Raw genomic sequence first — 115,343 nt, 5'->3', positions numbered from 1 at the left:
CGGCCTTCTCCATCATCTGCAGAACCGCGGCACCCGTCGCGAAATGGTTCGCCTTTTCCCGGCTGACGATCTCAAAGTGGCGCGAAGCCGAACCGGCCACCGGGGAACCGTCGTAGACGACGATCGCCGCACCGGCACCAAGGCCGTTGACCAGGATGTTCCACATGATCCACGTGGGCGAGACAGCCGTGTAGGTCACGTACCCCGGCTCAAGTTCGCTGTGCAGAACACTCTTCGCCGCTTCTAGAACAATGCCGCCGTGACCGTGCACAATGCCCTTCGGCTTGCCCGTCGTGCCGGACGAAAAAACAACCCACAGGGGGTGTGAGAACTCCACGCGAGTGAATTCCGGTTTCTGCAGCTGAGCAACAATGTCAGAGAAGACAGCGCTCGGCACACCCACCTCGGCAGCGTCAGCTTCGGGCAGGCGGTCGCCCAGATTGTCGACCAGTACGTGCGCCTTGATGCTGGGCATCTGTTCGACTAGCGACGCCGCAGAAGCACGCAGATCAATCTGCTTGCCATTGAACTTGTAGCCGTCAACGGTCAGCAGCACCTTCGGTTCAAGCTGCTGGAAGCGGTCCAGCACGCCCGCAGAACCGAACTCCGCCCCGACAACCGACCAAATAGCCCCCACGGATGCACTGGCCAGCAGGCCGACAACCGTCTGGGGAATGTTCGGCAGCACGGCACCGACTACATCGCCTTCGCCCACCCCTGATGACCGCAGCCATTCGGCGAGCGCACCGACCTGCCCCGCGAGCTCAGCCCAGGTCAGAGCTCGCCGGTTCAGATCTTCGTCCAAGCCGATGAGCGCCTCGTCATCCGGTGCGCTGTCAGCCCGGCGCAGCATGTTTTCGGCGTAGTTGATCTGGGATCCCGCGTACCAACGGGCATCTGGCATGGTGCCGGTGACCGCCGGACCGTCTGCACGGTCGCCGATGATGTCGAAGAACTCCCACACCGCGTCCCAGAAGTCGCCCAGGTTCTCGACTGACCAGGCGTGCAGCGACGCGAAGTCGCCCACCGGCACACTCCGTGTTTCAGCCAGCCACTCCTGGAACTCCCGTATTTTCGATGCCGCAATCCGCTCCGGTGAGGGCGTCCACAGAACGTCACCGGGTTCCGCCTGTTCAAAGTTCTCCGCAAGTGCCATAGATGTCCTTTCTGCCGCGCTTCATTGCGCTGTGTGCTGCGGTGTGCGAAATGTTTCTGTGCGCCTCGTTTTGGGCCGGTCGGGCTGACCAGCCCAGAACGAAGCGCCCAGATCTGGTGAGTCTCAGTCCTCGGTGTCCCCGATGTCGTAGGCGGCGGCCTTTCCGTCGGTGCGCTGAACCGTGACGCCGTTGTCGGCGAGTTCTGCGAGCGCTTTGCGGCTGGTATCTGCAGCGACACCCGCGCACAGGTCTTCGAGCACTCGAACTTCGAAGCCTTCGTCCAATGCGCTCAGTGCTGTTGCGCGCACGCAGTAGTCGGTGGCGATGCCGCAGACGCTCACGTGTGTCACACCGCGTTCCCGCAGCCATTCGGCAAGTTCTAATTCGCCGTCTGCCTCTACACCGTCAAAACCGGAGTAGCCATCTGAGTACTGCCCCTTGAGGAACTGGGCATCAACTGCTTCAAGCACCGGTTTGAGGGCCGGTGTGAACTGCGCACCCTCGGTGTCTGCCGCACAGTGCACGGGCCAGGTGGTTGTGAAGTTCGGTTCGGAAGAAAAGTGCGTGCCGGGATCGATGTGCCAATCCTGCGTGGTCACAACGAAGTCGTCAGGCCCCTCTTCCACGTAGTCGGCAATCGCTTCGGCTGCTGCCAGTCCCCCGTCAACACCGAGAGAACCGCCTTCACAGAAGTCATTCTGAACATCAACGATGATGAGTGCAGTTGTCATGACCACAGTCTACGGAATGTGGTTCAGGTCTCTTCTGCGTTCCTTGGCAGAGTTCACTTTCTCGTTGCCTAAGAGAATGCTGAGTCTTTTAGCCTTGTTGGGTCAGTCTGCACTTTCGTGTGCTCACACCTCTCATTAGGACTCATATGAAGCGCCATGCTCTGCTCGCCGGCACTGCCGCCGTCGGTCTCGCATTCGGCTCCGCAGTTCCCGTTTGGGCCGCTCCCGCCGATGCTCATATCTCTGAAATCTCCTACCCGTCGAACGATGCCGACTTCGTTGAGATCGTCGCCCCCGCTGGTACGGATCTGTCCGGCTGGATCGTCGGTTCTGTCACTCGAGGTGGCGCTCTCAACAGCGACGAATCGGTCGTCGCCCTGCCCCAGGGCACGGTTGTCGGTGAATCCGGTGTTCACGTTGTCGAACTTCCGCTGACGAACTCTGTCAAAAGCGGCGCCGCCGCTGATGGTTCCTACGGAGCTTCCGTTTTCGTGGTCAGCGCCGATGGAAACCTCGTCGACTTCAAGCAGATCGGCGGTGTTGTCGGCGGAAAGGGCGTCACGGCGTCCAACAGCGACAAGCTGCCTGCCTCGGTGCGCGGTCAGCAGGCAGAGCCCACTGGAGCAAAGGCTTCCGGCAAGGACCAGTCGATCCAGCTCAACTGCTCAGAGTGGGAGTCCGGTAAGCCCACCCCCGGAACGGCGCCCGACCCCAGCACGTGCGACGCACCTGACAACCCCAACCCAGATGAGCCCGGCACACCTGGCCCAACAGACCCCTCGGACCCGGAGAACCCGGCCAACCTCCTGCCGATCAACACCATCCAGGGCACCGGTGACGAAAGCCCGTATAAGGGCAAGACCGTCACCACCACCGGTGTTGTGACGGCCGCTTACCCGACCGGCGGACTGAACGGCTACTACATTCAGACCGAAGGCACCGGCGGAGACAACCACGACTTCGCAGAGGGCTCGCACGGGATCTTCGTCTACTCGAAGGACACCGTGAAGCAGGTCAAGACCGGTGACAACGTCGAAGTGACCGGCAGTGTCAGCGAGTACTACGGACAGACCCAGATCAGCGTTGGCGGTGAGGGACTGAAGAAGCTCGACGAAGCAGCGGTGGCCCCGAAGCCGTACGAAGGCGCATTCCCGGAAGACCCTGCCAAGCGTGAGGCCCTCGAAGGCATGCTTGTTCAGCCCACCGGCGACATCACGGTCACCGACAACTACTCGACCAACACCTACGGTGAAGTCGGCCTGGCCAACGGAACTGAAACCCTGCGCCAGCCCACGGATGTGGCGCGCCCTGGATCAGAAGAAGCCAAGAAGGTCGACGCCGAAAACAAGAAAAAGGCCTATGTCCTCGATGACGGCGGCACCGCGGACTTCTTCAAGACTGCGAAGGACACCCCGCTGCCGTACCTGAGCAACGACAAGCCGGTGCGCGTAGGCGCCAAGATCACGTTCACCAAGCCCACCGTTGTCGGCTATGGCCACGACAAGTACCGCCTGCAGCCCACGGGGTTCCTGCCGGACAACAATGAGCTGACCCCCGCTGAGTTTGAAAACACCCGCGCAGACGTACCGGGTGTCGGCGGTGACATGACGCTGGCCAGCTTCAACGTGCTCAACTACTTCCCCACCACCGGCGACACAGAAAAAGGATGCAAGGCCTACACCGACCGTGAAGGCAACCCAGTCGGATCGAACTACTGCACGCCGCGTGGCGCGTACAACGAAGAGAACTTCAAGCGTCAGCAGGCAAAGATCGTCACGGCCATCAACAAGCTCGACGCTTCAGTTGTCGCATTGGAAGAGATTGAAAGCTCCGACAAGTTCGGCAAGGACCGCGACTGGGCTCTGGAAAACCTGGTTGAGGCACTGAATGCCGCGGCAGGCGAAGACCGCTGGGCTTTTGTCCCCTCCCCGAAGTCGATCCCGGAGACCGGTGACGACGTCATCCGCACCGCTTACATCTACCAGAAGGCTGAAGCGAAGCCCGCAGGCGATTCAGTCATCCTCGATGACCCGGCGTTCCACAACGCTCGCGCGCCCCTGGCGCAGAAGTTCCAGGCCGTCGACGTGGACAACCCCGAGGCTTCCGAGTTCATTGCCGTTATGAACCACTTCAAGTCCAAGGGCTCCGGCAAGGGCCCGGGCAATGAAGACTCAGGCGACGGCCAGGGCAACTCGAATGCTGACCGCGTAAAGCAGGCGAAGGCTGTCGTTGACTTTGCTGACGCGCAGAAGAAGGCCATGGGCACCAACCGCGTGTTCATTCTGGGTGACCTGAACTCGTACACCAAGGAAGACCCGATGCAGGTCTTCTACGATGACGGATACACCAACGTCGGCGATCACTTCAGCGCCGCACCCACCTACCTGTTTGGCGGGCTGACCGGAAGCCTCGACCACGTGCTCGCTTCGAAGGAAGCCATGGGCCCGGCGGCACAGGCTCGCTCGGCTGCTCCGGCTGCGGCCGCAGGCGCTGTGACCGGTGCTGCCACATGGGAGATCAACTCGGTCGAATCAGTCGCGCTGGAGTACAGCCGCCACAACTACAACGTGACCAACTTCTACCAGCCCGACGAGTTCCGTTCGTCTGACCACAATCCGAGCATCGTGGGCATCAGCACAGGTGCGCCGGCAGAAGAACCCGGTGACAACGACGGCCAGGAACCTGGCGATGACGAAGGTCAGCAGCCGGGCGACGACGGCCAGCAGCCTGGTGATGGCGAGGGTCAGGAACCCGGTGACAACGACGGCCAGGAGCCTGGCGATGACGAAGGTCAGCAACCGGGCGAACAGCCCGGTGACAATGCAGGCCAGGAACCCGGTGACAACGACGACCAGGCACCGGGTCAGGAATCTGACGAGGATACATCGGACGACGTGGCCGCTGGCAACGAGGGCTCTGATGAAGGCGAAAGCCAGCCAGGCGCAGGCGGTTCGGATTCCCACGGATCCACAGCGAGTGGCTCCGGCAGCACTTCGGCTTCGGGCAGCGGAAAGGGCCTGCCGCGCACAGGTGCAGAGCTTACTGCCCTCAGCGCAGGCCTAGCACTGCTGGCGGCTGGAGCTGCTGCAGTGTTTGCAAGCCGTAAGCGCGCACACGCTCGCCGCTGAACTGAAGAGCTGAGCTGACAACCACCGGCTCAGCAAACAACGCAGGGGTGGTTCTCCGCACAACGGAGAACCACCCCTTGGCCGTTTAGGACCTCTGAACCTGGAAGCCAACATCAGCAGGCAAACAAAAAATCTCGGGACATCGAGTGAACGATATCCCGAGATTTTCATTTGCGCGCCACGAGGGATTCGAACCCCCAACCTTCTGATCCGTAGTCAGATGCTCTATCCGTTGAGCTAGTGGCGCACATCCGTGCGGACCTGAACAACTATACACAGGGTTTGCGGGAAACCCAAAAGCACGTCGCGTGAGGCTGCCCACAACCATAAAAACAGCCCCTGCAAAAACACGTCATGTTTATGCAAGCAACAGCCACAAGAATTTCAGAATCACGCCACACGGAACCATCTTGTGAGCCAACACACATGTTCAGTGGCCCGTTTTCCTCTCCAGCGTACATTCTGCGTTCCTACGGTGGGCTTGTCTCAAGAACACCGAAAGCTTGGAGTTAAGCATGACCGTCATCGACCGTGGCTCAGTCGAAGACCTGCTCGCAGGCGCACCCACGAAGAACGAGAAGATCCTCGAATTCGTCAAGCGCGCTGCCGAGCTCACCACCCCGGACCGCATCGAGTGGATCACCGGAGACGAAGAACAGCGTCAGGCAATCACCGACCAGCTGGTCGAAGCCGGCACTCTCGTCAAACTTTCCGAACCGGCTAACTCGTACTACGCGAAGTCCGACCCCGCCGACGTCGCACGCGTTGAATCGCGCACCTTCATCAACTCTGAAAAAGAAGAAGACGCCGGCCCGCTGAACAACTGGATGGACCCGCAGGAAATGCGCGCCACGCTCAACGAGCTGTTCACCGGCGCTATGCGCGGTCGCACCATGTACGTCATCCCCTTCGCAATGGGACACATTGACGCCAAGCACCCGCAGTTCGGCATCGAGATCACCGACTCGCCCTACGTTGTTCTGTCCATGCAGATCATGGCCCGCGTCTCAAACGAAGTCCTTGAGGCTATCGACAAGAACGACGGCAAGTTCGTCGAATGCATGCACTCGGTGGGTGCCCCGCTCGAACCGGGCGAAGAAGACGTCGCTTGGCCGTGCAGCGAGACCAAGTACATCACCCACTTCCCAGAAGACCGCTCCATCTGGTCCTACGGATCCGGCTACGGCGGCAACGCTCTGCTGGGCAAGAAGTGCTACTCGCTGCGCATTGCTTCGGCCATTGCCCGCGACGAAGGCTGGCTGGCCGAGCACATGCTCATCATCAAGCTGACCAACCCCGAAGGCGAATCCAAGTACATCGCGGCCGCATTCCCGTCGGCCTGCGGTAAGACGAACCTCGCAATGATCACGCCGACCGTCCCCGGCTGGAAGGCTGAGACCCTCGGCGATGACATCGCCTGGATGCGCTTCGGCGACGACGGTCAGCTCTACGCGGTCAACCCCGAATACGGCCTGTTCGGCGTTGCTCCCGGCACCGGCTACTCGACCAACCCGACCGCAATGGCAGCAATCGACGCTGGCGGCAACATCTTCACCAACGTTGCCCTCACCGATGACAACACCGTGTGGTGGGAAGGCAAGACCGACGAAGCCCCGGCCCACCTGACCGACTGGAAGGGCAACGACTGGACTCCGGAGTCCTCGACCCCGGCAGCCCACCCGAACTCGCGCTTCTGCACCCCGATTGCCAACGTGCCCACCGCAGCTCCGGAATGGCAGGACCCCAACGGCGTCCCGATTTCGGCAATCCTGTTCGGCGGTCGTCGCAAGACCACGATGCCGCTGGTGACCGAAACGCACGACTGGCAGCACGGTGTGTTCATGGGCTCGGTCCTGTCCTCCGAACAGACCGCCGCCGCTGAAGGCAAGGTCGGCGTTGTGCGCCGCGACCCCATGGCTATGCGCCCGTTCATCGGCTACAACGTCGGCGACTACTTCCAGCACTGGCTGAACATCGGCAAGACCGAAGGCGCCAAGCTGCCGAAGATCTTCTACGTCAACTGGTTCCGCCGTGACGACGACAATTCGTTCCTGTGGCCCGGATTCTCTGAGAACTCGCGTGTTCTCAAGTGGGTGTTCGAACGTGTTGCCGGCACCGCCGAAGCTGTTGACACCCCGCTGGGCAAGGCTCCCGCCGAGGGTGCCCTGGACGTTGACGGACTCGACGTCACTCCGGAACAGCTGCAGAAGGCCCTGGCCATTAAGCCCGAAGAGTGGGCTGAAGAGGTCAAGTCGATCGAAGAGTGGTATGAGGAACTCGGCGACCACGTCCCGGCTGAGCTGCGCGGCGAAGTCGACAAGCTGCGCCAGCGCCTGGGTCTCGCCTGACCCCAGCTCGAGCGGAAGCATCGGCTGACTTAACAGACCGGCGAGCGTCCGGCCTCAGGTTCACGAGCCAGAACCGAGGTCGGCCGCTCGTTCTGTTTCTCCTGGTGGAACTGCCCTTTTCTCCTGGTGAAATTCCCCTTTTCACACCGCGCACCGGCCGCTACCGTGGTGGGAAGAGATGACACTTCGGTGTCACCCAACTGCGGAGAGGAATCTTCAATGACTGACAACCCTCAAGGCACCATCGACCAGCTCGAATTCGATTCTCTGATCAGCGCAGATCAGGCTTCGGGCAGCAAGGTTTCGATCTACATTCCCACGAAGGTCTCCGGCGGCCAGGACAAGCTTGCGGCCGGGCTTATGCGCGATCAGCTTGGCGGCGCGAAAGCGGACCTTGAAAGTGCGGGTCTCAGCGCGAGCGAAGCTGCGGCGATTGTCCAACCCGTCCAGAAGGCCCTCGATGACCCTGGTTTCTGGCTGCACATGAGCCGTGGCCTGGCGGTTTTCGCTGCCGACGGCTTCTACCGGATCATCCGCATTCCGCTTGAGGTTCCGGCCCTGCGCACGGTTGACGACCACTTCAATGTGGTTCCCCTCGCACCGATGTTCGAACAGGCCGGCCGTGTATACGTTCTGGCGTTGGCCAAGAACTCCGTGCGCCTGTTCGATGCCAGCCGCAACCACATCGAGCAGCTGCCGCTGGGCTCGATTCCTGAGAACTTTGACGCCACGGTCACGGAGCTTCCGGAGCACAACCTGCAGTACCGTTCCGCAGGTGGCGAGCGCACGGGCTTCTACGGCACTGGCGGCGGCGGTGACACTGAGGATCACCTGCGGGAGAACTTCCTTCGCCGCGTGGGTGAAGGTGTTGCGGCTGAGCTTGGCACTGCGCGTTCGCAGCCGCTGGTTCTGGCTTCCGTGCAGGAGTACCTGAGCCCGTTCAAGAGCCTGTGCCCCTACCCGAACATCCAGGATGTCGCCATCCCGGGCAACCCTGAGCAGACGAAGCCCGAGCAGCTTCGCTCGAAGGCGTGGGAGGTTCTCAACGACAAGATGCAGGCTGACGAGGCCTCTGTTGTCGAGCATGCTCGTTCGCTCATTGCGTCGGGCAAGGGCTCCTATGACCTGGGTGAGATTGTGCAGGCTGCTGCCGAAGGCCGGGTCGACACGCTGTTCACTCCGCGTGACATTCAGCGTTTGGCCGCGACGAACGCCTACGGGCCTGCCAGCCGGGCGATTCTCGCAACTGTCGCGAACAAGGGCACGGTCCGCACGGTTGCCGAGTTCCCGGAATCGTCGGAGGCTGTTGCCACTTTCCGCTACTGACCTGCTCACCTGGCCCTAACGCACGAGGTGGAGCTGCGGATCTCTGCAGCTCCACCTCGTGTTGTGGGGTGGGGACGATCAGACGTCGTCGTCGGCGGGCATACCGCCTTCGCCCTCCCAGGTCTCAATCAGTGGGATCTTGGTGCGGTTGAACTTCAGGCGCACACCGTAGCCGCCCTGGCTGTCGTCGGGGATGAAGATCGCCCCGTAGTGTTCGAGGGCGCGACGCAGATCGGTCTGCTGTGCGACAGTGAGGTCCCACTGTCCCTTTTCAAATGCTTTGAGCTGTTTGCGGGTGCAGCCGGCGCGTTCGGCAACAGCGGTCGCTGAGAGCTGTACGAGTGCGCGGGCAGCACGGGCAAGGTATCCGTCGATGATCATGGTCTGGCTCATGTGTCTGTCCCTCCTTGGACATTGTGTGCTCCGTGCGCGGAACTCACATCTGTGAGCTGTCGTCGAAGCGGGCGGCCGCATATTCGGCTCCCCACGCCAGCACATCGCGCGAAGCTTCCATCATCCTGCCGAAATGGAGGAAGGAATGCAGTGCACCTTCCTCTAAGTGGAACTCCCTTTCGCGGCCGAATGTTCCCAGAACCTTGTTCAGGGCTCGCGAATCATCGGCCAGGGGGTCGAGCTCGGCCCCGACGATGAACATGGGCGGTACGGGTTTGGAGTAGTCGGCCGTCAGCGGGTCAACGTAGGGATTGGCAACGTACTGAGCGCCGCGGTAGTGGGCTTCGAGCATCACTTCGAGGTCGGCACAGCTCAGGCCGTCCCACCAGCCGCCGTACAGACGCATGGTGGCGGAGTCCCGCAGCCCGTAGGTGCCGTAGTACAGCAGGAGTGAGCGAGTCGATTCGAAAGCGCTGTCCCCTCCTGGCTGCCCGGCACTCGGGTCAGCGTCGAGGCCGGCCGCTTCGGCAGCAACGTGGGGTTCATCGCGCAGAAGAAGGGTTGCTGTCAGTGCCAGGTTCGCCCCGGCGGAGTCTCCGGCGAAGGCAAGGCGTTTGGGGTCGATGCCGTGTTCGGAGCCGCGGGCCGCGAAGTAGGCGGCGGCACCGGCAACTTCGTGCATCGCCTGTGGGAAGACCGCTTCTGGGGTCAGTGAGTAGTCCACCGCAATGACCGCCGCCCCGGATTCGGCCGCCAGCACGCGCTGAATCCGGTCGTGGGTATCAAGGTTGCCCACGGTGAAGCCGCCGCCGTGAACGAAGATGATCGCCGGCAGGGTTTCAGCATCCACGGGGCGGTGGATGCGCACGGGGACCGAGGCTCCGGCCAGGGGCAGCGTCATGTTGTCGGTGCGGACCATCTGCGGGCCGCCTTCGTTCCAGAATGCGCGTTCGTCGTTGTAGTCGGCGCGCATTGCTTCGATCTGGCCACCGCTTGCACCCACGAATGCGAAAGGGGTGCGCGCAAGCTGGTGTCGGACCACGGCGGCCTGTTCGGGCGTCATCGCACGGCGAATATGCGCGGGGATGGACTCAAAGGTCTGTTCGTCGGCCATGGGGCAATCGCCTCACTCATCTAACTACGTCCTATAGAACCACGGGCTTCGCACACAGCGAAGTCCGAAGACCCCGCCCACAATGGGAAAGACCCCCGAAAACTCAAGGTTCTCAGGGGTCATCACCGTTTGGCGGAGTTGGAGGGATTTGAACCCTCGGTCCCCAAACGCGAGGACTTCACCTTAGCAGGGTGACGCTTTCGACCGCTCAGCCACAACTCCAGGCAGATACAGGTTACAGTCCAAGCGCCGCGGGAGCAAAAGCACCCCCGTTCCCTCGCCGCAGCTTACGCCGCTAGGTGTGCTCTGCCGGTTCCGCCGCCGAGGTGGAGCTCACCTGAACGTCACATGTGACCTGTGTTGGCGGTCGGCTCGGTACACTTGCTGTTCAGCCGAGGAACATATGCTCACCGCGCCGCTCTTGTCAGCGGCACGGCTGATGAATAGAGGAGACGACACGGTGACCGATTCCCACGACACCACAGGCGACTCTGGCTCCGCTGGCAGCGCAGACAAGCCGGACGGTGCAGGCACCACCCAGCACGGACGCTGGGAAAATCTTCCTCCTCGCAGGGTCCTTCGTGCCTCCTCTCGCCCTAATTTCCGCGGTGACAAGCCCACTGGAACACATAGCGCAGAACCGGCGTCGCCGGAGACTGTCCGCCCCACCCCGGCTTCTGAACATCACAGCGCGCGCAATCTGAGCGAACCCTTCCCGTCACGCCGCGAGCTGCGCGAACAGCGTGAACGCGAAGAGCAGCAGCGCGCAGCACAAGCAGAAGAAACCGCACCGGCTGACGCGCCCACCGCCTCGCCCGCGGAATCTCAGGAAGCATCGCCCACCCGATCAGCAGCGGCCACCGCGGCAACCGCTCCCGCCGCAGCTGGAGTGCCAGCAGCCGCCACTCCAGCACCCGCCGCTCCGACAGCCGGCACCACCCCCGCCGCAGCCGCCTCGGGAACCCCCGCCACCTCGACCGCTGCCCCACCGCACACCGCGCACCGAGACTTTGACGAAAACGACAACGCTCAGCCGCGTCACGGTCAGCGCGGTGGTGACGGCTTTCCGTCGATTGTCATGTGGACGACGCTGGGAACGATGCTGCCGGGTCTGGCGATCGTCCGCCGCAACCGCAAGTCGATTGCCGGATGGATTCTGCTGTGCGGCTTCTTCCTGGGCATCGCGGCCATCGTCATCACGGCACTCATCTACGGTCCGACGGCTTTTGCCAGCCGCGTGGTGTCCAGCCCGAAGATCCTGCGGTTCGCATCGATTGTGCTCCTCATAGGACTCGTCATCTGGGTCCTTGTGATTCTGCGGTCCTTCGCGGTGTCCAAACGCGGCTTCCGCCTGCCCAAGCCGCAGAAGGTGCTCAGCTGGGTGCTTGTGGTCAGCCTCATTGTGATCGTCGGCATTCCGCTGAGTGTCGGCGCCGCATACGCCAATGTCACCGCCACCACTCTGTCAAAGGTGTTCGGCAAAGAAGGCGCCAAGGTGCTCAAACGCGAAGACCTGTGGGCTGACAAGGAGCGCATCAACGTGTTCCTCATCGGCCAGGACAGCGCCGACAACCGCCAAGGCGTGCGCCCCGATACCATGCTCGTGGCCAGCATCGACACGCGCAGCGGACAGACAACCCTGATTTCGGTCCCGCGCAACCTGGCCTTCCCCGAATTCCCGGAAGGCTCGAAGCTCGCTGAAACGTTCCCCAACGGCTTCCGTCCCACCGGTAATCCCACGGAGGACCTCATCAACGCGGTGTGGGACTGGGCTGAGAACTCGCCCGAAGCCGTCGGCGACACCCACGGTCTCGAACCGGGCATGTTCGCCACCATCCAGGCGGTTGAAGCCTCCCTGGGGCTCAATACCGACTACTGGACTGCCGTCAACATGCAGGGCTTCACCGACCTCATCACCACCATGGGCGGTGTCGAACTCGACGTTGAACGCCCCATCCCGATGGGCGGTGGCACCAACCAGCACACCGGTGCGAAGAACCAGATCTTCGACTGGATCGACCCGGGCCCGCAGCGCCTCGAAGGCAAGAAAGCACTCTGGTACACCCGCAGCCGTGACGGGGCAGACAACTACGACCGCATGTGCCGTCAGCAGCGTTTCCTCAAGGCCGCTCTTGAACAGCTCAGCCCGCAGGAAATGGCGCTGAAGTACCCCCAGCTGGCTGCGAGTGCATCTGACAACATCCGCACCGACATCCCGCTGTCGGACCTCAGCGCATTCGCCGACCTCGCCATGGTCATGCGCGATACCGAAGTGAAGTCCGCCCAGATCACCAACGATGTCGTCAACACCCTCCACCCTGACTATGACGACCTGCGCGAATGGGTGAAGAAGCAGACCTCCTCGGAAGACGGCAAGAAGAAGGCCGGCAAGGCCCCGACCGACGGCAGCACGGGCGGCTCAGAGAACACAGACAGCACGCCCGAAGACTCCACCTCGCCATCAGAGGAACCGCAGCAGGAAACCGAGACCACAGAGCCCGGCATCGGCATGGAAACCGATGACGGCAAGTGCTACCCGCACGGCTACAAGCCGGGCGACCCCTGGCCGGGCTACCCGCACAACGACAAGCTGCGCGGAGGTGCGAACGCTGGGACCGGTGCCGATGGCTGATATTGCGATCATCGGCATGGGCCCGCGGGGCCTGACTGTTCTGGAGCGCCTGGTTGCGCTGTCGTCTGCTGGGACGGACGAGGTGCCGCCCCGGCTGCGCATTCATGTGATCGATCCGTTCCCGCCGGGCGCGGGTCGGGTGTGGCGGACGGATCAGAGTCCGTCGCTGCTGATGAACACAACGGCTGCCGAACAGACGGTGTTCGCAGACGAATCCTGTGGTGTGCCGAATCCGGATCAGGGGCCGTCGATGGCCGAATGGTCGACGGATCCGCGCAGTCCGGACTCGTATTTCCCCAGCCGTGTTGAGTACGGCCGGTATCTGCGCGATTCCTACCGGCGAATCGTCGCCCGGGCGGAAGAAACACAGACCGCGGACGTCATAGAGCATCAGGCGCGCGTCACGGACATCGCCGAACCGGACGGCACGGACGGCCAGCAGGTTCTGCGCCTGTCCGACGGCACCCGTCTGGCGGTTGACTTCACCGTGCTGTGCTTGGGCCACATTGAGGCGCGTCTGACGGATGAGCGCCGCTCCTATGCTGAGCTCAGCCGGGAACCGGGTGTTGAGTACCTGCCGCCGTGCCTTCCGGCCGAAACGCCCCTCAACCACCTCAAGCCTGGCGAGCCGGTGATCTTCCGGGGGTTCGGTCTGAACTATTTCGACCTGCAGGATCTGCTTACCACCGGCCGCGGCGGCACGTTCACACAGAACGAGGACGGCACCCTCAAGTACCATCCCAGCGGGCTCGAGCCGATCCTCGTGCCTTCTTCGCGCCGCGGTGTCCCCTACCGGTGCAAGCCGATCACGGAAGCGCACCCGCTGTCAGCGTGGGAGCTGCGCTATTTCACTCCGGAGAACATTCGCACTCTTGCAGACGCCCAGGCGGCTGAAGGCCAGAAGCTGAGCTTCAACGACCACCTGTGGCCGCTGATCCTGGCTGATATCCGCTCGGCCTGGTATCGCACGCTCTACCGCGTGCACCCCGAGGCTTTCAGCGCCGATCCGCTTCACATGCACGATGCACTGACCCACGCCGTCACCGAACACATCGGGGTTCGCGCAGGCCGCACTGAAAAGGGCGGAAAAGCGGCATCTGCTGCGACAGCCGCTGCCGCAGCAGAACGGTCGGCCACAGCAACTGTTGGCCCACACCGCAGTCAACACGCACCTGACGGCCGTGAGCGGCCCTCGGGCGGCTCTCCCGCGGGGCACTTGACGCAGGCCTCCCCCAATTGGGTTTCTGTCGAACGAAGGGTGCTTGCTGATCCCGGCTTTGCACTTGACCTGCACCGGCTGCTGCGCCCCATGGACGATGTTGAATTCGCTGACCCTGATACTGATCTGCGCGAATGGATGCTGCAGTTCCTGCGCCGTGACCTCGCTGCGGCACAGGCCGGCCCTGAGGGGTCTCCCGGCAAGGCTGTTTTCGCCGCCCTGTGGGCTGCGCGCAACCTGTTGAAGACTGTCGTCATCGACGATCTGCTGGATCCGGTGAGCTTCACATCGGAGGTTCGCGGCTGGTTTGAGGGCTTTGTGTCCGGCATCTGCGACGGCCCGCCCCCGCAGCGCTTTGCTGAGCTCATTGCGCTGACTGAGGCTGGTCTTGTTGATTTTATCGGCCCTGACGTGCAAATCAAAACCGTCAGTGGTCCCGGGCGCGGCCATTTCGTTGCCACCAGTCCCATCGCGGACAGGGCGATCCGAGCAACCGCCCTGGTGGATGCTTCGACACCCGGCAACAACGTCCGCTTTGCCGATGACGAGCTCATGAACTCAATGCTGGACCGCGGCCAAGTGCGGCCGGCCGTCATCACAACCGCGGCGGGTGTCGACATGCCCCTGACGGGGCTGGACGTTGACGGTCCCGCGTACCGCACCGTCACCGCAGACGGCACAGTTCATCCGCGCCGCTTCGCGTTCTCCATCCAGCTGTCAGCCGTACAGCTGGGCCTGGCGATCGCCGCCAACCCCAATGCAAAGGCCCAGAGCCTCATCGATGCCAACACGATCGCCCAGGCGATCATCGACGACCTCACCTGACCTGCCGACAACAAAAAGGGCGAGGCGGAAGCTCACCTGTGCTTCCGCCTCGTCCTTTGTCTTCAGCTGATCACACGTACCGGTACGCGGGCCTGCGCGGCACCGTGACGGTGCGCTTGCTGGCGATTGCCGCCAAGGCCGCAGCTGCGCCCACAACGAGCCACACAATCAGCTGGCCGACCGCCGCACCGGCACCCGGCGTGCCGGAAGCCAAAGCGGTGAAGCCGTTCACCGCTGGGGCCAGCGGCAGCATGCTCATGAGCGACACGAGCCCTGTTGGTGCTGTGCTGATGAGGTTGACCGACAGAACGCCGACCATCATCGCCGCGGACACAATCCGGCCGAAGCCGCCCATCAACGCCACGAGGGCGAAGTTGATCACTGTGAACGTGATGCCCGCCAGCAGCGCCAAGAGGAACATTCCTGCGAAGGCTCCGGCGCCCAGGCCCCAGATGAACTGGAACAGGACCGTCATGACGAAGGCGTGGATGACGGCAATCGCCAAGCCCGGTGCCAGCGACCTCAGACCCACCTGCCACGAGGGGTGGCCCGAAGTCACGGCTGAGGCCGGTACTGCGCGCAGCACCGTGTAGGTCAGCAGCGAGCCGATCCACAGCAGCAGCGCGAACAGCACGCCGATGACGCTGTTCTGGGCCAGGGAACTCAACTTCGCCGATTCACCTGGCACAGATGCTGCCACGACGTCCGACAGCTGTGAACGGTGCGACTCGTCGTAGGTCGGGACTTCGTCCTTGCCCTCCTCGAGCTTGTCGTAGAACTCGCCCGTGCCGTCCTTGAGCTTCTTCGTGCCGTCGACCAGCTGCGGGGTGTTGTCCGACAGCTTCTTGGTGCCGGCGGCCAGCTGATCAACCCCGTCGGTGTACTTGCCGACGCCTGCGCGGTACTTCGAAGCGCCGGCGGCCAGTTCGTTCGAACCGTCAGCCGCCTGGCCGATTCCAGCGGTCAGCTTGCCGGTGCCATCGTGCAGCTTCTTGGTGCCGTCGGCCAGCTGACCGGATCCGTCACGCAGCTGCTTGCCGGCCTGGACGACCTTCTTCTTGCCGTCCTTGAGGCCGTTGACGTTCTTCTCGATGTCACCGAGGTTGTCATGGATGCCGGAGTTGAGTTCACTCGTTCCATCTGCCAGCTTCCGCAGCCCCTGCGGCAGGGTGAGACCGGAATCGCCCTTCGTGTGCAGGCCGTCGCTGACCTTCTGGAGCACACCCACCGAGGCGGTGGAGATTCCCGCTGCGAAGGCGCGTTCGGCTGTGCTGCAGGCTGTCTTCGACACGGCGCTGCCGAGTGCCTTCTGAAGTTCGGGATCGGCGAGGGCCTTCTGGATTTCTGGGTCGATTCCCGCATCGGCCATTGCCTTCTGCAGGTCCTTCTGGAACTGCTGGGCGCCCTGCTGGCTGATCTTAGAACCCGGTTCGGGGCACAGCACTGCGCGAGCGCGTGCGACTTCCTGGGCCGACATCAGGCCAGCAGCCTGGAGGTCATCGAGGCTCGTAGCCTTCGAGGTGCCGTCGGAGTTCATAAGTTTCTTGGCTGCAGCGAGCTGTTTGTCGACATCCTTCTGCATGTCTTCCACACCGGTGGCGATGGTGTTCATGGAGGTGTCGAGCTTGTCGGCAGCGTCAACTGCCTTTTTGAGTTTGTCAGCGTCGAAGTCGTCGAGTGCAGTAACGACCTTGTCGATCTCACCGGTGTACTCGACGATGCCGCCGTGCAGCTGGTCAGCGCCCTCGTACAGTTTTTTCGTCTGCGAGGGAAGTGACTTCGTCTGGTCCTTCATGGTGTTGAGGCCGGAGGAAAGTTCGCTTGCACCGCTGGCCAGCTGATCAGCTCCGCTGCGCAGCTCTTTGCCCTTGGTCGACAGGGTGCGTGCACCCTTGTTGAGCTCCTGCACACCGCTGTCGAGCTGCGTGGTTCCGTCTACCAGTTCGCCGGCGCCGTCGTCGAGTTTCCCGGCGCCCTCGGCGGCTTCCTTCATCTGCCCGGAGATTTCGTTGAAGCCCAGGTAGATGTTGTCAAGGTACTTCTTGGCGAAGTCCTTGTTAAAGCTCTGAGTGGCTGCCTGCGTGATCGCCTTGGCGATGATGACGTCCGGTACGGGCTTCACTTTGGACTGCTGAATGTCGATCGTGGCGTGTTCGGCGTTCTTGCCGTCGTCTTCGGAGATCGACATGACGCGCTCGGAGAAGTTCTTCGGGATCGTCACAACCGTGGCGTACTTGCCGTTGCGCAGCCCCTCGGCTGCGTCCTCATCGTCAGACAGCTGCCAGTCGAGGTTGTCCTGGTCTTCGTCATCCGGCGAGATGAGCGCTGCCGCCAGCTGACGGCCCAACGGCACGGTTTTGCCGTCAATCTCGGTGCCGTCGTCGTTGTTGACGATGGCACCGGGGATGCTGTGGACTTTCTCTTCTGCCCCGTGGGCAGTCACCACATAGCCGCCGGCTACGAGCAGTGGGATGAGAAGCAGACCGATGATGGTCGACCACGTCACGCGCTGACCGGCAGCGGCCCGTTCAAACTTAAACATGGTGTGTTTCCCCTGTCAGGTGGACAGACTCTTGGTGCGCATCAGCATGTGCTTCCGCCAAAGGCGAATGGTCGGAGCTGCGATGGAGGTCAAGAAGTGTGTATTCGGAGTTCTTCGGCAGCATCCAGTCGGAGTCCGCAGTGACAAGGCCGAGGACAACCGCAGAGCCGCGCTGGAGTGCCGAATCGATGAGCCGCTTGAGCAAAGCCGCGCTCTGCGCGTCCTGCGGCTGGTCCGCGTGGTCGACGACGACCAGCTTGGGCGGGTTCTGGATCATGCGGTAGAGCGAGCGGTGCGACGGTGCTGTCGAATCGTCGCGCGGGCTCATGACAATCAGCGGAAGCGCCCGCCGAGCGTGCACGCCCTGTTCTGGCATGACCCAGTCGAGGATCTTGAGTTCACCCTCGGAGATCGCCATGCGGCCCGACAGAGCTGTGACAAGTGCCGATGATCCCGGCCCGGTGACGGCAAACACCTCGCCCGGTTTCAGCGCAACGTCGACTCCGGAGACTAGCTTGCCTTCCGCATCGCCGACATCACCGCGAGCTGAGCGGCCCGTATCGCGTGGACCGTTGATGCCGATGTTCTCCCCGTAGAGCAGGTACGGAGAATTCTTCTGCGGCCAGTCGCGCTGCTCAACGAGGTGGGCGAGTCCTTCGCCCTCAACGTCGAAGTGGGGCAGAATCGCATCGAGCTTCTTCGGCAGCCACCACGATTTTTCACCCAGCATGGCCATGACGGCCGGGCCGAGGGTCATGCGGATGAGGAAGGCGTCGACGGTGATGCCCACCGCCAGGCCCAAAGCGATCGATTTGATGATCGGTTCGCCGGCGGGCACGAAGGCTGCGAACACGGCGAACATGATGAGGGCCGCGGCCGTGACGACCCCGGCTGAGGACAGGAATCCCTTCTCGATCGCGTGGCGTGCAGAAGCCCCGTGGGCATAGGCCTCGCGCATACCGGACACGAGGAACACCTCGTAGTCCATGGCCAAACCGAACAAGATGCCCATGAGGATGATAGGCAGGAACGAAATGACCGGGCCGACCTGCTCGATGCCGATCGTTTCAGCACCGTAGCCCTGCACGAAGACGAGCGACACCACGCCGAAGGCTGTGATGACCGACAGAAGGAAGCCCAGGGCAGCCTTGATCGGCACCGCCACGGAGCGGAACACCATCATGAGCAGGACGATCGACAAGCCCACAACGAAGCTGCCGAACGGCAGCAGGGCCTTGCCCAGCTGGCTCGACACGTCGATGGCGACTGCAGTCGAACCAGTCACCGCGGTTTCAAAGCCGTACGTGTCTTTGAAGTAGTCGTGCATGTCGCGGATCTCTTCGACGACTTCTTCTGTGCGCGGGTCGTCCGGACCGTATTCCGGGATGACCTGAATCATCGCGGTGTCGGCGTTTTCATTCGGGGTAGCCATGGCGATCTGCTTGACGCCGTCGACCTTTTCGAGGTCTTCCTTCATGTCGTCGACGTCCTGCAGCGGGTCATCGCTGGTGATGATGTCCGCAGTGACGATCAGCGGGCCGTTCGCGCCGGGTCCGAAGTGCTCCTCGGTGAGGTCGTAGGCGATCCGCTGCGGGGTGCCTTCCGGTTCGCCGCCGTTGTTCGGCAGCGCCAGCTGCAGCTTGGATGCGGGGATTGCGAACAGGCCCAAGCCCACGACCACGATGATGACGGTAAGGGCGGGCACTTTCGTGACAATGTGCTCCCACGTGCGGAAGATCCGCGTTGCGGGGCGTTCTTTCTTGGGCTTTTCGGGTTTGGCTGCTTCTGCCGATGCGGCCTTCTTTTTCTTCTTCGGCATCATCTTTTCGCCGAAGAATCCCATGATCGCCGGAACGAGCGTCAGTGCCACAAGCACGGCGACCGCGACGGTTGCGGCGGCACCAAAGCCCATGACCGACAGGAAGGGGATGCCTGCAATCGACAGGCCGACAAGCGCGATGATGACCGTCATACCGGCGAACACAACAGCGGAACCAGCGGTCGCGGTGGCCCGCGCCGCGGATTCGTGAGCGTCGAGGCCGTCGTCGCGGCTGATCTGGCGGGCACGCGAAATGATGAACAGCGCGTAGTCAATGCCGACGGCCAAGCCCAGCATGAGCGCAAGCATTGGTGCGGTGGAGTTCACCGTGGCGAAAGCGGTTGTCAGCACCACAAGCAGCAGACCGATGGCCACACCGACGATTGCGGTGACCAGCGGGATTCCGGCTGCGATGAAAGACCCGAAGGTCACAAACAGCACGACGAAGGCGATGACAACGCCGATGCCCTCAACCCACGAGATCTCAATGCCGGTGACCTTGAAGATCTCACCGCCGGCAACCACTTCGGTGTCTTCGGGCAGTTCGGCTTGCAGCTCTTCAGCTGCTTTTTCAAGGTCTGTTTTAACCGAGTCGGGCAGATTGGCCTCTGCGTCGTCGTACTGCACGTTGAGAAGCGCGGCATTGCCCTTATCGCTGATGGAACCGTCGATCATGTCGTCGTAGGGACTCATCGCCCCGTCAACGTGGTCGTAGTCTTCGAGCTTGTCAGCCGCTTCCTCGATAGGCTTCTTGTATTCCTCGTCCCTGAGGTCAGCACCATCGGGAGCGACGATCGTCAACTGGCCCCGGCCGCCGCTGACCTGCGGGAATGTGAGCTCCAAATTGTCAAGAGCTTCCTGGGACTGCGCGCCGGGAAGCTCAAATTCGTCGGAGAAGTCGTCTGCGAACAGCGCGACGAACCCGCCCAGCAGGGCGAGTATTGCGAACCACACGGCAACGGTTGTCTTCCGCCGACGGTAGGCTGCCGCACCGAGTTCATATAGGAATGACGACATTCAGGAGCTCCGAACAATCGTGAAGTTACTGGCCAGTAATAAACGTATTCAGCGATGTTAACAACTGAGCGTTCCACCGACGCCCAGAAAACGTTAAGTCAAGTATGGCGCGTGGGCCCGAACGCTTCGTCTGCACCCGTCAAATGAGCAGCTGCCGAAACGGGTCAGTGAAGTCGGCTGACGCCCGAGAACACGCTGACAAGGTCTTAAGAGAACACCGCACCGGCGGAAAGAATTCCAGCCAACAGCTGCTGTGAAGCGCAGCCGAGTCAGGAGGCGCGCATGACAACTGTGCGCATTTTCACGTACTGCGGGATGCCTGGGCTGACCGCGATCCGCCGCTGTGCGGGGTCAATGCGAATGCTGGCCAGTGTGGCCGAATCGAGAACACCGCCGGACTTGGGCAGTTTGGCAACACCGCCGACCGCCGGGTCGGAGCACAGCATCGGCACAAGGTCATCCGCACACTGCGGTACCCCGGCCGAAGCCACGGCGTCTTGCAGGAACTCCAGCCGCTCAAAGGTGTTGGAATTCGGCGGGCTGAGAAGACCTGTCTGTGCAAAGTCGCCGTCCAGGAAGTGGTTGGTGTGCACCGCGTAGCCCTGTCCGTCCAGCACACGTGTCTTGCCCGCGCTGATTTCGACCATGGCCGTTCTCTCAGGGTCGACCAGCGTGATGCCTGAGCTCGACGTCAGCGGCGCCTCTTCAATCAGCTGCACCGCCTCGTCGACATTTCCTGCAGTCCCCAAGACCCGCGCGAGAACAGAATGAACAGGAACCCCACCAGGCGCATCGTCAGAAGCGAACAGGATGTTGAGGAAACATCCCAGACCGGCCGAATTGACCCCAATCTTGCCGGTCATGCCGTACTCGGCCACGCCCGCGTATCCGTAGCCGCCCGGCAGTGCGGACACGGAGTGCAGGTGCCACAGGTCCGCGAATTCCGGGTACCAGTCCCACGTCTGCACGCCGACGCACGGCGCACCGGCATCCGCTGGGTCCGCGGCAAAGGTGATGGTCGAACATTCCGAAGCCGGCGAGGTGGAGCCCACCTCCCGCGGTCCCTCCGGCTGGGTGGGGAGGACCGAACGGTCGGCAAGCGCCAGGATCTCCGTGCGGGCGATGATGACCATGAGATCAGCGGGAGTCAGCCCCGCGCCCATGGCAACACCGGTGATTTCCTGGTGCTGTTCGGGATCCCAGTCGCGCAGAGCCGCAAGGGAGTCTTTTGCTGCGGCCTTAACTGCGCGGTCCTCAATGCCGAGGGCTTCGAACAGGTGTGTGTAGCTTCTGTGCGCTGAGCGAATCCGCTGCGCGGTCTGCGTGGCGCGGGCCATTCCGCGCATCTGCGGTGTTGGGCCGCTGACCACGATCGATTCGGAGCGGACTTCGTGCGGAACCGGCATGTGGACTCCTCGCTGCTGGAGAATCTGCTGTATGCGAAGCCTATCGGCTGTGCCAGCTCGGCAGTCCGCTCGCCGGGATTCCCGCCGCATACATGTGGGCCGCCGTGTCCATGAGTGCGGCGAAGTGGGCGAAGGATCCGGGTGGTTGGTTTTGTTGAGCGCCTTCTACTTCAAGTGCGACCGCTGCCGTGCGTTCGGCGCGAGCCCGATTGATCTGCTGGATCCGCTGGTGCAGACCACGGAATGGTTGACCTTCGCCCGGCAGAACGAGGGTGTCGGCCGGCAGATTTTCCAGTTTCGTGAGGGATTCGGTGTAGGCATTGACAGCGCGGGACAGATAGCTGACGTCCAAGCCCAGGCGGCCTGCGGGCGAGATTTCTTCCGGCGGCACGTGGTCACCGGAGTACAGGAGGGTGCCGGCGGGGTGGTCTTCGACGAACACCGTGTGTCCGAAGGTGTGGCCTGGAGTCCACACGGCCCGCACGGTGCGGCCGGACAGCGGGAGGCGAGCGCCATCAGCCAGGAGCACCGTGCCGGCGGGAACACGGGGTACGGCGACTTCGAAGCCGGCGGTGGGGGCTTTGCCGTCGCGGATGTCTTTGAGTGTTTTGAGTTCGTGGCCGTGGATGCCGCACCAGATGTTCGGCTGGTTGAGCGCCTGCAGAAGGCCCGCGTGGCCGTAGTGGTGGTGCGTGACAGCCGCCCCGTTGAGGTCGTCGGGGGTGAAGCCGGCCTGCTCGATGCCCGCCATGAGAGCGTCGAGGCCTTCGCGACTCCCCCACCCTGTGTCGATGAGGCTGAAGCCGGTGTCTTCTGCCAGCAGATAGGCATTGGTGTGCCCGCCGAAGGGGGTGGGCACCGGAATCGCCCACGTGCCTTCGATGATTTCAGCTGCCTCGCCCATGGCTCTCATTGTGCCAAGAACGAGATCGGGCCGGTGGGCCAGCGCACTTGCGGCGCGTGTGCCCACCGGCCCGAATCAGTCGGCTGTGCCGGGTTTATCAGTAGTACTGGTTGAGGAGGTCTTCTGCCATGCCGTCCCATTTCGCGTAGGCGTCGGGGAACGCGGAAACCTGAACTGCCTGTGCGGCGTCACCGGGCGCCATGTTCTCCCAGCCCTGAATCTGAAGCAGGCCGTTGGGCGACACTTCCGGGTTCACTCCGTAGAACGACTTGGCGGCGAAGACGGGGTCCTGGATCTGTTCAGGGCTTCCCCATCCGGCAGAGGGACGCTGCTGAAACAGGCCCAGCGAGTCACGGTCACCGTGGTCGAGGTTGAGCAGGGTCGATTCCTGCTGAGCGGTCATGAGTGCGATCTTGATTCCCTGGCGGGGAATGTTGTTGTCCTTGCCGACCTGGATGATCGTCTTGACGTTTTCGATCTGCTGCGGGTTCAGCTGCTGCTGTGCAGCTTCCTGCGCCTGGGCGGAGACTGCCGGCTTGGTGCCTTCAGTTGCCATGGCAGGGCCTGAAGCCAGGACTCCGACGGCGGCGATTCCGGCGGCGATTGCGGTGGTCGTAGAAATACGGGTAAGCGTCTTCACGGACTTTCGCTCCTGTTGTGGATTGCTTCATTTTCAGCCCCTGCTCGCGTCGTCTGCAGCGGTCTGCAGGCCGGTGCCGGGGAAGTCGAAGAAGCGAATCTTCGGGGCTGTCATTCACGTTTCCACAGCAGCCGCCGCCGTTCAACAGACTGCGAGTCAAAGGAATCTCACTGTTCCTTGGCCGTTTCCCGACCGTCCGAAACAGGAAAAACCGGGCCGGCACCTCGTGCTTGTCGTCCCTGTCCTATAGAGGTCCTAAAAACAGCCCGACTCGAGCCCATCGCGGCGCCTCGGTCGGCCACCCAGCCACGCTTCAGCAACAAAAACTCCCCTTAGCAGTGGTGGCTAAAGCGCAGATCCCGGCTACCAGGAGTTTCCTTGCGGCTAAGCCGCAGAATCCGGCTAACGGGTGTTTCCCTACGCCGAAATCGCCCGCACCGCCTACCCCAAACAGAAAACCCCGGCAGTTCTAGGAACTGCCGGGGTGTCCGGCGGTGAGTGTGGGATTTGAACCCACGGAGCCCGTGAGGACTCAACGGTTTTCAAGACCGTCACATTCGGCCGCTCTGTCAACTCACCTGATGCGCACAGCGCCACACCATTGTGCCACACGAAGGTGAAACGCTCGCGAGGTGCCGCCCCTCGCCAACTGTTAACCGCCAGCCGCCGCTTGCCAAGCTTCAGCTCCAACAACCAACAGTCACGCGCCGCTGACAACCCTACTGGCTGACGCGAGTCCAGTAGGCCTTCTGCAGGTCCTCGTCCAGCGGCTTGCCGTCGGTCAGCGCCCACTTGCTGGGCCGCTCAGCGCTGCCGGTCTTCGAATCGACGAACACAACATCGCCGTGTTCCTCAACGTGGCGCACCAGGAGCAGGGGCAGTTCGGTCATGTCGACGGGATCTGCGGTCTGCTGCTCTGTCGGCTCCTCACTGGGGTCTGCGGATTCCGAGGCGCCGGGAGTCTGTTCGGCTCCCGCACCTTCCGATTCGTCACCATCCGGCTGCCCGGCTGCCTCGCTGGCCCCCTCGTCAGCCGCTTCCTCTGCCGCTTCCGAGGCACTACTCGCTTCCTCGGTCCCCTCGGCTTCGCTGCTCGGTTCAGCTTCCGGTGCTGGTGTTCGCTTGTCGGCATTGAACAGCGCAGCTCCCGCACCCTTCGGAGCCCCAGCGGAGGCGGTTGGAATTTCGAGGTCTTCCACGGCTTCCATCAGCCGACTGCTGGGCTCGATATCTGCCAACTTCTTCCAGTCGTCGAGCGGTTTGAGCCCCGAGTGGGTGTAGCTGCTTGCCGTGGGTGCGCCCGTGGTGAAGTCCAGTTGGACCATCTGGTCGTCCTGGGTGAGCACGACCGCGCGGGTTTCGTTCCCGGCGAACTCAACGCTGAAGACTTCTTTCACTTCGTAGTATTCGAGCGCTGTGACCAGCTGAGCCCCGGAGTGTTCAGATATTGCTTCGACTGCCGGCATGGTGTTCAGCAGCTTTTCGGCTTCGTCTGTCTGGGCGATTTTCGGCTCGGCCCCATCAGCACTGGGCACACCGAGGATGCGCTCAGCATCAAGGCTCCACACGACGGTTCCCGAGCCTTCACCGAACCCTTCGCCGGAGGTCGCCACTCGCAGCGTGGCCGACGGGCCGGCATCGCGGCCGTTGAAATGTCCGTAGTCCTGTTCAATCGACAGCGCGCGGATTCGGTCTGCCTGGTCGATGACGTTCAGGGTTTTATCTGCCGCGGCTGCAAAAGCGTCAGCGCTGAGGTCGGCGGCAGGGACACGCGCGGCATCGGCCGGGGCACTGCCTCCCGGCTTCTTTTCAGGTTCGCCGGTTTCGCTGAACATCAGGGTGGTGAGTTTGCCGTCTTCTTCAAAGACCTGCGCGGTGGCATGTTTTTTGGTGATGATCAGCTGGTAGACGTCCGCGCCTTCATCCTGCAGGGCTTTGACGACCCGTGCTGTCTGTTCGGGTTTGAGGAAATCAGCTTCGGTCTGCTGTTCCTGGGATGGTGCGGCGTCGTCTTCACACGCGCGAATGCCGACGGCGGCTATGAGCAGTGCCGCGGCGACTGCGATGATCGTAAGGATCGGCTTGCGCGATCCCCTGTGGGTCGGTTCAGCACTTTCCATGCGGGGACTATCGCTTGTGTCGTGGGTTTCCGGCACCGGTGTCTGCTTCCTTGGCTGCGTGCGCTGAGTCATGCGGGAGCAAACCCGCTGGCCCCGAGTCTATCGAAGCGCCTCTGAGCCTTTCCGCCCAAGCACGGCCTTTAGGTCACACCCGCGTGAGGACCGCGCGGCACTGTCAGTTGTTGCGCGCTGATTTCGGCTGTGCGGGCGGCTGTTCCTCTTCTTTGGTTTCGTCGCCGTAGTCGCCGTCTTCTTCGTGGAGCGTGTAGTCGCCGATGACCAGCCCACCCAGGCCTCCGCCCGCGAGTGCGGGCTGGGGTTCGGCTTCTGCAGAATCTGACGAGGTGCCGCTCGGCTTATCCGTCTTCTGTTCCGAGGGGCTGTCGGCCAGTACATCGGCCTGCGCGTCCGATTTGCTGTCAGGCTCGCTGGGCTCGGGCTGAGCCTGCGGCTCAGCCTTGTCGGCAGCTTTTTCCTCAGCCTTCTCCTGGGCTTTTGTGGCCTTCTTGGACTTCTTGGGCTTCTTCTTCGGTTCGTCCGGCTGTGGGATCTGCAGTTCGGCCCGCTGTGCAAAGTCTTCAGCGCTGACCTTGTCACCGGGAACTGCCCAGGCCGATGCCTGTGCAGCGTCGCCCTCAGATCCGGGGTCCGCAACATCCGCGCGGCCAGCGACATCTGCGGCAGGCTGCGTCTTCTTCACGGGAGCGGCAGTGCCGTCTAGACCGAAAGCCCTTCCGCCTTCGTGCTTCTTGGCAGCCTTCTTGCCGACCTTCTTGCCAACCGGGGCCTGTGCTTCTTCCGAAGCCTGTTTTTCTTCCGGAGCCTCAGCGCGCGGGGTCTTTGTGACCTTCGTCGGTTCAATCGGACCGCTGCGGTGTGCTGCCGTACCGCGCGGAGTGGCCTTCGGCGGACGTCCGCGCAGCGCCAGAGTCAGTGCGGCAAGCGGCACGGTGAGCCATGCCGGTCGGTTGCGCAGCTCCGTGACCACTTCGACCAGCAGACGGTCGATGAGCACTGCCCGCAGAATCGGGTCGTCCAGGGTGACAGCACCTTCCACAGCGCGGGAGTACCCGGTCAGAAGCGAGTTCTGCGCCCGGTTCGACCATTCGAACTCAGGCGAGTCCGTGACTTCGCGCAGCTGGTCGGGAGACAGACCAGAGGTGAGCGGCGCCTCGTCAGCTTCGAGAGCTCCCGTGCGCTTGAGCCGCGCATACCCGGCCGCGTAGTCCAGGGAGCGCAGCAGCGCAACCAGATCAAAAGCGGGAGGTTTGGGTTCGGCGGTCTGTCCGTCGCCGCCCTCTGCGAAGTTGCGCACCCGGGGGCCAGCGGTGGGAGCCATGATGACATTGCCCAGGGTGAGGTCACCGTGAATACGCTGCAGACCGCCCACGGAATCGAGGCCGGCAAGCCATTCGCGGTGCCGTTTGAGGTCGCCGCGCAGCGGTTCGAGCGTCAGCGGTGAACGTTCAAACGCCCAGTCAATGCGCTCCTGCCACTTCTTGATCCACGCGCTTGTGGCATCAGCGGATTCCACAATGCCGAAGATGCCGGCGAGGTCGCCGTGCAGTTCGCCGATGCGCGAACCGATCGCCCCTGCGGTGTCGACAAAGCTGGCGGTCGAACCGGAATCGACTTCGAGTGCGGACCGGACCGCTTGCGCCCACGCGGTGTCAGCTTCAGCTTCGCCGCTGGTCAGCATGAGGGTGGGAAGTTCACAGGTCTCCAGGCCGTAGCCGTCAAACCAGCGACCGGACATCCAGCCGGCAACGTGCGGAACAGCGGCAGAATCGGCCTTTGTGAGCGCCACCGGCATGTGCAGCGCGGCGGCAGTGGCCGCGTTGAGCACGCGGAAGACCGTGAGCACTGAACGGCTCAGGCCGCGGTCAATGACGACGTTCGTGACGTTAGCGCGGTCCGAAACCGTGACCTGGGCTGAGCTGAGAGCCTCCGCGACAGCGACCGATGAGCTCAGATCGTCGACATCAACAGCCTGGGGGCTCACGCGGTGTGCGTTGACCTGGTTGCCGGGGAAGCTGCGGCCGGCGGCAATCGCCCCGACCATCGTGAGGACATAGGCGGGGTCCGCCGCGGCGTCGTACGCCCAGACCCGGCCCAGCGTCAGATCGTCAATGCGGCCGATGAGGTGCGAGCGCAGGCTGAGCTCTTCTTCGGTTCTGTACGTCAGAGGGATGTTGAGGCGGAACACCTGCTCCGCACCACCCGGTGTGGTGCTGCCGACGGCGATGACCGATTCATAGCCGTACACCTGACCGCCGCTGGGCAGGTCCAGGTGGAACACCTCGACCGAAGACATCGGGGTGACATCCGGGGAGGATGCGAGCACGCGGCCGAGAACCCCCTGCTGCCTCGGAAACCACGACTGCCGGGGCAGCCATTCCGAAAGCAGGTGCTCAAGCTCGCTGCTGATCGCCACTGTATGTTCTCCTCACCAGGATGGACTGACCCTCCCACTGTATCGGCCAACCCCCATATTTCAGTGATATGACGCGGGAAGTTGCCGTCCCGTCAGCTAAAGGTCGAGAATGAAAACGTGTTAATAGACGGCAAGAAACCCCAGGTGCCCCCAACAGCTGCTGAAATCCGTGAGGCCGCCTCGCGAATTCAGCCGAAAGTGGTTTCGACGCCCCTGCACATTTCCGAGCGGCTGTCGGCCGCGACGGGAGCCACCGTCTACCTCAAGCGCGAAGACCTGCAGGCTGTCCGCTCCTACAAGGTGCGCGGCGCATTCAACTTCATGCTTCAGCTGACCCCAGAAGAACGGGCCCGCGGTGTTGTCGCCGCATCGGCTGGCAACCACGCGCAGGGCTTCGCCCAGGCGTGCAACGATCTGGGCATTGACGGGCGGATCATCGTTCCGCGCACCACCCCGCAGCAGAAGATCCAGCGCATCCGCCATTTCGGCGGCGAGCGCGTGACCGTCCAGATTGAAGGCTCCACCTACGACGACTCTTCGGCACTGGCCAAGCGCTACGCCGAACGGACCGGCGCTCTCATGGTGTCGGCGTTCGACCACCCGCGCACAATTGCCGGGCAGGGCACGATCGGCGTCGAGATCCGCGATCAGCTGGGCTACGACCCCGATTACATCGTCGTGCCGATCGGCGGCGGCGGAGTTCTGGCAGGCATTGCCGAATACGCACGCGAAGCCATGCCCAACACCAAGGTCATCGGCATGGAGCCGGCGGGCGCTGCTTCCATGATCGCCGCATGTTCCGCCGGAAAGCCGGTCGAACTTCCCGAAATCGACTCCTTTGCTGACGGTGCCGCGGTGCGCCGCGCCGGTGATGTCACGTACCAGATGATCTCCGGCATGGACCTTGAGCTGCACCCGGTTCCGGAGGGCCGGATCGCGAAGGAAATGCTCGATTTGTACCAGGTGGACGGCATCATCGCCGAGCCCGCCGGTGCCATCGCCTCGGCCTCTGTCGGTCCGGAAGGGTCTTTCGCCCCGCTCGAAGTTCCCGCGGGTTCGTCTGTCGTGTGTGTTCTCACCGGCGGCAACAACGATATTTCCCGCTACTCGGAAATCCTTGAGCGCTCGCTCGTGTGGGAGGGGCTCAAGCACTACTTCATTGTGAACTTCCCGCAGGAGCCGGGGGCTCTTCGCCGGTTCCTCGACGAGGTGCTGGGCCCGGATGACGATGTCGCCCTGTTTGAGTACATGAAGCGCTCCGGGCGCGAAACCGGTCCCGCTTTTGTCGGCATCACGCTGGGCAATGCGGCTGATCTGCCCGGTCTGCTGCAGCGGATGGACGAATCGCCTCTCGAAATCGAAAAGGTCGGCGAGGACTCGCCTCTGTTCCACATGTTCGTCTGAGTTCGGCGAAGCCCCGGTCTGGTCTGCGGCCGGGCCGGGGCTTGCTGTGTTTCCGGTTTGCTGGCCGCCCCACGCGGACGAGGTGCCGGGCACTGTTCCGCCGAGGTGCCGGACTCGGCACCTCCGGGGTGCCGGACTCAAGCTTGTGTCAGTGCCGACAGATAGGCTTGCCACATGGCTGAAGTGACGACGATGCGCGCGGTGACAATCCCAGAGCCCGGTGGGCGCGATGCCCTGCGGGTAGAGGCCGTCGACGTTCCGGAATGTCCGCCCGGGCACGCTCTTGTGCGAGTGGCCGCGGCCGGGGTCAATCGGGCCGACATCGTGCAGCGCGAAGGAAACTACCGTCCTCCCGCGGGTGCCACGCAGATCCCCGGCCTGGAAGTCGCCGGCACCGTTGTCTCCGTCAACCAGGCAGAAAGTGCTGAGCCCGCGGCTGCCGGTGCCGCGGCAGATGGCGCGGCACACAGCGCGGCGGGAGTGCAGGCAGGCGATCGCGTGGCGGCTCTGCTCACCGGCGGAGGCTACGCCGAATACGTACCCGTTCCCGTCGGCCAGCTGATGCCCATCCCCACTGTCACTGACCCGCACAGCGGTGCCGAGCGTCCCATGACGTTCGCTGAAGCAGCAGCGCTGCCGGAAGTCATGGCCACCGTGTACTCCAACCTGTTCACCACAGCGCGCCTGCAGCCTGGCGAATGGGTGCTTATCCACGGCGGTGGTTCCGGTATTGGCACCGCGGCCATCCAAATGGCCAAAGCCCACGGAGCAAAAACAGCCGTCACGGTCGGCAGCCAGCGCAAAGCCGAGTTCTGCCGCGAACTGGGCGCAGATGCCGTCATCAACTACCGCGAAGAAGACTTCGTTGACCGCATCAAGCAGATTACGGGGGATGCCCAGCAGCCCGACTCCCCCAATTTCTTCGGACTCCCGCGGGATGCGGACCGCAGGCCTGGCGCTGACGTCATCCTCGACATCATGGGTGCGGCCTACCTCGAAAAGAACACGGAAGCACTCACGCGCGACGGCCGGCTGGTGGTCATCAGCCTGCAGGGCGGTGCGAAGGCCGAACTCAACTTAGGCCGGCTCATGGTGCGCAGGCAGACGGTCATCGCCACGACCCTGCGCGCCCGTTCGGAAGAACAGAAAGCGGCCGTCGTTGCGGGCCTTCTGCAGGACTTCTGGCCGCACGTGGCAAGCGGCCGCATCGCCCCGGTGGTGTACCGGGAACTTCCCATTGACGACGTCGCCGAAGCCCACCGTCTGTTGGAAGACGGCGAAGCCATCGGCAAGGTAATCCTCAAGGTAGGTGCACATGACTGACGCGAACAGCACAGCTGAAACCCCCATCGAATCCGAAGAAGAACAGCAGCCGACTGCTGATGCAGATACGGATTCCATCACTGAAAGCGGCGGAGAAAACAGCGCGGAAGGTGATGAGGAAAGCCCGGATGTCACCGACCCGTCCCGGGTTCTGCGCATCGGCAACACGCTGAACCGGCTGTTGGAAGACCTGCGCGGCACTGACGATCTCGATGCCGCCGGCCGCAAGAGGCTCAGCCGCATCCACAAGGGCGTACGCGAAGACCTCGCAGAGGTTCTCAGCGACGAACTGCTCGAAGAATACGATCGCGGGGCTGCCGCTCTACCGGTTACACCGTCGCGCGGCGAACTGCTCATCACCATTTCGCACGCTTCGGGGTGGATTGACGGTCTGGTGCAGAGCATCCAAACCGCCATCATGGCCCGCCAGGCCATGAGCGGCGAGGGGCAGCAGCCCGCACCCGCGGCTCAGGCTGTCAGGAAGCCCGGACACACACCGGCGGGGCCGGGCAACTACCTGTAATAGGACAGCAGTGGGACTGTTTTCTTGGCTGCGGTCACGCCCGTCAGACGGTGGCGACCAGCGAGACGATTCACTGGATGCCCGCCTGGGAACAGGCCTGTGGCGTCAGCACCGCGACCGTTTCGGCCGCGCGGTCGACAGGCTGTACGCAACCGCCGTGCAGGCCCAGAAGGAATCCCCCGGCGTCCCGGCGGTCACGGCGGTGGTCGAACTGACCCACCGACTGTCTGAACTCGACCAGCGTGCCGCCCACATTGCCGAATACGCCCACAGCAGGTGGCCGCTGGAAGGGCTTGTTTTTCCAGCCGACGTCCGCCAGCAGGGGGGTGACCTTCCCGAACTGCTCAGCCGCGCAGCAGGGAAAGTATCCGAAGCAGCGCAGGCGGCGGCTCATGTACGCGTCGCTGTACGGCAAGCAGATAACGCTGGCCAGAGTGGGCCACAAGCACCAGATCCCGCAGCCGGACCAGCGGATGCCGCTGCCGCATCGGCTGCTCGGTTCGTCGATGACGCCGAAGCTCTGATCGCCGAAGCCCAGACACGCACAGGGGTACGGGGCACCGCGGGAAGGGAAACACCATGAGCATGCACCTGCCAGACGAACGCGCTTTGGCCGGTATCCGTCTGATCGCCACGGATGTCGACGGCACTCTGCTGGAAACCGGTACGCCCATCACCACCCGCGTCCTTGAGGCCATCGATGCGGTTCGCGAAACAGGCGCACACGTTGTTCCCGTCACCGGCAGACCCCTGCGCTGGATGGACCCGGTAGCGGCGCAGCTGCCGCAGCTTCAGTGGGCCATCTGCGCCAACGGATCTGCTGTACTCGACATGCAGAGTGGACAGCTGGCGGCTGCCTACGGCATTGATCCCGGCCAGTTGGTTGATTTCCGCGAACGCCTGCACTCTGTTCTTCCGCAGGCAGTGCTGGCCTATGAAACTCCGGACGGGTCCTTCACGTCGCCGGGCTTCGTCCATGATTCAGCAACCGAACTGTCCGAATCAGCTGCTGTGCGGGCTCGCCTAGAGGCTCCCGAAATCGCCTATGGCGAAGAAAGCACGCTCGGCAAGGTGCTCAAAGTTCTTGTGCGGATTCCCGGTTCCTATGATTCCGAGGCTCTTCTGAACGCTGTCAGCCCGCTGACCAGCGGGGCTTTCCACCCCACGCATTCGAATCCGTCATCGGGTCTGATTGAACTGGCGGCCCCCGGCATCACAAAAGCGCACACTCTCGAAGTCTTTGCCGCTGATCGTGGAATCGGCTCCCCTGAAGTCGCGGCGTTCGGTGACATGCCCAATGACATTGAAATGCTCACGTGGGCCGGTGCGGGCTTTGCAATAGCCGACGGCCACCAGCAGGCACTGCAGGCCGCAGCATTCCGCGCCCCGTCGCTGGCTGACGGCGGCATCGCCCCTGTTCTCGAGGCGATTGCCCGCGCCCGCTCAGCGGAACTCGGCTGAGATTTCGTCCTTCGTCAGGTCGAAGAAGTTCACCAGCTGTTCGGCCAGACCGTCTTCTTCAACCGCGGCGGCGATGATGTCGGCGTAGGCGCCCAGCTTCTCTTTCGACTGGCCCATGACAATCGCGGTGTCGACCCACTGAAGCATTTCGACGTCGTTTGAACCGTCGCCGGCACCGATCGTGTGCTTCTGTTCAACACCGAGGTTCACTCCCACGCGCTGAATGGCGCTGGCTTTGGAAACCCCGTCGGGCTGAATGTCCAACCAGTTCGACCAGCCGACCGAATAGGTGACCCCGTGCAGGCCGATGTTCTGGACCGACTTTTCGAATTCGGCGTTGTCGATCGTCATTTCGCGCATGACGATTCGCGTAGCCGTTTTTGTTTTGAGGTCCTCGAAGCTTGTCACCCGCAGGTCGTTGCCTACTGCAAGGTCGCCGTCGGGGAACTGCCCGGAGGACCAGCGCACCAAGTCAGTGTCTTCGACCATGTAGAGGGCCTCGGGCAGGACCGAGGACATCCGCTCAAGCGCCGGGCCGGGGTCGAAGCATTCGACGTGGTAGACGTCCCATCCCCGGTCGGATTCAGCATCGAGTTCCACAATGACCGCCCCGTTTGAGGCGACCACGTAGCCGTGGGTGAGGCCCAGCCGGTTGGCGACATCGAGCGCCCCGTCGACGGTGCGGCCGGTGGCGATGACCACGTGGTGACCGCGCCTGGCCACCGCACGGATGACTGCTCGGGTGTAATCCGACAGTCGGTTCTCGTAGTCGACTACTGTTCCATCGAGGTCAAGGGCGACGATGTACTCGGTCACGATCTCTCCTGTGAGTCATCCGGCTGTGGTCGTTGTGTCAGTGCCGTGGTCCTTCCGGCCCCCACGCCTTGATGCCGCCCAGGTAGGGCTGCAGTGCGACGGGAACGTTGACCGACCCGTCTGCCTGCTGGTGGTTTTCCAGAATCGCCACGATCCAGCGGGTGTTCGCCACGGTTCCGTTGAGGGTGGCGACCGCTTCGGTCTTGCCGTCTTCACCGCGCGTGCGGATATTGAGGCGGCGGGACTGGAATGTGGTGCAGTTCGAGGTGGAGGTCAGTTCGCGGTAGGTGTTCTGGGTGGGCACCCAGGCTTCCGTGTCGTATTTGCGCGCGGCGGAGTCGCCGAGGTCACCTGCGGCAATGTCGATCACGCGGTAGGGCAGTTCGCAGTACCCGAGCATCTTCTCCTGCAGGTCGAGCATGCGCTGGTGTTCTGCTTCGGCATCTTCCACGTGGGTGAAGGCGAACATTTCGACCTTCTGGAACTGGTGAACTCGGATGATTCCGCGGGTGTCCTTGCCGTAGGAGCCGGCTTCACGTCGGTAGCAGCTGGAAATGCCGCCCATGCGGATGGGACCGTCGGACAGGTCGATGATTTCGTCTTTGTAATAGCCGGCCAGGGCTACTTCCGAGGTGCCGACCAGGTAGAGGTCGTCACGTTCCAGGAAGTAGATTTCGTCAGCGTGCTCGCCCATGAATCCGGTGCCGGACATGATTTCGGGCTTGACGAGCGTGGGCGTGACAACGGGGGTGAAGCCGGCCTCGATGGCGGTGTCCATCGCCAGGTTGAGCAGCGCCATTTCAAGGCGTGCACCGAAGCCGGTCAGATAGTGGAAGCGGGATCCGGACACCTTGGCACCGCGGCCGGTGTCGATTGCGGACAGCCCTTCGCCGATCTCCAGGTGATCTTTCGGTTCGAAGCCTTCGGCGGCGAAATCACGAGGCGTTCCTTCACGGCGGATCTCGACGGAGTCTTCTTCCCCGCCGGAGGGCACACCGTCGATGATGAGGTTCGGAACCTTCTGCACCGCGGCGGTGAAGGCCTGCTCGGCTTCCGAAGCGTCGGCTTCGAGCGACTTGACGCGTTCGGCCAGCTGTTTGGCTTCGGCTACGAGCGCCTGCTTGGCTTCGGGGTCCTTTTCCTGCGAAACCTTCTTCCCGAAGGCCTTCTGCTGGGCGCGAGCCTCTTCGAAAGCGGTCAGACTCTGCCGGCGGGCAGAATCGGCGGACAGGACGTCGTCAATCAGTTCGACGCTGCCGCCGCGGGCCCGCTGCGAGGCCTTGAATACGTCCGGGTTGTTCCTCAGCTGCACAAGATCAATCACGCCCCTAAGCTTAGCCGGCCCTGTCGAACGTGCAGGTGACGGGAGTGAGAACGTCCCGATCCGCACGAACCTCACAGCCTGCGCCGCTAGACTCGCATCATGTACTTCAGCACGCAGACCGTTCTGACCATCCTGCTGATACTCGTCGTAGCTCTTGTTGCCTACGCGATCGGTCACAGCGTCGGAGCACTGCGCACACGCCGAAGCATTGACAGTCAAAGTTCCTCGGAACTCGCCAAGGTGACGAGCGAGCGCGAGTCCAGCGGCACCTCGTCAGACAAACAGCCCAGGTTTGCCGTGGTCTACAACCCCACAAAGCCAGAGGCCCAGGAGATCATCGCCGCAGCCCAGACCGAGGCACGCAATTCGCGGTGGGCTCAGCCGCTCATCATTCCCTCGGACGAAGAGGACGGCGGGGTCGCGGCTGCCCAGAAGGCTGTCGATGAGGGGGTTGACCTCATCATCGCCGCCGGCGGGGACGGCACCGTGCGCGCTGTTGCGCACGTTATTGCCGACACCGATGTGGCGCTGGGCTTGGTGCCGATCGGCACAGGGAACCTGCTGGCCAGGAACACCGGCCTGTTCTTTGAAAACCCGGAGTGGTCGATCAAGATCGCAATGTACGGACACGACAGGCACATTGACGTCATCCGCACGCGCACCAGCCCGCAGGCCGAACCTGATACATCCGTTGTCATGACCGGCATGGGCTATGACGCAGCGGTCATGGAGACAGTGTCGCCGGAACTCAAAGAGCGGATCGGCTGGTTGGCCTATGTTGAGGCCGGCAGCCGCCAGCTGACTGGAAACCGCACCAAAGTCAAGATGAAGTTCGACGACAAACCGGTGCAGTCGTACTCCATCCGCTCGGTGCTGGGCGCCAATGCCGGTCGCGTGCAGGCGGGCCTTGAGCTGCTGCCCGGGTCGCGACCGGATGACGGGCTGATCAATGTTCTGGTGACCACACCGAAGAACATTGCACAGTGGGCGAGTGTTCTGCTGGCAGTGGTTGGCCGTCGAAAGCGGGGGATTGCCACCGAGATCGTCACTTGTTCATCTGTGACCATCGAAGCTGAAGAAGAGCTCGCTTTGCAGCTCGACGGTGACTTTGCGGGCATGAGCGACTACTTCGAGATGAGGGTAGTTCACGCGGCTTTGACGCTGCGCACGCCCACACCGAATCAGCGTCGCCAAATGCGCTCAGCACAGTGGAACCTGCCGGGGTAGTCGCAGGTTGACCGGGCTGACCGGTTCAGGAAGTGCGCGGATCAGGGCATACGAAGAGTCAGAAGCGAAGCTGCGACCATGCTGAGGTTGTCGAGCTCTTCGTCCGAAAAGACCTTGCCGAAGATTTCTTGGATCTGGAATTCGTGCAGCTCGTTTGCCGCAGTCATCTCTTCGGTCCCCTCAGCGGTGATCCGCACGTACTGTGACCGAGCGTCACCAGTCTGCGTTTCCCGCGTGACGAAGCCGCACTGCACAAGCTTGTTGACCCGGTAGGTCATGCGGGGCGGCGAAAAGCCGACAGCACCGGCAAGGTCCGACATCCGCATCTGCTGATCCGGGGCGTCGTGGAGCGCAACCAGAATATAGAGGTCAACCAGATCTACTCGCGTGTTCTGCTTGAGGCTGGCGTCGCAGCCCTCAACCACCCTCGACTTGAACAGGTGCCACAGCCTCCATGCCTGCATGGGCTTGCTGCCGGAGAACATGTTGCGCCACTTGTCAACAGCGCGGATATCCCCGATACGCGATGCGATGTCATAGGGCGTGGGGCCGCCCTGACCGGCTTCCGTGTCAGCCGTATGGTCCTCCTGCACGACCATCCTCTCCGCGTCTACGCGATGTTTCATCGACCTGCCGAATTTCGCTGGTCGAATAAGCCCGAATTCTACACTGCAACCTTAAGTCAAGGTAAATTCAACTTCTTGTTCCCTTGCCATCGAGACAGGCAATAATCATTTGAAGTATCCCATACCCACGACGTCTGCACCTGCCCCGAGCAAGTGCACAACGGTATGGTCGTGAATATGGCTGACAACACCCCGAGCACGACAGACGATCTCCAGCTGAGGATGCTCGCCGAAGGGTTCTACCTGCAGGCACTGGATCAGGTGACACACACCGGAATGGGCGGCCCGTCACGACTGCCCGGATGGACCCGCAAGCATGTCGCGATGCACGTCATCGCCAATGCGGATGCATTTATGCGCTTAATCGAATGGGCACGCACTGGGAATGAGAACCCCATGTACCCGTCGCGGGCAGCACGGGACGCCGAAATCGAACAGCTGGTGGCATCAACTCCCGATGGGGATGTCAGCACAATGGCCCACGAAGCTTCCGAGGAACTCACACAAGCACTCAACACGATGAACGACGACGCCTGGTCGGTGCTCGTACGCACGGGGCAGGGCGAAGAAACCGCAGCATCGTTTATTCCGTGGGCGCGCGCACGAGAATGCTTTGTCCACGCGCTGGACCTCAACATCGGATACACGGCACTCGACTTCCCAACAGCCGCCGCCGACCGTATTTTTGCTGAACTCCTTGGCTACTGGAAGAAGACAGAGACCCGCGCGAACTTCCTCTTCCACGTGACCGACCGGGAAGACCTCACCGAGTGGCGCATCGACATTCCCGGAACCGAGAAGAACGAAACTGACTACAGTCAGCCGGTTGAAGTAACCGGCGAATTCAATGAGCTGCTGCAGTACGCGATCGGCCGCGGATGGCCGGCATCAGGCAGGCAGGACGATGCGAAGGGCGGCGCCGGTGCGGCCACGCCGGAAGATCTGCCCACTCCCCCACCCTGGGTGTGACCGAGCAGCGCAGCGCAGACCGCCTTTTGCCTCATTTAAATAACAATTACTCAGATTTTCCGGGATTCCGGACATTCTGAAAATGAACTCTGCGTAAACACACCGCCCTCACCAGGCACTTTTTCGGCTTTCGAAGTTACTTTTACGTACTCCCTCAGAGTGCTTGCGGGCGCAATTCAGCGATCTTTAGGCTCATGTGGACCTTTTGATCGGCACCTGTTGCCGTGAGCACCGTATGACTCGAAGGATCGCAGTGAAGAAGAACATCCTCGCTCCAGCCGTGGCTCTGTCGCTTGGACTGACCGGCTCGCTCGGAGCAATTGCAGCACCCGCATTCGCAGACGAAACCGCGAAGGACACACCGACATCCAAGCCCCAGCAGGAAGAGCAGCCCACTGACGACGGCTCCGCACCTCCCGCACCCGGCGAAGACAATGAGAATGAATCCGAAGTCGGCGGAGACGACGGCGCTGGCGACAGCGAAACCGGCGGCAACGACGGCGCTGGCGAATCGGACCCTGGCACCGGTGAAGAAAGCGGTGGCGAGGAAAGCACCGAAGAAGATGCCAGCGAAACCGATGAAGGCGAAGACAACGCCCCGGACGTCGGCTCGGCCGAAATCAGCACTGACAAGATCACCCTAAGCGAATTTCGCGAAAAAGGCATCGACGTCCGGTACAAGGACGGCGAGCCCGGCCACACGGTCGACTTTTGGCTGCGCAGGAGCGGCAGCCAGGCCGTCAGCTACTCCAAGCAAGTAGAAGTCAAAGAGAGCCGCGAGGCCGGAGCCACCCTCAAGCCGAAAGTTGATGACGAACACCCCGAACGCTCCCTCGGCGAATACGAAGTCGACGTGTTCCTGGCCTTCGAGACCCATACCGTTAAAGTTGACACCCTCAAGTTCTCGGTCGTTGCCGATGAAGACGACAGCGACGACGAAGCTCCGGCTAAGGACCCGGCTCTGAACCTGTCGGACAAGAAGGTCACCGCCGCTGACTTCGTCAACAAGAAGAAGGGCGTCGTTGCGACCGTCTCCGGCCTCGAGCCCGGCACCAAGGTGAAGTTCACCGTCACCGGTGTTTCCGGCAACGCCAAGAACGTGAAGGCGTACGAAACCACCGCAACTGCCGATAAGGACGGCAACGCCGTCTTCTCCGCAGCCGGTGTCGACAAGTCCAACCCGTCGGCATACCTCGGCAAGTACAAGGTGACCGCTGAATTCGACGACCAGAAGCTCGAAGACTCCTTCGAAGTCGTCTCCGGCAAGAGCAGCGACGCGGGCGAATCCAGCGACGACCAGACCGGAAGCGATGAACAGGCCGGCAGCGGCGGCGGATCCGTCTCCGGTGGTGCCTCGGACAACGTGAGCGGATCGACCACGTCCGGTTCGTCCGACTACCTGCCGCGCACCGGTCAGGGCCTCGGGGGCCTGGCAGCAGGTGTCGCACTGCTCACCGTCGGCGGCGCAACCGTTCTGCTCACCCGCCGCACCCGCAAGGCCTGAGCAGAACACAGTCCAGAACTGACGCTCTGAACTGACACTAGAAGGGGCGGCCCACACAGGGCCGCCCCTCCTTGTTGCTTGAAAGCCGCGCCGCTCAGGGCCTTACTGCAAAACGGCCGGCGGAGCCGCTACCGGGTACGACGCGACGAAGTGCCCGGCATCAGAACACCGGCAATGCGCCTGGCCGGACGCGCCCTGCGGCCTGCCCCCTGCGAATCCTCAAACAAGGACACAACATCACCAGATGACGCCGCTGCGAAAATCCTGCCGGCAGTCTCCAGCCGCCTGCGCATCGCGTCCATTTCGGCGCGCATAGCTTCCTGTTCGCGGCGCATAGCCTCGATTTCTTCGCGCATCCGCAGGATCCGCTTAATGCCCTCGAGGTTGATGCCGTCATCCTGGCTCAACCGCTGCACCAGCTGAAGCTTCTCAATGTCGTCAGCCGAATAGCGGCGACCGCGCCCAGCAGACCGCTGAGGTGTCACCAGCCCCAGACGGTCATACTGCCGCAGTGTCTGCGGATGCATGCCGGCCAGTTCAGCGGCAACAGAAATCATGTAGACAGGACGGTCTGCGGGAATCATCACGCTTCACCTGCCCTCCTCTGCAGCCCTTCACGCGGATCTTCGCCCGCGGTAGCAGCGGCAAAGTCCTCTACGGCCTTCTTCGCGTCGGCATTCAGGTTGCGCGGCACCGTCACTTCGACGGTCACCAGCAGGTCGCCCTTGCCGGACTTCGCATCAATGCCCCGCCCACGCAGACGCAGTGTGCGACCCGACGGCGTGCCCGCAGGAATCTTCATGGTGACCGGCTGCCCGCCCAAAGTGGGTACCGAAACCTGAGTTCCAAGAGCCGCCTCCGGGAACGTCACCGGCAGCGTCATGCGCAGATTGTTGCCATCACGCGTGAAAACGCTGTGCGGTGCAACCTCGACCGTGAGAATCACATCGCCAGCCTGACCGCCGTTGGGGCTGGGCTTGCCCTTGCCGCGAACACGTACCTCCTGTCCGTCCTTCACACCTGCGGGAGTGCGGACAGTCAGCGGTTTGCCACCGGGCATCTTGAGCTTCACGGTGGCGCCTTCAACGGCTTCCGTAAAGCTCAGACGAGCCTTCGAGCGGATATCCCCGCCCTTCTGCGGAGCCTGCTGGTAGCCGCCGAAACCGCCACCGCCAAAGCCGCCGCCGAACAGGTCAGAAAGATCCGGACCCCCGCCGGGGTAACCACCGGCATATCCACCGGCACGAGTCCGACCCCCTCCACCGGTGTTGAACAGGCCGGAGAAGATGTCCTCAAAGCCACCGGCACCAGCACCGCCGGCACCCGCCTGGAACCTGGCGCCGCCGCCCATGGCGCGCACCTGGTCATACTGTTTGCGGGTCTCTGGATCGCCGATCACCGAATTGGCAGCCGAGATCTCTTTGAACTTCTCTTCTGCTTCCGCGTTTCCCGGATTGGCGTCCGGGTGGTACTTGCGGGCAAGTTTGCGGTAGGCCTTCTTGATTTCAGCATCGGAGGCATCCTTGGAGACTCCGAGCGTCTTGTAGTAGTCCTTCTCGAACCACTCATTCTGCGGTCCCGAGTTCATCCGGCCCCTCCTTTCAATGCCGAAATGTTCTGTTCTTAGGTTCTTCTAGCGGCCGAGGCGGAGCCCCACCTTCCCCGTGGGGCACCTGGGTGCCCCTGCGGGTGGTCGGAAGCTCCGCCTCGGCAGCTGTGAGCGTGTCAGGCTTCGGGGAGGTGAACCCCTACCCGAGCCGCCCGAATGACACGTTCGCCGATTTTGTAGCCGGGCTGCATGACCATGAACACCGTGGGCTCTTCAACATCAGCCGAAGGCTGCTGCATAAGAGCGTCGTGGATGTTCGGGTCAAAGACTTCGCCGACTTCGCCGTACTGCACGACGTCAAGCTTGCCGAGAGCTTCCAGGAGCCTGTCGACGTGCTTTTCGTACGGACCGGTGACGTCGCCGGCTTCGCGGGCCAGCTTCACTTCGTCAAGCACCGGCATGAGGGCTTCGACCGCGCCCTGCAGGCCTGCTGCGCGAGCGACTTCCTGGTCGCGTTCCGAACGGCGGCGGTAGGCCGCGTATTCGGCGTTGAGCCGCTGCAGGTCGTCAAGGTAGCGCTTGGCTTCGTCCGATTCCGGCTGCGGTTCGGCGTCTTCAATGCCCGAAGTGTCGTCGGGAATCTCGACACCGAGGTTCGAGGCGTCCGCTTCAGCCTGCTGCTCTGCACCCTGCTGGCCTTCCGGCTGCTGTTCGGACTCCGGGCCGTCGGCCCCGTCCCCGGCCTGACCCGCGGGGCGGGCCTGACCGGTTTCGGGATCAATCCGACGGTTGTCCTTGAACGAGAAGCCCTGGTCGCCGGCGTCGCGGCCGTCTGGGTTCTCGGTGGTCATTACTTCTCCTCGTCTTCGTCGACGACTTCGGCGTCAACGACATCGTCGTCAGCAGAACCTGCGTCAGCCTGTGCGCCTTCCGCGCCGGCTTCAGCCTGAGCTGCCGAGTAGATGGCCTCGCCCAGCTTGGTCTGCGACTGCTGGAGCTTGTCGTAGGCCTGCTTGACGGCGTCGTCATCGTCACCCTTGAGGGCTTCCTTCAGAGCGTCGACATCTGCCTGGACTTCGTTCTTGACGTCTTCGGGCAGCTTGTCGTCGTTGTCCTTGATGAGCTTGTCCGTCTGGTAGGCGACAGTCTCCGCGTTGTTGCGGGTGTCAGCAGCTTCGCGGCGCTTCTTGTCTTCTTCAGCGTGCTCTTCTGCTTCGCGCACCATGCGGTCGATGTCTTCCTGCGGAATAGCCGAACCGCCGGTGATCGTCATGGACTGCTCCTGGCCAGTGCCCTTGTCGGTGGCCGACACGTGCACAATGCCGTTGGCGTCGATGTCGAAGGACACTTCGATCTGCGGAACACCGCGCGGAGCGGGTGCAATGCCGGTCAGTTCGAAGGTGCCCAGCGGCTTGTTGTCGCGCGTGAATTCGCGCTCGCCCTGGAAGACCTGAATCGACACGGACGGCTGGTTGTCTTCGGCCGTCGTGAAGGTTTCGGACTTCTTGGTGGGGATCGGCGAGTTGCGCTCGATGAGCTTGGTCATCACGCCGCCCTTGGTTTCGAGACCCAGCGACAGCGGGGTGACGTCAATGAGCAGCACGTCCTTGCGGTCACCGCGCAGCACACCAGCCTGGACGGCAGCGCCGACTGCGACGACTTCGTCCGGGTTGACACCCTTGTTGGGCTCCTTGCCGTTGGTGAGCTTCTTGACGGTTTCGGTCACGGCGGGCATACGGGTGGAGCCGCCGACGAGGACCACGTGGTCGATGTCGGACAGGCTCACGCCAGCATCTGCGATGACCTGCTCGAAGGGCTTCTTGGTGCGGGCCAGGAGGTCCTCGGTGAGCTCTTCGAACTTGGCACGGCTGATGGACTCATCCAGGTGGATGGGGCCGGATTCGCTCATCGACAGGTACTGCAGCGAAATGTTGGTGCTGCTTGCGCTGGACAGTTCCTTCTTGGCCTGCTCGGCAGCTTCCTTGAGGCGCTGCATGGCGGTGGGGTCCTTGGTGAGGTCCACGCCGTAGCCGCTCTTGACCTGGCCGACCAGGTAGTCGACAAGACGCTGGTCCCAGTCGTCACCGCCGAGTTCGTTGTCACCCGAGGTGGCGCGCACCTGAATCGTCGAGAAGTCGTCGTCATCCTTGCCGACTTCCAGGAGCGAAACGTCGAAGGTTCCGCCGCCGAGGTCGAACACGAGGATGAGTTCGTCTTCCTTACCGCGCTCCAGACCGTAGGCCAGAGCTGCTGCGGTGGGTTCGTTGATAATGCGCAGGACGTTCATACCGGCAATCTGACCGGCGTCCTTGGTTGCCTGACGCTGAGCGTCGTTGAAGTATGCGGGGACGGTGATGACGGCGTCGGTCACGGTATCCTGCAGGTACTCTTCAGCGTCGTGCTTGAGCTTCTGCAGAATGCGAGCCGAGATTTCCGGTGCCGAAAGGTCCTTGTCGCCGAGCTTGGTGGTCCAGTCGGAGCCCATGTGGCGCTTCACCGAGGAAACGGTGTTCTCAACGTTGGTGACAGCCTGACGCTTGGCGATTTCACCCACAAGGGAATCGCCGTTCTTGTTCACTGCGACAACCGACGGAGTGGTGCGGCCGCCCTCAGCGTTTGCGATGACCTTCGGTTCGCCGCCTTCGAGAACCGCGACGACCGAGTTGGTGGTTCCAAGGTCAATACCTACTGCACGAGCCATGTTCGTGTCTCCTTTCAAAAGAGCCTTCGCACTCTGAGTGCATCTGACTCAAGTCTGCTACTGGATGCTTGGGTCGTCAACCTCATTGAGCCTGAGACCTTCATCAAACTTGCGTTCACTAGGCTCAACCCTAAAGGGCCTGACCTTATTCCCCGGCGGAAGAAAAAACGGGAAGAAGTTTTGTGACAGCCGAAGTTGATCTTGAGAAAAATTTTCAGGACCGATAAATCCCCTGGTCAGGAGGCCAGTCCGCGCCTCTAAAACAACTCGATTCCGAAATCTTGGACGAAAGGCACTGTTGTGACCACCGAGTCAACCGGCCAGTAAGTTACTTTTGAGTTGTCAACTCGGTGACGCACGTCACCAAACAAGAATGACAACCACGAGAGGACCACCCGATGAAGCTGACACAGTCACTCCTGCGCTCCGCCGCCGGCGGTCTGACAGCACTCGCAGCGACCGCGGCCATGGTTGCAGCCGCCTCCCCCGCCTCCGCGGCAACAAACACCCACGAGTACCCGGAAACCCCGGCCCTCAACCCGAACCTGCCGATCGTCAAGACGACCCACAAGTCCGACCACATCAAGGCAAACGTCCTCAACCCTCACCCCGTGTGCAACGCGCTGGAAGACAAGCGCACCACCGTCTACAAAGTCACCGACAAGTTCCTGCCCGTCGGCACCATCTCCACCACCAACAACACCGACAAGGCGATCCCGCTGACCCAGAACACCTCGAAGTCACAGTCGATTTCACTTGAGGTCAACGGCAGCCAGACCGAATCCGTGTCTGTCAACGGCGGCGGCTCCGCATCCAAGAAAGACACCACCGGCAACTTCGGCATCGCCTGGGAACTGGCCAAGACCATCGGCGGTTCGGCCTCGTACTCCCTGAGCTGGGACGTCGGCCAGACCATCGGCCCCTACGATGTCCCCGCCGGCAAAACCGGCGACGCCACCTACGGATTCCGCGCCATCAACATGATCGGCACGCAGCAGCACTGCAAGTCCGACGGCACCTGGTCGAACCCGACCGCATGGCGCGCATTCTCACCGATCAAGAACGAAGTCCGCGTCAAGATCTACGGAAACGCCTCCGAATCGGACCAGACCGGCAAGCCCACAGTTGAAGAAAAGCCGAACCCGAAGCCCACCGAGAACACCATCGAACCCGATGACGCACCCGTCAAGGGCTCAGGCGGCAGCAAGCCGGCGGGCAAGCAGAAGCTCGACCTCGAACCGCAGATCACCGTGACCGACGGCAAGGTTCCCGGCTACGCGGGCATCGCCGCACTGCGCGTGAAGAACGTCGGCACCGACCGCTACTTCAGCGAAGACCCGGCAGTGTCCTACCGCGTTGACGTGAAGACCGAAGACGGGCCCGAAGGCGTTGACCGTCTGATCACCCCGGGCTGGTTCAACGGCGCCTACACGCAGGATCTCGGCTTCAACAAGAAGACCTCGACCCGCTCCTTCCTCGTCACCCTGTCCAACCCGGTGAAGAAGGGCGAAAACCAGCTGATCGCCAACTTCAAGTTCGGTGACGGCAAGACCACCGAAGGCCGTCTGAAGAACTCGATTTCGGTCACCCAGGTTGAACGCGCCGAAGGGGATAAGTCGACCTACAACGACCAGAACGTGTCCTCGAAGGACATCACGGTCAACGACCTCGGCAAGCCCGCCAAGCACAAGGGCATCTTCTGATCGACCAACATAGGCAATCGGGCCGGTGGGACACTCCCACCGGCCCGATTCGCATCTGTCCCGGTCACACCCGGCACAAACACGACCCCGGCGACTATCGTGGTGGGCACAACGACTGTCAGACCGCCACCGACAAACACCGGAGCCCATGACTTCCACATCAGCCGAATCCAACCAGCCGACCGTCACCGCCCCCTGCGGTACCGTCCGCGGGCTCAGCGACGGCGAAGTCGAGTGCTACCTGGGCATCCCGTACGCCCAGCCGATGACAGGAGCGGCAGCCTTCCAGGCACCTCGGCCCCTGGAGAGCCTGGCCGGCGGAGAATTCGCGGCAACCTCCTTCGGTCCGCCCTGCCCGCAGTTCATGCCCGCCGGCGACATCCCGATGGAGGAGCACCGCGACGGCGATGACTGGCTGAGCCTCAACGTGTGGACGCCCGCCCAGCGCACACAGGGTCAAGCACTGCCGGTCATGGTGTGGATTCACGGCGGGGCCTATGTCCTGGGCGGTTCAGCCGAACCGCAGTACAACGGCACCGTCTTCGCCCGCGAGCGCTGCGTCTTCGTGTCCATCAACTACCGGCTGGGACTTGAGGGCTTCCTCCACCTGGAAGGCGCTCCGGCCAACCGCGGCCTGCTCGACCAGATTGCGGCTCTCACCTGGGTGCGGAACAACATCGCCGCTTTCGGCGGCGACCCGCAGCGAGTGACGGTGTTCGGTGAATCCGCTGGTGCCGGCGCCATTCACTGCCTGCTGACAATGCCCGATGCGCAGGGCCTGTTCCAGCGCGCCATCCTGCAGTCGCCACCGTCCATGGTCCTCGAAGCCGACCTCGCAGCCCAAATCACCGACACGGCTGTCCGCGCAGCCGGCCAAATGCACCCCGAAACGCAGGCAACGCCGGAGTTCTTCGGTTCACTCAGCCTGACCGAGCGCCGCGCCGTGCTGGAAGAGCTCAACTCGACCGCCAAGCGCAGCATGGGCTCGTGGGGTGCGGCCTCAGCCTTCGAACCGCCCCTGACCCCGGTGGTCGACGGCACTGTGCTGCCGCGCGGGCCGTGGAAGGCGCTGCGCAGCACACCGCCGGACATTCCGGTGATCATCGGCAGCAACGCCGAAGAGTTCAACCTGTTCATGGCGCTTGCGCGCAGCCAGCCGAACGACGCCGTCGCACAGCGCATTCTGGGAACCATCGGCCCGCGCACCCAGCCGGAGTCAGCGCAGTACGCCCATCTGATCACTGCACCGGAAGGCACAGCGCGCCCACCGGTCATCTACGAACGCGTCAACACCGATTTCATGTTCACGGTGCCGGCCCTCGACATCGCCCAGGCGATTCCGGGTGCGTGGACCTATCTGCTGGAGGCCGACCCTCGCGGCGGAATCCAGGCCGCCCACTCGGTCGACCTGCCGCTGCTGTTTGAGAACTACACCGACGGGATGGGTGCACTGACCTTCCCGCAGGGCCCCACGGAGCGCGAACGCCGCACAGGCCGCCGCATGCGGGACGCCTGGCTGCGCTTTGCCCGCACCGGCCGGGCTGACTGGCCGGAGTTCAGCCACGACGGCGCCACCCGGATTTTCGACGCCCACACCGACGAGGAGCGGGTCCTCCCGCACCCGCTGCTTGAGCGCTGGAAGTGTTTTGTTCGCCAGCCCGCGGCACCCCACGGACTGCTCTGACTGGCTGATCTGACGAGGCGCCGCCGGGCTTCCGCCGGCTGCTCGGCTGACGCTTGTGGCAGGTTGGGTCGGCTGGCGCTTCAGATGCGGATGATGATTTTGCCGGCAGCGTGACCGGCCTCAACGTCCGCCACGGCCTGCGCCGCATCCGCAAAGCGGTAGCGGGCTGAAACCCACGTGGGCGCGGCCGATGCGGCCAACAGCTGGGCAATGCGGGCGTAGACCTCGCGCGTCCGGTGCCGAACAATGCCCGATCCGCCGAGTTCTTTCGCCAAAGCAGGGTCTGCCGCCGACAGGATCCGCACTCGCTGACCAACATCACCGGCTCCTTCACCAGCAGAACCAGCAGGCACCTCGTCCGACAGGAGCTCGGCTCCCTCACGGAGCACATCGCCGCCCACCAGATCAAGAATTGCCACCGGAGTGCCCAGCCGGCGTACCCGGTCGGTCCACCCCGGACCGGATTCGACGTGTTCAGCGCCCATGCGCGTAATGACATCGTGTTTCCCAGCCGAACCCACTCCCCACACCGTCAGCCCCGCGGCTTTGGCAAGCGACAGAGCAGACGATCCGACGCCTCCTCCAGCGCCGATCACCAGCAGCGGCTGGCCCGGCCGCAAGCCCAGCTGATTGAGCGCATCGTGCGCGGTCCCGAACGCCGCGGGAATGCTGGCGGCTGTTCCCGCGCTCAGCTCTTCAGGCAGCGGGGTCGCCGAGGTGCCGGTCAGCACTGTCTGTTCGGCAAAAGTTCCGATGCCGGGAGCCGCCGAACCGAAAACCCGTTGGCCGACTTCCAAGTCAGTCGGAGCGTCCGGACCGAGTTCGCGGATCGTGCCGACAGCCTCCCGGCCCATGGCCATGGGGAAGCGCACCGGAAAAGACTCTTGCCGCTGGCCGGAGCGAACCTTGATATCGCCGGGATTGACGGTGGTCGCTTCGACGTCGATGAGCACGCCGTCACCCCCTGGTCGCGGGGCGGGAACACCGAGGAAACCGGCCACCTCGGGGCCGCCGTATTCAGTGAAGCCGAAGATTCGCATAAGAGCTCCTGTCGCGCGTCGTTGCCGGCAGCGGTCTTTCTTTAGACTACTGGAATGGCACACGAAGAAAGAGCGGACGACAAGCACGGCGACCTTCCCGATGATGGCGTTCCACGCGACGGCCGCGACAGTGCTCCTGAGGGCGGTTCTGACGACAGCGCTGGCAGCAGCGCCGAAGCCGAAAAGCCGATCCCGTGGCCGTGGGGCGACCGCAAACCCTCAAAAGCAGACAAAGTGCTGCTGGGCTTCATCATCGGCCTGCCGCTGTTCTTTCTTGTGATCTTCCCCCTTCGGCCTTTTCTCATTGCCAAAATGCCGGTGCTGCTGTCTGTCATCACGGGAGCAAAAACCGTTATTGCCGGAGCCGGCGCATTCGCCAAGGTCGAGGGCTACCCGCTGTGGTTTGCAATCCTTGCCGGCTTCATCGGCGCGGTGAAGTTCGACTGGCTGTGGTGGCTGGCCGGCCGCCACTGGGGAGAGAACGTGGTGCGCTTGGTGGCCAACACCCCGAAGGCCTATAGGAAAGCGGCCCGAATCCGCGATCTGCCGCAGTGGCTGCTGGTGGTGCTCGTGGTGTTCGGCCGGTTCCCGGGTGTGCCCGGATCCTTGGTGTGGCTGGTGGCCGGATGGTCCGGAATGCGATTCCGCACGTTCATCAGCGCCAACATCGCGTGCGCCCTGCTGGTGTCCACGGTCAGTGCCAGCCTGGGCTGGTTCATAGGTCAGCCTGCAGTTGATCTGCTCAAGCTCATCGACAAATACGCTCTGTGGATCACACTGGCGCTCATCGTGGGAACCGTCATCTGGACCTCTAAGAAGGAACGCGACCGGGCTGCCAAACGCAAGAACTCGGAATCTTAAGTTCTGGACCCGGCGAGTTCACCCGCCCTAAGTGAAGTCACCCGCGCTGGGCGAGCGCGAACGGCAGAACTGCCGCCGCTCCCGCCTGCTTCAGCAGGCGCGCCGCGATCGTCATGGTCCAGCGCGATGCGATTTCGAGATCCGTCAGCAGGACTGTGCGTCCAGCCACCGCAGCTTCCAACTGCGGGCCGACCCTGAGGGCGTCCCACAGGTTTTTGACACGGTAGGCACTGTTGACATCGGGGCTGCCCGGATCGCGCAGCAGTTCCAGCTGACCCAAGTACTCCATACGGCCCACAGCGGCGAGCCCCTGGGCCAGGGACTGCGCGGAGTTCGGGCGGTGTGCGCTGGGAATGCCGACAACGCAGTCGGGGCGCACTGCCCAGTCCCAATCGGCCAGAACAGAGACCGCGAGGTCGCCGATGGTCTTGGGTATCTGCTCATCGGGTGATGCCGGAGTCAGGAACTGTCGCAGCGTCTGCCCTGCCCCGAGGTCGGTGAGCCGAGCAATGACCCTGCCTGTGTCCGCCCTTTCGCCTTCGGGGATCTTGCCCTTGATGTCGATGCCGGCTTTCGGCATCCCGGTGGGCCACTGGGCACGCGGTGCAACAGGCAGACCGACGGAGGACAGCAGCGACTGAGCGCCCTCACGCAGGCCCGCGTCGATGTCCTCTGACCACCACGTGCCAGCACAGTTGTCGCACCGTCCGCACGGTTGGGCCGTTGTGTCGTCCAGTTGGCGGGCGAGGAACACCATGCGGCAGTCATCTGTGGCCAAGTACTGTTCCATGGCCTGCGCTTCGCGTTCGCGGGCAGCGGCAACACCGGCGTAGCGTTCGGCGTCGTATTCCCAGCCGGCACCCGTTGACACGTAGCCGCCCTGCACTCGATCAACAGCACCGTCTGCCTGCAGGGTTTTCAGCAGCAGTTCCAGTGCTGAGCGCTTGATGTCGACAAGCGGCTCCAAAGCGGGGACAGACATGGGCCCATCTGCTGAGGCAAGAACCTGCAGCGCGCGGTCGGCCGCCTGCGGATCCGGCATCGAGGCAGTTGCGAAGTAGTCCCAGATTGCGCGGTCTTCGGCACCGGGCAGGAGGAGGACATCCGCGTGCTCGACTGCGCGGCCGGCACGGCCGACCTGCTGGTAGTAGGCCACGGGCGAGGCGGGGGCGCCGAAGTGCACAACGAATCCCAGGTCGGGCTTGTCAAAGCCCATACCGAGCGCGCTTGTGGCCACGAGTGCTTTGAGTTCGCTTCTCTTCAGAGCGTCTTCCAGCCGCGTGCGGTCCTCGGCATCCGTGCTGCCGGTGTAGGCCTCGACATTCCATCCGGCCTGTTTCAGTGCCCGCGTGAGATCTTCGGCGGCTGAGACCGTGAGCGTGTAGATGATGCCGCTGCCCGGGAGATCTCCCACGTGCTGGCACAGCCACGCAATGCGGTCCTGGGCCGACCACACCCCGGCAGCGCCCAGGCGCAGGGAATCGCGCGTGAGCGGACCGCGGACAACCACAGTGTCGTCCCCCAGCTGAGCCGCGACATCGGCAACCACCCGTTCGTTAGCGGTGGCGGTTGTAGCCAAAACGGGCACGGAGTTCGGAAGCGAGCGCACCAGCGCGCCGATCCGCCGGTAATCCGGTCGGAAGTCGTGCCCCCAGTCTGAAATGCAGTGAGCCTCATCGACCACGATCATGCCGACCCGCTTGAGAACCTCGCCGAGAACGTGATCGCGGAAGCGCGGGTTCGTCAGCCGTTCGGGAGATATGAACAGAACATCAACGCGGTCCTGACGCAGCGCCTCGACCGCGTCGTCCCATTCGGTGACGTTCGACGAGTTGATGGTGACCGCGTTGACACCGGCCCGGTGGGCTGCCGCCACCTGGTCGCGCATAAGGGCCAGAAGCGGGGAGATGACGAGCGTCGGCCCTCCCCCGGCTTCGCGGATCAGCCGGGCGGACACGAAGTACACGGCGGACTTTCCCCACCCGGTGCGCTGGACGACAATAGCCCGCCGCCGATCGCGGACGAGGGTCTCGATTGCCTGCTGCTGTCCGTCGCGAAAAACCGCGTCGGGGCGCCCTGTCAGTTGGGCTAAGATCGACTGGGCGGAGGCATGCAGAGTGTTTTCGCGTGACATATTCGAAGTCTATGGGGGAGCACCGACACGGCGGCCTGATCAATCACCTTCAGCACCGCGCCGCGTGCCGCACGGCCTTCCCCAAACGCAGCGCAAGGAGGGGCAGTGTCCGTAGAACTCATAGAAGAAGCGCTGCGATCGCGGCCCCAGGGCGAAGCAGAACTGGCCGAACTCGCCCACGCTGCGCGCAACGTCAGCAACGACGACCTCCAGTACCTCATCGAATCAATGCCTGCCAAACAGGCCGCCGTGCTCTACCGGGTGCTGGACAAAGACACCGCGCTGAACATCTTTGAGGACCTCCCGCCGGCCTACCAGGCCGATCTGATCAGGGGGCTGCGCTCAACCGACGTCGCCGAACTCATCGAAGACCTCGACCCGGACGACCGCGCGCTCGTGTTCGACGAACTGCCGGCGGCGGTCGCCGACCGGCTCATGGCCGGGCTGAGTCCGTCCGAACGCCACATGACCGCCTCGGTTCTGGGCTATCCGCCCGAAGCGATCGGCCGCTACATGTCGCCGGAGGTCATCGGCATCAATCAGGACTTCACGGTGGGTGAGGCCATGGCCTATGTCCGCCGCAGGATTGACGACCCCGAAACCATCTACCTGCTGCCGGTTGTCGATTCCAGCCGCAAACTCACGGGAGTCATCGGTCTGCGCCGCCTGCTGAGCGAAGACGATTCGGTTGTCATCCGCGACATCGCCAACCAGCCGGTGAGCGCCAGCGCCATTGACGACCGTGAAGAAACTGCGCGCCGCTTCTTGAGCGACAAGCTCATTGCTATGCCGATTGTCGACCGCGAACAGCGTCTGGTGGGAATCCTGACGATTGACGACGTCATCGACATCGTCGAAGAAGAAGACGCGGAAGACACCGCCCGCTCCGGTGGTTCGGAGCCCCTGGCGCAGTCCTACCTGTCAGCGTCGATCTTCAGCATCTTCCGGTCCCGCGTTGTGTGGCTGACGATGCTCGCGGTCTCGGCTGTTCTGACGGTGCAGGTGCTCAACGTATTCGAAGACCGACTGGCACAGCTGACAGCGCTGGCCCTGTTCATTCCGCTGCTGACCGGTACGGGCGGCAACACCGGCAACCAGGCGGCAACAACCGTCACGCGCGCCCTGGCAATGGGCGAAGTTCGTGTTCGCGACATGCCGAAGATCATCTGGCGTGAGGCTCGCGTGGGCTTCACCCTGGGACTCACCCTGGGTGTTCTGGGCTTCCTGGCGGCGTCACTGGCGTTCGATGTGGGGATCGGCACCGTCATCGGACTAACCCTCCTGTCCATCTGCACGATGGCCGCAACGATCGGCGGGGTCATGCCGCTGGTCGCGAAGAAGGTCGGCGCCGACCCTGCGGTGTTCTCCAACCCGTTCATTTCCACGTTCGCTGACGCGACGGGCCTCATCATCTACTTCTCGATCGCCACGGCAATTCTGCTCAGCTGAAGTGGTTGAACCGGCGAGCCCACAGCTCGTGCGCTATTGATACGCGCACAAGGGGTCCTGTATCCTACGGGTAGGAAACACCACGATATTAGAGGTGTTTACCTGAAGGAGCGGGTTAGCACTCGCCCGGATGCTCGGCGGCGCACAACGCCGCACTCCTTAAGTGGATCGACTCCGGGGAGTGCTAATCCGCTCCTTATTTAATTTTGGGACAATCGGGACAAGGGAACCACCCGGGTGAGATCACCTTGTAATTCGGCATTGCCATAAATCCGAGGGGAACGGCACAGTAGTTGCTGGCGCTAGTGCAGTTTTCCACGCCTCGTACACGCGGCCAGACCGTGCGGAGGTAGCGTCCCTCCACGTGCCCGTACCGCCCAGGGCGCAGAGCCTCATTCAAGCAGCCTGCAAAGAGATCGGCCACATCGGACTCGCGGTACTTCGTCGCAGCCACCCACTGAAGGGAGTCAAGCAACTCCATCGGGAGGCTTTGCTGAGCCGGCAAAGTCGTTTCAAGGTAGGGCCGGCTGACAGAATCGTGGTCAAAGCCTTTGACGTGTGAAAAGCGGATCGTCAAATCACCTTTCTTGACGCCAGAGTTCCGGGCCGCCCAGAGGATGTTCTTCAACATTTTTCCGGCAACATAGTTATAAAGCGCGCCACGTTCCGTGGTGTACGTACCCTCAGTCACGGCGGCCTTATCGGTGTAGACATAGATGGCCTGCACCTTGTCCAACATGCTGAGATGGTCGGCAACATAGAGGCGCCGGTCGTGATCTCGCACGTACTCCTTCCACGAAAACGGCTTGTCGTGGGGAACTCTGAATTCGTCCTTAAGGTCTGTGATCATTCGGCGAACATCGCCGGCTGCGCTGGCAGGAAAAAGAATGGCGGCCATTCCGAAGTGCGGGCTTGCTTTGGGGCTCACGCTCAAGTCACCAAGGTCACCAGTCTCGTCAACGTAGGCGAAGTATTTCTCAGACATCGCTGCCCTTCATTCCTTCTCGACAAGGGCTGCCGCCATGCTGTTGAGCAGGTCGACCGAACGGGTGAGCGCCGCGACGTCCTCAGCCGTGAGGTCGTCGACCGTCGAACCCATTTTCTGCACCGCCGAGGTGCGTTCAGACACGAGCCACTGACGGCCCTTGTCCGTGATCTCCAGAAGAGAAGCGCGCGCGTCATCTGGGTCTGGTCGGCGTGTAATGAAACCGTCCGAGGTCAGCCGTGCCGCGATCTTCGTGGCTGCCGGCTGCGAACATCCGTACAGCTGGCCCAGCAGCCCGACCGTGGTGCGCTCACTTTGGTCGATGACCGCCAGCGCACGCCAGGCCGACCAGCCTTCGTCACCGTGAGTGCCACGACGAACAGCGCGGGTGAAGCGCCCCGCTGCGGCAACGAGATCAGTGACAAGACGTTCGTTTTCCATACCTCATTTATATAACTTGGCTATGCACGCCGCAAAGGCCCACACCCAGCCGCCTCACACCCCGACCACCCCAGAACCAGCCGCCCCGGAGCACCCGGGCAGGCACCTCGTCAGCCCGGCACCTCCCCACCCCGTGTCGCACGTGTCACACCCAGGGGCTACTATGAGCCTCAGATGTTCCGGGGACGGTGAAATTCCGTACCGGCGGTGACAGTCCGCGACCCGGCTGCTCCACGGCACACGCCGTGCGAACACCCGGCTGACTCGGTGCAATTCCGAGACCGACAGTAAGAGTCTGGATGGGAGGAACACAGTCTGCTCGCGCAGGCGCTGTCGGCGTACCCGGCGTGCCTTCCGCGAACCCACAGCGCCACTGTGGACTCCCATCTCCCGGCTGTACCGGGAGGTTCACATGGAAGTCCAGGCGGCTTTTCTTCTGCCTGATGCCACCGGCCTGACCCACGAGCAGGCCATGCGGGCTGCCCTTGAGTACGCCGCACACGGCTCACGAGGCGCCACTCCCCTTGTCGGCGCTGTTCTCCTACCGCTGCACTCCGGTCCGATCGTGGGCTTTCACGCCGGTGCTGGCACAGCCCACGCTGAAGCTGCCGCACTCGACTTCGCTCAGGCCAACGGCGTTGACACTCGTGGCGCGACGATGGTCGTGACGCTGGAGCCGTGTTCGCACACCGGCCGCACCGGCCCGTGCACTCAGCGGATCATCGACGCTGGAATCACCCACGTCGTCATCGCCGCAGCCGATCCGAACCCGGCGGCCCGCGGCGGGGCGGATGTTCTGCGCGCGGCAGGCATTGCTGTGACGACCGGTGTGCTGGCAGCTGAAGCCGAGGCTCTCAATGCGCGCTGGCTTCAGGCGGTGCGGGCGGGCCGGCCGTTCATCACGTGCAAAATTGCCCAGAGCCTTGACGGATGTTCCGCTGCGGCCGATGGCACAAGCCAGTGGATCACGGGTGAAGAGGCCCGCTCCCACGCGCACGGGATTCGCGCGAAGGTCGATGCGATTGCCGTGGGCACCGGCACCGCGCTTGCCGACAATCCGCGTTTGAGCGCCCGCCTGGAGACTGCCGCGGTCACCTCCCAGCCGATCCCGGTGGTCATCGGCCGCCGCCCCCTGCCGCCGGAAAGCCACCTGGCGCAGAACCCGCAGACCATCGCGGCCGAAACAATCGACGAGGCGCTGACCAAGCTGAAAGCGGCCCGTGTCGAGCATCTGCTTGTTGAGGGCGGCCCCCGGCTGGTGAGCAGCTTTATTGGCCGCGGTCTGGCCGACGAACTCCTGGTGTATCAGGCGCCCGTGCTTTTGGGCGACGGCCTGCGCAGCACCACCGGGCTGAATGTCACCACTTTGCTTGACGCGCACGCCTTCACCCTCGATCCCGCCAGTGCGGCCCATCCCAACCCACAGATTCTCGGCGCAGACGTTCTGCTGCGCCTGGCCCCGGATGAGAAAGGACACCATGTTCACCGGAATCATTGAGCACGTCGGAACCGTCGTATCGCTTAAGCAGGCTGGCGACAGCGCCTATCTGACCCTGGAGGCCGGGCCTATCGTTGCCGACCTTCCGCCGGGAGGTTCGCTTGCGGTTAACGGGGTGTGCCTCACCTCGGCACCCTTGGCTGCCGAACAGGCAGAGGAAAAGGACGAGGTGCCGGCCGGCCACCAGCCCGAAGGCACCTTCCGTGCCCTGCTCATGGGCGAGACTCTGCGCCGCTCCTCCCTTGGCACACTGCAGCCGGGTGATCCGGTGAACCTCGAACGCTGTATGCCCGCGGGCGGCCGTTTTGACGGGCACATTGTGCAAGGCCACGTAGACGGCGTGGGGCGCGTGGCTTCCGTTGAGAACAACGGCCTGTGGCGCACAGTGCGCGTGAACATTCCCGCAGATCTTGCGCCCTACACCGTGGAGAAGGGCTCCATCAGCCTGTCCGGCACGAGCCTCACCCTGACCGCCGTCAGCCCCGCCGATGCTGATGAGCACTGGGTGGAAGTCGGACTGATCGAAGCAACCCTTGAACGCACAATCTTCGGCCAGGTCAAACCTGGTGATCCCATCAACATCGAGGTCGACATTCTGGCGAAATACGCCGAACGCCGCGCCGAATTCACAGCCCTCACAGCAGGAAAGGACCAGCCATGACCGCCAACCTGGCCTCTATTGAATACGCGATCCAGCAGATCGCGGCGGGCCGCCCGATTGTCGTCGTCGATGACGAAGACCGCGAAAACGAAGGCGACCTCATCATGGCGGCCGACGCCGTGACGCCCGAATGGATGGGATTCATCATCCGGTACTCATCGGGTGTTGTCTGCGCCCCCATTCCCGCCCAAACCGCAAAGCGGCTGGCGCTGCCGCCCATGACGGCGCACAACGAAGACCCCAAGGACACCGCCTACACCGTGAGCGTCGACGCGAAGGAAGGCACAACGACCGGCATCAGCGCGGCCGATCGCAGCACCGCCGCGCGCCTCCTGGCAGAGCCTGGGACTCGCGCGAAAGACCTCACCCGGCCCGGCCACCTGTTCCCGCTTATCGCGCAGGATGACGGGGTGCTCGCCCGCGACGGCCACACGGAAGCCGGCCTCGACTTCGCCCGCCTGGCAGGCCGCAGCCCCGCGGCTGTCATCGCCGAAATCGTGCACGACGACGGTTCCATGATGCGCTTTGCGGCACTGGCCGAATTCGCTCGCGAACACAGCCTGGCCATGGTCACGATCGCCGACCTCATCGCCTACCGCAAAGCCAACCCAAACGCCCCCATGACGCCGATTCCGGAAGCCGCGGAGGAAGACGGAGCCGAGCGGCGCCTCGTACGCGGAGAGACGGTTCCCCTGCCGACTGACTTCGGGACGCTCACGGCAACCGCCTACACCTTCGACGGAACCGACCACCTGGTGCTCAGCGGCCCACCGACCGCGGATGCAGCACCTCTTGTGCGCGTGCACTCCGAGTGCCTGACGGGCGATGTCTTCGGTTCGCACCGCTGCGACTGCGGCGAACAGCTGGCCAAAGCGCTGCGCACAATTGCGACAGTCGGCGGGCACGTCATCTACGTGCGCGGACACGAAGGCCGCGGCATTGGGCTGGCCGCCAAAATCGCCGCGTATTCCCTGCAGGACACCGGTCTGGACACGGTGGACGCTAACACCCGACTGGGCTTTGCCGCTGATGCCCGCGAATACGACGCCGTCGCGGCAATCCTTGCCGATATGGGGCTGCACTCGGTGCGGCTCATGACGAACAACCCCACAAAAATCACCGCGCTGCAGCAGAAGGGCATCGACATCAGCCGCGTGGATGCCGAAGTTGCCCCGCGGCCGGAAAACATCGCCTACCTGGCAGCCAAACGCGACAGGATGTCGCACCTTCTGGAAAGGACACTCTGATGGCAGGACACGGAGCACCCGAAATCTCACCCCGCACGGCAGTTGAGGCGGGCCCGCTGAGCATGGCAATCATCGCCTCACGCTGGCACGACCGGGTGATGGGCGGGCTTGTGGCCGGTGCCCAGCGCGCCGCAGCGGAAGCCGGCATCGACGCACCCGTCCACTGGGTGCCGGGCTCGTTTGAACTGCCGATCGCAGCCCAGGCTGCCGCCGAAAAGTACGACTGCGTTGTTGCCCTCGGTGTTGTCATTCGCGGCGGCACCCCGCACTTCGACTACGTGTGTGCTGCCGCCACCGACGGCTTGGCGCGCGTGGCGCTCGATTCCGGCAAACCCGTGGGCTTCGGCCTGCTGACATGCGACACGGAAGAGCAGGCCCTCGGCCGGGCCGGCCTGGAAGGTTCGAACGAAGACAAGGGATACGAGGCCGCAACCGCAGCGCTGGCCACGGCCGACGCGCTGCGCGGGCTGCGCTGAACTTCGGGGCGGCTGGCGCCTCGGCTGGCTGTACTGCTGCCGAGGTGCCGGTCGCCACAGCACCGGCCCAGGTGCCGAGGTGCCGGCGGCTGGGCCGGCTATCCTTAGCAGGACTGGTCTGACCGTCGAGGGAGTAGAAGTGACTGTTGCCGACATTGATCGCATCCTCCGCGAAGTGGCATCTGCCGGAGACAGATTCAACGCCGTCACCGAAATGCTGCCGGAACTTGCCCGCGAGCGCGCTGGCGAAGCCGCGCAGCGCGCCGCCGAAGACCTTCCACCGCGAGCGCTGGAAGGCCAGCCGTTTGCCGTGAAGGACATCGTGTTCATTGCCGGGACCCCCACCTCGATGGGTTCGCGCGTGGACGTTCTGAGCCACCCGGATGCGACGACCGGCACCGCCGATGTCATCGAGCGGCTCATGGCCGCAGGTGCGATCCCGGTGGCCAAAACCAACTGCCAGGAGTTTTCGCACGGTATTTTCGGTGAGCACTCTGCTTTCGGCACTGTGGTCAATCCCGCGGGTGCTGAGCTGTGCACCGGCGGTTCGTCTTCCGGTTCGGCCGCGCTCGTGGCCGCCGGGGCGGTTCCCTTTGCCGTCGGCTCCGACACCGCCGGATCGGTGCGTGTTCCCGCTGGATGTCAGGGTGTTGTCGGCTTCAAACCCACGCTGGGTGCGGTCAACACCGACGGTGTTTTCCCACTGTCACCGTCGTTCGACACCCTTGGCTTCTTCACCCGCACCGTCAGCGAAGCAGTCCGGGTGTTCTCGGCTGTTGTGGACTTTTCGGCAGGTGCGCCCGCATCGGTCGCGGTCGGCACGTTCGAACTGAGCACACCGCACTGGATTGAGGACGGTGCTGACTACCTCGATACGACGAAACCGGTGGACCTCGAACCGTTCATCGAAGAGTCCGGTGCGCTGTATGACACTGTTCGCAAGTACGAGTCATTCCGGATTCTGGGCCCGCTGGCCGAAGACCAGCCAGAAGCCTTTACCCCCGGTGTTCTCGACCGGGTCAAACAGTCTGCCGATGTTTCTGAAGCCGACTACCAGCAGGCTTTGGCTGATGTTGAGGCTCTGCGTGAGCGCGCTCTGGCTCAGTTCGCTGATGTCGACGTCATTGTGTCGCCCGCGCTGGACGGCGGAACCGTCCCGTGGGACAGCATCGGGCCCGATGCCCGCCCGGCCTTTGTCCGCTACTCCCAGCTGTTCAACGTGCTCGGCTGGCCCGCCATCACCATCCCCACCGGCCGCAAGTACGAAAGCGGTGCACCCGCATGCCTGCACATTGCCGGCAAACCCGGCGAAGACGCAACCGTGCTCGCGGTGGCCGCTGAGGTTGAACGCCGACTGAAGGCTGAAGCCAACTGAGCAGACCGCCTGACACCATGAATGACTCTGCCTGAATGACACTGCCCTTTTCACGCGGCAGGACGCTCGACCTGCTGCCGCCCACCCAGCGATACACCCGGACCGCCTACCGTGCGGCTTCGGCTGTCATCCGGTCCTATTCCACATCGTTCTCCTTTGCCGCATCACTGCTGCCAAAGCGTATGGAGCGCAGCATCGCAAGCCTCTACGCGGTGGTGCGGATTGCCGATGAAATCGTCGACGGCGCCTACCCCGCCGGCCCCGCCGCGCAGGCGGAGGCTCTCGATGACTTCCGACTGCGGATAGCTGAAGCGTGCCGCACCGGGTTTTCGTCTGACCTCATAGCCCACGCTTTTGCGGACACCGCGCGGCGCACCGGGATCGGGCCGAAACTGTGGGACCCGTTCTTTTCGTCCATGTACCGCGACATCCGGCCCGAACACCATTCGCCGGTTTCGCTGGATTCCTATATTCACGGTTCGGCGGAAGTGATCGGGCTGATGTGCCTGGCGATTTTCATGGAAGACGAAAACCCCACCGCGGAAGAACAGCCGATCCTGGAAGACGGCGCACGAGGTCTGGGCGCGGCCTTCCAACGCGTCAACTTCCTGCGCGACCTTGGGTCCGACACGGCTGAACTCGGCAGAACCTACCTGCTGGACAGCGAAGGCAAGTTCACAGAAGAGGAAAAAGCCCGCCAGCTGGACATTATTCAGGCAGATTTTGCCGCGGCGCGTAAAGCCATGCCGCTGCTGCCGTGGCGCGTGCGCACCGCAGTCGGCACCGCGCTGGGCATCTTCGAAGAACTCGCCGAACGGGTGGCGGCGACTCCCGTCGATGAACTCCAGCGGACCCGCCTGCGTATCCCTGCACCGCGCAAGGCTGTTTTCGCAGCCCGAGCCGCCGCGGTTCGCGGTTGGTCAGGTGCCTGATGCGCTCACTGACGGTCGTCGGCGGAGGTATTGCCGGCCTGGGCACAGCGGCGCTGGCTGCCGCGCGCGGCTGGAAGGTCACACTCCTGGAATCCCGCAGCGAAGTCGGTGGGCGGGCCGGCCTGCACACGGAAGCTGGTTTTGCCTTCGACACGGGACCGTCGTGGTACCTCATGCCGGAGGTGTTCGACCGCTTCTTCAGCCTGCTGGGCCAAGACAATCCCCTCGACCTGCACGACCTCGACCCGGGATTCCGGGTCTGGCCTGAGGGCCTGCTAGAAGCCGAACGGTTGCAAGACAGCGGGAGCGGCACCTCGGCAGTTGATGTGCCCCGTGGAACCGAGCCCTTCCTGCGGCTGGTGAGCCAGCGCGAACCCGGTGCGGCTCAGCGGGTGCGCCGCTACGTGGAATCGGCCTCGGACACGTACCGGCTGGCGCTCGAGCACTTCCTCTACACAAACTTCACTACCCGGGACTACACCCGGTTTGCCCGGCCCGATGTGCTGGCCCGACTCCCCCGGCTGCCGCGGCTTTTCGGCCAGTCCATGCAGCGGCGGATTGAGCAGACGGTGACCGACCCCGTGCTGCAGAAGATCCTGGGCTATCCGGCGGTGTTCCTCGGCACACAGCCGAAAACCGCGCCCAGTATGTATCACCTCATGACGAACCTCGATGTTGTCGACGGTGTGCGCTACCCCATGGGCGGAATGCGAACCATCATCACCGCGATGGCTCAGGCGGCGGTCCGGTTGGGTGTGGACATTCGCACCGACTGCACCGTGACGGCGGTGCGCACGCAGGGCAGGCGGGTTGTCGGTGTGACGGCCCGCTGTGGTTCGGCTGATGTGCCGGGTGCGGCTGGCCAGGGTGCTCACGTTCCGAGTGCTGACGAGGTGGAGGCCGGCTCGCGCGGTTCAGGTTCTGTTGTCGACTTCGACAGTGACGCAGTTGTTGCGGCCTGTGATCTTGAGGCGTTCGAGGCTCTGCTGCCCCAGCGGCTGCGGACGCGGAGTCAGCAGTGGTGGGCGCGGCGCGATTACGGCATCGGCGCGGTCACGCTGCTGTTGGGTGTTGACCGGAAGCTGCCGCAGCTGCACCACCACAACCTGTTCTTCACATCTGACTGGGACAGCAATTTCACGCAGATCTTCGGGTCGGACAAGCGTCTGCCGCAGCCGGCGTCGGCCTATGTGTGTGTACCGTCGCGTACGGATGCTTCTGTGGCTCCGGCGGACTCGGAGAACCTGTTTGTGCTGGTGCCGGCCCCAGCTGACCCACAACTGCGCACCGGCTCGCAGCTGCTTGAGCAGTACGCCGACCGGATCATTGACTCTTTGGGCGCGAGCATCGGCGTTGATCTGGCCGCGCACCTGCGGGTGCGTCGGGCTTTTGGTCCCGGCGATATCGACCCGCGGCGCGGATCGGCTCTCGGGCCGGCGAATGTGCTGTCGCAGTCGGCGATGTTCCGCTTCCCGCAGAAGGCGCGTGCGCGCGGGCTCGTGCACGCAGGCGCCTACACAGCGCCGGGCGTGGGCCTGCCCATGTGCCTTATCAGCGCTGAAAACGCCGTCGACCTGCTGGAGCGCACATGAGCTGGGCCTACGCGGGAGCGCTCTGCTTTTCGCTGCTGGGCATGGCGATCCTCGACTTTCGCCACGGCCTGTTCTGGGGTGCCGCGCTGCGCAGCAAATCAGCTGGGGTGTGGGCCCGAACCGCCGGAGTGCACTTCGGCGTGTGGGCCGTGTTCCTGCTGTGGGACATTCTCGGTATTGAACTGGACGTGTTCTTCCGAGGCGATTCGCCCTACATGACGGGCATCAACCTGGCTCCGCACCTGCCGATGGAAGAGCTGCTGTTCCTGTTCTTCCTGGTGTGGCTGACCATCAACGTTTTCGTCGGGGCCGCGAAGCTGGCTGAATGGAGGGCCGGACGAGGTGCCGGTCGACAGCCGGGACACCAACCTGGTCGGGAGGCCGGTCACCAACCTGGTCGGGAAGCGAGGCAGCCGTGACGTACACGCTTCTCAACGCCTGCTTCCTCATACCCGCAGCACTTCTTGCGTGGAGCGCCCGCAAGCGCATTCCCACTGGCCCGTGGCTGCTGACGGCAGCAGTGCTCATTGCCCTGACGGTCATCTTCGACAACATCATGATCGGTGTTGGACTGTTCTACTATTCGCCGGAAACATCGTCAGGCATCACGATTGGGCTCATGCCGATCGAAGACCTTTCCTACACGGTCTTCGCGGTGCTCGTCCTGCCGGCACTCTGGGCTCACCTGCTCCGGCCGAGAACAGACCAAGCCGCCCGTGGCGGCGGTGGTGAGCGGCGCCTCGTCAGTGGTGGTGAGCGGCGCCTCGGCAGTGATGGTGACAGGCGCCTTGGCGGTGGTGACGAGCAGTGCTGAAGCACCTTTTCCTGTCATCCCGCCCGCTCAGCTGGGTCAACACGGCCTACCCGTTCGGGGCGGCGTACCTGCTGATGGGCGGCGGGCTGAGCCTGGATTTCTGGTTGGGATGCCTGTTCTTCCTGGTGCCCTACAACCTGGCCATGTACGGGATCAACGACGTTTTCGACTACGAATCAGACATGCGCAATCCGCGCAAAGGCGGTGTAGAAGGCAGTGTGCTCGACCCCGCACTGCACCGGCCGACCCTTCTTGCGGCCGTCTTCAGCTGTCTGCCGTTCGTGCTGTATTTCCTGGTGACGGCGCCATGGGTGGCCAAGGCGATGCTGGTTTTCAGCCTGTTCGCGGTTGTCGCGTACTCGGCGAGGGGCCTTCGGTTCAAAGAAATCCCCGTGTTGGATTCCGTGACCAGCTCCCTGCACTTCTCTACGCCCGCCTGGTTCGCCGTGACGCTGCTGGCCGGGGGTGCTGGTGGTGTCTTTGGTGTTGGGGCCGGTGCTGGTTCGGGACTGTTGGGCTCTGGTGTGAGTGCAGCGGGAGTCTTGGGGCTCATCGCGTTCTTCCTGTGGGGCATGGCGAGCCAGGCGTTCGGCGCGGTGCAGGATATCGGGCCCGACCGCAAAGCCGGCCTCAAGTCGATCGCCACGGCATTCGGCGCACGCGGAACGGTCGCTGTGGCGGTGGGGTTGTACGCGGCGGCGGCCGTGCTGATGGGTCTTACCCCGTTCCCGCTGGACATCATGGCGGTCGTCGGGCTGGCCTATACCGCCAATGCGGTGCGGTTTTTGAGCATTGATGATGCCTCGGCGGAGCGGACGCGTTCCGGCTGGCAGGTTTTCCTGTGGTTGAACTACGGGGCGGGCTTCGTGCTGACGATAGTGTTGCTGGCGGGCGCTCTGCTGTAGGGGTGCCGCGGGCCCTATTGTGGAGGCATGAGGATCCACATTGCCGCCCTGGGCGGAACGATTGCGTCTGTTCCCACCGAGTCCGGAGGAGTTTCTCCCAGCGTTTCCGGCGAAGACATTGCGCGCGCCGCCCGTCTCGACACGATTGACGTCGATGCTGTGGCCGGGCACGCCACCTCGCCCGCGGGGCAGGCGGGTGAGGAAGGCGGCCGGGGAGCAGGCGCCTCGTCATCCAGTCTGCAGCTGACGTTCGAGCAGGTGGCGCAGGTCGGTTCCGGCTCGATTACGGTCGAGCACCTGGTGAGCGTCGTGGAATCGGCGCGGGCGGCTGCGAGTGAAGGGGCTGTCGGAGTTGTTCTCACGCAGGGCACCGACACGCTTGAGGAAACCGCGTTTGTGCTGTCGCAGATCAACGATTCGGGCATCCCGATTGTGGTCACTGGGGCCATGCGCAACCCGTCATTGCCCGGCGCCGATGGCCCTGCGAATGTGCGGGCGGCTGTCATTGCGGCACTGTCGCCGCAGGTCCGGGGCCTGGCGAGCGCCTTGGTGATGGCCGATGAAATCCACGATCCCGTTTTTGTGCGCAAAGACCACACGAGCTTCATCCACGCTTTTTCCTCCGGGCCTTCTGCTGGGCCGCTGGGCTGGGTAAGCGAAGACCGCGTCATCCTGCCACATGTTCCGGCGGGCAGCTGTGGCGGTTTGGCTGGTGCTGTGGGGGCCGATGGTGTGGCGGCAGCCGGCGGCGAAGCGCAGCCAGTTGGAGATGCAGCGGCAGCCGGAGGTGAGGCGCGGCCAGCCGGAGTGGCAGGAGCGGCCGGGGCGGCACCTCGTCCCCAGTTCCCCGGCCTGACCAGCGACGACGTTTTCCCTCAGGTGGCTGTTATTGCCGTTGGCTTGGGTGATTCGCTGGCGATTCTCGATGGGGTTGCCGATGCCGGGTATGCCGGCTGTGTCCTTGCCGGTGTCGGCGGTGGGCACGTGCCGCAGTCGGCGCTTCCTGCGGTTGAGCGGCTTTCTCAGCAGATGCCGGTGGTGTACTCGTCGCGCACGGGTTCGGGGTCTGCGCTGGAGAACACCTACGGCTATCCCGGAGCTGAAATCGGTTTGCAGAAGATGGGACTTGTGCCCTCGGGTGTGCTCGACCCCTATAAGGCAAGGCTGCAGCTGCGGCTAGCCCTGGCTGTTGGTGGGGCTGGCGCCGGTGGTGACGTTGGCGCCGGTGGTGACGTTGGCGCTGACGTTCGTGCTGGCGTCGAGGCGGCTTTCGCTCCCTTCCGCCCCGGTTTCACGCGCTAATGCAGCTCACCACCCACACCAGACTCACGCGCTAATGCAGATTTACGCGTTAATGCGCTACAACAACGCGTGACTCTGCACTAAAGCGTGAAACTGCACCCACAAACAGGCGAACCCGGCCCCACAGAAAACACGCGCAGCCCAGCTCCACCTCGCCCACCAAACACGGCACCACCCAAACCACACCAGACTCACGCAGTAATGCAGATTTGCGCGTAAATGCGCCGCAACAACGCGTGACTCTGCACTAAAGCGCAAATCTGCGCCCACAAGAGGGCGAACCCGGCCCGACAGAAAACACCCGAAGACCAGCTCCACCTCGCCCGCCAAACCCAACTCCACCTACGCCACATCAGACTCACGCAGTAATGCAGATTTACGCGCTAATGCAGACGCACCACCCACGCCACCCCAGACTCACGCGCTAATGCAGACTCACGCGTAAATGCGCCGCAACAACGCGTGACTCTGCATTAAAGCGCAAATCTGCACTGGCAAGAGGGCAAAACCAGCCCAGCGACAAGCGCTGACAACGCGGTTTACAGAGTGGAGGGACAGCAGACGGCGACGGCATCAGCGCCCAGTGCCGTTTACAGCTGCGCGTTTACAGCTTCGGGGCGGGCGGCAGGGTCCACGAGGGATCGGGCTGGAACAGCGTCCAATCCCTGTCAAAAGCCCAGTGACCGGAGCGCATCTGGTCAAGAGCCAGACGCTTTTCGGCTTCGATCGCCGCGGCAATGCCGTCATCCCATTGACCGAAGCGGACGGCGGCTTCCAGTTCGTCGCGGTCTTTTTCTTCCACCGTCCCGTCCGGGCGCACCAGGATGTCGAGCACGTGATCCGCAGTGAAAAGGGAATCCCCTGCAAGGGTGTGCGGGTGCTCCAGATTGATGTACCAGCTGCGGAACTCGCCCGTTCCCGCCCAGAACAGCCACACGGAAAACGGCATGCCCGCAGGCACAATCCGCAGCACACCCGTGCCGTGCCAGTGCCGCCGATAGCTGACACGGTCAGTGGCCGAAGGTGAAAAACGCTCGGCGTAGCCCAGGTCGTGCAGATTGACGTCCTCGCGGCCGGCAAAACGGCTGTCGACCGTCGGAGTACCGCCGGCAAGCCACACAACCAGACCGCGCTCATCATGCTGAACAACGCGCACCGGCTGGACTACCTCGGTGCCGTGGGCTTCAAAATCGTGCCGCCTGAACCGCCAGTTCAGAAGCGAACCGCGGGACAAAAACGGTGCCTGGCCCACTCCCCTGCCTTCCGGATGGGGAACAGCAAATGGCCCCAGCGGATCGAGCGGACCAGAATGCTGGCGAACCCGAACCGAATTGAGAATCTCAGCCACGCAGCTGCGCCCATTCCTCAACCACCCACGGGCTGAAGGCAAAAGGCGCCTGGCGCAGAACATCCGTCAGCGCATCAGGATCAATCCATGCAAAATCCATGACTTCGTCAGTAACCGGCAGAAGCTCGCCGTCGATCTTCGCCGAAAACACGGGGCAGATTTCGTTTTCGACAACACCCGATGCGTCAATCGCCCGATACCTAAAGTCCGGCAGGATCTCGGTGACCTCAACAACCTTGGTGCCCAGTTCCTGCGCAGCGCGCCTTTCAATGGCTGCTGTGAACGATTCCCCCGGCGCGGGATGCCCGCAGAAGGAATTGGTCCACACACCGGGCCACGTGGCCTTGCCCAGTGCCCGTCGAGTCATAAGCACCTGGCCCAAGTCGTTGTACAGAAAACACGAAAACGCCAAGTGCAGCGGGGTGTCAGCAGTGTGCACAACAGCCTTGTCAGCCTCACCAATGGGCTTGCCGTCTTCATCGAGAAGAACAACGTACTCCGTCATGCGGACACTCCTTGGGCTGGCGGACCTTGCGGCTGATGTTCTCACCCTATCGGCTGGCACTGACACGACTATCCGGCCAGCAGTTCAACCGGAGCATCACTGACGAGGTGGAGGGCACCTCGGCAACCACCGGCACCTCGGCAGGTACCGGAACCTCCCAGGCTCCCGGCCAGCAGCCGTTACACCTTTTCAGCTGGCAGCCGGACGTCCATTTCGGCGGACGGCAAGTGCTTCTCGCGCGGACGGATGAACAGCCAGTACACGCCATAGCAGACCGGCACCACGCCCAAGCCGATGACAAGCGACAGCCTCTGGGTGGGATCGAGCGCCATGCCGACGAACACAGCCAGATTGAGCAGCACCACGAGGATCGGCACCGCCGGGAACAGCGGCACCCGGTAAGGAAGCTGCTTGACGTCCCCACCGGACTTCACGAACTTGATGCGGAACGAGTACTGGGTGAGCGCAATCGTGATCCACGACAGCGCACCGCCGATGCCGGAGACCGACATGAGGAACACGAAAAGCGTGTCCTCCGCAACGAAGCTCGACAGCAGCGACAGCAGCCCGAACACCATCGTGAAGATCAGCCCACCATAGGGCGAACCGTTCTTGAGTGTGCGCGTGAAGAACTTCGGCGCATGCCCGTCGTGGCCAAGTGACCACAGGATGCGCGAACACATGTACAGACCGGTGTTGCCCACCGACAGGATCGACACCAACACGACAAAGTTCATGATGTCCGCGGCAAAGGGAATGCCGATCGCTTCGAACACCGTGACGAACGGACTTTCAGAAAGCCCCGCCTGACGCCACGGGATGAGCGCAATGAGGATGACAACAGCGCCCAAGTACAGAAACACCAGACGGAACACGATCGTCCGCACCGCCTTGGGGACCGCTTTGGCGGGGTTTTCCGCCTCGCCAGCTGCAACGCCCATGACTTCCGAACCCATGAACGTGTAGATGACCGTCATCATCGCGGCTAGAACCGCACCGATCCCCGTGGGGAAGAAACCGCCGTCTGCGTAGAAGTTGTCCCACCTGGGGCGGGTTTCGCCGTCCATGCCGACCAAGCCGACAAGCACCAGGCCGCCGATCACAATGAACGCGGCAACCGCTGCGACCTTGACGAACGCCAAACCGGATTCAACCTCCGCGAAGCCGCGGACGCTGAACAGGTTGATGACGAACAGCACGACGATGAACACACCGGACCACACCGCCGTTGGAACATCCGGGAACCAGAACTTCATGACAATGCCGGCCGCCAAGAACTCCAGGCCGATGAAGCTTGCCCACGACAGCCAGTAGATCCAGCCGATCGTGAATCCCGTCCCGGGCCCTAGGAGCTTTGTGGCGTGCGCCTGAAAAGACCCGGAGGCCGGCATCACCGACGACGTTTCACCCAGACACGACATGGTCAGCCACAGGAGGAAACCACCGACAACATACGCGGCGATCGTCCCGCCGGGACCAGCACGGTTGATGACATCACCCGTGCCCAGGAACAGTCCCGTGCCGATGACCCCGGCGAGCGCAATCATGAACATGTGACGGCTCTTGATGCTGCGCTTGAGCGCCTGCCGCTTGTGTCCGCGCACGCCCTTGGGGATCGGGTCTTCCACACGAACACTGCTGACACGGTTTTTGTCATGACCTGACATCGATGAAGCCTCTCGTTGGTGGGCTTTTAACTATTCGCCCACCAACGAAGATAGTCAAGGCTGCCGCCGGGCTCCCTCCCCGACCGCGGCCGTGCTTTATTCGTCGGAATCGTCCTCTTCGGAGTAGTCTCCACCGGCATCCCAGTAGCCGATTTCAAGGTCACCCACACCGGCGTTGATGTGCACTGGGATGTCCTCACCGACTTCTGACATGTCAGCCACTCGCTTGGCTTCGATTTCGATTGTGGTGCTGCCCAGGTTGGCCTGCCCGTCATCGACGATGACGTAATCACGCCCGTTCTCCATGCCCTTCGGATCGGGCAGCAGCAAGCTGACGGAACCGGCTGCCACACTGAGGTCGACACCTTCAACAGGCTGTGTATTCGGTCCCAGCTGCAGGTCAGCGCTTCCCGCGGTGACGTTGACGGACACTTTCTTCTTCGCATCGAGATGCTCCGCACCGACCTCACCGCCTTGAACTTTGAAGCTCGCGTCGTCGAAGACTCCGTCGACGTCGGCCTCGCCGCCCTTGATGTCGATCGCCAGCTTTTCGGCTTCACCTTCGACTTCTACGGCACCGCCGCGTATCGAGGCGGCAATGTCTTTGTACTTGCCGTCGACGTAGATCGAACCCCGGCTGAGCTTCAAGTCGATCGCCAGCTTTTCGGCGAGGTCCTTCGGCAGGCCAATGGTCACCTCGGCTCCCCGTACGTTCTGAGGTTTGATGTCAAGAACCGCTGTCGATCCGCTCTTCTTCACCTTGACCGGGCCTGCGCCGGTGCTGGAGTCCTTGTGCTGCCGGTAGCGGGTGTCGAACCAGCCGGTGACCTGCGACTCCAGCGGCATGTCACGGTCTCCGATCTCCGCGGAATCCACGACGATCACCTCGGCGAGGTTCGTATTGATTTCGAGCCGGTCGATGCCTTCGGGAATCGCGCCGTTCTGTGTTCTGTGCTCGTAGCTGGCTGATGCCACCATCGTGACGGCAATAACGCCGAGCGGCACGATCAGGGCGAGCACCGCCGCGATGGTGATCGCAATCTTCCACCCGATGCGCGATGACTTCCGCGCGGGTGTGGGCTTGCCAGGTTCGTGCCCTGGCTGCTGGGCTGGCTGGTTGGAATTACGAGGTGTCGGCATGGGCTGAGTGGTCATGTCAGGCTCCCAAAAACTTCAGGACCGCGAGGATGCGGCGGTTGTCGTCGGCTCCGGCTGACAGGCCGAGCTTGGTGAACACCGACGAAATGTGCTTTTCGACTGCTCCGGCACTTAAGAACAGCGCGGAGGCGATGGCCGAGTTCGACTTGCCTTCGGCCATGAGTGCCAGAACTTCGCGTTCACGGGCCGAAAGCTGGTCGATTCCCGTGTCCCGGCGGGAACGCACCATGATCTGGCTGACGACTTCCGGGTCGAGCACCGTGCCGCCGGAAGCGACCTTGTCGACTGCTTCCAGGAAGTCGCTGACGTCTGCCACGCGGTCTTTCAGCAGGTAGCCGAAACCGCCGGAATTGTCGGCAATGAGATCTGATGCGTAGCGCTCTTCTACGTACTGGGAAAGGACGAGAACTCCAACTTCCGGGTTCTGCGCGCGGATGAGCACAGCCGCACGAATGCCCTCATCCGTGAACGTCGGCGGCATCCGCACATCGACGATCGCCAGATCAGGTTCGTGGGCGCTGACCGCGCCGAGCAGATCCGTCGCATCACCCGTCGTGTGGACGATGTCGTGGCCGGCATCGGTCAGCAGGCGCACCAGGCCTTCCCGCAGGAGGACAGAGTCTTCGGCAATCAGAATGCGCATGGCACCTCGACTTTCAGTTCGGTGGGTCCGCCCTCGGGCGATGAGAATTCCCAGCTGCCGCGCACAGCCCGCACCCGGTCCCGCAGCCCCGCAAGACCCGAATTTCCGTGCACCGGGAGGTGAGCTCCACCTCGTCCGTTGTCAGAAACCTCGATCTGCAGTCGGGAAAGGTCGGCGGTCATGCCGACCCGCACAGTCGCGCGGGTGGCGTGCGCGTGCTTGTTGATGTTGGTGAGGGCTTCGGCCACAACGAAATAGGCGACGGACTCGATGTCGCGGTCGATGCGCCCGGGCAGATTCACGGTGAGGTCCACCGGGACGACCGACTGGGCTGCCAGGCCGGACAGGGCGGCATCGAGGCCGCGGTCGCCCAGCACGGCCGGCTGCAGGCCGCGCACCAGACGGCGCAGTTCCGCAACCGCCTGCTTGGAATCTTCGTGTGCTTCCGCAATGAGAGTGCGGGCCCCTTCGGGGTCGGTTTCGAGTTTCGCCTTCGCCATGCCGATCTTCATCGACTGGGCCACCAGCATGGGCTGCACGCCGTCGTGAAGGTCGCGCTCGAGGCGGGCGCGCTCAGTTTCTGCGGCACCAACCGCTCCCTGCCGGGCGTCGTCGAGGGCCGTGACCTCTTGTGTCAGAGTGTCAGCTTTCGACGGCGCCAACAGCAGCTTGTCGATCGCACGGTCAAGCATGGCCGAATACCACAGGATGACCAGGGTGAAGACCGTCAGAACCGCGGCGAGTACAAAACGCAGCGGCCTGTCGACGTTGTCGAAAACGATCTCCTGGCTGATGGTGTCCGACACGGCGATGCCGAAGAACACGATGGCAAAGGCGAGTGCCAGAAACGACAGCCCGCCCAGGACAGCACCCGTGAAGGACTTGAGGAAATGATGGGCGGTGCCGCGCCAGAAAACGGCCGAAGTGACCGACCGGCCCAACCACTTAAGCCATTCAGTGAACCCGGGTCCACGCTGCGGCATCTGCGGTTTGGGGTAGCCCAGGCTGTAAATCGATTCAGCGCGGTGGCGCTCCACGCTGTTGATGCCCCACTGAAAGTAGAACCACGCCAGCAGGAAGATGATGCCGGAACCGGCAGCCGGCAGTGCCGACAATCCGCCGAAGAACAGGAAGATGGACAGGCAGGAGATCGTCCACCAGACAAAACCGGAGGCCAGCAGGTTCACTGTGCCTATCAGCCCCGGATGTCCGGCTGGTTTGATCCAGCTGCCGATGCGCGTCTGAGATTTCATGCTTCAATCCTTGCGGGGCCGCAATCAGATTCCCATGGTGAAAGCCCGAGGAACACTGAGGGTTTTCCCTACTTTCCGCTCTACAGTAAACCGCATGAATCAGCATTCCCCGGTGCGCTCCAAAACTCGCACGCAGATTCTCTTCTTCTTAGCCGCAAGCGCCGGTGTGACCATGTTCGGCATGTACCACGTGCTCGAAGCGCTCGGCTACATTGCGCCACCGCGACCGTTCGGTGATTCGATCGGCACGGTGGCATTCGGGGTTGACATCGCCCTGGGCGTGCTGGCGCTGGCGCTGCTGCCGTCGGCTATTCACCACGACCCCATGGAAGTTGAATACGGCTACGTCGGTCCGCCCTCAGCACTCGTAGCCTGCCTGGTGATCCTGTCTGTCTGGATGGTGTCAGTCCTGGCCGCACCCGCCGGAGCCATTGTGCTCATCTCACTGTCGGCCAGGCTGTCGCTGTACTGGACAGTGCCGGCGGTCTGCGCGTCACTCATGTCCGCACTCGTCTACCAGCTGACCCACAACCCCGCGGATCCGAACATTTCGTGGTCGACCGTGCTGGGCTCGGTTGTTCTCACGCTGACGCTCATAGCCATGGGATCCGTCCGCGGTCTCGTGCTGCGCCGACAGGCCGAACGGGCCAAGCAGGCCAAACAGGCCCGGCAGGCGCAGTCTCCGCAGCAGACGCAGTCTGCTGGGTAGAGTAGCCACCATGACTCACTCCACATCCGAGCCCTCGGCTCCGCGCAATGCGGCTCGTGCGGGTGACGATCCAATGATCCGGGCGCGCGATGCGCAGCTTCACAACTTGAAACACGTCGACGTCGACCTGCCGCGGGATACCCTCGTGGCGGTCACCGGTGTTTCGGGTTCGGGCAAATCCAGCCTGGCCTTCGGCACCATCCACGGCGAGGCGCAGCGGCGCTACCTGGAGTCTGTCTCCCCCTTCGCGCGCCGCCTCATCGGCGGCGCGGTCAACCCGCGCGTCGGCTCGATCACGGGCCTGCCGCCGACGGTGGCACTGCAGCAGTCCACCACCCTGGGCGGGGCACGCTCCTCCGTGGGCACGATCTCGAATATCTCAAACAGCATTCGGCTGCTCTTCTCCCGCTCCGGCAGCTACCCGGACGGTATGCGCGAACGGCTGGAATACGGCAGGCTCGACTCCGACGCCTTCTCGCCCAACACCACCGCCGGCATGTGCCCCGAGTGCCAGGGAACCCGCACCGTGCACCGGCCGACCGAAGAGTCAATGGTGCCGGATCCCAGCCTGTCTATCAGGGACGGCGCGATCGCCGCGTGGCCGGGAGCGTGGCTGGGTAAGAACTTCCGAGACATCCTGGGCACCCTCGGCTACCCACTCGACGTCCCGTGGCGAGATATTCCTCAAGAGGACCGCGACTGGATTCTGTTCACGGACGAACAGCCGGTGGTCACCGTCCACCCGGTGCGGGACGAAAACGCCATGCAGGGGTCGTATAGGGGCAAATGGCGCTCGGTTGCCACCTACCTCACCGAGTCCCTGGCGGAAACGGAGTCAGACAAGACCCGCCGCCGAGTACTCTCCTTCATGCATTCATCGACATGCCCAACCTGCCAGGGCCGCGGTTTCCAGCCGGATACCCTGCTGGTCACCTACGCGGGTTACGCCATCGACGAATTCAACGACTTGGCGTTGAAGGACGTTCTGGCTGTGTTGGAGGACCGCCTCGAGCACCTGGCGGGGATCGCCAAGCAGGAGTGGAACGAGCACGACGAGGCCGAAGAGCTGCTGCTGGATCAGGTGCTGCCCACGGTCCGCGCGGCGATCGAGCTGGGGCTGGGACACCTGAGCCTGTCGCGGCCGGCACGGAGCCTGTCTGCCGGCGAGCATCAGCGTCTGCGGCTGGCCTCCCAGCTGAACTCGAGCCTGTTCGGCACGGCCTATGTGCTGGATGAGCCCTCGGCCGGCCTGCACGTCGTAGAGCGGAAGGCAGTCTCCGAGCTGCTGCAGCGCTTCATCGACGCGGGCAATTCGGTGCTTCTGGTGGAGCACGATATGTCCCTGGTCGCCGGATGCGACTGGATCGTGGATATCGGCCCTCGCGCCGGTGAGCGCGGCGGGCAGCTGGTGTTCTCCGGCCCTACGGGCCAGTTCCGCGCCAACGCCGAGCAGCTGGGCTCGCCCACTGCCGCCGCCCTGAACGAGGACTTCCCCAAGCTGACGGACACCCCGGCTGGCACCGGTGAATCCATCAGCCTCCGAGGTGTTCACGCGCGCGCCTTCGACGGGGCCGACGTGGACTTCCCGCTGGGGGCACTCACCACGGTCACGGGAGTATCCGGTTCCGGCAAATCCACCCTCGTCATCGGGGTGCTGGCCGACGTGGCGTCCCGCTCGGCCAAGCAGGTGGTCGGCGCCGAAGAGGCCGCGGACGAGGACCCGGATGCTGAGGTCACGGCGGATTCCGACGACTCCCGGAATTTCCGAGTGGACAGCGCAGCGGGGGTCGATGAGATCCGCCGGCTGGTTCACATCACCCAGAAGCCGATTGGGCGCACCGTTCGTTCAACCGTCGCGACCTATACGGGCCTGTTCGATCACGTGCGCAGGCTCTTTGCTGACACCCCGGAGGCCAAGCGGCGGGGCATGTCGGTGTCGGACTTTTCCTACAACACGAAAAAGGGCCGCTGCCCGGAGTGCGATGGCGCGGGCAGCATCGAAGTTGAGCTGGTGTTCCTGCCCGGCACGTACACCACCTGCCCGGCCTGCCACGGCAAGCGCTATAAGCCGGAAATCCTTCAACTGCAGTGGAACGACCGCAGCATCGCGGATGTTTTGGCGCTGACCGTAGACGAGGCGCTGGAGGTCTTCGCCGAAGAACCGAGAATTCTGCGCTCTGTCGAATTCCTGCATGCACTCGGCTTGGGCTACCTGCGCCTGGGACAGGGATCCCCGGAGCTGTCAGGCGGCGAGGCGCAGCGCATCAAGCTGGCTTCCGAAATGCAGCGCGGCTCCAGCCGCAAGCACAACCTGTACCTCCTGGACGAGCCGACGACGGGGCTGCATCCGGCGGATGTGGACCTTCTGCTCACCCAGCTTCGTCGCCTGGTCGACGACGGCGCGACAGTGGTCGTCATCGAGCACGACCTCCGGGTGGTCGCGCAGGCCGACCACGTCATCGACATCGGCCCGGGAGCCGGCGACGAGGGCGGCCAGATTCTGGCCACCGGGACGCCAGCGGCGGTCGCCCAGCAGGGTCTGCGCCCGGATTCGCGTTCGGTGACGGCCCAGGTTCTGGCCGAACGAGCCGGCTTGAGCTGAGCCTCGGAAATCCGGCTTACGGGAGCGCAGCCGCCCACAAGAACGCGCGCCCCAAAAACAGACGAGGTGCCGCTCCCCAAAACGGGGACGGCACCTCGACCGGTCACAGCTGAGGTGACCTCAGCTCACGCGCATCATTTCGGCTGCATGCGGATGGCGCCGTCCAGACGGATGGTGTCGCCGTTGAGCATGGGGTTGCGCACGATCGATTCGACCAGCTGGGCGTATTCGGCGGGCTTGCCCAGGCGCGCCGGGTGCGGAACCATCTTGCCGAGCGAGTCCTGAGCTTCCTGCGGCAGGCCGGCCATCATCGGGGTTTCGAAGATGCCCGGTGCGATGGTGACCACGCGGATGAGCGATTCGGCGAGTTCACGGGCCATCGGCAGGGTCACGGCAGCCACACCGCCCTTGGAGGCCGAGTACGCGATCTGGCCGATCTGGCCGTCAAAAGCTGCGACCGAAGCGGTGTTGATGATGACGCCGCGCTCTTCGCCGTCCGGTTCGCCCTGCTGCATTGCCGCAGCTGCCAGACGTGCCACGTTGACGGTGCCGACCAGGTTGATGCCGACGACCTTGCTGAAGGTCTCGAGTTCCAGCGGGCCACGGCGCGAAACGAGCTTGCCGGGTGTCGCCACACCGGCGCAGTTGACGACGATGCGCAGGGGGCCGAGCTCAACTGCCTTGTCGACAGCGGCCTGAACCTGCTCTTCGTTCTGCACGTCGGCCTTGACGAAGTGGGCGCGTTCGCCGAGTTCTTCTGCGGCCTTCGCACCGGCTTCTTCGTTGAGATCGATCATGACGACGTTGGCACCGGCCGCGAGCAGACGCTCAGTTGTCGCGCGGCCAAGACCGGACACGCCGCCGGTGACGAGGGCGGATACTCCCTGAATTTCCATAGCTATCTCCTCACTGTGGTGTTGCACAGCTCACTTTAGCGGCAAGTGATGCACCTTACGAACGGGGCTTGGGACGGAAGCGCTCCAGCGGATCGGTGACCACTTCGATGACGGTCGGCGCGGTGATTTCGCCGAGTTCTCCCAGCACCGAATCGAGTTCATCCAGGGAGCTCACGGTGTGCCCGGCAGCGCCCATTCCTCGGGCCATGGCGGCAAAGGACGGCCATTCGACGAACGAGGTTTCGCCCTTGGAACCGAAGTTCTCCAGCTTGTAGAACTCGGCACCGTAGCAGGAGTCGTTGAGCACGACGACCACCAGCGGCAGGCCGTCGCGCACCGCGGTGGAGACTTCCATGAGCGAGTGCATTGCCGCGCCGTCGCCGACCCACACGACCGTCGGGCGCGACGAATCCGCGTAGGCCGCACCGACACCCAGGGGGATGGCCAGACCGATCGCACCGAAGTAGCCGGCGAAGTCCCACCTGCCGGGGTCGACAACCATGTGCTGGACGACCGACGGGAAGTACATGCCGATGTCGGACACCTGGTTGATCTGCTTCTGACCGTCGTGGCTGATGGCCGTGCTGATCCGCATTGCCGCGTCACGCACGTCAATGTGGTCTTCGCGCGAGGTGGAGCGGTAGTCATCGAGTGCCTCCCGCTGGGGGCGGTCCTCAAGTGCCGCAACGTACTTGGGTGCCGGGCGACTGTCCGCGTCCGGGTCGGCTTCCAGCAGGGTTCCGGCAAGAGCGTCGACCGCGGCTGCAACATCCGCCTGGATGGCGACGTCGACGGGACCGTATTTGCCGAGCGCTTCGGCGCAGCTGTCCACCTGGATGACCTTCTTGCCTTCCATCAGGTGGTAGTGGTCGGTCTGCCAGTTGTTCAGTGACGCCCCGAAGGCGATGACGACATCAGCGTCGCCCATGTATTCAACGCCGACTTCGTTGGACAGGGTGCCGTGGATGCCGAGGTTTTCCGGTTCGCCGCGGAACAGATCCTTGGCGATGAGCGAGGTCATGACGGGAGCGCCGATCATGCGGGCAAAGCGCAGAACAGAATCACGCGCACCTGCCGAAATGACACCTCGTCCGGCCAGGACCAGTGGACGGCGAGCCGACATGAGGTAGCCCAGAGCGTCCTCGACCCGGTCGGAGTCCGCGCCGAGCACCGATGCGGGCTGGCTGAGGTCGGGCAGTTCGGGCAGGTCGACTTCGTCGTTCATCTGCGCGTAGGGGATGTTGACGATCACCGGCTGCTGGCGAGCGCGCGCCCGCATAACGGCCTTGTGGATCGTCTTCACTGCATCTGCGCCGGAATAGGAGCGCTCATAGGCGGCACCTGTCAAAGCTGCGACTGCCGCGATGTCGATGCGCTGGTAGTGCTCATTGACGTCCGGGGTGTCGCCGGTCAGCAGCACCAGCGGTGTGCGGGCGCGCGCAGCTTCGGTCAGTGCGGTGATGGCGTTGGTGATTGCGGGGCCGAAGGTGACAGTCGCCATGCCGACTTCGCCGGAGAAGCGGGCGTAGCCGTCAGCTGCCAAAACGACAGCGTCTTCGATTGACATGCCGATGTAGCGACCGTCGGTCTGCTCAATGAAATGACCCAGATACGCGAGGTTCGCATCACCCATAAGGCCGAACAGCGGCTTGCCGGAACGTTCGTGGGCAAGGAAGCGGCTGATCGCTTCGTAGTTCTTCACTGCGGACTCCTTTGTAACAGCGGCTGCGCATGGTGCACGCTGCACTGTACCCCGGCAGCGACCCTTTTGTATGCAGAACGATCGTTTGAACCTACGATAGCCTGGCGCTTATGAAACGTTCAGGACAACAGCTCAAGGGCCGCGACGCTATTCTGCGCGCCGCGCGGGAAACATTTGCGGCAAAGGGATTCGACGGTGCATCCATCCGCGACATCGCCAACACGGCGGGGCTGAACCTGTCTGCCCTCTACTACTACTTCGATTCGAAGCAGGCTGCCCTTTTCGAACTCATCCGCACCAGCTACCAAGAGTTCAACACCGCAATCGACGAGGCCCTCAACGCCGCCGAACCGGACCCGGTTGCCCGCGTGGCGGTGTTTGTGCGCGTTCTTGTGCGCTACCGGGCCGCGAACCTCGCAAGCTCCCGGCTTCTGCTGCTCGAAACAGAGCGCCTGAGCGAGGACTACCGGCCTGAGATCGATGAGCTGCGCGTCTTCACCCGCGGTCAGCTGTACGAACAGGTCCGCCTTGGCAAAGAGCAGGGTGTTTTCGACATCGACAACCCCGACCTCGCGGCCCGCTCCATTCTGGCCATCAGCAATGTCCTCCCTCAGTGGTGGAATCCGGACGGCCCACTGCAGGTCGAAGACCTCGAACGCGAATACCTCGAGCAGAGCCTGCGGATTCTGGGCTGCACCGAACGCGGCCCGCGCCTGACGGCCACTCCCCTCCCGCCGATTCCCTCCGACGAATAAAAGTCAAGCGTGGAGTTCTATGCGGCACTTGAGGACCTGCGCAAGGCGATCGAGGCCGGCAAGGCGAGCGGCACCTCGGGAAATGACAATGAAGAACCAACCGGCGGCACGGCAGCCGCCGACCCGGCGGTGTGAGCTGTTGCGCAATTTGGAACAATGAGGCTATGGCTCGCATTGTGAATACTGTTCTCGCGGACAAGGTCATGTCCGCTGAGGACGCTGCTCGTTTCATCAACCCCGGCGACAACGTCGGAATGTCCGGCTTCACCGGAAGCGGATACCCGAAGGCCGTACCCACGGCACTGGCAAACCGCATAGAAGCAGCACACGATGCGGGGGAAGACTTCTCGATCGGACTGTTCACCGGGGCATCGACTTCGGATGAACTCGACGGCGCACTCGCCAAAGCCAAAGGCGTGCACTTCCGCACCCCGTTCAACACCGACCCCGACATGCGGGCAGCCATCAACAACGGCGACGTCGACTACCTCGACGCCCACCTGAGCCACCTGGCCCAGCAGGTGTGGTTCGGCTTCTACGGCAAACTCAACGTCGCCGTCGTCGAAGTCGCGGCCATCCTGCCTAACGGCCTGCTGGTGCCCGGCGCGTCCGTCGGCAACAACAAAACCTGGCTCGACCTGGCCGACAAGGTCATCCTGGAAGTCAACGAGTGGCTGCCGAACGAAATCGAGGGCTTCCACGACATCTACTACGGCACCCACATCCCGCCGCACCGCAATCCCATTCAGATCCTCGACCCCGCACAGCGGATCGGCGACCCCTACCTGCGGGTTGATGAATCGAAGGTCGTTGCGGTCGTCAAAACCAACTCCCCGGACCGCGACAACAAGTTCAACCCGGTTGACGAAAAGTCCGAGGCGATGGCGAACTACCTGATCGACTTCCTCCGTTCGGAAGTCAAGCACGACCGCCTGCCGAAGAACCTGCTGCCGTTGCAGTCGGGCATCGGCAACGTCGCCAACGCGGTGCTCGCAGGCCTGCAGGAATCCGAATTCCGCAACCTCACGTCCTTCACCGAGGTGGTGCAGGACAACCTGCTGAGCCTCCTGGAAGAGGGCACGTTCACATCCGTGTCCGCCACCGCACTGTCCCTGACCCGCGAAAAAGCCCAGTACTTCAACGACAACGTCGAAAACTTCAAGGGCCGCCTGCTCCTGCGCCCGCAGGAAATGTCGAACCACCCCGAAATCGTCCGCCGTCTGGGGGTCATCGGCATCAACGGCATGGTTGAGGCCGACATCTACGGCAACGTCAACTCCACCCACATCACCGGAACGAAGATCGTCAACGGCATCGGCGGGTCGGGCGACTTCGCGCGCAACGCGTTCCTCAACTTCTTCGTTTCGCCGTCAACGGCCAAGGACGGCGCGATCTCGTCAATCGTCCCGTTTGCCAGCCACGTCGACCACACGGAGCACGACACCCACGTTCTCGTCACGGAACAGGGCATCGCAGACCTACGCGGACTGTCGCCCATCAAGCGCGCCCGCCGCATCATCGACAACTGCGCTCACCCGGACTTCCGCGACAGGCTCAACGACTACCTCGACCGAGCCATTGCCGCCGACCCCGGCGGCCAGCACACACCGCACATTCTGGAAGAAGCCCTCAGCTGGCATATCAACCTGCGCGACAGCGGAAAGATGTGATCATGTTCGAAGAACCCACCTGCTCAGTCACCGAAGTCCCCGAAGACGCGATCGTCCTCGACGTGCGCGGCCGCGACGAGTTCGCCGCCGGCCACATCAAGGACGCCATCAACGTTCCGCTTGACGAACTGCAGGAACGACAGGAAGAAGTGCCCTTCGACGTCGATGTGTACGTCATCTGCCGCACCGGACGCCGCTCGGCACACGCCACTCAGTTCCTCAACATGGCCGGTCACGACTGCATCATGGTCGTCGGCGGCATGGACCAGTGGCACCACGAAGCTGAACTGCCGATCGTCGCCGAAGGCGATGCCGCGCCGTACGTGAAGTAAAACTGCGCGTGGAATAAAGCCGCGTGTAAAGCAAAGCCCTCAGAGACAGCGAGCGGGCCGGAAGGAAAACCTTCCGGCCCGCTCTGTTTGGTCAAGGCAAGCGTCGTTGACAGCCGCCCTCACCAGGGCTGTCAGCGATGCTTCCGGCGTGCCGACAGCCAGTTTTTGGGGCTCACGGCCAATCTGAAGATGGCCGCGGAGCATTGCCCATAATGCACGACACGGTGCCATTTTCGAAACTTTACTGCCGACACCTCGGCCTCATTCCGGACACCCGGAATCCGCTATTCAAGATTTACCGGCCCCACGGTGGAACTGAGCCGATAACTTCGGCACACTCTGCTGTATGAATGACCGCGCTGGACTTCCCGCTTCTGAAAGCGACCTCACCGACATCCCGCAGCTGCTGGATGACTACCACGACATCGTCCCCAACCCGGACGATCCGGCCCAGCGGGTGTCGTTCGGCACCTCGGGCCACAGGGGCACCAGCTCTGCGGGTTCGTTCAATGAGGCCCACATCGCGGCCATCACTCAGGCGATCGTGGAATACCGGCAGGCCCAGGGCATCACCGGCCCGCTGTTCCTGGCCCGCGACACGCACGCGCTTTCCGAACCGGCTTTCCTCACGGTCAACGAAGTTCTGGCGGCGGCGAACGTTCCCACGTTCATCGACGAACGTGACGGCTACACGCCCACTCCCGTGCTGAGCTTTGCGGTGCTGCGCCACAACCGTGAAGCCGCCGGCACCCACGGGCAGGCCGATGGCATCATCTTGACCCCCAGCCACAACCCGCCGACTGACGGCGGCATCAAGTACAACCCGCCGCACGGCGGTCCGGCCGGTGCGGAGGAAACCGCGTGGATTGAGAACCGTGCCAACGAACTCCTTCCCCAGTGGCAGGACATTCCGCGCACCGAGTTCCAGCGAGCGTTCCACCTGGAGAACACGCAGAATTTCGACTACATCGGCGCCTATGTCGGTGCGCTTGACGATGTTGTCGACATGCAGGCCATCCAGTCTGCTGGTCTGCGGATCGGCGCTGATCCTCTGGGCGGTGCGGCTGTCGACGTGTGGGCGGCGATTGCCGACACCTACGACCTCGATCTGACCGTCATCAACCCCACGATCGACCCCACGTGGTCGTTTATGCACCTGGACTGGGACGGCAAGATCCGCATGGACTGTTCGTCCGAGTACGCCATGGCCGGACTGATCGAAGCGCGTTCGAGCTTCGACATCGCCGTGGGCAACGACCCCGATGCCGACCGCCACGGAATCGTCACCCCGGATGGCGGGCTGATGAATCCCAATCAGTACTTGGCCACCGCGATCGACTATCTGCTCACCCACCGGCCCGGCTGGACCGCCGCGGACGCACTGAGCACTGCCGGGGTCGGCAAGACACTGGTCAGCTCACGACTGATCGATGCGGTCATCACGTCTCACGGCCGATCCGTGTACGAGGTGCCTGTCGGCTTCAAGTGGTTTGTTCCGGGTCTTCTGGACTCAAGCTTGGTCTTCGGCGGTGAAGAGTCCGCTGGTGCTTCGTTCCTCGACAAGCAGGGACGCCCGTGGAGTACTGATAAGGACGGCATCATCATGAGCCTCCTGGCCGCGGAAATGCTGGCGGTGACGGGGCAGACGCCTTCGCAGCGCTGCGCTGAGCTCATCCAGAAGCACGGCGAATTCACCTACCGCCGCGTGGAAGCTGCTGCCGACCGCGAACAGAAGGCGAAGCTCAAGTCGATTTCGGCTGACAGCGTCACGGCTGACTCTTTGGCCGGTGAGCCGATTACGGCTGTGCGCTCTCACGCTCCCGGCAACGAAGCGACGATCGGCGGTCTGAAGGTCGAAACCGAATCCGCGTGGTTTGCCGCGCGCCCCTCGGGTACGGAAGACATCTACAAGATCTACGCTGAATCGGCGCGCGGCAGCGAACACCTGCAGCAGGTCATCGACGAAGCGCAGGCACTCGTAGACTCCGTTTTGGCTGAGTGAGGACGGCCTGTTTAGGCGGGCGTTTGGGTGCGTCGTAAGGCGGCGTTTGGCGGCCCCGTGAGGAACAGTTTCGCTGCGCCGTAACGTGGCATTTGGCGTTGCCGTGAGGCGGGCGTTTGACCCGTTGTGTCGCGGTCTAGGATGAGACCATGTTCTCTGCCTACCGCGATATCTTCGGCATCCCCGGCGCTTTGAAGTTCTCTGCGGCAGGTCTTATCGCCCGATTGCCGATTGCCCTTCTGGGCTTGGGCGTGGTGCTGTTCATTCAGGCAGAAACGGGTTCTTACGCTCAGGCGGGAATTGTGGCCGCCACCTTCATGACCGCGCAGGCGATTTCGAACCCGCTTCTGGGCAAGCAGATTGACCGGCACGGCCAGGCGAAGGTCATGGTGCCCGCGACGATCATCCACGTCATCGGCCTGGCAGGCCTGCTGCTGGTGGTGTACCTGCGGCTGTGGCCGGGACTGCTGTTCGCCTCGGCCGCTGTTGCCGGCGCAACCGTCGGCTCCGTTGGGGCTCTTGTCCGTGCTCGGTGGGCCGCGGTGACAAGGAACCAGAAAGAGCTCGACACTGCGTTTTCGTGGGAAGCGGTTGCCGATGAGCTCATGTTCGTTTCCGGACCGGCCGTTGTCACCGCTTTGGCCACCGCACTGTGGGCGCCGTCCGGTGTTGTTCTCTCGATGGTCGCCGTCACGATCGGTGCAATACTGCTCTACCCGCAGAAAGCCACGGAACCTCCCACCAGCAAGCGCGAACCGCGGGCCATGCGCGGCAAAGTGCTGCGCAATCGCGGCATCCTGTTTGCCGTCATCGGCCAGTTCTTCCTCGGGATCAACTTCGGTGCGGTCGATGTTTCGACGATCGCCAGCGCAGAAGAGCACGGGGTGAAGAGTGCTGCCGGCATCGCACTGGCCGCCTACGCCCTCGGCTCGCTCATTGCGGGCATCGTCTACGGTGCAGTGAATTTCCGGGCGCCGGTTCGCGTGCGCTACGCCGCTGCCGCGGGCGCCCTGGCGCTGCTGTCGTGGCCGCTGGTGTTCGCCCCGAACATGGTGGTGCTGACCCTGCTTATGCTGCTTGTGGGCTTCGCGGTGTCGCCTACGCTCATCACCGGCAGCTCGGTTGTGCAGTCTTTGGCTCCGCCCAAGCGAATGACGGAAGCCCTTGCCTGGATTTCAACGGCCATCGGCTTCGGTGTTGCCGTCGGTTCTGCCGTGTCGGGAATCGTCATCGACCACTACGGCGCCCACGAGGGCTATCTGGTCACCGCTGTTTCCATGACAGCGGGAGCTCTTTTCATCCTGGCGGCCAACCGCACGTTCGAACCGCCGAAACCGCAGCGCGTCGTTCTCACCTGACGCACCTCGGGCAGGACTGTCATCGAACGAGCGTTCTCACTGATGGCTGTTTGAGCCTTGCACGTCACCGTCAGCCAAACGTGTTCACTTGACGGGCATCCGCCTCAAGAATCCACGGGACAGAACCGCCCGACACGCCCAAATCTGCGTTTGGGAAAAATCTTGACCAAAATCACACATTGTGACTGTTCTTTACGCTCACTCTCAGAGTACTATTGGGTTACCGCGGTGGTCCGGCTGAAAAATGTCTGGCCATCGCGGATTAATTTTGCCCAGTTTCGGGCCGCAGCCAGCTTCAGACCCCACCCCAGATCCCGGTGAGTGCACATCCCGTGCGCGCCCGGCACCTCGTGCCCCAAAAACACCCGATAGCCGGGATCTGCGCCTTAGCCGCAACAAAACACCCCGTAGCCGGGATCTGCGCCTTAGCAGTCACTGCTAACGGGAGTTTCCATTGCTAAAGCGCAGGTGGGAGGTAAAGGACGAGGCGGAGGATGCTGGGCGGGGGCTGAAGGACGAGGTGCCGGACCGTGATCGTGCCCGGCACCTCGAACTGCACTTGCCTCAGACTGTGGTCTCAGCCTGTGATCTCACACCGCGGCGGGTACGGGTTCTTTGGCCAAAGAAGCCTCGGCGGGTTCTTCGTGGTCAAGCGCCTGCCCGCGAGTTTCCTGCAGCAGCCACGCGCAGACCAGCGAAATGACACCCGTTGCGCTCAGCAGCAGACCGATTCCCGTTCCGCCGTATGTCGCGCTGATGGCGCTGGCGAGGATCGGCACGATGCCACCACCCAGAATTCCGCCGATGTTGTAGCCCAAACCAGCACCGGTGTAGCGGTAGCGGGGCTTGAACAGCTCCGGCAGGTACGAACCCAGCGGTCCGTAAGCGCAGGCGTAGAACAGCAGCGTCAAGCACTGGGCCAGAGCAAAGGCCGCACCCGTGCCAATGGAAATGACGGGGAAGATGAACAGCGCCCACACGGTGCCGGCGGCAAAGCCGAAGATCAGCAGGCGACGGCGACCAAAGCGGTCGGACAGCCATCCGGCGAGCACAACCGTCACACCGAGAACCACGGCGGCGAGCATGTTGATTGCCAGAACAACGGTGCGCGGCAGGCCGATGCCCTCGGGGTCAGAAGCGTAGGACGTGAGGAACGACGTCGAGGTGTGGAAGAAGGCAAACAGCATCACGAGGCAACCGCTGGCCAGCAGAACTTCACGCGCCTGGAAGCGGAACACGTCGATGAACGGCGAACGCTCACGCGACTTACGGCCGCCAGCTTCGCCAGCATCAGCATCCTCAGCGCCAGCACCACCCGCGGCACCGGCCTCACCAGCCTCAGCTTCGCGCTTGAGCGCTGCCTCCGCGGCGGCCTGCGCCTGAATGAACGCGGGGGTTTCGGCAATGCTCAGACGAACCCACAGGCCGATGGCAATGAGCAGCGCCGAAGCCACAAACGGAATCCGCCAGCCGTAGCTCAGAAACGCCTCGGATGAGTCCCCGGCAACCAGCGCGGAAACGAGGAACGTGGCGTTGGCCAGGAACATGCCGGCGGGCGTGCCCAGCTGTGGAAACGCTCCGTACAGGCCGCGCTTGTCCTTCGGCGCATATTCGGCGGTCAGCAGCGCGGCACCGGCCCATTCGCCGCCCACCGCAAAGCCCTGCAGGAACCGCAGAGTCACCAGGATGATGGGCGCGGCCACGCCGATCTGCGCCGCCGGCGGGATGAGGCCCATGAGCACGGTGGCCGCACCCATGATGAGCAGTGTCGAGATGAGCGACTGTTTGCGCCCGATCCTGTCGCCGAAATGACCGAAGAAGATCGACCCCACCGGCCGGGCCACGAAGCCCACGCCGAAGGTCGCGAAGGACGCCACGAGCGCCGCGCCCGAGCCCAGAGCCGGGAAGAACACGGTGGGGAACACGAGTGCCGCCGCTGTGCCGTAGATGAAGAAGTCGTAGAACTCGATGGTGGTCCCGGCAAAGCTTGCCGCTCGTACGCGGCGCAGCTCCCGCGGTGTGGGCTTCCCGCCGCTCCCCACCGCCGAGGTGCCAGCCGCCGAGGTGCCGGTTGCCGAGGTGCCGGGCGGGCTTGTGTCGCCGCCGGCGGGTGTCGCTGTTGTCGTCATGAGGTCTCCTCTGTGGTCTGAGCCGCTGCTGCGCGGCGATTCGAAGACGACGCTAAAGACACACAGAGACCGCGTGCGGCACCGTTTGCAACACGGCGACGCGGTTTGTCACACGTTTGTCGCCCGGCGTCACACAGGGCCGTTTCGGCGTCATAGACCTGTCGCGGGACGTCATAGAGCCACGGCACTCACGGAACGGCCGAGACTGCAGCCTGAGCAGCACCCGCACCCACTGCCGTCGAATGTGACCCGCGTCGCGTTTGACAGAAACTGAACACTGTTCAATAGTTGAACGGTGTTCAATTTCAGTGAAATCGCCGATCGCGCCGTCGCGGGCACCCCAGCGTCCGCTGACGAAGCGCTGAGCATTCTCAGCTCTGACGACTCCCAGCTGCTTGACCTCGTTGCCGCCGCCGGCCGTGTGCGCCGCCACCACTTCGGCATGAAGATCAAGGTCAACTACCTGGTCAACCTCAAATCAGGTCTGTGCCCCGAAGACTGCGGCTACTGTTCCCAGCGCCTGGGCTCGGACACTGAAATCCTCAAGTACTCGTGGCTCAAGGGCGATGAGGCCCGCCGCCAGGCAGAGTTCGGACTGGCCGGCGGAGCATCGCGCGTGTGCCTCGTGGCATCCGGTCGAGGACCGTCGAACCGCGATGTTGAGCGGGTCGCCGGCATGACGGAGGACATCAAGGCCAACAATCCCGACGTTGAGATCTGCGCTTGTCTGGGCATCCTCAAAAACGGCCAGGCTGAGCGTCTGCGCGATGCCGGAGTTGACGCCTACAACCACAACCTCAACACCGCGAAGTCGCACTACGAAGACATCTGCTCAACACACACGTGGGACGAACGCGCCGAAACCGTCAGCCGCGCGCACGAAGCCGGCATGTCGCCGTGCTCCGGCCTGATTGTCGGCATGAAAGAAACCGACGAGCAGATTGTCGAAGCCGTCGAATCGCTGCGCGAACTCGGTTCGGACTCCATCCCGGTCAACTTCCTCATCCCCTTCGAGGGGACACCGCTGGAAGGCGTCAACTACCTCACGCCCACCCAGTGCCTGCGGATTCTGTGCGCCGTGCGGCTCATGTGCCCCGACAAGGAGCTGCGCATGGCCGGCGGGCGCGAAATGCACCTCAAGACGCTGCAGCCGATGGCCCTGCACGTGGTCAACTCGCTGTTCCTGGGCGACTACCTCACCTCAGAAGGGCAGGCGGCTGAAGACGACCTCGACATGATCGTCGACGGAGGCTTCGAAATCGTCGGCCAGGACGACGCCCGAGCCCTGCGCGACAGGCTGCGTGCCCACCGCAAGGCACACGCTGAGGCCATGGGCGGTAATACAGACGACGCCCCCGCAGCCGAAGCCCCGGCAACCCTGCCGTGCGGCAAGAGCGCACCCCCGGCAGGCGCCTCGGCAGGTGACGGCAGCGTCACCGTGCCCACCATCCGCCGGCGCGGAGCAGGAACGGTGCTGGCGCCGAACGCCTAAGCGACACTCACCCCCAGCCCCTACCGTGTTGGCGCGACTCACCTCGCGCCAAGCCGCAGACAACAGAAGAACCCCGGCGCAAACCGGGGTTCTTCTGTGCTCTAGAGCTTTAAGATCAGAGGCCGAGCGCCATGGCGTCCGACTGCAGGTCACCGAGATTGGTCACGCTGCAGCCACCGAATCCGATGCCCAGCACAAACAGGACAATGGTCACAATCCATGCCAGCTTCTTGTGCTGTTCGTAGCCCTCCAGCGGCTGGCCGCTCTTATCGCGGCCTGCACCGACCAGGTAGATGATGAGGTCGATGATCGCCCAGATGCCGAAGCCGCCCAGTGTGATGAGCTTGAGCACGCCGGTGCCGATCTTGCCAAGGTAGAAGCGGTCGATGCCCAGGGTTCCGAGGAACCAGGCCAGCAACCAGGTAACGAGAAAGCTTTTCTGTGATGTGTGCGTATTGGTAGTCACACGTCAACAGTAAGCGCATACGGCTCGCCGCACCAAAATTCCCCCACCAGACAGTCCGCCGTGCTGGAAGTCTCGCGCTGTGGCAGACGGCGCCTCGTACCGGATTTCTGTGCCATGCTGATGCCATGCGCGCTCTCATCGCTGTCGATAAGTTCAAGGGCACCCTCACCGCAGCCCAGGTGACGGACCACCTGCGCCCCGCCCTCGAGGGGGCCGGCATCAGGGTCGATGCCACTCCTCTTGCAGACGGGGGCGATGGCACGCTCGAGGCGGCACGCGCCGCCGGCTTCTCACTTCACGAGGCGCCGGTCACCGGGCCGCTGGGCGGCACCGTGACTGCCCGGTGGGCACTGCGGTGCGAGCAGGCGATCATCGAAATGGCCGAAGCGAGCGGCCTAGCATTGCTGCAGAGGCAGGGAGGCTCCGTCGATCCGGCCAGCGCACGGGCTGCCACGAGCGTGGGCACCGGCGAGCTCATTGCCCACGCAGTCAAAGCCGGGGCACGCTCGATCGTGCTGGGCCTGGGCGGTTCTGCCACCACCGACGGTGGGATCGGGATGCTCATGGGGCTCGGTGCTGTGGTCTTTGACGCTCACGGCCAGCGGGTTGACGATCCGCGTGGAGCGCTGGCGCGTGCGGCTGAAGTTGATATGTCGGGCCCGCTGCAGCTTCTGGACGGCATTGAGCTCACGGTGGCGTGCGATGTCGACAATCCGCTCACCGGAGAGCGGGGTGCCGCCGCCGTGTTCGGGCCGCAGAAAGGTGCGGACGAACAGACTGTCGAAGAACTCGATGCTCAGCTGGCCGAATTCGCCCGGCTGCTCAAAGCTCAGGACACTGCCGGACTGGCCGGTGCCGGGGCTGCCGGCGGCATGGGCTTCGCAGCGCTCGTACTCGGCGCGCACATGGAGTCCGGAGCCGATCTTGTCCTGGACCTCACGGGCTTCGATAAGGCGCTGGCCGAGGCTGATGTCGTCATCACCGGCGAAGGGCGCTTTGATGTGCAGACACTCAGCGGAAAAGGCCCCGCGGTCGTCATTGAGCGCGCCCACAGGGCCGACCTTCCGGTTTTTGTGGTCTGCGGTTCAGCTGATCCGGAGGTACCGAGAGAAGGCCTGGCAGGGCTGTTTCAGCTGACAGACAAGGCCCCGGTCGAACAGGCGATGTCCGATCCGGGGCCCGTGCTCACAGCCGTTGCGGATGATCTGGCTGCGGCAGTCCTCAGTTGTCTTCGGTGATGTTCTTCTTGCGGGTGAACATCATGATGACCGCGGCGAGGGCACCGAGGCCGGCAACTGCCAGCAGAATCAGCACGACCGGGGAAACTCCGGAGCCTTCCTCGCTGGCCTTTTCCTGATCCGAGGCGTTTGACTGCTGGTCGCCTTCGGCCTTGTCTGCGGCTTCGTCATCGCCAGTATCCTCGACTTCGCCACCGCTTCCGGCGGAGTCAAGGATGGTGAATTCAACCGTGCCGGAAATGGGGTGTCCGTCCTGGCTGACAACCCTCCAGGCAATCGTGTAGTCGCCGGGCTTGAGATCGTCCGGCAGAGCCGACTTGACGGTGCGGCCCTCCACTGTGATTTCGCCAGCGGAGTAGTCTTCACCGTCTCGCTCGACGCGGATTTCCGTGCCGATGTCCTGGATTTCACCCGAATAGTTCAGTTCGATCCACTCGGGCTGTTTATCCAGTTTGGCGCCCTGCTTGGGATTCGAGCCGATGAGCTGGTCATGCGCCTGTGCGGGCACCGAACCGAACGCCAAAGCCAAACAGGCGAAAAGTACGGCTGCAAGAAGCCGGGAAAGCGAAGAACGGGTAGTCATCAGTACTTCTCCAGTCGGTGTGCGGGCGAGGTTCGTGCCCTCAATTGTCCCTTATGGCGTCCACCGCGGTGATGATCCCCGGCTGTGCGTCAGCGAGCTCTCGGTAAGTCGTTATGAAATCGTCAGCTGTTCCGTACCAGGGATCAGCGACATCGGCGACCGCCGCTGCTTCAGGGTCTTCATTCGGATTCGCACCCTCGTCAAACTGGTGGAGCATGCGCACCGTCGGCACATGTCCACCTGCCTGCTTCTCCAAACGGCGGATGCCCGCTACGTGACGCGACGTCATGGCGATTGCCAGATCGATATCAGCCAGGTGCTCTGCCCGCAGCTGGCGGGGACTGTGCTCGGTGACAGGCACCTCGTTCTTCTCCAGTTCAGCACGCGCCCGATAGTCGATGGGATTGCCGACCTCTTCGTCGCTGATGCCGAATGATTCGACCTCAATATCGGTCCGGCCCTGGCCGGCCAGTTCATGTTTGAGCATCATTTCGGCCATAGCGGAGCGGCAGATGTTGCCGGTGCACACAAAGGCAATGCGGAAGGGCTTCATAGTCACTACGATGGCACATCGCCTTTCACCCGGCAGAGCCTGTCAGCGATACCGGCCCCGCCCGGGTAGCGTGGATGCCATGACTTCAGCTGAACTGCCCTACGGAGACCCTTCCGCAACTTTCCGGGACGACCTGTTCCGCCGCGTCAACGGCGCGTGGCTGGACGGCCACGTGATTCCCGACGACCGCGCCGGCGACGGAGCCATGCGCGGACTGTTCGACGCGGCCGAAGAGAACGTCCGCACCATCATCACCGACCTGCAGCAGGCCGATTCGGATGCCGACCCGGACACCCAGATGCCGGCGGACCTCTACGCATCATTCATGGACGTCGACACAATCGAACAGCTGGGTGTCAGCCCACTGCGCGAGCAGTTCCAGGCGATTGCCGACGCCGGCAGCAAGGACGAGCTCGCCGCCGTCATGGGCCGGCTGGAGCAGGAGGGTGTGGGCGGTCTGCTGGCCGGTTTCGTGTCCGCAGACGCCAAGAACTCCGACCGTTACGCACTGTACTTCGAACAGTCCGGCCTCAGCCTGCCGGACGAGTCCTACTACCGGACGGAAGAATCCGCGCCGATCCGCGAAGCCTTCCTCGCCCACCTCGAGGCGATGTCCCGCCTGGGCGGGCTGAGTGAATACTCAGGCCTGTCAGACGCTGATTTCGCCCGCACCGTCTTCGACTTCGAAACCGCTGTGGCCAAGCACCACTGGGACAATGTCCGCACGCGCGATGCCGAAGCCACCTACAACCCGACCACGCCCGAACAGCTGCGCGAGCTCGCTGCCGGGTTCGACCTCGACTCGTGGCTTGAAGCCCTCGGCATTCAGCCCGAACCCGAGCAGTTCATCGTGCGCGAACCCGACTTCGTCACCGGAGCAGCCGGGCTGTGGAACAGCACCGAGCTTCCCACCCTCAAGGCGTGGCTGCTGTTCGGTGTTCTCAGCCGCTACGCGGGCTACCTGAGTTCCGACATCGTCGAAGAGGACTTCGGCTTCTTCGGCCGGACCCTGTCCGGCACTCCCGAACTGCGCGAAAGGTGGAAGCGCGGGATCAGCACCGTTGAAGGCCACCTGGGCGAACTGGTGGGCAAACTCTACGTGCAGAAGCACTTCCCACCGGCCTCAAAGCAGGCCATCACGGAACTCGTCGACAACCTGCTGAAGGCCTACGAAAACTCCATCAGGGACCTCGACTGGATGACCGAAATCACGAAGACCCGCGCCCTGGAGAAGCTGTCGAAGTTCTCCGTCAAGGTCGGCTACCCCGATGTGTGGCGAAAGTACAGCTTCACAGTGGCCGCCGATGACCTGGTAGGCAACATCCGCCGGTCCGCGCAGGCAGAACACCGAAGGCAGCTGGAGCGCATCGGCGGCCCTGTTGACCGCACCGAATGGTTCATGACCCCGCAGACGGTCAACGCCTACTTCCACCCCGTGCTCAACGAAATCGTGTTCCCCGCAGCCATCCTGCAGCCGCCCATGTTCGACGCTGAGGCTTCCGATGCCGCGAACTACGGTGCGATTGGGGCTGTCATCGGCCACGAAATCGGCCACGGCTTCGACGACCAGGGGTCCCGCTACGACGGGGACGGAAACCTCGTCAACTGGTGGACTGACGAAGACCGGGCGGGCTTTGAAGAGCGCACCCGCAAACTCATCGACCAGTACTCCGCGCTGTCGCCGTGGGAAGTTACGGACGGCAGCACCGTCAACGGCGAACTGACGATCGGCGAGAACATCGGCGACCTCGGCGGTTTGGGAATCAGCTGGAAGGCCCTGCAGCTGGCCGCGGAGAACAGCGGACAACCGCTGAGCCAAGCTGACCGCGAAGCGTTCTTCTGCCAGTGGGCCGCTGCGTGGCGCTCCAAGTTCCGCGAAGAAGAGCGCAAGCGCCGCCTGGCCATTGACCCCCATTCGCCCGAAGAGTTCCGCTGCAACCAGGTGGTCAAGAACATGGACGCGTTTGCCGAAACCTTCGGCACCAAGCCCGGCGACGGCATGTACTTGGCCCCGGAAGAGCGCGTCACCATCTGGTGATGTGCTTCACCAGCACTGAAGAAACTCTAAGGACCCGCTTTTAACGTGAAGACTATGAAGAAGAACCCCCTGCTGTCCTCGGTTCGCCTGCCCTCGTTCCGCACTGCCGCCGTCATCGGCGGCTCGCTCGCACTCGCTCTCAGCGGCTGCGCCGTCAAGGAGGATGCGCCGAGCGAAGCACCCGCAACCCAGGAAGAACCTTCTGCCTCTGAAGAGCCGGCCGGCGGCATCGCCACGGTCGGCGGCGGGCAGGACTCCAACAAGTCATCCGAAGCGGCACGCACCGCTGTTCAAACCGCTGTTGCAGAAGTGAGCGACAGCGGCCAGGCCGTCGGCCTGAAAAAGGAAGACGACGGCTGGCTGGTGACCGTCTACGACGGCGGGAAGAACACACCGGTTCACGTCAGCGCTGACGGTGCGGAAGTGACGGCCAAGGACAAGGCCGAAAACCCGCCGTCAGGTGCCACGAACCAGTATTCGCTCATGCGTCAGACAGTCGACCAGGCCATCCAGTCGGCAACCCGCAACACACGCGGCGAAGTCGTTGAAGTCGGCCCGGACACAAAGGACGGCCAACTCAGCTGGAAGGTCAGCATCAAACAGGACGGCGCTGACAAGCCGAAGGACATCTACATCCACCACCGCTCCGGCGACGTCCTCTGACGGGTCAGCCGTACGCGGGTTGACCCCCACACTGACGGCACTGACTTAGTGCACGCACACAACGAAAGGACAGTGCATTCCTCATGACGAAGCTTTCAACCTTCCTTGCCGCATCCGCTGCTGCCGGCGCTCTCGCTTTGGCCGGCTGTGGAAACTCTGAAGAAGAACCGCAGATCGAAGATGCCCAGCCGACCACGCAGGCTGAGGGTTCAAGCAGCGAATCCGCTGCCGCCTCCGGCGAATCCCAGAATGAAAAGGGCGGCAGCCTGGAAGCCGCTCAGGCTGCGATCGACCTGGCGGAAAAGGAAATCGACGGCAAGGCGATTGAGATCGACTTCGACGACGAAAAGACCTGGGAACTGACTGTTCTCAAGGGCTCGGAAGAACACGAAGTTGAGATCAATGCCGAAGGCACCGAAATCGTCAAGAAGAAAAAAGACGACGACGAGGCTGAAAGGGAAGACGTCGACGCCCTGAAGAAGGCGAAGACTTCGCTGAAAGACGCTCTGAAGAAGGCCATCGACGAGCAGGCCGGCACCATTGATGAGGCTGACCTGGACACCGACGGACAGCCCACCTGGAGTGTTGAGATCTACCCCGAGGGCAAGACTGATTCGGTCGACGTCTATGTTTCGGCCATCGACGGCTCCATCGTCGACGAACCGGAAGACGACTGACGCTCCCGAACAGCTGGCTAAAAGCCGCTCTGCCGTCTAGGGCATACGCGGAGGAGAATCCAGTTTTTGCCTCAATATCTGCCCTGATCAGCAGAACGCTCGAATAACAAACGCACGAGGTGCCGCCCGGCTGGGACCTGGACGGCACCTCGGCTGTTTACTGGACCGGGCCCGTTCAGCTGCGTTCGGTGTGGAGCATGCGGATGAAGCGGTTGACCAGGTCGTTCCACGAGCGGATGAGCGATTCGTCTTCGCCTTCCGTGCTGGCGCGCAGCCGGCCCAGTGGGGCGTTGGGGCTGGTGACCATGTTGCGGAACAGCGCGTCGTCGGCAACGTCGTCGCTGAGGCTGACTTCCACCGAATCGACTTCCGACACGAGCGACTGCGGAACAGGGAGATCTCCCCCGTCAATCTGCGCTCCGGCGGCCACCTCCAGCAGTCGGCAGGCATCACCGACGGCAATGGTTGGAATGTGCGAGCTCATGGCGTCATCGAGGAACCCGATGACATCGTCGCGTGAGACCGTCCACCGCTGTTCGTCGTCACCGTCGGCAAAGCCGAAGATGATGACGCCCTGATAGCCGATGAGGCTCGGCAGCTGTTCGCCTTCGTGCAAGCGCACGAAATCGCAGTGGATTCCGCCTTCGGCCAGCTGGTCGAGCGTGCGGCCGAAGAAGAGGTCGCCGCTGGTCTCAACGATGACGATCGGGGTGCGCAGACCGTTTTCGCTCAGGGTCTGCCGAGGTGCCTGTTCGCCGGCCGTGATCGGTTCGCTGATCCGGTTCTCGGGTACGGGTGCGGGGCACGTGGCGAACGGGGTGAAGGCCATGGGGTAGTTGACGGCGCGGTTGAAGTCGACGATGACACGTCCCGATGAGTCGGGGGTGCCGATCGACAGGCGACGCCACTGCGAGGTGGTGCCGCCGTTGGTGCCGTCGTAGAAGTCCAGGTGGAGACCGGTTTCGGGGTGTCCCGTGGCCAGCAGTGTGTGCGTGGTTCCGTGCAGATCGAATTCGACGGTGCCCACAACATAGGTGTTGATCTGCAGGCCGGGAGCCGCCGTGTCGATCCGCCGAAGCTCCGGTTGGGCGTACGGGGTGAACTGGCCCTGAGCTGCGAAGCTCCGATCGAGTTCAAAGGCGGGTATGTCGATGAAGTTGCTCAGCAGCTTCGAACGGGAATCGCGGATCCGCAGACCCATGTAGCCGTCGCGGTTGAGGGCTTCGATGACAACGGGCCCGTCGGTCAGCCACATGAGCGAAGCGCCCTGCGGCAGCCAGACGGACAGCCGGCCGGTGTCGACGCTGCGCACGACCTGCACGCGCTCGGCCCGCGGGAAGGTGATGTCGTCTTCCATGACGTCAAGAGCTGAGGCCGTAGGACCTGCCGAGCTGCCCGGTTCGGGGTCGAAGTGCAGCCATTCGCTGCTGCGGGTGAACGTCCCGGGAATCTCACGGATTGTTCGCTCATCACCTTCGGCCAACCAGATGAGGCCCGTGAGCGAGAGCCACCCGTTCGGGGTCGCCAGACCGGCGATTCGGGAGTCGTGCCACTCCTCCCAATCTGCTCTGTACTGTTCCACTGATCACCTTCTGTTGAGCAGTTCTGCACGGACCAGGATCAACAATAGCGTCGATGGCTGCACGAGAACAGGGTTCTACGCCCGAAGCGAAGCCGCCGAAACATCAATCCGACGACGGTACATATTGAGGCAGCTGAGCGCAAAGAGCGAAGCGCAGGCACTCGAGGTTACAAGGAAGCCCGCCGAAGTGCCGTAGGCGTCGATGAGAGAGCCGACGATCGCGCTGATGAGCGCCTGGCCGACAACAACGCCCGTGGTCATCATGGCCATCACGGTTGTCACACGGCCCACAGGGGCGACCTCCGCGGCAATCGAGAACAGTGTCACGAGCGTCGGGCCGATGCCCACACCGCACAGAACCAGGCCCACGAGAACCGCGGGGAACACCGGCAGCACCGTAAACAGGAGGGTTCCTGTGAATGCCACCGCGGCAAACACCATCCAGCGGGCCGCGAAGGTGAAGCCACGAGGCAGAAGCACAACGGCAAAAGCACACAGCGCCGATCCCACACCCATGACGGCGTAGTACATGCCCGCGGCAGCCGCCTTGTCGAACTGCTCCAGGAAGCTGGTGAGGCTGGCAAGCGTCGAACCGAAGAACATGCCGATGCAGGCCATACCGGCCGGCGGCAGCAGAACAGACAGCCGGAAGATCTCGGAAGCCGGAGCAACAGCGGGAGATTTCTCCGCCTCGTCAGCTGTGGACTGCTCCATCAGGTTCCGAACGTGGCCGCGCACAAAGCGCGAAGACGGGTGCAGCGCAAAGCCGCTGATCCCGATGAGAGTGGTCAACGCTGCAACATCAAGCGGCACAACAATTCCGAAGGCCACCGCAATGGCGCCCACGATGATCGGTCCGGCGACAAAAACAGCCTCGTCGGTGAACGATTCATAGGGCAGAACGACCGAGGTGGCCTTCTCGGCTTGGGTGCCGGAATAGGAGCCGCGGATGGCCTCAAGCCAGCGGGAGCGGACCATGGACGCCGCCTGCGGGCTAGTGGCGCCGATTGCGAAGGCAGCGGCGTAGAGGACCCATGTGGGGGCGTCAGCCCGCAGCGCCCAGCCCAGGCCCCACAGCGAAGCCCCGTTTGTCACCGCGAGGCACAGAAGCAGCCCCCGCTGGCCGAAGCGGTCGGCAAACCAACCGAAGAACGGGCCGGAAAACGCGGTGGCCAGGCCCACGAGAGCAGAGGCCACACCGGCCTGCGTGTAGGAACCGCGTACGCCCACGACAGATGTCATGACGGCTACAACCGACATGGCATACGGTAGTTTTGCCAGTATCGCCAGGGGGAAGAAACCCCAGCCCACCAGCCGCGCTAGACCAGAGAACACCGTGCAAGGCTAACAGGCGGCTCTGAGTCCAGCGCTGTGACGACAAGCTCAGGAGGAGCGCATGTCCACCGCCGCTGAAAAGACAGCCGCGCAGAATTCCTCGGCGCAGGCCGCCGCCCAGTTGACCCAAGCGTCATTGACCCCAGCGCGGAAGACCGCGCTGGAACTCGGCGAGTATGCCGCGGCATCGCCGTCGTCCTACCACGCAGCCGACGAAGCCTCCCGCCGGCTGCAGGCTGCAGGTTACGAGCTGCTTGATGAAGCGCAGACGTGGAACCTGGTCCCCGGCGGCCGCTACGTTCTGGTGCGCGAAGGCGCCGTGGCCGCATTTGCCCTGCCGGCTGATGTTTCCGCTGATGCTCTGCGCTACCGGGTTTTCGGTGCGCACACGGATTCGCCGGGCTTCAAGCTCAAGCCGGGAGGGACACACACCGCCGCCGGTTTCACCCAGGTGGGCGTTGAAGTGTACGGCGGTGTGCTGCTCAATTCGTGGCTTGACCGCGAACTGTGCTTTGCCGGCAGACTGGCGCTGCGCGACGGCACGACCGTGCTTGCCCGCACGCCGGGCATTGCCCGCATCCCCCAGCTGGCCATTCACCTGGACCGGCAGGTCAACGACGGACTCAAACTCGACCGCCAGCAGCACACCGTGCCGGTTGTCGGCCTTGAGGTGTGCGGCGGCGACGTCCTCGCGCTGCTGGCCGAATCCGCCGGTGTTTCCGCTGATCAGGTAGTCGGCCACGATGTCATCACCGCACCCGTGCAGGAAGCCGCCCTGTTCGGAGCAGCCCAGGAGCTGCTGGCGTGCTCCCGCATGGACAACCTGTCCTCCACGTTCGCCGGCCTGCGGGCAATGGAAGAACTCGACACGAAGAACCTGACAGCCGTGTCGGTCTTCATTTCCAACGACCACGAAGAGGTCGGCTCAGAAACCCGCACGGGCGCATCGGGCCCAATGCTCGCAGACATTTTGGAGCGAGTGTCCATCAGCGTGGGAGCTGACAGGGAAGCACACCTGAAGGCTATAGCGGGCTCCATCTGCATCTCCGCTGACGCCGGCCACGCCGTCCACCCGAACTATCCAGAGCGCCACGACCCACAGGTGCGGCCGACCCTCGGTGAAGGGCTGCTGCTGAAACTCAACGCCGTACAGCGCTATGCAACGGATGCTGTGGGGACCGCCGAATGGGCCCGCCTGTGCGACGAGGCCGGTGTGCAGTACCAGCCGTTCGTATCGAACAACGCCATGCCGTGCGGTTCGACCATCGGCCCGCTGACGGCCACCCGCCTGGGCATGACGGTCGTTGACGCGGGAATCCCGCTTCTGTCCATGCACTCTGCTAGGGAAATGGCGGCGGTTGAGGATGTCGAAGCCCTCGTCAAGGTCGCCGCAGCGCACCTGGGATGAGGGCTGGCGGATGACTGAGGCCGGAAGCGCCGGACACACCAGCCGTTTGGCGGGGGCGACCTCGCCGTACCTGCGTGCCCACGCCGACCAGCCGGTCGATTGGTACCCGTGGGGCCCGGAGGCTTTTGCAGAGGCCAAACGGCGCGATGTGCCGGTCATGGTGTCGATCGGCTACTCCACCTGTCACTGGTGTCACGTCATGGCGCGGGAGTCCTTCAGTGACCCCGCAATCGCGGCGCAGATCAACGAACACTTCGTTGCGGTCAAGGTCGATCGCGAGGAACTCCCCGCCGTCGACGAGCAGTACATGAACGCGCTGCAGGCCATGCGCGGTCATGGCGGCTGGCCGCTGACGGCGTTTGCCGATGCCGACGGGGTGCCGTTCTTCCTGGGCACCTATTTCCCACCGCAGCCGCGCATGGGTCAGCCGTCGTTTTCCATGGTCCTGCAGGCTGTTGCCAACACGTGGCAGGAGCGGCGGGAGCAGGTTGCGGACATCACGGCGAAGATGCGCTCAACTCTTGAACAGCTGGCGGCTGGCCCAGAATCCGCGCAGACTCAAGCGCAAGCTGCACAGACCGGGGCACCGGGGCAGGCCTGCCCTGCTGACTCAGCCGCGCAGACCGACCAGCGGCACCTCGACCGCTCTTTCGCCGACGCGGTCTCCCCCGACATTCTGGGCGCCCAGCACTGGGCGCTCATGGACGAAGCCGATGCCACAAACGGGGGTTTCGGTTCCGCACAGAAGTTCCCGCCGCTCATGTCGCTCATGGCTCTCATCAAGAGCCACCACCGTGGTCCGGAACGGCTGACGTTCATCCGCCGCACGTTCTTATCGATGGCTTCACGCGGTCTGCGCGACCACGTTGCCGGCGGGATTTTCCGCTACTGCGTCGACCCGCACTGGTCGGTGCCGCACTTCGAGAAGATGCTGTACGACAACGCTCTCTACCTGCGGGCGACCTCCGCGTGGTTTGGGCTGGAAGAGTCGCTGGAGCCCGGTTCCCGCTGGGCTCGGCTAGCCCGCCGCGAGGCCTATGACACCGCCGAATTCCTGCTGCGGGACATGCGCCTGGATTCCGGCGGCTTTGCCACTGCGCTTGACGCCGATTCTCTCGATGCGCACGGGCAGCCGGCCGAGGGCGCCTACTATCTGGAAGATCACGAGGTGGAGCTCACCGGATCTCCCTACGCACCTGTTCTGTCGGAAGAGCTGGGCTTTGTGCTCCACGCTCCGGGAATTGAACAGTGGGCTGAGAATGTTGAGGCTGGCCAGAACAGCGATGACAGCCAGTCGGAACCATGGCTGACAGAGACAGCGCTGACTGCCCGCGAACGCCTGCTGCGAGCGCGCGAAGACCGCTTCGCCCCTTTGCGTGATGACAAGCTCATCACGGCGCACACCGCTATGACGGCATCGGCTTTTGCATTTGCTTCAGCTGTTTTTGTCGAGCCCGAATGGCTTAGCGCCGCTGAAGAAGCATTTGCCGCTGCCGCAGCTTTGCGCACGGACACCGGTTTGGCCCGCTCTGCCTTTCAGGGTGAGCCCGGTCCAGGTGCGGCGGGGCTTGCGGACTGGGCACAGCTGGCGGGAGCCGCGGCGGAACTGGGCAAAACCAGCGTGGCTCAGGAGCTTCTCACCGAGCTCAGCGAGCGCTTCCTCGAAGGCACCGTACGGGACTACGAACACGATCCCCTGCTGACCACAGTCGGGATGAGCGCATTTGATGACACCGAGCCGTCGGGTGTGGCAGCTGCCGCCCACGCGGCTCTGTGCTTGGGTCTGCTGGATGAAACAGCTGACGGTCCGCAGTGGCTGCTGACGGCACAGCGGTTGGTGCTTGCGGCATCGGACATCATGTACCGCGCACCGCGGGCGGCCGGCTGGCTGCAGGTGACGGCAGAAGGACTGCTCAACGCCGTACGGGTTGAAAGCGACGACCCCCACCTGCTGAGCATCGGCGCCCGCCACCCAGTGACGACCGTGCTCAGCAGGCAGGCCCCCGGAAGTGCGGCTGGCCAGCCGCAGACCGGCACGGCAACCGTGTGCCGTGGTTACGAGTGCAGCCTGTCCACAGCGGATCCGCAGCAGGTGCGACGGTTGCTGGACGGCACCTCGTCATAGAAAACGAGCGCCTCGTCATAGAAGAGCGGGCGAGGCAGATGGCCTGCCCCGCCCGCTCTGTACGCCCGAATGTCAGACCGTGGCGGTTTCAGCGGATTCGTCGAACACGATCACCTGGCGGATGGCGCGCCCGTCGGCCAGCTGGTCCATGGCCTCGTTGATTTCGGACAGGCGGATGCGCGAGGAGATCAGCTCATCCACCGGCAGCTTGCCCTCCAGGTACAGCTTCGCGTAGGTCGGGATGTCACGGGACGGCACCGCCGAACCCAGGTAGGAGCCCTTGACTTCGCGAGCCCCGGCGGTCAGTGCCAGGGGCGCAATTGTCGAGGTGGCTGCCGGGTTGGGCAGGCCGACCGTCACCATGGACCCGCCGAAGCCGATCGCGCTGTAGGCGGTCTCGAAGGCTTTGGCGTTGCCGGCAGCTTCGATGACCCTGTCGGCGGTGATGCCCTGTTCGGCGACTTCCTGAGGTGTGAAAACGCGGTCAGCACCGAGTTCCTTGGCGCGCTCGAGTTTTTCCTCAAGGGCGTCGACGGCGATGACCTCTTTGACGTCTTGAGCCAGCGCCACGATGAGGGCAGCCATGCCGACACCGCCCAGACCGACGATCATGACGGAGTCTTCCGGGCCGGGCTTGGCGGCGTTGAGCACCGCCCCTCCCCCGGTCAGCACGGCACAGCCGAGCACTGCCGCGATGTCTGCCGGAAGTTCCGGCGGCACAACGACCGCGCTGGCGGCGTCGACAACCGCGTGGGTGGCAAAGCCGCTTACACCCAGGTGGTGGTAAACGTTCTCGCCGTCACGAGTCAGGTGGGCCGAACCGTGCAGCAGAACGCCGTCGTTGTTGGTCTTCGAACCAACAGAGCACGGGAGTTTGCCGTCTGTGCGGCACTCGCGGCATTCGCCGCAGCGCGGCAGGAACGACATGCTGACCCGGTCGCCCACAGAAATGCCTTCGACGTCGCTGCCGATCTCTTCGACAATGCCCGCCGACTCGTGCCCCAACAGCATGGGTGTAGGGCGGGGGCGGTTGCCGTCGACCACCGAAAGGTCAGAGTGGCAGACACCCGCCGCTTCGATCCGCACGAGGATTTCAGTGGGTCCCGGGCCTGCCAGTTCGACCTCGGAAATGCTGATGGGCTGCGACTGCGCGTAGGGCCGTTCAGCATCCATGCGCTCAAGCACTGCGCCGGTGATCTTCATCGGGAACCTCCTGAATTCTGGGCGGTGGTCGCCGCATCCGAGCTCGGCGCCGGGCCGAAGGCTGCCCGGGCCAGAGCATCGCTGCCAGCGTCACCGGCACGAACTGGACTCGCCTCGAACTTCCCTTCGTGAGCGATGACCGGGCGACGGTCGCCGCCGAGTTCCGGATACTTCTCTTCGAGCTTTTCGCGTTTGCGCATTTCTTTGTGCCACCCGCGAACGAGGTCGCGGTTGCCGTTGCCGATGCCTCGCCACGTGTTTGGCATTTCATCGCGTGAGCGTCCCGCAGAGGCTGCGTTTCCTCTGTTGACGCGAGTAATCATGCGCCGAGTCGGCTCACCGCAGGTGCAGTCTGGTGTTGGCGAGTCCATGGTTTTGAGCATCGCCTCAAAACGATGACCCGCACCGCACTTCACGTCGTAAACGATCATCCTCGCCCCTTAGGAGTAGTAGCCGTTTGGCGAAATCTTCATGGTTTTGCGCTGTTCGGCATCGTGGCCGAAGATCATCTTGGCCCCGGTCTGCTCCTGGATCCTGCGGAGCTTGTCGACAGACTCGAGCCACTGAACCGAGTCCCACACGATGGCTGCGCCGATCGCCGGCGGCCCCCAGGAAGCCCCGAGGTACACCGCATCGGACGTGAAGATGTGTGTTCCATCATTGGGCAGATCAACGCGAAGGCTCATGGTTCCCCATGTGTGACCCGGTGTGTGGATGACCGAAACTCCGGGCGCGATTTCGTCGTCACCGTGAATCGCTTCGAAAGGCAGTCCGGCGAAGTCCGAAACCAGGTGCCCACCGGCACCTTCCCCCTGAATTGACTTCACACCTTCGATTTCATCGGCGTGGCACAGGATGCGCGTCTTGCCGTTGTTGAAGTCCTGAGCGTTGGCGGCGTGGTCAAAGTGGAGGTGAGACAGCACGAGGACATCAATGTCATCGGGGGTCAGTTCGAGATCAGCGAGGGCGCTGTCAAGATAGCCGGGACCCGCTGGGTCTTCTTGCACCGGGAAGAACTCCTGCATGCCAATAGGAGCCCACCTCTGTTCCCAGTCGCGCGCAACACCGGTATCCCACAGGATCTTCTGGCCGTCGGTTTCGATGAGGACCGCGTGCGTCGGAGCTTCGCCCCATGGCGGCGGGTCGTTCTTCTGGGATCGGCTCTTGATGGTGTTCCCACCTTCCAGCAGAAGCCAGGTGAGGTCGCAGTCCATGACACCGGTGGAAAGGAAATGAAGTTTCATATCGCTCATGACAGTGCTCTCTCTGTGATTCGGACGAATGTGACTGCTGTCGTCGCTGCCAGCAGTCACATTCACGCTATGACACAGAACACACTCCGCATATAGTAAGTCCTACATACTTTCTGCGGCCGAGTGGAGGTTTTCACATGTCGTCACCTAAAGCCCTGACAGCCGGACATGATCCTCACGTGGTCGATCTAGAAAAGAGCATTGCGTCGCTCGTTGAACGCAGCGAACTTCTCAACGAGGTCGGCGAAATCGCCCGCATGATGACCTCCACGCAGGACATTTCACTGATCATGCACGATGTCCTCACCAGAACGCGGCGCCTGACCGGTTCAGACATGGCCTACATTTCACTCAACCGAGGCCGCGAAACCTTTATCCGCTATTCCGTCGGCATACGAACGCAGGGATACCGCGACATCCGCATGCCACTGGGCACGGGTGTCCTCGGGCGGGCCGCGACCGGACGCGAGCCAGTGCGAACCATCAACTACCTAGAAGATCCACGACTTCTGCATCTTCCGGACATCGACAAGCGCGTGCGGGGAGAAGGCGTTCGTTCAATTCTGGGGATGCCGATGACTCTGCATGGCGTCACTCACGGCGCCCTCTTGATTGCAGACCGTCATCCCGTTGAATACAGCGCGGACATCAAAGCGGTGCTTGAGACCTTGGCACTGCACACGGCTGTCGCTTTGGAGTACTCGACTCGTCTTGACGAGGTCGAAGCCGCTCTAGACCGCCTGAACACTCGGCATGAGCTCGAGGCTGAGCGCGTGATTGACCTCCAGGAGGTCCTTCAGCTGGAAAGCAGGTTGCTGGAGTCGATTATGCGCGGTGACAGTCCTGAATCGGCGGCAGAAACAGTGCAGCAGCTGTTGGGTGCGCCCGTCACGGTCCTGCCGGGCACGGAGGAACCTCCTTCGCACCTGCATGAGCCGATTCAGACCGCGCGGCACTCCGCACAGCCGATAACCGTTGATGGTGTGACAGCCGCCTGCGGCTTGGGCGGAGGCGAACACCTGGCAACGCTGATAGTCGAAGCCGAACTTCCGGAAGGGCTGTTTCCAAGGCTGCAGCGGATCGCCACGTTTCTGGGCCTGGCAGTTCTCATGGAGCGAGCACAGAAAGACGAATCCGTCAGGCAGGATCGCGTTCTCCTCGACACACTTCTGGGCACGATCCCCCACAACCCAGAAACCAAGAGGGCGGTAGAGGAACTCGGCATTTCTACTGACCGCCCGTTCCGCCTGCTGAGCGTCTCAATCGAGAGCAGCGATGAACTCGAAGCCGAGCATTCCGCCGTTCTGCTGCAAAAGCTTCGATCTGCGCTGGTCCACACCGATCGCTCTGTCGTTGCCCGTCACCACGGCCACATCTGCGCCCTCATTCCAGAAGAAGCGTGGGTCAGGGGCATCGGCGAGCGCTGTGAAGAACTCGTGCGCAGCAAAGATTCCCAAGGGACGCGCCCGCGGATCACCGCGGGAGTCAGCAGCACGTTCACAGAGCCCGCCAGTGCCCACGAAGCTCATCGCAACGCAGAACGCGCCCGAAGCATGCTGAAGGTACTGGGGGCTTCGGGCCGAATTGCTGTCGGCGAAGACCTGGGAACCGTCGGGCTGCTCTCCGAAGCCCTCGCAAACCGACCGGATGCAGATTCACCGCTAAAACACATTGAGCCGCTCCGGGCCTATGACCGCGCCCACGGCACCAAGCTTCTGGAGACAGCATGGGCACTGGCAGAAACCGGTTCGCGCGTCTCTGAATGCGCGGAAAGGCTGCACGTTCACCCGAATACTGTCCGTCAGCGCATGGAGCGGATTTCCACCCTACTCGGAGCCGACTGGCGAGAGCCCGCGCGATTTCTGGACATCCACGTGGCACTGCGAATGTGGGCACTGGCCCACAACAGCTGAATCCCGCTCTTACAGCGTTCCGCCGGACTTTTCCTTCATCCGGGCGTCAAGACGGGCGGTGTGATCCTGATCGTGACGGCCCAAAACAAAGTGCAGGACAACGCCGATTGCCACACCCGCCAGAGCGGGCACGACCCAGCCGAGACCATCAGCACCCCACGGCAGCGCATTGAGGATCGAATCGATCACCTCGCCACCCAGGCCGGCTTCTTTCAGGCCGCCGAGCACACTGATGACAGCCGTGAAGATGACAGCCAGACGGTAGACCAGACGGTCACCTCGGAAAAGTTTCTCGAAGAAGTACAGGAGCACCAGAACCAGAGTAACCGGGTAGACCGCCATGAGCATCGGCAGAGCAAGCGCAATGAGCGCATCCAGACCGACATTGGCAAACAGGAAGCCGATGAACGAAAACACGACCGCCCACACACGGTAGGACACCTTCGGAACAAGGTCCGAGAAGAACTCCGCCATCGACGACACCAGACCAATCGAGGTGGTCAGGCAGGCCATGATGATGACAGCCGCCAGAAGAGCACCGCCGATGTCACCGAAAAGGGCACGCGACACCTCGGCAAGCAGAGCCCCGCCATTGTCCTGCTCACCCACAGCGGAACGGCTGGTGGCTCCGATGTAGCCCAGCGAAATGTAGACCAGTGACAGCCCGATCGACATGACGAGAACAACCCACGGCATCTTCCGGCGAATGATGGTCGGGTTGGTCACCCCAACACCGGCAAAGCCGGAAACAACAAGAATGCCGAGCACCAGGGCGGCAACCGCATCAACCGTCAGATAACCCTGCACAAAACCAGTCTGCAGAGCCGCATTTGAATAATCGCCCACCGGCTCACCGAACCCGCCCAGCGGGCTGATGAGCGCTTTCACGGCAAACACCGCAATAACCAGCACCAGCACCGGCGCGAGCATTTTGCCGATCCAGTCGACGATCTTTGTGGGGTTGGCGGCCAGCACCAGGGTGATGCTGAAGAACACCAGGGCATACAGCACCAGCGGCCACTGCGAATCACCCGCGTTCGGCAGAAGCGGGGCAACCCCCACCTCGTACGACACGGTTGCGGTACGCGGGATTCCGAACGACGGCCCGATCAGCAGATAGGCGATGATCGTGAACACAACACCGAAGGCGTGGCCGACCCGGGCGGACAGGCGCTCAAGCCCTCCCACTCGGGACACAGCCACAAGCGCAAGTGCGGGCAGACCCACACCGGTCAGAAGAAAACCGATCATCGCCAGCGGAAACGCGGTTCCGGACTGCTGCCCCAGAAGCGGCGGGAAAATAATGTTCCCCGCACCCATGAACACTGCGAAGAACATCAGCCCCAAGGCGATGACGGTTCTGAAAGGCACGGTCTGAGCAGTCTGATTCGGCACGGGATCTCCGTTGTTAGAGCGGGTCTGAGCTCCCCGGGGAAAAGGGTGTTTCCCCGCGGCACAGATTCGAGAACGAACACTACCCCTTTTGTGTCTCATTCCGCTTCCTGATGCCTTACTATTCCTCTCATGACAGATTTTCGTTCAGCGTTGAACAGGCATCTGGCAGGCATTGGAGCCTCCCCTATCCGCACACTCTTCGACCTTGCCGAATCCCCCGGCATCATCAGCTTCGCCGGCGGCCACCCCGACCCCGAACTGTTCGATGTTGAAGGCATCCGCGAAGCCGCGAACATCGTGCTCGACACGGTCGGCGGTGACGCTCTGCAATACGGCAGCACAATGGGCGAAAGCCGCATGCTGGCCGCAGCAGCCCGCGAACTGTCCCGCAAAGGACTGCCCACAGAACCCGAAGACGTCGTCATCACCTCGGGATCCCAGCAGGGACTCGGGCTGATCGCCCAGACCCTCTTCAACGAGGGCGATGTTCTACTGGTGGAAAACCCCACCTACATGTCCGCCATCCAGGCCTTCGGACTGCAGGGTGTGGACTTCCAGCCCGTTCGGGTAGACGAAGACGGCGCCGACCCGGACCACCTTGCCGAACAGATCCGCAAACACCAGCCGCGCGGGGTCTACCTGATCCCCACCTTCCAAAACCCCACCGGCGTGACAATGCCGCAGTCCCGCCGCGAACAGGTCGCCGACATCATCGCCGAAAGCGAAACCTGGCTGATCGAAGACGACCCCTACTCAGCCCTGTGGTTCGACCAGATTTCGGACCTCCTGCCCATTTCCGCCGACCCGCGCCTGGCCGACCGCAGCCTGCTGTGCAACACGGTGTCGAAAACACTGTCACCCGGTCTGCGAGTGGGCTGGGTGCGCGGACCGCGTGACGTCCTGTCGCACATCGGCCTGGCCAAGCAGGGCAGTGCGATGCAGACGGGAACCCTCGACCAGCTGATCACCGCCCAGTACCTGGACACCACCGACCTGGACGCGAAAATCGCCGTCCACCGCGCCGCCTACAAGCAGCGCATGGAAACCATGCTGGAAGTGCTCGGCGAAATCCTGCCGGAAGGGTCCGAATTCAACCGACCGACCGGCGGCATGTTCATCTGGGTTCGCCTGCCAGAAGGCTACCGGGCCTCCGAAATGGTCTACAGCGCAATCGAACACGGCACCATCTACGTGCCCGGAAAAGAATTCCACGTGGCAGACCACGACGACCGCACCCTGCGCCTATCGTTCGTTTCCCACACACCCGAAGTCATCCGCGAAGGCCTCAGCCGCCTCGCGCCCGTCTTCGAAAAGTACCGGGCACAGGGCTGATCCCTTCGTTCGCTTCTCTCCTATTCACTCTCCCCCGCGGGGCGCAGCTGCTGACAGGCACTACGCCCCGCCGGCATTTCCATGCCTTTTCCTGCCCTACAGTGGAACCCGTTCTACAGTGGAAGAAGCGAGCGCCGACAACAGACGCATCGTGTGACCACCTCATCCCCGTCAGGAACCTTGGGAGTCCCCTATGGAAGCCTTCAACGAACTGCTGTCGACCGTCGATGGATGGCTCGGGTGGGTCTTGCTGTTCGCCCTGCTGCCGCTGGGCCTGTACTTCACGGTGCGCACCGGGGTTGTGCAGCTGCGCCTGCTGCCGGAGATGTTCCGCGTCATCAAGGAACCGGCAGGTCACGACAAAGACGGCAACAAGAACATCTCGCCCTTCCGCGCCTTCTCGATCTCTGCCGCATCACGCGTGGGCACCGCCAACATCGCAGGTGTCGCGCTGGCAATTTCAGTCGGCGGACCGGGTGCCCTGTTCTGGATGTGGGTGACCGCAATCGTCGGCGGTGCCACCGCTTTCGTCGAATCGACCCTCGGACAGCTGTACAAAGTGAAAGACGGCGCGGCATTCCGCGGCGGACCGGCCTACTACATTGCGCGCGGACTCAAGAACCCGTGGCTCGGCTCCGTTTTCGCCGTCATCGTGATCGTCACCTACGGCATCGTGTTCAACACCGTGCAGTCGAACTCGATCGTGGATTCCCTGTCCACCTCGTTCAACATGGACACCCCCGGCTTCGGCTTCAAGGCAATCGTCGGCATCGTCCTCGGTGTCGCCGGCCTGGCGATCTTCCTCGGCGGTGTGCAGCGGATTTCCAACGTCACCGCGTTCATCGTGCCGGTCATGGCGGTCTTGTACCTGTTCCTCGGCATCCTCGTAGTGATCACAAACCTGTCGGCCGTCCCGCCGATGCTCGCGCTCATCGTCCAGCAGGCGTTCACCATGGAATCCGTGTCCGGTGCCGCAATCGGCGTCATCATCACCCAGGGCATCAAACGCGGTCTGTTCTCCAACGAGGCAGGTATCGGTTCGGTGCCCAACGCCGCTGCCACCTCGTCGGCCTCGCACCCGGCCAAGCAGGGCCTCGTCCAGGCCCTCGGCGTGTACTTCGACACGATCCTCGTGTGCACCATCACCGGTTTCATCGTCCTGCTGTCGAACCCCGAATACGACGAAGCAGTCGGCGCTCAGCTGACCCAAACCGCCCTGGCTGCCCAGCTGGGCCAGTGGGCCGTGCACTTCCTGACGATCGCGATCTTCTTCTTCGCGTTCTCATCGATCATCGGCAACTACTACTACGGCGAATCGAACCTCGAGTTCATCACCAAGTCCAAGGGCGCAATGCTCGCCTACCGCCTGGTGGTCATGGTCTCAGTGTTCATCGGCGCCGTCATTGCCCTGGAGGTCGTGTGGACGGCAGCGAACATCTTCATGGCGATCATGGCGATCATCAACCTGATCGCAGTGGTTATCCTGTCTGACAAGGCGTTCACGCTGCTGAAGCACTACACAAAGCAGCGCCGCAGCGGAGAAGAGCCGATCTTCCACCAGAAGGACTTCCCCGAGTTCGACGGTGTGACCGCCTGGGACGGCACCGACGAAGTCACCACCAAAGAATTCTGGGAGAAGCACCGCCAGCAGAAGGCCGACAAGACGAACGGCTGACCCTCCAACGCACAGAACAGCTGCGGTCAGCCGGCGATGTAGCCGCGAGCAAAGCGGCGCAGCTGATCGGCGGCAACGTCGAAAGCCGCGCGGTCGGACAGGAAGACGTCGTGCACGGCGTCCGGCACCCGGGCCAGCACGGTTTCCCGACCCAGCCTGACGGCGCGCCTGGCGATCCGATCAACGTCCAACACAATGTCCGAATGCGCCATCTTCGTGGTGTAGGAGGTCCCGCGGAAGCTTTCCTGGGAGATCTGCACGAGCACCGGCTCGCGGATGTTCAGGCCTGCCGCGACCTCCTTGTGTCCGTCGAACACCGCGCGCAGCCACTGCCCGTAAACCGGGAAGCCGTTTGGCGGTTTGAGCGCCAGATCCCACGGCGGGGCGCCGTGATTCTCGCTGGCCGCCTGCACGTAGAAGTTCGGGATGGCCAGCGGAAGCGCACGAGGCGCCCTCTCCTTGCGCTTGCCGCCTCCCAGGAATGGGGTGGTGATCCGCCGGGCCGCCGCAGAGAACTGAAACTCAAGCCACGGCGCATTGAGAGCCAGTGCTTTAAGACGGCCCGGATTTCTGTTGGCCCACAGAGCCGCAATGAGCCCTCCCGTGGAGTGCGCCGCAAGAACTGTCCGACTAGTCGGATTCTCTGCGCTGATGATCGCGAGTGCAGCTTCAATCTCTTCGTCATAGGCCGCCAGGTCATCGATGTAGCCGGGCATTTGGTCGGGATCACCGGGCCGCAGGTTACGGCCGTAGTCCCGCAGGTCCAAGGCGTAGAACCGCGCGCCGAAGCTCGTCCACAGGCGCGCCAAACGGCGGTTGAAGAAGTAGTCTGACCAGCCGTGCAGGTAGAGAACCGCTGTGTCGCGCAGGAAATTTTCCCCTGCCGGCTGACTTCCCGATTCGTCTTCGGGCACGCGCTCCGCCGCAAGTGCCGCATCAAGTGCCGAATCGCACCGGACAAGTGTCGCTCTCTGCCCGTCGGCAAGCGGAAGGGCGAGCTGCTGAAAACCGGGACCGAGGATGTCCCGCTGCCATTCGCAGGTTTCCATGACTCAACTTTACTGGAGGGTTTTTTGACGATTTTTTGAGGATTCGGCCACAGGTGTCCGTGACTTGCATTACTATCGATGCATCTGATGTGCTTCACATCACGGCACTGGTGCCGAGATTGAAGAACATCGGGCACCCCCTGTGAATGTCCCCGACACCAATGAGACCAGATGATCGCCTACATCCTTCGGCGGGTTGTCAACTACGTGATCCTCACGGCCTTGGCAACCACGTGCGCGTACATGCTGACCTCCAGCTTTATGGACCCGGCGAAGCGCTACCGCGGTAAGAATCCCCCACTTCCCGAAAGCACCATCACCGCCAAACTCGATGAACTCGGCGTCAACCCCGACACTCCGCTCATCACCCGCACCTGGAACTGGGCGACCAACATCCTCTTCCACGCAGACTTCGGTCTAACGGTAGGCGGGCAGCCCGTGCTGACCGAAATGCTCGGCCGCTCCGTTGTCAGCCTGCGCCTGCTGATCGTCGGCAGCATCCTCGGCGCCCTCCTGGGTGTGGCAATCGGCGTGTGGGGCGCGGTCCGCCAGTACAAAGCGTCCGACAACATCATCACCGCGCTGACCTACGTCATCAACGCAACCCCGACGTTCGTCTTGGGCATCATCCTCATGATCCTCGCGACCGGATTCAACAACGCGGTGGGCACACAGCTCATCAGATTTGTGGGGCCGGCAACGCCCGGGGTGCACGGCTTCTGGCCGCAAGTGGCCGACACGATATCCCACATGCTCTTGCCCACCATCGCGCTCGTCGTGTTCGGTGCGGCCATCTACTCCCGCTACCAGCGATCAATGATGCTCGACGTCCTGGGAGCCGACTACATTCGCACGGCCCGCTCGAAGGGGCTGACCCGCAAAACCGCACTGTGGAAGCACGGTGTGCGCGTCGCCATCATCCCCATGTCCACGTACTTCGCGTACAGCTTCGGCACCATGCTCGCCGGCTCGACGTTCCTGGAGATCATCTTCTCCTGGAACGGCATGGGACAGATGGCCCTTGACTCCATCACCGGCTCCGACATCAACGCGGCCGCCGGCACCACCTTCTTCGCGGCAGTGCTCGTTCTGATCTCCTCCACGCTGTCAGAAGTGCTCTACGCCGCGCTCGACCCCCGAGTGAGGTCATGATGAACAAGAAAACCGCGCACAACGCAGACCCCTCAATCAACGCAGCACCGACCGCAGACATCGAACGTCCGGCAGGCAACATCGGCGAAGATGCCCTGAAGACAGTTGCCGACGCCAAGCCGGTGTCCCGAACCCGCCTGATCTTCCGCAGGCTGTTCTCATCACCGCGCTTCTGGATCGGCGGTTCGATCCTTGCGTTCATGGTTCTGTTCGCCGTGTTCGGCAACATCTTCAACATCTACGGGCCGAACGATCAGGACGCCTTCAACCTCAACAAGGCGCCCTCGGCCGAACACTGGTTCGGGACCGACACCGACGGCTACGACATCTACGCCCAGGTGGTCGTCGGCCTGCGCAAGTCGATCATCATCGGTCTTGCCGCCGGCATCATCGGCACCATCATCGCGGCCATCATGGGCTCGCTCGCAGGCTACCTGGGCGGCAAGGTCGAAATGGCCATCAACTGGCTGATCAACTTCATGCTGGTGTTGCCGTCGTTCTTCGTCCTGCTGCTGTTCGCCCCCGCACTCAAGGGACTGTCGTGGGTCGCGATCATCATCATCGTGGCGCTGTTCGCGTGGATGGTCACCGCGCAGGTCGTGAAAGCACAGACCAAGTCACTGCGCAACGCCGAATTCGTCCAGGCTGCCCGCTACATGGGCCTTGGCACGCCCACAATCCTGGTTCGCCACATCATCCCGAACATCGCATCGCTGCTCATCGTCGACGCCACCCTCGGTGTGGTCGGAGCCGTGCTGGCTGAAACGTCGCTGTCGTTCTTCGGCCTGGGCGTGCAGTCGCCTGACATTTCAATCGGCACCCTGCTCTCGGCGGGAACCTCCGGCGCGGTCACCCGCCCCTGGGTCTTCCTGTTCCCCGCCGCCGCCCTCGTACTGCTGCTGACAGCAGTGTCCGTCGTCGCCGACGCTCTGCGCGATGCCATCGACCCCACCTCAGGAGTGAACCGTGGCTGACACCGAACTCTCCACCCAGACCACCGCCTCGGGCGGTGCTGTAGACGAGGCTCCCGTCCTCGAAGTCGAAAACCTTTCCGTCACTTTCCCCCAGCGGAAGTCCGCCCCCGTCCAAGCCGTCCGCGGAGTCAGCTACTCCGTGAAGAAGGGCGAGTTCCTCGCGATCGTCGGTGAATCCGGTTCCGGTAAGTCGGTGTCATCCACCGCGGTCATGGGGCTTCTGCCGTCAACCGCGCAGATCAGCGGTGACATCCGCTACAAGGGCGAATCGCTCATCGGCAAAACCGACCACCAGATGTCGCGCCTGCGCGGATCGAACATCGCGATGGTCTTCCAGGACCCGCTTTCGGCACTCAACCCGGTCCACCCGGTGGGCAAGCAGATTGTGGAAGCGCTCATCATCCACGACCCCAAGCTCTCGAAGGAAGCAGCGTGGGAACGCGCGGTTGAACTGCTGCGGACCGTCGGCATTCCCGACCCCGAAAACCGGGCGAACGCCTTCCCCCACGAATACTCCGGCGGTATGCGCCAGCGAGCCATGATCGCAATTGCGATCGCGAACGACCCCGACCTCATCATCGCCGACGAACCTACAACGGCACTTGACGTGACGATCCAGGCGCAGATCATGGAGCTTCTGCGCAAGGCACAGGAAATCACGGGGGCGGCCATCGTCCTCATCACCCACGACCTCGGTGTTGTTGCCGGCTACGCCGACAAGGTGGCCGTCATGTACGCCGGGAAGCTCATTGAGACCGGCAGCATTGACGACATCTTCTACCGGCCTCGCATGCCGTACACCATCGGCCTGCTGCGCTCCGTGCCGAACGTCGTCACCGCCGGCAAGGAGCGCCTGGTACCGCTTGAGGGTCGGCCTCCGCAGCTGAACGCGCTGCCGAAGGGCTGCCCCTTTGCGGAGCGCTGCCCGATTGCCGTCGAGGCCTGCCTTGAAGCCGAACCGGATCTTCAGGAGGTCCACGGCGAGGTGCCGGCTGCGGAATCCGCAGTCGACCCCGAGGGTCACTTCGCGTCATGCATCAGGGCGGACGAAATCGATTCGGGTGCGCTGAAAGCCCACGAGATCTTCCCGCGCCCCGAGCCGGTTGAAATCGTCGACCGCTCCGGCCGGGAAAAGGTGCTCGAGGTGACTGACCTCGTCAAGCACTTCCCACTGACGAAGGGCGCTGTATTCCGCCGCCGCGTGGGCACCGTCCGCGCGGTCGACGGGATCTCCTTTGAGTTGCAAACCGGGCAGACGCTCGGCCTAGTCGGCGAATCCGGCTGCGGTAAGTCGACTGCTGTCACGCAGGTCATGGAGATGAAGAAACCCCAGTCGGGCACCATCACCATCAACGGCATCGACGTCGAAAGCGCAAGCCCTCAGCAGCGCCGGGAAATGCGCAAGGACGTGCAGATCGTCTTCCAGAACCCCTCGGCTGCTCTCGACCCGCGCCTGCCGGTGCTCGACATCGTGGGCGAACCGCTGACCGCCCACGGCGTGGCAGCAGCAGACCGCGAAAAGCGGGTCGGCGACATGCTGGAACTGGTCGGACTCGACCGCAGCATGGCATCGCGCTACCCGCACGAATTCTCCGGCGGTCAGAAGCAGCGCATCGGCATTGCCCGAGCACTCATCACCGACCCGAAGGTGCTCGTGCTGGACGAACCGGTGTCAGCACTCGACGTGTCGATTCAGGCCGGTGTCATCAACCTGCTGGAAGACCTGCGCGACCGCCTGGGACTGTCCTACATCTTCGTTGCCCACGACCTCGCGGTTGTCCGCCAGATCTCCGACGTCATTGCCGTTATGTACCTGGGCCGGATCATCGAATACGGGCCCGTGGCAGATGTCTACGAAAACCCCAAGCACCCGTACACGCGTGCGCTCATTTCGGCTGTACCGGTTCCAGACCCGGAGGTCGAATCCAAGCGCACCCAGGTGCTTCTGGAAGGCGATCTTCCTGCGCCCACGCAGGAATTCACGGGGTGCGCGTTCGTGTCGCGCTGCCCCCTCTACAAGCTGCTCGACGCTGACGCCCAGGCCAAGTGTCGAGAGGTCAGTCCCGAACTGCGCAAGGTTGGGGAATCGGCAGCCGCGTGCCACCACACGGAAAACAGCGGGCTATTGGAGAAAAGCCACCCTACGGTCTGAACGACCCCGGAGAAAGGAAACTCATGGCAATCAAGAAGACGCGCTTGAGCGCCCTGGTAGCCGCAACAGCGGCGGCAGCGATGGTGCTGTCGGCATGCCAGAGCGGCGACAGCGGCTCAGCTGGCGGCGGCGAAGGCGGCGGCGACCAGCCTGAACTGCCAAACGTCGACATGACGAAGGCCGAAGCCGACGAAGTTCAGGACGGCGGCGAACTGACCCTCCCCCTGACGGAATGGCCCGGCAACTTCAACATCAGCCAGGCTGACGGCGCCCTCGTCGACGTTAACGACATGTACGGTCCGACCGTCAGCGGCGGCATCAAGCTCGACGCTGAGGGCAAGGCTGAAGCGAACCCTGACTACATCGAGTCGATGGAGCTCACCGGCGACGACCCGACCACGGTCAAGCTGAAGTACAACAAGGACGCTGTCTGGGACGACGGCACCCCGATCGACGGTGAAGACCTCAAGGCCTTCTGGGAAGCCACCAATGGCAAGAAGGAGGACTACCAGGTCGCTTCCACCCAGGGCTGGGAGAGCATCAAGTCCGTTGAAGTCGGTTCCGACAAGAAGGAAGTCACCATCACCTACGACGGTGTCTTCGGTGACTGGCAGAACTACGTGTTCCCGCTGCTGCCGAACGAAGTTTCGTCTGACGCCAAGAAGTTCAACGAAGGCTTCAAGGACGAATTCGTGCCGGCTTCGGGTCCGTTCAAGGCAACCAAGCTCGACAAGAGTGCCAAGACCGTGACGATGGAACCGAACGACAAGTGGTGGGGCGACAAGCCGAAGCTGGACAAGATCACCTACCGCGTGGTCTCGCAGCCGCAGCAGGGTCAGGCCTTCGCCAACAAGGAAATCGACCTCGTTAACATCGGCACCGACGGTGACGCCTACGAAACCGCTAAGAACCGCGGCGACGCGAAGATCTACAAATCGACCGGTCTGATGTACACGCACCTGACCATGAACGCCACCCGCCCGGGCCTGAAGGACGAAAAGGTTCGCGAGGCCATCGGTATGGCAGTCAACCGCGACGTCATCGGCCAGGCTGCTGTCGGTCCGGTTGAAGCTCCGGTCATCAACGTCAACAACTACACGTTCATGCCCGGTCAGGACGGCTACCAGGACAACACGGACGGCTGGGCACAGCACAAGCCCGAAGACGCCGAGAAGATCCTGCAGGACGCCGGCTACGAAAAGAACGACGACGGAGTCTACGAAAAGGACGGCGAAAAGCTCGAATTCTCGGTTGTCGTTCCGGCTGACACCGCTTCGAACGAAAAGCGCGCCAAGCAGGTCATGAACGACCTCAACAAGATCGGCATGAAGGTCAAGCTGGACACCGTTCCTGCTGACAAGTACTTCACCGACTACGTGACCCCGAAGAACTTCGACATGGTGACGTTCTCCTGGCAGGGCACCCCGTTCCCGATCACCACGAGCGCGAACCTGTTCTACCCGGCTGAATCGCAGCAGAACTACTTCGGTATTTCGAACGAAGACATCGGCAAGGCCGTCAAGGCCTCCCAGAACGAAGCGGACCCGGACAAGCGCCTCGAACTGGCCAACGAAATGGACAAGCAGTTCTGGGCTGAAAAGGTCATGATCCCCTTCTACGCCACCCCGACCGTCCACGGTGTTTCCGAAGACGTCGTGAACCTCGGTTCGGCGCAGTTCGAAACCACGGACTGGACCATCGTCGGCCACAAGAAGTGATCAGCTGAAGCGCCGACGCTGAGGCTGAGGCGCTGGCGCTGACACGCTTAAGCGGGGCTCGGGTAAACACCCGGGCCCCGCTTCTTTGTGCCGGTAGGTTGGCGGGTTGGCACAGCGCCCGCACGCCAGACTCACGCGCTAATGCAAACTCACGCCGTAAAGCGCCACATTAACGCGTGAAAACGCATTACACCGCAAATCTGCACCACCGGGCCGAACAACGAGGCGGAGGGCCGGAATTATCGGCAACGTCCGGCTTGGTTACCGGCGGGTTGGCTGCCAGAGGGCCGAACTCGCGGCGGCTGGCTGGGCTGCCGGCGGCTGAAACGCAGCCTTAGCGGTCCAAACTCACGCACT

The 115,343-nt window shown here is 63.1% G+C and carries 91 protein-coding genes, 3 tRNA genes and 1 riboswitch (1 of these 95 only partly in view); of the genes, 50 read left to right on the top strand and 44 right to left on the bottom strand.

Features of this window, described 5'->3' with window-relative positions; all coding sequences use genetic code 11:
• Both HMPREF3087_RS09010 and HMPREF3087_RS09005 read right to left on the bottom strand, forming a co-directional pair.
• Positions 1 to 1,156, bottom strand: partial view of an acetoacetate--CoA ligase gene (locus tag HMPREF3087_RS09010; RefSeq protein ID WP_070428865.1) — the 5' portion only. Its footprint begins 881 nt before the window's first position; 1,156 of the gene's 2,037 nt are visible here — the first part of the coding sequence; its start codon is at positions 1,154 to 1,156; the stop codon falls past the left edge of the window.
• A gap of 123 nt (positions 1,157 to 1,279) precedes the next feature.
• Positions 1,280 to 1,888 (bottom strand): nicotinamidase, encoded by a 609-nt coding sequence (locus HMPREF3087_RS09005; protein WP_070428864.1) that lies wholly within the window; start codon positions 1,886 to 1,888, stop codon positions 1,280 to 1,282.
• A gap of 146 nt (positions 1,889 to 2,034) precedes the next feature.
• Between HMPREF3087_RS09005 and HMPREF3087_RS09000 the strand changes: the two genes are divergently transcribed.
• Positions 2,035 to 5,016 carry an ExeM/NucH family extracellular endonuclease gene (locus tag HMPREF3087_RS09000; protein ID WP_070428863.1) on the top strand — a complete coding sequence of 994 codons (2,982 nt, stop codon included), beginning with the start codon at positions 2,035 to 2,037 and terminating at the stop codon, positions 5,014 to 5,016.
• A 174-nt stretch (positions 5,017 to 5,190) separates the two neighbouring features.
• Here HMPREF3087_RS09000 and HMPREF3087_RS08995 read toward each other — a convergent pair.
• Positions 5,191 to 5,263: transfer RNA gene (locus HMPREF3087_RS08995), tRNA-Arg, on the bottom strand.
• A 268-nt stretch (positions 5,264 to 5,531) separates the two neighbouring features.
• On the opposite strand from HMPREF3087_RS08995, the gene HMPREF3087_RS08990 reads away from it, so the two are divergent.
• Entirely contained in the window at positions 5,532 to 7,364 is a 1,833-nt protein-coding gene (locus HMPREF3087_RS08990; protein WP_070428862.1) for a phosphoenolpyruvate carboxykinase (GTP), read from the top strand.
• Between the two features lie 219 nt (positions 7,365 to 7,583).
• Positions 7,584 to 8,690, top strand: a complete 1,107-nt coding sequence (locus HMPREF3087_RS08985; RefSeq protein WP_070428861.1) for a baeRF3 domain-containing protein — start codon at positions 7,584 to 7,586, stop codon at positions 8,688 to 8,690.
• Positions 8,691 to 8,768: 78 nt separating this feature from the next.
• Here HMPREF3087_RS08985 and HMPREF3087_RS08980 read toward each other — a convergent pair whose 3' ends face one another.
• The 3 genes from HMPREF3087_RS08980 to HMPREF3087_RS08970 form a co-directional block, all read right to left on the bottom strand.
• Complete coding sequence (locus HMPREF3087_RS08980) at positions 8,769 to 9,083, bottom strand: helix-turn-helix domain-containing protein (RefSeq protein WP_070428860.1); 315 nt, start codon at positions 9,081 to 9,083, stop codon at positions 8,769 to 8,771.
• 43 nt (positions 9,084 to 9,126) lie between these two features.
• Complete coding sequence (locus tag HMPREF3087_RS08975; RefSeq protein WP_083272126.1) at positions 9,127 to 10,197, bottom strand: alpha/beta hydrolase fold domain-containing protein; 1,071 nt, start codon at positions 10,195 to 10,197, stop codon at positions 9,127 to 9,129.
• 130 nt (positions 10,198 to 10,327) lie between these two features.
• Positions 10,328 to 10,419: transfer RNA gene (locus tag HMPREF3087_RS08970), tRNA-Ser, on the bottom strand.
• A 238-nt stretch (positions 10,420 to 10,657) separates the two neighbouring features.
• Between HMPREF3087_RS08970 and HMPREF3087_RS08965 the strand changes: the two genes are divergently transcribed.
• Positions 10,658 to 12,829 carry an LCP family protein gene (locus HMPREF3087_RS08965; RefSeq protein ID WP_070428859.1) on the top strand — a complete coding sequence of 724 codons (2,172 nt, stop codon included), beginning with the start codon at positions 10,658 to 10,660 and terminating at the stop codon, positions 12,827 to 12,829.
• Positions 12,822 to 14,873 carry an FAD/NAD(P)-binding protein gene (locus HMPREF3087_RS08960; RefSeq protein ID WP_070428858.1) on the top strand — a complete coding sequence of 684 codons (2,052 nt, stop codon included), beginning with the start codon at positions 12,822 to 12,824 and terminating at the stop codon, positions 14,871 to 14,873. Before HMPREF3087_RS08965 ends, HMPREF3087_RS08960 begins: the two co-directional genes overlap by 8 nt.
• Before the next feature lie 70 nt (positions 14,874 to 14,943).
• On the opposite strand, the gene HMPREF3087_RS08955 is transcribed toward HMPREF3087_RS08960, so the two are convergent.
• The 8 genes from HMPREF3087_RS08955 to HMPREF3087_RS08920 form a co-directional block, all read right to left on the bottom strand.
• On the bottom strand, positions 14,944 to 17,415 hold the full coding sequence (locus tag HMPREF3087_RS08955; protein WP_070428857.1) for a YhgE/Pip domain-containing protein: 2,472 nt from the start codon (positions 17,413 to 17,415) through the stop codon (positions 14,944 to 14,946).
• Positions 17,408 to 20,251, bottom strand: a complete 2,844-nt coding sequence (locus tag HMPREF3087_RS08950; protein ID WP_070428856.1) for an MMPL family transporter — start codon at positions 20,249 to 20,251, stop codon at positions 17,408 to 17,410. Before HMPREF3087_RS08950 ends, HMPREF3087_RS08955 begins: the two co-directional genes overlap by 8 nt.
• A gap of 269 nt (positions 20,252 to 20,520) precedes the next feature.
• A complete protein-coding gene (locus HMPREF3087_RS08945) occupies positions 20,521 to 21,657 on the bottom strand; it encodes a C45 family autoproteolytic acyltransferase/hydrolase (RefSeq protein ID WP_070428855.1) in 1,137 nt (378 codons plus the stop codon).
• A gap of 40 nt (positions 21,658 to 21,697) precedes the next feature.
• The gene (locus HMPREF3087_RS08940) at positions 21,698 to 22,561 is read right to left on the bottom strand and encodes an MBL fold metallo-hydrolase (protein ID WP_070428854.1); all 864 of its coding nucleotides are present in this window, start codon (positions 22,559 to 22,561) and stop codon (positions 21,698 to 21,700) included.
• A 97-nt stretch (positions 22,562 to 22,658) separates the two neighbouring features.
• The gene (locus HMPREF3087_RS08935; RefSeq protein WP_070428853.1) at positions 22,659 to 23,201 is read right to left on the bottom strand and encodes a peptidoglycan-binding protein; all 543 of its coding nucleotides are present in this window, start codon (positions 23,199 to 23,201) and stop codon (positions 22,659 to 22,661) included.
• A 492-nt stretch (positions 23,202 to 23,693) separates the two neighbouring features.
• A tRNA-Ser gene (locus tag HMPREF3087_RS08930) sits at positions 23,694 to 23,780 on the bottom strand.
• A gap of 140 nt (positions 23,781 to 23,920) precedes the next feature.
• Complete coding sequence (locus HMPREF3087_RS08925) at positions 23,921 to 25,321, bottom strand: hypothetical protein (RefSeq protein WP_070428852.1); 1,401 nt, start codon at positions 25,319 to 25,321, stop codon at positions 23,921 to 23,923.
• A gap of 175 nt (positions 25,322 to 25,496) precedes the next feature.
• The gene (locus HMPREF3087_RS08920) at positions 25,497 to 27,755 is read right to left on the bottom strand and encodes a maltokinase N-terminal cap-like domain-containing protein (protein ID WP_070428851.1); all 2,259 of its coding nucleotides are present in this window, start codon (positions 27,753 to 27,755) and stop codon (positions 25,497 to 25,499) included.
• 117 nt (positions 27,756 to 27,872) lie between these two features.
• On the opposite strand from HMPREF3087_RS08920, the gene ilvA reads away from it, so the two are divergent.
• From ilvA to HMPREF3087_RS08895, 5 genes are all read left to right on the top strand, one after another.
• Complete coding sequence (ilvA, locus tag HMPREF3087_RS08915) at positions 27,873 to 29,159, top strand: threonine ammonia-lyase IlvA (RefSeq protein WP_082791104.1); 1,287 nt, start codon at positions 27,873 to 27,875, stop codon at positions 29,157 to 29,159.
• Positions 29,160 to 29,333: 174 nt separating this feature from the next.
• On the top strand, positions 29,334 to 30,482 hold the full coding sequence (locus HMPREF3087_RS08910) for an NAD(P)H-quinone oxidoreductase (protein ID WP_256173085.1): 1,149 nt from the start codon (positions 29,334 to 29,336) through the stop codon (positions 30,480 to 30,482).
• A complete protein-coding gene (locus HMPREF3087_RS08905) occupies positions 30,475 to 31,005 on the top strand; it encodes a proteasome activator (RefSeq protein ID WP_070428850.1) in 531 nt (176 codons plus the stop codon). Before HMPREF3087_RS08910 ends, HMPREF3087_RS08905 begins: the two co-directional genes overlap by 8 nt.
• Before the next feature lie 10 nt (positions 31,006 to 31,015).
• The gene (locus tag HMPREF3087_RS08900) at positions 31,016 to 31,588 is read left to right on the top strand and encodes a hypothetical protein (protein ID WP_083272122.1); all 573 of its coding nucleotides are present in this window, start codon (positions 31,016 to 31,018) and stop codon (positions 31,586 to 31,588) included.
• On the top strand, positions 31,585 to 32,466 hold the full coding sequence (locus tag HMPREF3087_RS08895; RefSeq protein WP_083272121.1) for an HAD family hydrolase: 882 nt from the start codon (positions 31,585 to 31,587) through the stop codon (positions 32,464 to 32,466). Before HMPREF3087_RS08900 ends, HMPREF3087_RS08895 begins: the two co-directional genes overlap by 4 nt.
• Here HMPREF3087_RS08895 and HMPREF3087_RS08890 read toward each other — a convergent pair.
• Entirely contained in the window at positions 32,449 to 33,282 is an 834-nt protein-coding gene (locus HMPREF3087_RS08890; protein WP_070428849.1) for an HAD family hydrolase, read from the bottom strand. The genes HMPREF3087_RS08895 and HMPREF3087_RS08890 overlap by 18 nt on opposite strands.
• A gap of 37 nt (positions 33,283 to 33,319) precedes the next feature.
• Positions 33,320 to 34,606, bottom strand: coding sequence for a serine--tRNA ligase (serS, locus tag HMPREF3087_RS08885; protein ID WP_070428848.1), 1,287 nt, complete (start codon positions 34,604 to 34,606; stop codon positions 33,320 to 33,322).
• A 99-nt stretch (positions 34,607 to 34,705) separates the two neighbouring features.
• Here serS and HMPREF3087_RS08880 point away from each other — a divergent pair, with 99 nt between their 5' ends.
• A complete protein-coding gene (locus HMPREF3087_RS08880; protein WP_070428847.1) occupies positions 34,706 to 35,833 on the top strand; it encodes a diacylglycerol/lipid kinase family protein in 1,128 nt (375 codons plus the stop codon).
• A gap of 41 nt (positions 35,834 to 35,874) precedes the next feature.
• On the opposite strand, the gene HMPREF3087_RS08875 is transcribed toward HMPREF3087_RS08880, so the two are convergent.
• Positions 35,875 to 36,459, bottom strand: coding sequence for a MarR family winged helix-turn-helix transcriptional regulator (locus HMPREF3087_RS08875; RefSeq protein ID WP_083272120.1), 585 nt, complete (start codon positions 36,457 to 36,459; stop codon positions 35,875 to 35,877).
• 177 nt (positions 36,460 to 36,636) lie between these two features.
• On the opposite strand from HMPREF3087_RS08875, the gene HMPREF3087_RS08870 reads away from it, so the two are divergent.
• Positions 36,637 to 37,428 (top strand): maleylpyruvate isomerase family mycothiol-dependent enzyme, encoded by a 792-nt coding sequence (locus HMPREF3087_RS08870; RefSeq protein ID WP_070428893.1) that lies wholly within the window; start codon positions 36,637 to 36,639, stop codon positions 37,426 to 37,428.
• A 253-nt stretch (positions 37,429 to 37,681) separates the two neighbouring features.
• A complete protein-coding gene (locus tag HMPREF3087_RS08865; protein WP_070428845.1) occupies positions 37,682 to 38,932 on the top strand; it encodes a hypothetical protein in 1,251 nt (416 codons plus the stop codon).
• 128 nt (positions 38,933 to 39,060) lie between these two features.
• Here HMPREF3087_RS08865 and HMPREF3087_RS08860 read toward each other — a convergent pair whose 3' ends face one another.
• From HMPREF3087_RS08860 to dnaK, 4 genes are all read right to left on the bottom strand, one after another.
• A complete protein-coding gene (locus HMPREF3087_RS08860) occupies positions 39,061 to 39,516 on the bottom strand; it encodes a heat shock protein transcriptional repressor HspR (RefSeq protein ID WP_062023219.1) in 456 nt (151 codons plus the stop codon).
• Entirely contained in the window at positions 39,516 to 40,520 is a 1,005-nt protein-coding gene (locus tag HMPREF3087_RS08855) for a DnaJ C-terminal domain-containing protein (RefSeq protein ID WP_070428844.1), read from the bottom strand. The genes HMPREF3087_RS08860 and HMPREF3087_RS08855 overlap by 1 nt, the downstream gene beginning before the upstream one ends.
• A 137-nt stretch (positions 40,521 to 40,657) precedes the next feature.
• Positions 40,658 to 41,332, bottom strand: coding sequence for a nucleotide exchange factor GrpE (locus tag HMPREF3087_RS08850; RefSeq protein WP_070428843.1), 675 nt, complete (start codon positions 41,330 to 41,332; stop codon positions 40,658 to 40,660).
• A complete protein-coding gene (gene dnaK / locus HMPREF3087_RS08845; protein WP_070428842.1) occupies positions 41,332 to 43,182 on the bottom strand; it encodes a molecular chaperone DnaK in 1,851 nt (616 codons plus the stop codon). The genes HMPREF3087_RS08850 and dnaK overlap by 1 nt, the downstream gene beginning before the upstream one ends.
• 398 nt (positions 43,183 to 43,580) lie before the next feature.
• On the opposite strand from dnaK, the gene HMPREF3087_RS08840 reads away from it, so the two are divergent.
• The gene (locus HMPREF3087_RS08840) at positions 43,581 to 44,885 is read left to right on the top strand and encodes a hypothetical protein (protein WP_083272119.1); all 1,305 of its coding nucleotides are present in this window, start codon (positions 43,581 to 43,583) and stop codon (positions 44,883 to 44,885) included.
• Between the two features lie 148 nt (positions 44,886 to 45,033).
• Positions 45,034 to 46,569, top strand: a complete 1,536-nt coding sequence (locus HMPREF3087_RS08835) for a carboxylesterase/lipase family protein (RefSeq protein WP_070428841.1) — start codon at positions 45,034 to 45,036, stop codon at positions 46,567 to 46,569.
• An 80-nt stretch (positions 46,570 to 46,649) separates the two neighbouring features.
• On the opposite strand, the gene HMPREF3087_RS08830 is transcribed toward HMPREF3087_RS08835, so the two are convergent.
• A complete protein-coding gene (locus HMPREF3087_RS08830) occupies positions 46,650 to 47,609 on the bottom strand; it encodes an alcohol dehydrogenase catalytic domain-containing protein (protein WP_070428840.1) in 960 nt (319 codons plus the stop codon).
• A 54-nt stretch (positions 47,610 to 47,663) separates the two neighbouring features.
• Here HMPREF3087_RS08830 and HMPREF3087_RS08825 point away from each other — a divergent pair, with 54 nt between their 5' ends.
• The gene (locus HMPREF3087_RS08825) at positions 47,664 to 48,470 is read left to right on the top strand and encodes a DedA family protein (RefSeq protein WP_070428839.1); all 807 of its coding nucleotides are present in this window, start codon (positions 47,664 to 47,666) and stop codon (positions 48,468 to 48,470) included.
• A gap of 37 nt (positions 48,471 to 48,507) precedes the next feature.
• Here HMPREF3087_RS08825 and HMPREF3087_RS08820 read toward each other — a convergent pair whose 3' ends face one another.
• Positions 48,508 to 50,604, bottom strand: coding sequence for a RecQ family ATP-dependent DNA helicase (locus tag HMPREF3087_RS08820; RefSeq protein ID WP_070428838.1), 2,097 nt, complete (start codon positions 50,602 to 50,604; stop codon positions 48,508 to 48,510).
• 105 nt (positions 50,605 to 50,709) lie between these two features.
• On the opposite strand from HMPREF3087_RS08820, the gene mgtE reads away from it, so the two are divergent.
• On the top strand, positions 50,710 to 52,053 hold the full coding sequence (mgtE, locus tag HMPREF3087_RS08815; protein WP_062023194.1) for a magnesium transporter: 1,344 nt from the start codon (positions 50,710 to 50,712) through the stop codon (positions 52,051 to 52,053).
• Between the two features lie 196 nt (positions 52,054 to 52,249).
• On the opposite strand, the gene HMPREF3087_RS08810 is transcribed toward mgtE, so the two are convergent.
• Positions 52,250 to 53,038 carry a DUF3800 domain-containing protein gene (locus HMPREF3087_RS08810; RefSeq protein WP_070428837.1) on the bottom strand — a complete coding sequence of 263 codons (789 nt, stop codon included), beginning with the start codon at positions 53,036 to 53,038 and terminating at the stop codon, positions 52,250 to 52,252.
• Positions 53,039 to 53,047: 9 nt separating this feature from the next.
• Positions 53,048 to 53,479 carry a MarR family winged helix-turn-helix transcriptional regulator gene (locus tag HMPREF3087_RS08805; RefSeq protein WP_070428836.1) on the bottom strand — a complete coding sequence of 144 codons (432 nt, stop codon included), beginning with the start codon at positions 53,477 to 53,479 and terminating at the stop codon, positions 53,048 to 53,050.
• 171 nt (positions 53,480 to 53,650) lie between these two features.
• Positions 53,651 to 53,794, top strand: a riboswitch (FMN riboswitch).
• A 97-nt stretch (positions 53,795 to 53,891) separates the two neighbouring features.
• Here HMPREF3087_RS08805 and ribD point away from each other — a divergent pair.
• The 11 genes from ribD (at position 53,892) to HMPREF3087_RS10415 (ending at position 64,281) form a co-directional block, all read left to right on the top strand.
• Entirely contained in the window at positions 53,892 to 54,977 is a 1,086-nt protein-coding gene (ribD, locus tag HMPREF3087_RS08800; RefSeq protein WP_070428835.1) for a bifunctional diaminohydroxyphosphoribosylaminopyrimidine deaminase/5-amino-6-(5-phosphoribosylamino)uracil reductase RibD, read from the top strand.
• A complete protein-coding gene (locus HMPREF3087_RS08795) occupies positions 54,958 to 55,638 on the top strand; it encodes a riboflavin synthase (RefSeq protein ID WP_070428834.1) in 681 nt (226 codons plus the stop codon). Before ribD ends, HMPREF3087_RS08795 begins: the two co-directional genes overlap by 20 nt.
• Positions 55,635 to 56,885 (top strand): bifunctional 3,4-dihydroxy-2-butanone-4-phosphate synthase/GTP cyclohydrolase II, encoded by a 1,251-nt coding sequence (locus HMPREF3087_RS08790; RefSeq protein WP_070428833.1) that lies wholly within the window; start codon positions 55,635 to 55,637, stop codon positions 56,883 to 56,885. Before HMPREF3087_RS08795 ends, HMPREF3087_RS08790 begins: the two co-directional genes overlap by 4 nt.
• Positions 56,885 to 57,361 carry a 6,7-dimethyl-8-ribityllumazine synthase gene (gene ribH, locus HMPREF3087_RS08785; protein WP_070428832.1) on the top strand — a complete coding sequence of 159 codons (477 nt, stop codon included), beginning with the start codon at positions 56,885 to 56,887 and terminating at the stop codon, positions 57,359 to 57,361. The genes HMPREF3087_RS08790 and ribH overlap by 1 nt, the downstream gene beginning before the upstream one ends.
• 139 nt (positions 57,362 to 57,500) lie before the next feature.
• The gene (locus tag HMPREF3087_RS08780; protein ID WP_070428831.1) at positions 57,501 to 58,736 is read left to right on the top strand and encodes an amidase; all 1,236 of its coding nucleotides are present in this window, start codon (positions 57,501 to 57,503) and stop codon (positions 58,734 to 58,736) included.
• Positions 58,737 to 58,771: 35 nt separating this feature from the next.
• Entirely contained in the window at positions 58,772 to 59,668 is an 897-nt protein-coding gene (locus HMPREF3087_RS08775; protein ID WP_070428830.1) for a phytoene/squalene synthase family protein, read from the top strand.
• On the top strand, positions 59,668 to 61,260 hold the full coding sequence (gene crtI, locus HMPREF3087_RS08770) for a phytoene desaturase family protein (protein ID WP_070428829.1): 1,593 nt from the start codon (positions 59,668 to 59,670) through the stop codon (positions 61,258 to 61,260). Before HMPREF3087_RS08775 ends, crtI begins: the two co-directional genes overlap by 1 nt.
• Positions 61,257 to 61,679: a lycopene cyclase domain-containing protein gene (locus tag HMPREF3087_RS10420; protein ID WP_083272117.1), complete on the top strand. Its 423-nt coding sequence runs from the start codon at positions 61,257 to 61,259 to the stop codon at positions 61,677 to 61,679. Before crtI ends, HMPREF3087_RS10420 begins: the two co-directional genes overlap by 4 nt.
• On the top strand, positions 61,676 to 62,074 hold the full coding sequence (locus HMPREF3087_RS08760; RefSeq protein WP_070428828.1) for a lycopene cyclase domain-containing protein: 399 nt from the start codon (positions 61,676 to 61,678) through the stop codon (positions 62,072 to 62,074). Before HMPREF3087_RS10420 ends, HMPREF3087_RS08760 begins: the two co-directional genes overlap by 4 nt.
• Positions 62,068 to 62,979 (top strand): prenyltransferase, encoded by a 912-nt coding sequence (locus HMPREF3087_RS08755; RefSeq protein ID WP_070428827.1) that lies wholly within the window; start codon positions 62,068 to 62,070, stop codon positions 62,977 to 62,979. Before HMPREF3087_RS08760 ends, HMPREF3087_RS08755 begins: the two co-directional genes overlap by 7 nt.
• A 27-nt stretch (positions 62,980 to 63,006) precedes the next feature.
• On the top strand, positions 63,007 to 64,281 hold the full coding sequence (locus HMPREF3087_RS10415) for an asparaginase (RefSeq protein ID WP_083272116.1): 1,275 nt from the start codon (positions 63,007 to 63,009) through the stop codon (positions 64,279 to 64,281).
• 604 nt (positions 64,282 to 64,885) lie between these two features.
• Here the strand turns inward: HMPREF3087_RS10415 and HMPREF3087_RS08740 are convergent.
• The 6 genes from HMPREF3087_RS08740 to HMPREF3087_RS08715 all read right to left on the bottom strand — a co-directional run bounded on the left by HMPREF3087_RS08740 (position 64,886) and on the right by HMPREF3087_RS08715 (position 70,855).
• Positions 64,886 to 65,629 (bottom strand): ribonuclease FAU-1 family protein, encoded by a 744-nt coding sequence (locus HMPREF3087_RS08740; RefSeq protein ID WP_239233497.1) that lies wholly within the window; start codon positions 65,627 to 65,629, stop codon positions 64,886 to 64,888.
• Positions 65,622 to 66,134, bottom strand: coding sequence for an isopentenyl-diphosphate Delta-isomerase (gene idi, locus HMPREF3087_RS08735; RefSeq protein WP_070428825.1), 513 nt, complete (start codon positions 66,132 to 66,134; stop codon positions 65,622 to 65,624). Before idi ends, HMPREF3087_RS08740 begins: the two co-directional genes overlap by 8 nt.
• A gap of 179 nt (positions 66,135 to 66,313) precedes the next feature.
• The gene (locus tag HMPREF3087_RS08730) at positions 66,314 to 67,801 is read right to left on the bottom strand and encodes an amino acid permease (RefSeq protein WP_083272115.1); all 1,488 of its coding nucleotides are present in this window, start codon (positions 67,799 to 67,801) and stop codon (positions 66,314 to 66,316) included.
• 96 nt (positions 67,802 to 67,897) lie between these two features.
• Entirely contained in the window at positions 67,898 to 68,956 is a 1,059-nt protein-coding gene (locus HMPREF3087_RS08725) for a DUF4097 family beta strand repeat-containing protein (RefSeq protein WP_070428824.1), read from the bottom strand.
• A 1-nt stretch (position 68,957) separates the two neighbouring features.
• Positions 68,958 to 69,602, bottom strand: coding sequence for a response regulator transcription factor (locus HMPREF3087_RS08720; protein ID WP_070428823.1), 645 nt, complete (start codon positions 69,600 to 69,602; stop codon positions 68,958 to 68,960).
• Positions 69,590 to 70,855 (bottom strand): sensor histidine kinase, encoded by a 1,266-nt coding sequence (locus HMPREF3087_RS08715; protein WP_070428822.1) that lies wholly within the window; start codon positions 70,853 to 70,855, stop codon positions 69,590 to 69,592. The genes HMPREF3087_RS08720 and HMPREF3087_RS08715 overlap by 13 nt, the downstream gene beginning before the upstream one ends.
• 94 nt (positions 70,856 to 70,949) lie before the next feature.
• Here HMPREF3087_RS08715 and HMPREF3087_RS08710 point away from each other — a divergent pair, with 94 nt between their 5' ends.
• Both HMPREF3087_RS08710 and HMPREF3087_RS08705 read left to right on the top strand, forming a co-directional pair.
• Positions 70,950 to 71,564: a hypothetical protein gene (locus tag HMPREF3087_RS08710; protein ID WP_256173084.1), complete on the top strand. Its 615-nt coding sequence runs from the start codon at positions 70,950 to 70,952 to the stop codon at positions 71,562 to 71,564.
• A 10-nt stretch (positions 71,565 to 71,574) separates the two neighbouring features.
• Positions 71,575 to 74,166: an excinuclease ABC subunit UvrA gene (locus tag HMPREF3087_RS08705; protein ID WP_070428820.1), complete on the top strand. Its 2,592-nt coding sequence runs from the start codon at positions 71,575 to 71,577 to the stop codon at positions 74,164 to 74,166.
• A 134-nt stretch (positions 74,167 to 74,300) separates the two neighbouring features.
• Here the strand turns inward: HMPREF3087_RS08705 and HMPREF3087_RS08700 are convergent, their stop codons facing one another.
• Both HMPREF3087_RS08700 and HMPREF3087_RS08695 read right to left on the bottom strand, forming a co-directional pair.
• Positions 74,301 to 75,062 (bottom strand): SDR family NAD(P)-dependent oxidoreductase, encoded by a 762-nt coding sequence (locus HMPREF3087_RS08700; RefSeq protein ID WP_019174350.1) that lies wholly within the window; start codon positions 75,060 to 75,062, stop codon positions 74,301 to 74,303.
• A 55-nt stretch (positions 75,063 to 75,117) separates the two neighbouring features.
• Positions 75,118 to 76,764: a thiamine pyrophosphate-binding protein gene (locus HMPREF3087_RS08695; protein WP_070428819.1), complete on the bottom strand. Its 1,647-nt coding sequence runs from the start codon at positions 76,762 to 76,764 to the stop codon at positions 75,118 to 75,120.
• A gap of 110 nt (positions 76,765 to 76,874) precedes the next feature.
• Here HMPREF3087_RS08695 and HMPREF3087_RS08690 point away from each other — a divergent pair, with 110 nt between their 5' ends.
• From HMPREF3087_RS08690 to HMPREF3087_RS08670, 6 genes are all read left to right on the top strand, one after another.
• The gene (locus tag HMPREF3087_RS08690; protein WP_070428818.1) at positions 76,875 to 77,519 is read left to right on the top strand and encodes a TetR/AcrR family transcriptional regulator; all 645 of its coding nucleotides are present in this window, start codon (positions 76,875 to 76,877) and stop codon (positions 77,517 to 77,519) included.
• Positions 77,520 to 77,528: 9 nt separating this feature from the next.
• A complete protein-coding gene (locus tag HMPREF3087_RS10760) occupies positions 77,529 to 77,654 on the top strand; it encodes a hypothetical protein (RefSeq protein ID WP_256173083.1) in 126 nt (41 codons plus the stop codon).
• 29 nt (positions 77,655 to 77,683) lie between these two features.
• A complete protein-coding gene (locus tag HMPREF3087_RS08685; protein ID WP_070428817.1) occupies positions 77,684 to 79,189 on the top strand; it encodes an acetyl-CoA hydrolase/transferase family protein in 1,506 nt (501 codons plus the stop codon).
• 2 nt (positions 79,190 to 79,191) lie between these two features.
• Complete coding sequence (locus HMPREF3087_RS08680) at positions 79,192 to 79,521, top strand: rhodanese-like domain-containing protein (RefSeq protein ID WP_070428890.1); 330 nt, start codon at positions 79,192 to 79,194, stop codon at positions 79,519 to 79,521.
• A 346-nt stretch (positions 79,522 to 79,867) separates the two neighbouring features.
• The gene (gene pgm / locus HMPREF3087_RS08675; RefSeq protein ID WP_070428816.1) at positions 79,868 to 81,523 is read left to right on the top strand and encodes a phosphoglucomutase (alpha-D-glucose-1,6-bisphosphate-dependent); all 1,656 of its coding nucleotides are present in this window, start codon (positions 79,868 to 79,870) and stop codon (positions 81,521 to 81,523) included.
• Between the two features lie 149 nt (positions 81,524 to 81,672).
• The gene (locus HMPREF3087_RS08670) at positions 81,673 to 82,881 is read left to right on the top strand and encodes an MFS transporter (protein WP_070428815.1); all 1,209 of its coding nucleotides are present in this window, start codon (positions 81,673 to 81,675) and stop codon (positions 82,879 to 82,881) included.
• Positions 82,882 to 83,471: 590 nt separating this feature from the next.
• Here HMPREF3087_RS08670 and HMPREF3087_RS08665 read toward each other — a convergent pair.
• Entirely contained in the window at positions 83,472 to 85,010 is a 1,539-nt protein-coding gene (locus tag HMPREF3087_RS08665; RefSeq protein ID WP_083272113.1) for an MFS transporter, read from the bottom strand.
• 295 nt (positions 85,011 to 85,305) lie between these two features.
• Here HMPREF3087_RS08665 and bioB point away from each other — a divergent pair, with 295 nt between their 5' ends.
• A complete protein-coding gene (gene bioB, locus HMPREF3087_RS08660; RefSeq protein WP_070428814.1) occupies positions 85,306 to 86,502 on the top strand; it encodes a biotin synthase BioB in 1,197 nt (398 codons plus the stop codon).
• A gap of 115 nt (positions 86,503 to 86,617) precedes the next feature.
• Here bioB and HMPREF3087_RS08655 read toward each other — a convergent pair whose 3' ends face one another.
• Positions 86,618 to 86,968, bottom strand: coding sequence for a TM2 domain-containing protein (locus HMPREF3087_RS08655; RefSeq protein WP_019174341.1), 351 nt, complete (start codon positions 86,966 to 86,968; stop codon positions 86,618 to 86,620).
• A 125-nt stretch (positions 86,969 to 87,093) separates the two neighbouring features.
• On the opposite strand from HMPREF3087_RS08655, the gene HMPREF3087_RS08650 reads away from it, so the two are divergent.
• Positions 87,094 to 88,206, top strand: a complete 1,113-nt coding sequence (locus HMPREF3087_RS08650) for a glycerate kinase (protein WP_070428813.1) — start codon at positions 87,094 to 87,096, stop codon at positions 88,204 to 88,206.
• On the opposite strand, the gene HMPREF3087_RS08645 is transcribed toward HMPREF3087_RS08650, so the two are convergent.
• Together HMPREF3087_RS08645 and HMPREF3087_RS08640 are read right to left on the bottom strand one after the other, a co-directional pair.
• The gene (locus HMPREF3087_RS08645) at positions 88,190 to 88,789 is read right to left on the bottom strand and encodes a copper resistance CopC family protein (RefSeq protein ID WP_070428812.1); all 600 of its coding nucleotides are present in this window, start codon (positions 88,787 to 88,789) and stop codon (positions 88,190 to 88,192) included. The two genes, HMPREF3087_RS08650 and HMPREF3087_RS08645, sit on opposite strands and share 17 nt — an antisense overlap.
• Positions 88,790 to 88,829: 40 nt before the next feature.
• Positions 88,830 to 89,342: a low molecular weight protein-tyrosine-phosphatase gene (locus HMPREF3087_RS08640; protein WP_070428811.1), complete on the bottom strand. Its 513-nt coding sequence runs from the start codon at positions 89,340 to 89,342 to the stop codon at positions 88,830 to 88,832.
• A 79-nt stretch (positions 89,343 to 89,421) separates the two neighbouring features.
• Between HMPREF3087_RS08640 and HMPREF3087_RS08635 the strand changes: the two genes are divergently transcribed.
• The 3 genes from HMPREF3087_RS08635 (at position 89,422) to HMPREF3087_RS08625 (ending at position 92,720) form a co-directional block, all read left to right on the top strand.
• Positions 89,422 to 91,380: a M13 family metallopeptidase gene (locus HMPREF3087_RS08635; protein WP_070428810.1), complete on the top strand. Its 1,959-nt coding sequence runs from the start codon at positions 89,422 to 89,424 to the stop codon at positions 91,378 to 91,380.
• 54 nt (positions 91,381 to 91,434) lie between these two features.
• Positions 91,435 to 92,043 carry a PepSY domain-containing protein gene (locus HMPREF3087_RS08630; RefSeq protein WP_070428809.1) on the top strand — a complete coding sequence of 203 codons (609 nt, stop codon included), beginning with the start codon at positions 91,435 to 91,437 and terminating at the stop codon, positions 92,041 to 92,043.
• Between the two features lie 83 nt (positions 92,044 to 92,126).
• The gene (locus HMPREF3087_RS08625; protein WP_070428808.1) at positions 92,127 to 92,720 is read left to right on the top strand and encodes a PepSY domain-containing protein; all 594 of its coding nucleotides are present in this window, start codon (positions 92,127 to 92,129) and stop codon (positions 92,718 to 92,720) included.
• A gap of 175 nt (positions 92,721 to 92,895) precedes the next feature.
• Here the strand turns inward: HMPREF3087_RS08625 and HMPREF3087_RS08620 are convergent, their stop codons facing one another.
• A complete protein-coding gene (locus HMPREF3087_RS08620) occupies positions 92,896 to 94,302 on the bottom strand; it encodes a DUF1684 domain-containing protein (RefSeq protein ID WP_070428807.1) in 1,407 nt (468 codons plus the stop codon).
• Positions 94,303 to 94,377: 75 nt separating this feature from the next.
• On the bottom strand, positions 94,378 to 95,562 hold the full coding sequence (locus HMPREF3087_RS08615) for an MFS transporter (protein WP_141738916.1): 1,185 nt from the start codon (positions 95,560 to 95,562) through the stop codon (positions 94,378 to 94,380).
• Positions 95,563 to 95,698: 136 nt separating this feature from the next.
• Between HMPREF3087_RS08615 and HMPREF3087_RS08610 the strand changes: the two genes are divergently transcribed.
• Complete coding sequence (locus tag HMPREF3087_RS08610) at positions 95,699 to 97,045, top strand: M18 family aminopeptidase (protein ID WP_256173082.1); 1,347 nt, start codon at positions 95,699 to 95,701, stop codon at positions 97,043 to 97,045.
• Positions 97,046 to 97,055: 10 nt separating this feature from the next.
• Positions 97,056 to 99,170 carry a thioredoxin domain-containing protein gene (locus HMPREF3087_RS08605; protein WP_070428805.1) on the top strand — a complete coding sequence of 705 codons (2,115 nt, stop codon included), beginning with the start codon at positions 97,056 to 97,058 and terminating at the stop codon, positions 99,168 to 99,170.
• Between the two features lie 72 nt (positions 99,171 to 99,242).
• On the opposite strand, the gene HMPREF3087_RS08600 is transcribed toward HMPREF3087_RS08605, so the two are convergent.
• From HMPREF3087_RS08600 to HMPREF3087_RS08590, 3 genes are read right to left on the bottom strand one after another with little or no spacing between them, the layout of a single operon-like run.
• Complete coding sequence (locus HMPREF3087_RS08600; protein ID WP_070428804.1) at positions 99,243 to 100,373, bottom strand: alcohol dehydrogenase catalytic domain-containing protein; 1,131 nt, start codon at positions 100,371 to 100,373, stop codon at positions 99,243 to 99,245.
• Positions 100,370 to 100,804, bottom strand: coding sequence for an FmdB family zinc ribbon protein (locus HMPREF3087_RS08595; RefSeq protein ID WP_070428803.1), 435 nt, complete (start codon positions 100,802 to 100,804; stop codon positions 100,370 to 100,372). Before HMPREF3087_RS08595 ends, HMPREF3087_RS08600 begins: the two co-directional genes overlap by 4 nt.
• A 9-nt stretch (positions 100,805 to 100,813) precedes the next feature.
• Positions 100,814 to 101,617 carry an N-acyl homoserine lactonase family protein gene (locus HMPREF3087_RS08590; protein ID WP_083272131.1) on the bottom strand — a complete coding sequence of 268 codons (804 nt, stop codon included), beginning with the start codon at positions 101,615 to 101,617 and terminating at the stop codon, positions 100,814 to 100,816.
• A gap of 188 nt (positions 101,618 to 101,805) precedes the next feature.
• Here HMPREF3087_RS08590 and HMPREF3087_RS08585 point away from each other — a divergent pair, with 188 nt between their 5' ends.
• A complete protein-coding gene (locus HMPREF3087_RS08585) occupies positions 101,806 to 103,539 on the top strand; it encodes a helix-turn-helix domain-containing protein (protein ID WP_176745024.1) in 1,734 nt (577 codons plus the stop codon).
• A gap of 9 nt (positions 103,540 to 103,548) precedes the next feature.
• On the opposite strand, the gene brnQ is transcribed toward HMPREF3087_RS08585, so the two are convergent.
• Positions 103,549 to 104,934 (bottom strand): branched-chain amino acid transport system II carrier protein, encoded by a 1,386-nt coding sequence (brnQ, locus tag HMPREF3087_RS08580; protein ID WP_070428800.1) that lies wholly within the window; start codon positions 104,932 to 104,934, stop codon positions 103,549 to 103,551.
• Between the two features lie 129 nt (positions 104,935 to 105,063).
• On the opposite strand from brnQ, the gene HMPREF3087_RS08575 reads away from it, so the two are divergent.
• Both HMPREF3087_RS08575 and HMPREF3087_RS08570 read left to right on the top strand, forming a co-directional pair.
• Positions 105,064 to 106,266 (top strand): aminotransferase-like domain-containing protein, encoded by a 1,203-nt coding sequence (locus HMPREF3087_RS08575; protein WP_070428799.1) that lies wholly within the window; start codon positions 105,064 to 105,066, stop codon positions 106,264 to 106,266.
• Between the two features lie 193 nt (positions 106,267 to 106,459).
• Positions 106,460 to 107,941: an alanine/glycine:cation symporter family protein gene (locus HMPREF3087_RS08570; RefSeq protein WP_070428798.1), complete on the top strand. Its 1,482-nt coding sequence runs from the start codon at positions 106,460 to 106,462 to the stop codon at positions 107,939 to 107,941.
• A 26-nt stretch (positions 107,942 to 107,967) separates the two neighbouring features.
• On the opposite strand, the gene HMPREF3087_RS08565 is transcribed toward HMPREF3087_RS08570, so the two are convergent.
• Positions 107,968 to 108,990 (bottom strand): alpha/beta hydrolase, encoded by a 1,023-nt coding sequence (locus HMPREF3087_RS08565; RefSeq protein WP_070428797.1) that lies wholly within the window; start codon positions 108,988 to 108,990, stop codon positions 107,968 to 107,970.
• A gap of 171 nt (positions 108,991 to 109,161) precedes the next feature.
• On the opposite strand from HMPREF3087_RS08565, the gene HMPREF3087_RS08560 reads away from it, so the two are divergent.
• From HMPREF3087_RS08560 to HMPREF3087_RS08545, 4 genes are read left to right on the top strand one after another with little or no spacing between them, the layout of a single operon-like run.
• Entirely contained in the window at positions 109,162 to 110,142 is a 981-nt protein-coding gene (locus HMPREF3087_RS08560; RefSeq protein ID WP_019174325.1) for an ABC transporter permease, read from the top strand.
• Positions 110,139 to 111,116, top strand: coding sequence for an ABC transporter permease (locus tag HMPREF3087_RS08555; RefSeq protein WP_256173081.1), 978 nt, complete (start codon positions 110,139 to 110,141; stop codon positions 111,114 to 111,116). Before HMPREF3087_RS08560 ends, HMPREF3087_RS08555 begins: the two co-directional genes overlap by 4 nt.
• A complete protein-coding gene (locus HMPREF3087_RS08550) occupies positions 111,109 to 113,268 on the top strand; it encodes an ABC transporter ATP-binding protein (protein WP_070428796.1) in 2,160 nt (719 codons plus the stop codon). The genes HMPREF3087_RS08555 and HMPREF3087_RS08550 overlap by 8 nt, the downstream gene beginning before the upstream one ends.
• Before the next feature lie 23 nt (positions 113,269 to 113,291).
• Positions 113,292 to 114,986, top strand: coding sequence for an ABC transporter family substrate-binding protein (locus HMPREF3087_RS08545; protein ID WP_070428795.1), 1,695 nt, complete (start codon positions 113,292 to 113,294; stop codon positions 114,984 to 114,986).
• Positions 114,987 to 115,343: the final 357 nt, after the last annotated feature.

The sequence above is a fragment of the Brevibacterium sp. HMSC22B09 genome, from assembly GCF_001806795.1.
Classification (GTDB): domain Bacteria; phylum Actinomycetota; class Actinomycetes; order Actinomycetales; family Brevibacteriaceae; genus Brevibacterium; species Brevibacterium ravenspurgense.
This window is presented reverse-complemented; position numbering and strand designations above follow the sequence as displayed.

Excerpts from the sequence above, each read along its gene's own strand:
- HMPREF3087_RS09005 (WP_070428864.1), bottom strand. The coding sequence starts at position 1,888 with ATGACAACTGCACTCATCATCGTTGATGTTCAGAATGACTTCTGTGAA.
- HMPREF3087_RS09000 (WP_070428863.1), top strand. The coding sequence starts at position 2,035 with ATGAAGCGCCATGCTCTGCTCGCCGGCACTGCCGCCGTCGGTCTCGCA.
- HMPREF3087_RS08990 (WP_070428862.1), top strand. The coding sequence starts at position 5,532 with ATGACCGTCATCGACCGTGGCTCAGTCGAAGACCTGCTCGCAGGCGCA.
- HMPREF3087_RS08985 (WP_070428861.1), top strand. The coding sequence starts at position 7,584 with ATGACTGACAACCCTCAAGGCACCATCGACCAGCTCGAATTCGATTCT.
- HMPREF3087_RS08980 (WP_070428860.1), bottom strand. The coding sequence starts at position 9,083 with ATGAGCCAGACCATGATCATCGACGGATACCTTGCCCGTGCTGCCCGC.
- HMPREF3087_RS08975 (WP_083272126.1), bottom strand. The coding sequence starts at position 10,197 with ATGGCCGACGAACAGACCTTTGAGTCCATCCCCGCGCATATTCGCCGT.
- HMPREF3087_RS08960 (WP_070428858.1), top strand. The coding sequence starts at position 12,822 with ATGGCTGATATTGCGATCATCGGCATGGGCCCGCGGGGCCTGACTGTT.
- HMPREF3087_RS08955 (WP_070428857.1), bottom strand. The coding sequence starts at position 17,415 with ATGTTTAAGTTTGAACGGGCCGCTGCCGGTCAGCGCGTGACGTGGTCG.
- HMPREF3087_RS08950 (WP_070428856.1), bottom strand. The coding sequence starts at position 20,251 with ATGTCGTCATTCCTATATGAACTCGGTGCGGCAGCCTACCGTCGGCGG.
- HMPREF3087_RS08945 (WP_070428855.1), bottom strand. The coding sequence starts at position 21,657 with ATGCCGGTTCCGCACGAAGTCCGCTCCGAATCGATCGTGGTCAGCGGC.
- HMPREF3087_RS08940 (WP_070428854.1), bottom strand. The coding sequence starts at position 22,561 with ATGGGCGAGGCAGCTGAAATCATCGAAGGCACGTGGGCGATTCCGGTG.
- HMPREF3087_RS08925 (WP_070428852.1), bottom strand. The coding sequence starts at position 25,321 with ATGGAAAGTGCTGAACCGACCCACAGGGGATCGCGCAAGCCGATCCTT.
- HMPREF3087_RS08910 (WP_256173085.1), top strand. The coding sequence starts at position 29,334 with ATGGCTGAAGTGACGACGATGCGCGCGGTGACAATCCCAGAGCCCGGT.
- HMPREF3087_RS08905 (WP_070428850.1), top strand. The coding sequence starts at position 30,475 with ATGACTGACGCGAACAGCACAGCTGAAACCCCCATCGAATCCGAAGAA.
- HMPREF3087_RS08895 (WP_083272121.1), top strand. The coding sequence starts at position 31,585 with ATGAGCATGCACCTGCCAGACGAACGCGCTTTGGCCGGTATCCGTCTG.
- HMPREF3087_RS08880 (WP_070428847.1), top strand. The coding sequence starts at position 34,706 with ATGTACTTCAGCACGCAGACCGTTCTGACCATCCTGCTGATACTCGTC.
- HMPREF3087_RS08875 (WP_083272120.1), bottom strand. The coding sequence starts at position 36,459 with ATGAAACATCGCGTAGACGCGGAGAGGATGGTCGTGCAGGAGGACCAT.
- HMPREF3087_RS08870 (WP_070428893.1), top strand. The coding sequence starts at position 36,637 with ATGGCTGACAACACCCCGAGCACGACAGACGATCTCCAGCTGAGGATG.
- HMPREF3087_RS08860 (WP_062023219.1), bottom strand. The coding sequence starts at position 39,516 with ATGATTCCCGCAGACCGTCCTGTCTACATGATTTCTGTTGCCGCTGAA.
- HMPREF3087_RS08855 (WP_070428844.1), bottom strand. The coding sequence starts at position 40,520 with ATGAACTCGGGACCGCAGAATGAGTGGTTCGAGAAGGACTACTACAAG.
- HMPREF3087_RS08850 (WP_070428843.1), bottom strand. The coding sequence starts at position 41,332 with ATGACCACCGAGAACCCAGACGGCCGCGACGCCGGCGACCAGGGCTTC.
- dnaK (WP_070428842.1), bottom strand. The coding sequence starts at position 43,182 with ATGGCTCGTGCAGTAGGTATTGACCTTGGAACCACCAACTCGGTCGTC.
- HMPREF3087_RS08840 (WP_083272119.1), top strand. The coding sequence starts at position 43,581 with ATGAAGCTGACACAGTCACTCCTGCGCTCCGCCGCCGGCGGTCTGACA.
- HMPREF3087_RS08835 (WP_070428841.1), top strand. The coding sequence starts at position 45,034 with ATGACTTCCACATCAGCCGAATCCAACCAGCCGACCGTCACCGCCCCC.
- HMPREF3087_RS08830 (WP_070428840.1), bottom strand. The coding sequence starts at position 47,609 with ATGCGAATCTTCGGCTTCACTGAATACGGCGGCCCCGAGGTGGCCGGT.
- HMPREF3087_RS08825 (WP_070428839.1), top strand. The coding sequence starts at position 47,664 with ATGGCACACGAAGAAAGAGCGGACGACAAGCACGGCGACCTTCCCGAT.
- HMPREF3087_RS08820 (WP_070428838.1), bottom strand. The coding sequence starts at position 50,604 with ATGTCACGCGAAAACACTCTGCATGCCTCCGCCCAGTCGATCTTAGCC.
- HMPREF3087_RS08810 (WP_070428837.1), bottom strand. The coding sequence starts at position 53,038 with ATGTCTGAGAAATACTTCGCCTACGTTGACGAGACTGGTGACCTTGGT.
- HMPREF3087_RS08805 (WP_070428836.1), bottom strand. The coding sequence starts at position 53,479 with ATGGAAAACGAACGTCTTGTCACTGATCTCGTTGCCGCAGCGGGGCGC.
- ribD (WP_070428835.1), top strand. The coding sequence starts at position 53,892 with ATGGAAGTCCAGGCGGCTTTTCTTCTGCCTGATGCCACCGGCCTGACC.
- HMPREF3087_RS08795 (WP_070428834.1), top strand. The coding sequence starts at position 54,958 with ATGTTCACCGGAATCATTGAGCACGTCGGAACCGTCGTATCGCTTAAG.
- HMPREF3087_RS08790 (WP_070428833.1), top strand. The coding sequence starts at position 55,635 with ATGACCGCCAACCTGGCCTCTATTGAATACGCGATCCAGCAGATCGCG.
- ribH (WP_070428832.1), top strand. The coding sequence starts at position 56,885 with ATGGCAGGACACGGAGCACCCGAAATCTCACCCCGCACGGCAGTTGAG.
- HMPREF3087_RS08775 (WP_070428830.1), top strand. The coding sequence starts at position 58,772 with ATGACACTGCCCTTTTCACGCGGCAGGACGCTCGACCTGCTGCCGCCC.
- crtI (WP_070428829.1), top strand. The coding sequence starts at position 59,668 with ATGCGCTCACTGACGGTCGTCGGCGGAGGTATTGCCGGCCTGGGCACA.
- HMPREF3087_RS10420 (WP_083272117.1), top strand. The coding sequence starts at position 61,257 with ATGAGCTGGGCCTACGCGGGAGCGCTCTGCTTTTCGCTGCTGGGCATG.
- HMPREF3087_RS10415 (WP_083272116.1), top strand. The coding sequence starts at position 63,007 with ATGAGGATCCACATTGCCGCCCTGGGCGGAACGATTGCGTCTGTTCCC.
- idi (WP_070428825.1), bottom strand. The coding sequence starts at position 66,134 with ATGACGGAGTACGTTGTTCTTCTCGATGAAGACGGCAAGCCCATTGGT.
- HMPREF3087_RS08730 (WP_083272115.1), bottom strand. The coding sequence starts at position 67,801 with ATGTCAGGTCATGACAAAAACCGTGTCAGCAGTGTTCGTGTGGAAGAC.
- HMPREF3087_RS08725 (WP_070428824.1), bottom strand. The coding sequence starts at position 68,956 with ATGACCACTCAGCCCATGCCGACACCTCGTAATTCCAACCAGCCAGCC.
- HMPREF3087_RS08720 (WP_070428823.1), bottom strand. The coding sequence starts at position 69,602 with ATGCGCATTCTGATTGCCGAAGACTCTGTCCTCCTGCGGGAAGGCCTG.
- HMPREF3087_RS08715 (WP_070428822.1), bottom strand. The coding sequence starts at position 70,855 with ATGAAATCTCAGACGCGCATCGGCAGCTGGATCAAACCAGCCGGACAT.
- HMPREF3087_RS08710 (WP_256173084.1), top strand. The coding sequence starts at position 70,950 with ATGAATCAGCATTCCCCGGTGCGCTCCAAAACTCGCACGCAGATTCTC.
- HMPREF3087_RS08705 (WP_070428820.1), top strand. The coding sequence starts at position 71,575 with ATGACTCACTCCACATCCGAGCCCTCGGCTCCGCGCAATGCGGCTCGT.
- HMPREF3087_RS08700 (WP_019174350.1), bottom strand. The coding sequence starts at position 75,062 with ATGGAAATTCAGGGAGTATCCGCCCTCGTCACCGGCGGCGTGTCCGGT.
- HMPREF3087_RS08690 (WP_070428818.1), top strand. The coding sequence starts at position 76,875 with ATGAAACGTTCAGGACAACAGCTCAAGGGCCGCGACGCTATTCTGCGC.
- HMPREF3087_RS08685 (WP_070428817.1), top strand. The coding sequence starts at position 77,684 with ATGGCTCGCATTGTGAATACTGTTCTCGCGGACAAGGTCATGTCCGCT.
- HMPREF3087_RS08680 (WP_070428890.1), top strand. The coding sequence starts at position 79,192 with ATGTTCGAAGAACCCACCTGCTCAGTCACCGAAGTCCCCGAAGACGCG.
- pgm (WP_070428816.1), top strand. The coding sequence starts at position 79,868 with ATGAATGACCGCGCTGGACTTCCCGCTTCTGAAAGCGACCTCACCGAC.
- HMPREF3087_RS08670 (WP_070428815.1), top strand. The coding sequence starts at position 81,673 with ATGTTCTCTGCCTACCGCGATATCTTCGGCATCCCCGGCGCTTTGAAG.
- HMPREF3087_RS08665 (WP_083272113.1), bottom strand. The coding sequence starts at position 85,010 with ATGACGACAACAGCGACACCCGCCGGCGGCGACACAAGCCCGCCCGGC.
- HMPREF3087_RS08650 (WP_070428813.1), top strand. The coding sequence starts at position 87,094 with ATGCGCGCTCTCATCGCTGTCGATAAGTTCAAGGGCACCCTCACCGCA.
- HMPREF3087_RS08645 (WP_070428812.1), bottom strand. The coding sequence starts at position 88,789 with ATGACTACCCGTTCTTCGCTTTCCCGGCTTCTTGCAGCCGTACTTTTC.
- HMPREF3087_RS08640 (WP_070428811.1), bottom strand. The coding sequence starts at position 89,342 with ATGAAGCCCTTCCGCATTGCCTTTGTGTGCACCGGCAACATCTGCCGC.
- HMPREF3087_RS08635 (WP_070428810.1), top strand. The coding sequence starts at position 89,422 with ATGACTTCAGCTGAACTGCCCTACGGAGACCCTTCCGCAACTTTCCGG.
- HMPREF3087_RS08630 (WP_070428809.1), top strand. The coding sequence starts at position 91,435 with ATGAAGAAGAACCCCCTGCTGTCCTCGGTTCGCCTGCCCTCGTTCCGC.
- HMPREF3087_RS08625 (WP_070428808.1), top strand. The coding sequence starts at position 92,127 with ATGACGAAGCTTTCAACCTTCCTTGCCGCATCCGCTGCTGCCGGCGCT.
- HMPREF3087_RS08615 (WP_141738916.1), bottom strand. The coding sequence starts at position 95,562 with ATGTCGGTTGTAGCCGTCATGACATCTGTCGTGGGCGTACGCGGTTCC.
- HMPREF3087_RS08610 (WP_256173082.1), top strand. The coding sequence starts at position 95,699 with ATGTCCACCGCCGCTGAAAAGACAGCCGCGCAGAATTCCTCGGCGCAG.
- HMPREF3087_RS08605 (WP_070428805.1), top strand. The coding sequence starts at position 97,056 with ATGACTGAGGCCGGAAGCGCCGGACACACCAGCCGTTTGGCGGGGGCG.
- HMPREF3087_RS08600 (WP_070428804.1), bottom strand. The coding sequence starts at position 100,373 with ATGAAGATCACCGGCGCAGTGCTTGAGCGCATGGATGCTGAACGGCCC.
- HMPREF3087_RS08595 (WP_070428803.1), bottom strand. The coding sequence starts at position 100,804 with ATGATCGTTTACGACGTGAAGTGCGGTGCGGGTCATCGTTTTGAGGCG.
- HMPREF3087_RS08590 (WP_083272131.1), bottom strand. The coding sequence starts at position 101,617 with ATGAAACTTCATTTCCTTTCCACCGGTGTCATGGACTGCGACCTCACC.
- HMPREF3087_RS08575 (WP_070428799.1), top strand. The coding sequence starts at position 105,064 with ATGACAGATTTTCGTTCAGCGTTGAACAGGCATCTGGCAGGCATTGGA.
- HMPREF3087_RS08570 (WP_070428798.1), top strand. The coding sequence starts at position 106,460 with ATGGAAGCCTTCAACGAACTGCTGTCGACCGTCGATGGATGGCTCGGG.
- HMPREF3087_RS08565 (WP_070428797.1), bottom strand. The coding sequence starts at position 108,990 with ATGGAAACCTGCGAATGGCAGCGGGACATCCTCGGTCCCGGTTTTCAG.
- HMPREF3087_RS08560 (WP_019174325.1), top strand. The coding sequence starts at position 109,162 with ATGATCGCCTACATCCTTCGGCGGGTTGTCAACTACGTGATCCTCACG.
- HMPREF3087_RS08555 (WP_256173081.1), top strand. The coding sequence starts at position 110,139 with ATGATGAACAAGAAAACCGCGCACAACGCAGACCCCTCAATCAACGCA.
- HMPREF3087_RS08545 (WP_070428795.1), top strand. The coding sequence starts at position 113,292 with ATGGCAATCAAGAAGACGCGCTTGAGCGCCCTGGTAGCCGCAACAGCG.